This is a genomic window from Mycobacterium decipiens, assembly GCF_963853665.1.
GTDB lineage: Bacteria > Actinomycetota > Actinomycetes > Mycobacteriales > Mycobacteriaceae > Mycobacterium > Mycobacterium decipiens.
Genome location: NZ_OY970459.1, coordinates 2,070,802 through 2,186,144 on the forward strand (window position 1 = coordinate 2,070,802; position 115,343 = coordinate 2,186,144).

The window sequence follows — 115,343 nt, forward strand, 5'->3', positions numbered from 1 at the left end:
CGATTTCGTGAGGAACAATGCCCGCGTCCTCCAGGGCGGTCCAAGCCAGTTCAAGGGCCAGCCGTTGTTGCGGATCCATGTTCTCGGCTTCGTCATCGGAAATTCCGAAAAACGGCGCATCAAAACCAAACGCATCCTCAAGATATGCACCGTACTTCAAGCCGCTGGGATGATCCGACTGAATGAATGAACTTGAACTCAGGCGTTGATATGTCATGTCGCCGGTAACGCTGCTGCGTCCCTGATTCAGAAGCGTCCAGAATTCAGTGGTATTGGAAGCTCCCGCCACGCAGCACGACAACCCGACAATGGCGACTCGGCTGCGATCCGTCACAGTGCTTGTTGCTCATTCATGTCAATATTGCCTATCCGAGGTCAGATCTACCAGCGTTTCCGTCCAATATGTCCGCGCGAGCGATCTCGCCGTGGGCGTCCATTGCGACATCATGTTCTGGTGGGTGAGCATCGCTACGTTGAGTTTGCCGGTCGACCCCCAGCTTGCACACGATATAGGCGAAGCCGCAGCCATTATAGCGCGAAAAGATCCGTATCGCATGAGTTCGACAAGCATCACGAAAAATGCCCGCGAAGCGCCCTCGGTGCATCACGTAGGAATGCCCGCGAAACGGTGATCCTAAGCGGGCATGGGAAGTGGGCTGTCGATGTCGTCTCGTGCCGAGATCACCGCGAAGTTCGCCGAGGCGTACGCGAAGGCCTCGAAGGCGGAGAAGGGGCGGATTCTGGATCAGGTGGTGGCGGTCACCGGCTGGTCGCGTGACAATGCCCGGCGCCGGTTGAGGGCCGCGGCCCGGCCGCCCGGGCCGGGCCGTCAGGTCGCCAAACGTCCTCGCCGGCAGCGCAAGCCGAAGTATTCCTACGACGCGTTGAAGGTGCTGCAGAAGGTCTGGGCGGCCTCGGGCGGGCAGTGCGGGGGGTACCTGGCCGCTTCGATGGCCCTTCAACTGGATGCTCTGCAACGCCACGGTGAGCTGGTGGCAGGCCAGGACCGCTACTGCCCCGAGGTGCGTGCCGAGCTGTTGGCGATGAGCAGCGCCACGATCGACCGCTACCTGCGTCCGGCCAAGGCTCGCGACCAGATCACCGGCAAATCGGTCACCAAGGCATCCCCGTTGCTGCGGTCCTCGGTGAAGATCCGTAAGGCAACCGATGAGGTCGAGGCGTCTGCGGGGTTCTTCGAAGGCGACACCGTCGCGCACTGCGGGCCGACCCTCAAAGGCGAGTTCGCCCGCACCCTCAATCTCACCGATGTCCGTATCGGCTGGGTCTTCACCCGCACCGTGCGCAACAACGCCCACACCCACATCCTCGGCGCGCTGAAGACGGCGGTAGATGAAATACCTTATGAGGTAACCGGTTTGGATTTCGATAACGGCACAGAGTTCCTTAATAAGGCCGTCATCAAGTGGGCCGGACAGATGGAGATCTTCTTCACCCGCTCCCGGCCGTACAAGAAGAACGACCAAGCCACCATCGAATCCAAGAACAACCACCTCGTCCGCCGCTACGGGTTCTACTACCGCTACGACACCGACGAGGAACGCACGGTGCTCAACCGACTCTGGAAGCTGGTCAACGACCGGCTCAACTACCTCACCCCGACCATCAAACCCATCGGCTACGGCTCGGGCCGCGACGGTCAACACCGCCGCCTCTACGACCAGCCCATGACCCCGCTGGATCGGCCGCTGGCAGCCGGGATTCTCTCGCCAGCCCAACAATCAGAGCTGCTGGCCTACCGGGACAGCCTCAACCCGGCCGCGATCGCCCGCCAAATCACCGACCTGCAAAGCGTCCTGCTCAGGCTCGCCAAGGACAAGACCGAACAGCTCTACCTCGCTGCCATGCCCACTGCCCTGCCCGAGGTCAGGGCCGGCATCCGCATCCAGAACAAGACCGCCAGCTGACCCCCAGCGCTTGCCCCCGCTGTGGCTGGCAGGCCGGGCTGGGGCCGCGCCGGACTCCTACGGGCGCGCCGCTTCACGATGCTTTCGCGATGGCCTTCACCCCCTTGACCCGCGCGCCTCTGCGCGCCCCCTGCGCAGGCAATACGGCCGGGCAGCCCAAACACCCGCCCGACAACCCGACGCGGCCCCACCCCGCAACTTCGCGGGCATTCCTTACGTGATGCATGGATCCGATTTCGCGGGCATCTTGACGTGATGCATTACGGAGTTCTTTGTCGGCAACGCGGGGAGTCAGCTGCGCCGCCGAAGCGATCTCATCGTTGCCAGCCCGCGTGATGAAACGTGGTCAGCGCGGCTTCATCGGCCACATTCGCAAGTTGTTGTACGGGATGTGGCGGCCAATCAGCGACGGAAATGTCGCCTAGACTGCATGATTGCGCTCCTATGATGGCTGTTGGCCATGTCGATGGGGGCGTGGATGTTGGACCATGGCTGCGGCGGTCTGGTCCGTGGGTCGGACCGGCTTGTTGTTGAAGCGAATCGGTGATCTGCTCCGATCGCCGATCCAGTGCCTGGTGATCGGCACTGGTCGCCGGGTTTGACATGAGCTGGAACGAAAGCTGTGGTGTCACTTGACCCGCCGAATTGAGCAGGTTTTGGCTGCGTCTCCAGGTACCCGGCCGTGTTACGATATTCCCGCACAAATGGTTGAATACTCAATTATCTGCTCAGCGGATGTCAACCTGGATACAAGGTTTGGGTGCTCACGCCAAAAGCTTCCAACGGAGCCTTGGTTGACGGCTGGGCTCAGGGTTGGCGAGAGTAACGGTCTGGCGCCTCTTTGGCTTTGGCCGGCGAGGCGCACCCTGAGTGAGCCGGGTTCGGCGGGAGGAGTGCGGCGGCTAAACGAAGCTTATAAGTAAAGATAGCGGTGTCCGCAGCGCTCGCGATCGGATTCGCTCGTGCCTGGCGGCATGCCTTTCGGGTAACCAGTAAGCCGAGACTGAAATCACTCACAGCGCCGTGCCACCACCGCACAACCAATGATTTGTGGCGAGGCAAAGCGCGCGAAGTGTTTGGATTTTATCGAGCAGAACTGAAGCGATATACGACCGAAAAGTTTGCGACACAGCGCAAGGCCAGGCTTTCGATTCGTAGGTAATGTTGGTGAACATTGATTGGATGAAGCTTGATTGCGCAATTGAGGCGAAAATAGATTTGGTATCTAGTGGCCGAGCGCGGTGATCACCTGGTTTCGTTCGAGCCGGAGACGAAATCACTGAATTAGTTGAGTCCCCTTCCCGTGAAAGGTTATGAGGTGGCAAGTCAACAGGAACTTCATAGCTACCTTAGGCAGGCTGTGTTGGAGCTGGAAAAGACACGTCGCCGTTTGCGGGATGTGGAGGCGAGACTTCACGAGCCGATTGCAATCGTGGGTATGGCTTGTCGCTACCCTGGTGGGCTGAATTCTCCTGGGGACTTGTGGTGCGCTGTGTCGGCGGGTCGCGACTTGGTGTCGGGCTTGCCGAGAGACCGTGGCTGGGTTGTCGATAACCTGAACTGCGTTGATTCCCACACAAATGGCATGTTGGGTGCGTGGGCTGGAGGTTTCATAACCGATGTAACCGGATTCGATGCGGATTTCTTCGGAATCAGTTCGGACGAAGTCTTGATGATGGATCCGCATCAGCGGATAGCACTTGAATCTGCATGGGAGGCGTTCGAACGGGCGGGCATTGATCCACTGAGCGTTCGGGGCAGCGCTACCGGGGTCTTCCTCGGCATGACGGCAGTGGCCGGTAGCCCTATGAACGATGGCGTCGCAGGGGACGTCCAAGCCGGAATTCGTCCCTTCGCTGCGACCGGGCAGGCGCCGAGTATGGCCGCTGGGCGAATTTCCTACTTTTTGGGGCTGGGCGGCCCAGCTATCACGCTTGATACCGCGTGCTCCTCGTCGTTGGTGGCGATTCATCAGGCTGTCGGGGCATTGCGGTTGGCCGAGTGCTCGCTGGCGCTTGCGGGGGGCGTGACCGTGATGTCGACGCCTTCGGATTTTTTCCGGCGTTTGGGTGAAGCGGGTTCTGCTCCTGACGGGCGGTGCAAATCGTTTGCCGCAACCGCGGACGGCGTTGGGTGGGGTGAAGGTGTGGGCGTCGTGTTATTGGAGCGGCTGTCTGATGCGAGGGAAAATCAGCATCCGGTGCTGGCTGTGGTGCGGGGTTCAGCGGTCAACCATGATGGGGTGTCAAACGGTCCGCAGGCTCCCAACCGTTTAGCGCAGCAGCGTGTGATCCGGCGGGCACTGGCAAACGCTGGCTTGGACCCGGCCGACGTTGACGTGGTCGAGGCGCACGGCATGGGGACGCCGCTGGGTGATCTGATCGAGGCCGAGGCCTTGATGGCGACATACGGCCGGCACCGGCCCGCGGGTAAGCGGTTGTGGCTAGGTTCGCTGAAGTCGAATATTGGCCACACTGTGGCTGCGGCTGGGGTTGGCGGCGTGATCAAGATGGTGGAAGCGATGCGTCACGAGGCCATACCTCCCACCCTGCACGCTGAGGAGCCTACTCCGTACGTGGATTGGGCGTCGGGAGGCGTTGAGTTGGCCACAAGCGTGCAACCGTGGCCGCAAAACGACGGTGTCCGCAGAGTTGGGGTATCCGCGTTCGGTAGCAGCGGCGTGAACGCGCACGTGATTTTGGAAGAGGCTTCAGAGGATCACCCGTTTGGGGGGACCGGCGACACGACGTGTTTACCGGACGAGACTAGCTTCCCGGTTGTCTCATGGGTGATCACTGCGAAATCTGCGGAGGCGTTGCGGATGCAGGGCGCTCGGTTGGCGTTGCATCTTCAACACGCTGCGGAGTTCCGTTTGGTTGACATTGCCTTCTCATTGGCCAGTTCTCGGGCGGAGTTCGAGCATCGGGCAGTTATCGTCGGCTGTGACCGCGATGAACTGTTGAACGGGTTGCAATTGATGGCGGCCGGCAGGACTTCATCTGGGGTGGTTCGCGGCACAGCTAGGGTATCGGCGAAAACTGCGGCGTTCTTTCCGGGTGAGGGCGCGCAGGCGGTGGCTACCGCAAAACGGCTGTATGCTTCTTTCCCAGCGTATGCCGACGCATTTGATGAAGTGTGTTCGAATTTCGACGAACGAATCGCAACTCCGTTGCGGGATGTGGTTTTTGCGGAGCCCAACACGGAGATCGCCGCCTTGTTGGATCAATCGGCCTACTGCCAGCCAGCGTCGTTCGTTGTCGAGGTTGCACTTTTTCGACTTGCTGAGTCTTGGGGTTTTCGACCCGACGTTGTGGTGGGGCATTCATTGGGCGAGATCGCTGCCGCGTACGTTGCGGGCTTATGGTCGTTAGCAGACGCATGCATGCTTGTCGCGGAGCGCGGCCGACTCATGCAATCTGTACCAACCGGTAGGGGCGTGCCGTCTTTTGAGGCCTCTGAGGACGAGGTGGTTCCCTACCTGGATGACTTCGACGGCCGTAGTGTTGTGGCGCGCAATGAGGCTAAGAGGATCCAGTCGGAACAGATGTGCTCTAGGCAGGCGTCTCATTCGTCGCGCTTGAGCCAGACATTCGGTGAGCTGTCTGAGGTTTGCCAGCAGTTGAGTTATCGAGATCCCAAAATCGGAGTGCTGTCGGGACGCACAGGGGAGACCGTTGAAGCGGGATTGCTGAGTTCGCCAGCGTATTGGGTCGATCTGCTGAGAAGGCCTGTTCGCCAAATTGACGCGGTGCATTTCTCTCGTTTCCAGGGGGATATCAGAAGTATTCTGGAAATCGGTCTGGGAGGTGAACTTGTCACGGCGACTAGGCACCACCTCACAGGTGAGGATCGTGGCTTCAACGAGGTGACTGTCGCACCGTTGCTGCGGACGGGGATCGAGGAAGGCACGTCTTTTTTGAGCGGACTGGCCTCAGTGTATGTCCGCGGTACGCCGATCGATTGGGCTAGCGGGTACGCGGGTTCAGGTGCGCGGCGAGTGGATTTGCCTACCTATCCATTCCAGCGCAGACGATTCTGGCTCGACCGTGCGGCTAGTGGCAACGTTTGGCCTGCTGGCCGTGGTGGTGCTCAGGTGTCGACATCGACGGCGCACGTTAGCCAGTCGAGAGATCCAGCGCGTACCGACACCGAGCGGACGTTGGCTGCGGCAATCGAGCACGTTCTGGGGTGCGGCCGTATCGGGCGCGATGACAAGTTTGTGGCCCTCGGCGGTGACAGTATATCCGCGATGCGTTTGGCCGCCCGGGTGCGCGCTGCGGGTCTTCCACTGACTCCGCAGATGGTATTCGAGCACTCCACGCTCGGGCAGCTTGCGGCGGCACTAGATCACCTCATCGACAATGCCGAAAGTGATGGACACGGCAAAAATGTCGGCGTTGTTGATGACGCCCAGTGCCAGGCGATGAGCATGTCCGGACTGTCGCCCGAGCAGCTGGCCGCGCTGCCAGGCATCCTGGCCAAGCCCTGAGGAGGCTATGCCGATATGACCGAAACGCGCGGCGGTGTTTCCGGCATCGAGGATGTGATGACGCTTAGCCCGCTTCAGCAGGGGCTGTTCGCGCTTGCGATGCTCAGCGCGGCGCCCTCCGAGGATCCGTACACGATCGCGATGGCTGTCGATGTGTCGGGGCCGCTCGACACCGAATTGCTACGCAGCTGTGCGCTAGCGATGTTGAAGCGCCACCCGAATCTGCGGGCCCGATTCGTCTGGCGTGACCTGCCCCATCCAGTTCAGGTGGTTCCCACTGCGTTGGAACTGTCGTGGAAGCATGTCGCCACTACCTCGGAGACGGCGTCCGGTCTGGAAGCCGACGAGAGGGAGAGCGGATTCGATCTCGAGAAGGGGCCGCCAATCCGATTCTTGCTGATCGAGTTGCCTTGTGAGCGTTGGCGATTTCTTATTACTGCCCATCACATTGTGATTGACGGGTGGTCGATCGCGCTGCTCGTTGACGAGTTGATCACGTTGTATGCGGCCGGCGGCAACATTGACTCGCTACCACCACCGCCGCGCCCGTATCGCGACTACATCAATTGGCTTTCGGCCTGTGAACTGGGCGAAGGCGAACGATGGTGGCGCGAGCACTTCGCCGGCCTGTCGGCGCCAACAACGTTGTCGACCGCGCTAACGGGTGATAGCGGTGAACAACGCAACAATCAGCCTTATCACGCGCAGTTGAACATGGATGAAGCAGCCAGTGCCCTTCTGGTCGACGGTGCCCGCAGCCGCGGCGTCACGGTCAATACGTTGACGCAGTTGGCCTGGGCGCTGTTGCTGTCGACGATGACCGACCGCCAAGACGTCGTGTTTGGGGTCACGGTATCCACGAGGCCTGCGGAATTGAACGGTGTTGAATCGATGATTGGTCTTTTCATCAACACGGTGCCGCTGCGCGTGCGGATCGACCCGAAGACTACCGTTGCCCAACAATGTGCGCTGATCCAGCGTGACACCGCCCGGCTGTCTGAACATGCCTACCTGAGCCACTCGCAGATCCGGGCGGTGGCAGGTATGGGCGAGCTGTTTGACACCATGGTGGCGTTTCAAATCGGTTTGTTCGGCGATGAACCGCTGACCGCGGGACCGGTGACCTTTCACTCGCTGACGGCGCAGAGCCCTACGCATTTCCCCGTCGCAATCTCCCCTGCGCTCATGCGCGGCCACATGGTGTTAACGATTTCGACCACCGACAAAGCGCTTGGCGAGATCACTCCTCATACGCTGGGTCGCCGCGTGCTAGCCGTAATGCAGCGGCTTTTGACGATGTGGGACCGTCCACTGCGGGACGTCAGCTTGCTGCTTGGCGACGAAACCAGGGGCGAGCTCGAAGCATCGGAGCGTGCTCGGCTTGATGTGATGAGTAATCGGGCTGTGTTGGGCTCTTCAGTGGCGATACCGGTGTCGGTTCCGGCGGTGTGGGCTGTGCAGGTGGGTCGTACGCCGGAGGCGGTGGCGCTGGTCTACCAGGATGATTCGTGGACGTATCGCCAGGTTGATCAGGCTGCTAATCGGTTGGCAAATGTGTTGGCTGTTGGTGGGGTGGGTCCTGGTGATGTGGTGGCGCTGCTGTTTGAGCGCTCGGCGCAGGCGATTATCGCGATCCTGGCGGTGCTGAAGACTGGCGCGGCTTATCTGCCGATTGACCCGAACCACCCCGATGCCCGCATCGGGTTTGTCCTTGAGGACGCCGTTCCGGCAGCCTGTCTGACCACCGCGGGGCTGCGGCCGCGGCTAGACGGGCGCGACCTGCCGGTCGTGGTCAGTGTCGATGACCCGGTCATCGACACCCACCCCAGCACCGCTTTGCCGTGTCCGGCCGCGGACAACATTGCCTGCATCATCTACACCTCGGGCACCACCGGAGCCCCTAAAGGGGTGGCCCTCACCCATCACAACATCACCGAACTGCTGACATTGTTGGAATCCAGTCCGGCATACGCGCCCGAACAGGTATGGAGCCAGTGCCATTCGTATGCCTTTGACTTCTCCGTATGGGAGATGTTGGGGGGACTGGTTTTTGGGGCGCGGTTGGTGGTGGTGGCGGATTCGGTGACCCGTTCCCCGGCGGAGTTTGAGGCTTTGCTGGTTGCTGAACACGTCGATGTCTTGACCCAGACTCCGTCTGCGGTGGGGGCTTTGTCGCCGCACGGGGTGAAGTCGGCGACGTTGCTGGTGGGTGGTGAGGTCTGCACCACTGAGCTGGTGGACCGGTGGGCGCCCGGGCGAATGTTGGTCATTGGCTACGGCCCAACGGAGACGACTGTGTGTGTGTCGCAGAGTGCGTCGTTGAGCCCGGGTTCGGCGGTGGTGCCGATTGGGGTGCCGTTGCCAGGTGCGGCGTTGTTTGTTTTGGATGGGTGGTTGCGTCCGGTGCCGCCGGGGGTGGCTGGGGAGTTATATGTGGCTGGTTCGGGGGTGGGGTGTGGGTATTGGCGCCGGTCGTCGTTGACGGCGTCGCGATTTGTGGCGTGCTCGTTTGGGGGGGTTGGGGAGCGGATGTATCGCACCGGGGATGTGGTGCGGTGGGGTGCTGATGGGCAATTGGTGTATGTGGGGCGTGCAGATGAGCAGGTCAAGATTCGGGGGTATCGGATCGAGCCGGGTGAGGTATCCGCGGCGCTGTCGCAGCTAGACGGGGTGGATCAGGCGACGGTGATCGCTCGTGAGGATCGCCCCGGGGATAAGCGGTTGGTGGGTTATGTCACCGGGTGTGCCGATCCGGGCTGGATACGCGCGGCGTTGGCGGATCGATTGCCGTCGTACATGATCCCGGCCGTGGTGGTGGTGGTGGAGAAGATGCCGTTAACCGTTAACGGCAAACTCGATAGCAGGGCCCTGCCGGCACCGGAGTACAGCGACACTGACCGGTATCGGGCCCCGAGCAGCCGGCTTGAGGAGGTCCTGGCCGGTATTTTTGCCGAGGTCTTGGGGTTAGAGCGGGTGGGGGTCGACGACTCGTTTTTCGACCTGGGCGGAGACAGCATCTTGGCGATGCAGGTGGCATCGCGGGCGCGTGACGGTGGTGTGGTGTGTTGGCCGCGTGATGTTTTCACCGAGCAGACCGTGGCTGGGGTGGCCCGCATCGCCAGTGTTGTGGACGGTATCGGGGACGGGATTGATGACGGTGATGATGGCCTCGGCGAAGTCCTCGCGACACCGATCATGCGGTGGCTGCACAGCCGTGTTGGCCAAGTCGGGCAGTTCAACCAGACGATGCTGTTGCAAGCCCCTGCGCGGGTCGGCTACGACGACGTAGTGCACTTGGTTAGCGCTTTGTTGGACCGGCATCCGATGTTGCGCTTACAGGTCGTTGAAAACAGTTCCGGGGGTTGGACGTTGTTTGTGGCTGAACCGGGCTGTGTCGATGCACGTGCGTGTGTGCAGCCAGTGGCGGAGATGTCTGATGCGGCACTGGTGGGGACAAGGTCGCGCTTGGATCCGACCGCTGGTGTGATGCTGAGCGCACTGTGGGTTGCCCCCGCCGCTCAGTTATTGCTGGTCATTCATCATCTGGCCGTCGACGGGGTGTCTTGGCGGATTTTGCTGGACGACTTCAATCGGGGTTGGGGCCAATACTGCAGCGGCCAAGAGGTGGTGTTGGCGTCCGAGGGAACATCGTATCAGCGATGGGCGTCGTTGCTGGTTGAGCATGCGCGTTGCGGGGCGGTCGTCGACCAGGCGGCCGCGTGGAAGCAGGTGGTGGCGGTTCCTCGCGTGCTGCCGGCGGTACAGCCCGCGGTGGATACGTTTGCCACCGCCGGGCACTTGTCGGTGTCGCTTGATGTCGATACAACCCGAATGCTCGTGAGCGATGCGCCGGCTGCGTTTCACGCCGGGGTGCAAGACATTCTGTTGATTGCGTTCGCCTTGGCGTGGGCGGAGTTTTTGGGTAGCAGCGCGCCGATCGGCATCGATGTCGAGGGCCATGGGCGCAATGAGCACTTAGCTTCTGGTATCGATCTTTCGCACACGGTGGGGTGGTTTACGGTCAAATACCCGGTGGCGTTGAGGGTTGTTGGACTGGATTGGGCCCAGGTAGTAGCGGGCGAGGCGGCGTTGGGAGCCATGATCAAGGACGCCAAAGAACAACTTCGAGCCTTTCCCGAAGGTATGACGTACGGTTTGCTGCGCTACCTCAACACCGAGGTTGACCTCACCGGGGACGACCCGCCGATTGCGTTTAACTATCTTGGGCGCTTCGGTGCACCCGGGCCGGCTAGCGTCGGTGACGACAGCTGGCGGGTCTGCGATGAGGGCTTGTTGTTCGCCGACGCCGTTAGTCCGACTTTAGACGTGCAGTTCCCGCTGATGCACACAGTGGAACTCAACGCCGCCACCATGGACACCGAGGCTGGTCCGCACCTACGCGCTAATTGGACATGGGCGTCTTCGAAACTCGACCGCGAGCAGATCACTCGAGTTAGTGAGCTGTGGTTTCAAGCCCTCAATGGCATCTGCGCGCATGTTCGCCATGGCGGAGGTGGGCTGACCCCCTCCGATATCGTGCCCGCCCGGCTAAGCCAGGAACGGATCGATCAACTCCACCGGAGCCACCAGATCGCCGACGTGTTGCCGCTGACCCCGCTGCAGCAGGGACTGCTCTTTTATACAAGCAGCGTCCAGGGTGGTGGCGATCTGTATGCGGTGCAGTTCGACATCAGCCTGAACGGCCAGCTTGATCGGCGCCGCTTGCGCGAGGCGGTGCAAGCGGCGCTCAACCGGCATCCAAACCTGGCGGCCCGATTTATCTTTGAACACCTCGACGAGCCGGTGCAGATCATTCCGCGTGATCCCGTGCTGGCCTGGCGGCAGGTAGACCTTGCCGCCGACGGCGTTGATGTTGACGAGCAGATCGAGCGGGTGTGCGCGGGCGAACGCGCCGCGGTCTGTGATATCACGCACCAATCACCGCTTCGTGCTGCCCTCATACGCATCGGTCAAGGCAGGCACCGGATGGTGCTCACGTTTCATCACATCGTGCTTGATGGTTGGTCGGTGCCGATCCTGATGCGCGAGATCTTTGCCAGCTACCACGGGCAGTTGCTGCCTACTCCAGTCCCGTATCGGAGGCTCTTGACCTGGCTGGCAGATCAGGATCTCGATGCCGCCCGCGTGGCGTGGCGCGCGGCTTTTGCTGGCTTTGATGCCCCGACGCTGGTCGGCTCGTCAGATCAGCTAGGGCTAGGCGCTCGCGGCGTTGAGTGGTTTCGGATTCCCGCCGAGATCACCGAGGCACTCACTGAGCTGGCTCGCTCATGCCACAGTACGGTCAGCACCGTGCTGCAAGCGGCCTGGGCGCAGCTGCTGGGCTGGTTGACCGGCCGCTGCGATGTCGCATTCGGCACAACCGTTTCGATCAGGCCAGCCGATGTGGCCGGATCGGAATCTATGGTGGGCCTGTTGATCAACACGGTGCCAGTCCGGGCGTGCATGACGCCGGCGACCACCACTGTTGACCTGGTCGAGCAACTCCAGCACGCCTACAACGACACCGTCGAGCACCAGCACCTGGCGCTGAATGAGGTCCACCGCATTAACGGTCAGGGACGGCTATTTGACACCCTTTTTGTTTACGAGAACTACCCGACCGACAATGCCGCACCGGAAGCCCACGGGCTGACCATCAACGATATCAGCAGCCGCGAATGCAATCATTATGCGCTTTCGGTGCAGGCCGTGCCGGGTGGCGAACTGGGCCTTCGCGTGGAGTTTCAGACCGACGTTTTCGATGTTGCCAGCATTTGTAGGCTCATCGAGCGGTTCGAGCGGGTGCTGCTGGGGATGACCGCCGATCCACAGCAGCGGTTGTCGTTGGTCGATGCGCTTGGTGAGGGTGAGCGTGCTCAGCTTGATGTGATGAGTAATCGGGCTGTGTTGGGCTCTTCAGTGGCGATACCGGTGTCGGTTCCGGCGGTGTGGGCTGTGCAGGTGGGTCGTACGCCGGAGGCGGTGGCGCTGGTCTACCAGGATGATTCGTGGACGTATCGCCAGGTTGATCAGGCTGCTAATCGGTTGGCAAATGTGTTGGCTGTTGGTGGGGTGGGTCCTGGTGATGTGGTGGCGCTGCTGTTTGAGCGCTCGGCGCAGGCGATTATCGCGATCCTGGCGGTGCTGAAGACTGGCGCGGCTTATCTGCCGATTGACCCGAACCACCCCGATGCCCGCATCGGGTTTGTCCTTGAGGACGCCGTTCCGGCAGCCTGTCTGACCACCGCGGGGCTGCGGCCGCGGCTAGACGGGCGCGACCTGCCGGTCGTGGTCAGTGTCGATGACCCGGTCATCGACACCCACCCCAGCACCGCTTTGCCGTGTCCGGCCGCGGACAACATTGCCTGCATCATCTACACCTCGGGCACCACCGGAGCCCCTAAAGCGGTGGTCAACACCCATCACAACATTACCCAGCTCTTCACAGCATCGACTTCGTTCGCATACGCGCCCGGGCAGGTATGGAGCCAGTGCCATTCGTACGCGTTCGACTTCTCGTCGTGGGAAATTTGGGGTGCGTTATTGCATGGGGGGCGGTTGGTGGTGGTGGCGGATTCGGTGACCCGTTCCCCGGCGGAGTTTGAGGCTTTGCTGGTTGCTGAACACGTCGATGTCTTGAGTCTGACTCCGTCTGCGGTGGGGGCTTTGTCGCCGCACGGGGTGAAGTCGGCGACGTTGCTGGTGGGTGGTGAGGTCTGCACCACTGAGCTGGTGGACCGGTGGGCGCCCGGGCGGATGTTGGTCAACGGCTACGGCCCAACCGAGACCACGATCTATGCGTCGATGAGTGCGTCGTTGAGCCCGGGTTCGGCGGTGGTGCCGATTGGGGTGCCGTTGCCAGGTGCGGCGTTGTTTGTTTTGGATGGGTGGTTGCGTCCGGTGCCGCCGGGGGTGGCTGGGGAGTTATATGTGGCTGGTTCGGGGGTGGGGTGTGGGTATTGGCGCCGGTCGTCGTTGACGGCGTCGCGATTTGTGGCGTGCTCGTTTGGGGGGGTTGGGGAGCGGATGTATCGCACCGGGGATGTGGTGCGGTGGGGTGCTGATGGGCAATTGGTGTATGTGGGGCGTGCAGATGAGCAGGTCAAGATTCGGGGGTATCGGATCGAGCCGGGTGAGGTATCCGCGGCGCTGTCGCAGCTAGACGGGGTGGATCAGGCGACGGTGATCGCTCGTGAGGATCGCCCCGGGGATAAGCGGTTGGTGGGTTATGTCACCGGGTGTGCCGATCCGGGCTGGATACGCGCGGCGTTGGCGGATCGATTGCCGTCGTACATGATCCCGGCCGTGGTGGTGGTGGTGGAGAAGATGCCGTTAACCGTTAACGGCAAACTCGATAGCAGGGCCCTGCCGGCACCGGAGTACAGCGACACTGACCGGTATCGGGCCCCGAGCAGCCGGCTTGAGGAGGTCCTGGCCGGTATTTTTGCCGAGGTCTTGGGGTTAGAGCGGGTGGGGGTCGACGACTCGTTTTTCGACCTGGGCGGAGACAGCATCTTGGCGATGCGGCTAATTGCGGCCATCAACAGGGCTCACGACACGCAGCTGCCTGTGCGGGCCTTGTTCGAAGCACCGACGGTGACGAGTTTGAGTCGGCAGGCCCATCACCATATTGGCTCGGCGGAAATCGTTCCGGTTGAGCTCTTGAAGCCGGGCAGCGGGGTTCCGCTGTTTTGCATCCATCCTGCGGGCGGACTTAGCTGGTCATACCGACGCCTGGGTCCATATGTAGATTGCCCGGTCATCGGTATCCAACAAGTCCCGCACTCTCAAGAACCTGGACCTGAATCGGTTCGTGGGATGGGGAAAAGCTACGCGGATAGGATCCAAGGAATTTATCCCACCGGGCCGTACAATATTCTTGGGTGGTCTTTTGGAGGTCTCGTTGCGCACGAGCTGGCCATTGAGCTTCATCGACGTGGATGTGTAGTTCAAAACCTCATACTTTTAGACACTATGCCCCGTCCCAGCGACGACGTGGTTTTAACCGAAAGTCAAGAGCTGGAAGTCAGCTTGCGGATTCTTGGAATAGATATTCCAGAGGGCTTTGGGTCTCTTACTCGTCGGCGAGTAGAAGAATTAATTCGACTGCACGAGGTTGATTCTGGGTATTCGTTTAGGCGGCTTCTGAGTGCCATTCGTGAAAACCTCTACGATTGTGTTTCGTATAGCAAAGAGCACCATCCGGATACTTTCGATGGTGATATGATCATCTTCAGCGCCGCGCAAAGGCAAAGCGATATTTCCCTGTATTCACGTTGGCGGCCTTATGTTGCCGGCGACATTACAGAATACTCGGTTGAGTGCACACATGATGACATGCTGAATCCTGAACCAGTCAGTACGTACGGAGAACGAATAAGACTAACATTGAACAACGGAATTATCGATCTGGGCGACGAGGTTTAGTGTGCTGCCAGCATATGAAGAGTCGTTGGTTCCGAATCGGTCGGCTGCTCAACCTGCCAGTGGGCTCACTGCTGCTAACGCAAGGGTGTAGCCGGTCATCGTCCAGGCGCCGACTGCCTGGGGGAGTCGAATGCGGCAACGAAGGTGCGCTGCGCAACGTTAACCACCGTGAGGTCCAGGTTCGCCATCACAGTGCCGATCACGCACACGCCAGCGATTCTGGGTTGCGTCCAGATGCCAGTGTAAAAGGCAGGGCCGGTTTCGCTTCGCTGTCAGCATACGGGCGTCTGGTTCGGCGGTAGGTCGATTCGCGCGTTGGCAATCTTTATCGGCAGCGTGTGCGGCCCGGGCCGGCCTGGGTCCGGCGTCGTTGGTGTTGCATGACGTCAGCACGTTGTACTTCGAAACCGATGCCGGTGATGGGTTGCGTGAGCCTGGATTTTCCAAGGAACGGCGCCTGGACCCGCAGATCACCATTGGCCTGCTGACCGCCGCCGCCTCTGGGTTCCCGCTGGCCGTGGAAGCCTTCGAAGGCAACAAGGCCGAGACGGCCACCATGCTGCCCGTGATCCATGCCTTCAAAACCACCCACAACCTGACCGACGTCACCGTAGTCGCCGACGCCGGAATGATCTCCGAGGCCAACCAGATCGCCCGGCAGGCCTGCGGGCTCTCGTTCATCCTCGGCACCAAAATCCCCTTCGTGCCGGATGTTGTGGCCCGCTGGCGGACAAACACCCTGGTGAGGAGATTCCCGACGGGCATGTCTTCACACGATCTATCCCGCGCAGCCGTGGCGATCTCCAGCGGGTCGAACGCGAACTCAATCACCAACCGCGAGCCATCCTCGACGACCGCAGCCCACCGAAATCTTCACCCAGTTGCTAACCTTCATAACGGTCCCAATGTTGCAATGACCGCTGGAAACCACCCGGTCGAAAAGTGCGCAGGCGTGTTTACGGGGTTGAGTCTGCCTGGCGGTCGGCTTCGACGGAGGACAGGGACTCGATTGCGGTGTGTTTGATGCGGTAGCTGGCGCCTTTGAGGTGACATCGGCGTGATGCACGATGCGGTCGATCATCGCCTACGCGATGGTCGCGTCGCCGCAGACCTGGCTAGGATTTTAGGCGATGACACCAGAGCGAAGGAAATGTCGTGAGTCGCGTCCTTACATCTCTTGACGAACTAGCAAAGTTGCCGCCCCAACCGCTACTCTTGTTGTACTCGGGAGGGCTCGATGGAACCTATTTCCTTAAATGGGCGCAGAATCACACTATACGCATAGTTGCTCTCCGAGTTGCGATCGGCGATGGAACAAACTCGTTCGCCGAGGCCAACGCGAATTATTTCGGTGCCGAATATATTGAGATTGATGCGTCCCAAGAATACTATCAGGAGTTTCTGCCGGCCGCCATCCACGCAGATGCCCTCTACCAGAATATGTTCCCGATCAGCTCTAGCTTGACCCGGCCGTTGATCGCTCGAGTTGCCTGCCGTGCGGCGCGGGAGCGGGGAATCGATTGTGTCGGCCACACCGCTACCTGGAAGCAGAACAGTGCTGTGCGACTTTCGGCATCCCTGATGGCCCAGGACTCCGACCTGGTTATTGCCTCTCCATTCGTTAGGTCCCATATTCCACGCGAAGCGAAGCTTCGTAGCCTCCAAGAAGAAGGCCTGGATTTTTGTGACGATCCCTATAGCATCGACACCACTCCGTGGGCGCGCGTCATCGAAAGTGGGCCATTGGAAGATCCTCGGGTACCACCTGCCGAGGATGTATTCCGCTGGACCCGCCCGGTCGAAAACATCACGGCCGACAGCGTGGAGATACGGCTGAAATTCGATCGCGGGCTCCCCTGCGGAATGAACGGCGAGTCCGCGTCCTTAGAGCAGATCGTGAATGTTCTCAATGATATTGCGGGGCTCCATGGCATCGGCAGGTACAGTGGTCTCGAGGACACGCCGTTCGGCTTCAAATCCCGGGAGGTCCGTGAGGCGCCAGCGGCGGCGGTGATTCTCGCAGGCCACAAGGCGCTTGCGAATGCGACGATACCGCCCGATGAGTATTCCGTGCGCTCTTACCTGGCGAATGAATGGACTGTTTTGGCGGTGCATGGTCGATGGTTCAGCCACCTCGCTCGTTGTTTACGCGAATGCCTGGCCGCTCTCGACGTGCCGGTTTCCGGCGAGGTGAGCATTTTGCTGCAACCAGGCATTGCAAACGTTCGGTCTGTGGACGCGCCGGGTTGCTTCTGCCACTCGTCCCTGGCGATGCCACTGGACGAAGCTATCGCAAGCTTCGATGTCGGACCTTGGCTCGCGATGCGCTCGCTATCAGACATGCATACTAGGGAAATTTGATCTCCATGACGTGGTTGGCACTCAACCGAAGCAAAATTGGGATCAATAGATTTAAGACACCTAGACATCGCCCGCTTTTGCATGACTAACCAGCCTCAGAGAACGGTCAGCCCGCAAGCGTCGCGACGCGCAACTACTGCCCTCGCCGCTTCGGGCGCCACGGCTATGGGGTTTCGACGCGGTGATAACGGTGGTGGACCCATGCGGCGAGAGATCCGGTGGCCGGTTTCTCAGTTGACCTGGGCAACCACAAACTTCGATGGAAACCCGAGCTGGATTGGATCACCAGGACGCGCCGACACAGCTAAAAAGGGCGACTCAGCGAGGACGCGCGCCCCGCATCGTCGCCGCGGGGTCCCGATTGCCGCGCTCCTCCTCGGGCCGCTGCGCGCCCCGCATCGTCGCCGCGGGGTCCCGATTGCCGCGCTCCTCCTCGGGCCGCTGCGCGCCCCGCATCGTCGCCGCGGGGCCGTGCTACGCTGCCGGGCAGTCGACATCCTTTAACGACCCGTCCGGAGAGGCGGAGAAGGAGGTCAAGGTCTCGCATGGGTGCCGTGGGTGAGTCCGCTATTGGCCGGGAACCCCGAGAACTGATGTCCGGGGCGGACGTTGGCCGCACCATTTCCCGCATTGCACACCAGATCATCGAGAAGACCGCGTTGGACGCAGCCGATGCGCCGCGGGTGCTGCTTTTGGGCATCCCGACTCGCGGCGTGATCTTGGCCAAGCGCTTGGCAACCAACATCGGCGAATACAGCGGTGTCGAGGTTGACCACGGCGCCCTGGACATCACCCTGTACCGAGATGACCTGATGATGCAGCCACCGCGACCGCTGGAGGTCACGTCGATCCCGCCCGGCGGCATCGACGACACGCTGGTGATCCTCGTTGACGACGTGCTGTACTCCGGGCGATCGGTGCGTTCCGCCCTGGACGCGCTGCGCGACGTGGGCCGGCCGCGGGCGGTGCAATTGGCGGTGCTGGTCGACCGTGGCCACCGGGAACTGCCGCTGCGCGCCGACTATGTGGGAAAGAACGTTCCGACGTCGCGCGGCGAGAGCGTGCACGTGCAGTTGCTCGAACAGGATGGCCGCGACGGCGTGGTGATTTCGCGATGACCCCAAGGCATCTGCTGGCCGCCGGCGATTTGAACCGCGACGAGGCCACCGCCATCCTCGACGACGCCGACCGGTTCGCCGAGGCGTTGGTTGGTCGCGAGATCAAGAAGTTGCCGACGCTGCGTGGTCGCACCATAGTCACGATGTTCTACGAGAACTCCACTCGTACCCGGGTGTCGTTCGAGGTCGCCGGCAAATGGATGAGCGCCGATGTGATCAACGTCAGCGCCGCCGGATCGTCGGTAGGCAAGGGCGAGTCGCTGCGTGACACCGCACTGACCCTGCGTGCGGCCGGGGCGGATGCACTGATCATCCGCCACCCCGCCTCCGGCGCCGCGCATCTGCTTGCCGAGTGGACCGGCAACGACGACGGCCCGTCGGTGATCAATGCCGGCGACGGCACCCACGAACACCCGACACAGGCGCTGCTGGACGCGTTGACCATCCGTCAGCGCCTCGGTGGCATCGAGGGCCGGCGCATCGTGATCGTCGGGGACATCCTGCACAGCCGGGTCGCCCGCTCCAACGTCATGCTGCTGGCCACGCTGGGCGCCGAGGTGGTGTTGGTGGCGCCGCCGACGCTGTTGCCGGTCGGGGTGGCTGGCTGGCCGGCCACCGTCTCCTACGATTTCGATGCCGAGCTGCCCGCCGCCGATGCGGTGTTGATGTTGCGGGTGCAGGCCGAACGGATGAATGGCGGCTTCTTCCCGTCGGTCCGCGAGTATTCGGTCCGCTACGGGCTAACCGAGCGGCGCCAGGTGATGCTTCCCGGCCATGCCGTGGTGCTGCACCCGGGGCCGATGGTGCGTGGCATGGAGATCGCATCGTCGGTAGCTGACTCATCGCAATCAGCAGTGCTCCAACAGGTTTCCAACGGGGTGCATGTGCGGATGGCGGTGCTGTTCCATGTCTTGGTCGGGACCGAGTCGGCCGGGGAAGAGGGTGCGGCATGAGCGTGCTGCTTCGTGGCGTCCGGTTGTACGGCGAGGGGGAGCGGGTCGACGTCTTGGTCGATGGCGGTCAGATCGCCGATATCGGCGCGGGGCTTGCCATCCCGGATACTGCAGACGTCATCGACGCCACCGGTCACGTGCTGCTGCCCGGGCTGGTCGATCTGCACACTCATCTGCGTGAGCCCGGCCGCGAGTATGCCGAGGATATCGAAACCGGTTCGGCGGCAGCGGCTTTGGGTGGCTACACCGCGGTATTCGCGATGGCCAACACGAATCCGGTGGCGGACAGTCCGGTGGTCACCGACCACGTCTGGCACCGCGGCCAGCAGGTCGGCCTGGTCGACGTGCACCCCGTCGGTGCGGTCACCGTCGGGCTGGCGGGCGTCGAGCTCACCGAGATGGGCATGATGGCCGCCGGCGCCGCGCAGGTGCGGATGTTCTCCGACGACGGCAACTGCGTGCATGACCCGTTGGTGATGCGCCGCGCCCTGGAGTACGCCACCGGCCTGGGGGCGCTGGTCGCCCAGCACGCCGAGGAGCCCAGGCTGACCGGTGGTGCCGTCGCACACGAGGGGCCCACGGCCGCGCGCTTGGGGTTGGCGGGCTGGCCCAGGGCCGCCGAGGAATCGATCGTCGCCCGCGACGCATTGCTGGCCCGCGACGCCGGCGCCCGGGTGCACATCTGCCACGCCTCCACCGCGGGCACCGTCGAGATTCTGAAATGGGCTAAGGAACAAGGTATTTCGATTACCGCCGAAGTTACCCCCCATCACCTGCTGCTCGATGACAGCAGGCTGGCAAGCTACGACGGAGTTAACCGGGTCAACCCGCCGCTACGCGAAGCCGCCGACGCGATCGCGCTGCGACGGGCACTGGCCGACGGGGTGGTCGACTGTGTGGCCACCGACCACGCCCCCCATGCCGAACATGAGAAGTGCGTCGAGTTCTCCGCGGCGCGCCCCGGCATGCTGGGATTGCAGACCGCCTTGTCGGTGGTGGTCCAGACGATGGTGGTGCCCGGCCTACTGAGCTGGCGTGACGTCGCCCGGGTGATGAGTGAGAATCCAGCACGCATCGCGGGATTGCCCGATCATGGCCGGCCGCTGGAGGTGGGGGAGCCGGCCAATCTGACCGTGGTGGACCCCGACGCCACCTGGATGGTGGCCGGGAGCGAGCTGGCCAGCCGGTCGGCCAACACGCCGTATGAGTCGATGAGGCTGCCCGCCACCGTGACCGCGACCCTGCTGCGCGGGAAGGTTACCGCCCGGGATCAGAAGAGCCCGGCATGAACTCTGCGACGCTGTTGGGATCGCTGATCTTCGCAGCGGTGCTGGTGGTGGTGATCGCGGTGGTGATCCAGCTGATGGTGCGCGGCTGGCGGCATCGGGCCCGGCGTCAGGCGGAGCTGATCGGCGACTTGCCCGACGTGCCCGGCAGGATGGGCTCGGCGACAATCACAACCCGAGGCCTCTACGTCGGCTGCACGCTGGCACCGGCCTGGAACGACCGGGTCACTGTCGGTGATCTTGGGTACCGCAGCAAGGCGGTGCTTACCCGCCATCCCGAGGGAATAATGATGCAACGCATTCGTGCCAAACCGATTTGGATCCCGCAGGAGTCGATTACCGCCATCCGCACCGAGCGCGGTGTCGCGGGCAAGGTGGCGGCCCGGGATGGGATACTGGCCATCCGGTGGCGGCTGCCGTCGGGCGTCGAGATCGATATCGGGTTTCGGGCAAACGACCGCGATGAATATGACGGCTGGATACGGGAGGCCGCGTGAGTAAAGCCCTGCTGGTACTCGAGGACGGGCGCATCTTCACCGGGACGCCGTTCGGCGCGACAGGCCAGACGCTCGGGGAAGCCGTGTTCAGCACCGGCATGTCGGGCTATCAAGAGACGCTGACCGATCCCAGTTATCACCGCCAGATAGTGGTGGCCACCGCTCCACAGATCGGCAACACCGGTTGGAACGGTGAGGACGCCGAGAGCCGCGGCGAGCGGATCTGGGTCGCCGGGTACGCGGTGCGCGACCCGTCACCGCGCGCTTCCAACTGGCGCGCCACCGGCACGTTGGAAGATGAGCTCGTCCGGCAACGCATCGTCGGGATCGCTGGCATCGATACCCGGGCGGTGGTGCGTCATCTGCGCAGTCGCGGCTCGATGAAGGCGGGGGTGTTCTCGGATACGGCGCTTGCCGATCCCGATCAGCTGATCGAGCGGGTGCGGGCCCAGCAGCCGATGCTGGGTGCCGACCTCGCCGGTGAGGTCAGCACGCCGGATGCGTATATCGTCGAACCCGAAGGGCCACCGAGCGTTTCAAGGTTCACCGTGGCAGCACTGGATCTGGGGATCAAGACCAACACGCCGCGCAACTTTGCCCGGCGCGGGATCCGCAGCCATGTGCTGCCGGCCTCGGCGACCTTCGAACAGATCGTCGACATCAAACCGCACGGTGTGTTCCTGTCCAACGGCCCCGGGGATCCGGCCACCGCCGATCACGTCGTCGCGCTCACCAGGGAGGTGTTGGCCGCGGGAATCCCGTTGTTCGGCATCTGTTTCGGCAATCAGATCCTGGGCCGGGCGCTGGGCCTGTCGACCTACAAGATGGTATTCGGTCACCGCGGGATCAACATCCCGGTTATCGACCACGCCACCGGACGAGTCGCGGTGACCGCGCAGAACCACGGCTTCGCGCTGGAGGGGGAGGCGGGCCAGTCCTTCGACACGCCATTCGGCCCGGCCGTGGTCAGTCACACCTGCGCCAACGACGGGGTGGTCGAGGGCGTCCGACTTGCTGACGGCCGGGCCTTTTCGGTGCAATACCATCCGGAAGCGGCCGCCGGTCCGCACGATGCGGAGTACTTGTTCGACCACTTTGTTGACCTGATGGAAGCTGGGCGGGCATGAGCCGTTCACCTTTCCCCGCGGGGGCGCGTGTTTGTACAACGACACGCCGTAAACGGCGTACAACTACGGTCGTTCGCGAGCGGGCGGTGCCCCCAGCTCACGCTCAGAAAGGGGACTGCTAGTGCCGCGGCGGACTGACCTACGCCACGTGTTGGTGATCGGCTCGGGGCCGATCGTCATCGGACAGGCCTGCGAGTTCGACTACTCCGGCACCCAGGCGTGCCGAGTGCTGCGCGCCGAGGGCTTGCAGGTTAGCTTGGTCAACTCCAACCCGGCCACCATCATGACCGACCCGGAGTATGCCGATCACACCTACGTAGAGCCCATCACGCCGGCATTCGTGGAGCGGGTGATCGCCCAGCAGGCCGAGCGGGGCAACAAGATTGACGCGCTGCTGGCCACCCTGGGTGGGCAGACCGCACTGAACACCGCGGTGGCGCTGTACGAGAACGGGGTGCTGGAGCGTTACGGCGTCGAACTCATCGGTGCCGATTTCGACGCAATCCAGCGCGGCGAGGACCGGCAGCGGTTCAAAGACATCGTCGCCAAAGTCGGCGGTGAATCCGCCCGCAGCCGAGTGTGTTTCACCATGGAAGAGGTTCGCGATACGGTCGCCGAACTCGGCTTTCCGGTGGTGGTTCGGCCCAGTTTCACGATGGGCGGTCTCGGCTCGGGTATGGCGTACTCCGCCGAGGACGTAGACCGGATGGCCGGTGCGGGGCTGGCCGCCTCGCCCAGCGCCAACGTGCTGATTGAGGAATCGATTTACGGCTGGAAGGAATTCGAACTCGAGCTGATGCGCGACGGCCACGACAACGTGGTGGTGGTGTGCTCGATCGAGAACGTCGACCCGATGGGCGTGCACACCGGCGACTCGGTCACCGTCGCCCCGGCCATGACGTTGACCGACCGGGAATACCAGCGGATGCGGGATCTGGGCATCGCCATTCTACGCGAGGTCGGCGTGGACACCGGGGGCTGCAACATCCAGTTCGCGGTCAACCCACGCGACGGCCGGCTGATCGTCATCGAGATGAATCCACGGGTCTCCCGGTCAAGTGCGTTGGCGTCCAAGGCCACCGGTTTCCCGATCGCCAAAATCGCCGCCAAGTTGGCCATCGGTTACACCCTCGATGAGATCGTCAATGACATCACCAAGGAAACACCGGCCTGCTTCGAACCGACCCTCGACTATGTGGTGGTCAAGGCGCCGCGGTTCGCGTTCGAGAAGTTCCCCGGCGCCGATACCACCCTGACCACCACCATGAAATCCGTCGGGGAAGCAATGTCGTTGGGCCGCAACTTCGTCGAAGCACTCGGTAAGGTAATGCGTTCGCTGGAGACCAGCCGGGCCGGGTTCTGGACGGCGCCCGACCCGGACGGTGGTGTTGATGAGGTGCTGGAGCGCCTTCGTACCCCGACCGAAGGACGGCTGTATGACATCGAATTGGCGCTGCGCTTGGGCGCCTCGGTGGAACGGGTGGCCGGGGCCAGCGGTGTCGATCCGTGGTTCGTCGCGCAGATCGACGAGCTGGTGGGCCTTTGGGCCGAACTTGTCGACGCGCCGGTGCTGGATGCCAACCTGCTGCGCCACGCCAAGCACAACGGACTGTCCGACCGCCAAATATCGGCACTAAGACCGGAATTGGCTGGCGAGGCCGGTGTGCGCTCGCTACGTGAGCGTCTCCGCATCCACCCGGTGTACAAGACGGTGGATACCTGCGCAGCGGAGTTCGAGGCCAAGACGCCCTACCACTACAGCAGCTACGAGCTCGACACGGCCGCCGAGACCGAGGTGGCCCCGCAGACCGAGAAACCCAAGGTGCTAATCCTGGGGTCGGGCCCCAACCGGATCGGCCAAGGCATCGAGTTCGACTACAGCTGTGTGCATGCGGCAACCACATTGAGCCAGGCCGGTTTTGAGACCGTCATGATCAACTGCAACCCGGAGACGGTATCCACCGACTACGACACCGCCGACCGATTGTACTTCGAGCCGCTGACGTTCGAGGACGTCCTCGAGGTGTTCCATGCCGAGGAACAGTCGGCCGCGGGTGGGGCCGGCGTCGCAGGAGTAATCGTGCAACTCGGCGGCCAGACTCCGCTCGGTCTGGCGCAGCGGCTCGCCGATGCCGGGGTTCCGATCGTCGGCACCCCGCCGGAGGCCATCGATCTGGCCGAGAACCGTGGCGCGTTCGGCGACGTGCTGAGCGCCGCGGGATTGCCGGCGCCGAAGTACGGCACGGCAACCACTTTCGAGCACGCGCGACGCATCGCCGATGAGATCGGCTATCCGGTGCTGGTGCGGCCGTCGTATGTGCTGGGCGGGCGTGGCATGGAGATCGTCTACGACGAGGAGACACTGAAGGCCTATATCACCCGTGCCACCGAGCTCTCACCCGAGCACCCGGTGCTTGTCGACCGCTTCCTCGAAGATGCGGTCGAGATCGACGTCGACGCGCTGTGCGACGGCACCGAGGTCTACATCGGCGGGATCATGGAGCACATCGAGGAGGCCGGTATCCACTCCGGAGACTCGGCCTGTGCGCTGCCACCGGTGACGTTGGGTCGCAGCGATATCGAGAAGGTGCGCCGTGCGACGGAGGCCATCGCACACGGAATTGGCGTGGTGGGTCTGCTCAATGTGCAATATGCACTCAAAGACGACGTGCTCTACGTCTTGGAGGCCAACCCGCGCGCGAGCCGCACCGTACCGTTTGTCTCGAAGGCCACGGCCATCCCGCTTGCCAAGGCGTGTGCTCGGATCATGTTGGGCGCCAAGATCTCTCAGCTTCGCGAAGAAGGAATTCTGGCGCCGTCCGGGGATGGCGGCAGTGCTGCGCCGGACGCCCCGATCGCGGTCAAGGAGGCCGTGTTGCCATTCCACCGGTTCCGGCGCGCGGACGGAGCGGCTATCGACTCGCTGCTCGGTCCGGAGATGAAATCGACCGGCGAAGTTATGGGAATCGATCGGGATTTTGGCAGCGCCTTCGCGAAGAGTCAGACCGCCGCCTATGGATCGCTACCGGCCGAGGGCACCGTATTCGTATCGGTCGCCAACCGGGACAAGCGATCACTGGTGTTTCCGGTCAAACGGCTAGCCGACCTGGGCTTTCGCGTTGTTGCTACCGAGGGAACAGCAGAGATGCTGCGCCGCAACGGTATTCCGTGCGACGAGGTGCGCAAACACTTCGAGCCGCCGCAGCCGGGCCGGCCCGCGGCATCCGCGGTCGACGCGATCCGGGCCGGTGAGGTCGACATGGTGATCAACACGCCCTACGGCAACTCCGGTCCGCGCGTGGACGGCTACGAGATACGGTCGGTGGCGGTGGCCGTCAACATCCCCTGCGTCACGACCGTGCAGGGTGCCTCGGCCGCCGTGCAAGGCATCGAAGCGGGGATCCGTGGTGACATCGGGGTGCGGTCGCTGCAGGAGCTGCACCGCGCGATCGGTCCGCGGAGTGCCGACCGGTGACCGGCTTCGGTGCCCGGCTCGCCGACGCGAAATCGCGCCGGGGGCCGCTGTGCCTGGGCATTGACCCGCATCCGGAGTTGCTGCGGGCCTGGGATCTGCCGGCCACCGCCGATGGGTTGGGCACGTTCTGCGACATTTGCGTTGCGGCCTACGCCGGTTTCGCGGTGGTAAAGCCGCAGGTGGCGTTCTTCGAGGCCTACGGTGCCGCCGGATTCGCGGTGCTGGAAAAGACGATCGGCGCGCTGCGGGCCGCAGGAGTCCTGGTGTTGGCCGACGTCAAGCGCGGGGACATCGGGTCAACGATGGCGGCCTATGCCGCGGCCTGGGTGGGTGATTCACCATTGGCCGCCGACGCCGTGACGGCCTCGCCCTACCTGGGGTTCGGTTCGCTGCGGCCGCTGCTGGAGGTGGCGTTGGGGCACGACCGAGGGGTGTTCGTGCTGGCGGCCACCTCCAATCCGGAGGGTTCGACGGTGCAACGCGCCGACGCGAACGGTCGTACGGTGGCCCAGTTGATCGTGGATCACGCCGCGGCGGCCAATGTGACGGCTGGACCCGGCCCCGGATCCATCGGCGTGGTCGTCGGGGCCACGGTGGTACAGCCGCCCGATGTCAGCGCCCTGGGTGGACCGGTGCTGGTGCCCGGTGTGGGCGCGCAGGGCGGGCGCGCTGAAGCACTTGCGGGGCTGGGCGGGGCGACGCGGGGCCAGTTGTTGCCAGCGGTGTCGCGCGAGGTTTTGCGGGCCGGCCCCGGCGTTCCGCAACTGCGGGCGGCAGCGGAACGGATGCTCGACGCCGTCGCCTATCTCGCCGCTGTCTAACGTTCACCCGCCTGCGCCGGGTTTCGAGCCGAGCGGCGGTGTGACCCCGCTCACGGTCTCTGGGTCTTCGCCACGCTGTGCTCTAACCTTCGTCAGCAATGGTATTCGTGTTCAATAGCGGTGTGCAGGGCCTGCGTGAATACCCGTTGAATCCCCAACAGATGGAGTCTTTGTCGTGACGTTGCGAGTCCTTCCCGAAGGCCTGGAAGGCGCCGGTGCCGCTATCGAAGAATTGATCATCCGCCTGGCCGCCACGCAGGCCGCGGCGGCAGCATCGCATTTCGGCGGTGGGATGTGACGGAGCCGTGGATGGGCTCGCCTCCCGAGGTGCACTCGGCGTTATTGAACTTCAACTACGGCGCGGGGGTTGGGCCAATGTTGGACTCCGCCTCACACCACTTCGAGCTCGCCGAGCAATACGCACAGACGGCATTAGAAGTCGAGCAATTGTTAGGGACGGTGCAGGCCGAGGGGTGGCAGGGGCACGCCGCCGAGGCGTTTGTGACCGCGTATCTGCCGTTTCTGGCGTGGCTGATCGACGCCAGCGCAAGGAGCTCGGAAATGGCCGCAAAACACGAGCTCATGGCCGGGGCCTACCTCGCCGCGCTAGCGGCCATGCCGACGGAGGTCGAGCTGGCCGCCAACCACGTCGCGCGTGCGGTGTTGGTGGCGACCAATTTTTTTGGCATTAACACCATCCCCATTGCGATCAACGAGGAACAGTACGTGCAGATGTGGGTTCGGGCCGCCAACACGATGGCGACCTATGACGCGACCTCCAAGTCGGCGTTGTCCTCCATGCGGCCGATCGGCCCCGCGCCGCCGATCCGGAGATCCTTTGTGCTGGTCGACGAAGAGCCGGACACGTTTGACGACTTCTTCGGCGGTCCACCCACCCGGATGGATAACGTCGTTGCGGAAATACAACATACCCTCAGGGGAGGTCAGGCACTTGCTATCCGGCTGGCCGGCTCCCCGCTGTTGCTGACGGTCGCTCTGGGGGGCGTCGTCGCCAACCTGGGGGCGATAACCGGCACGGCGTTATCCGGCCTGACCGCGGTTCCGTCCGCTACCACACCCGCCGTCGTCGCCCCGCTTGCGCCCCTCGCGGCTGCTCCCGCCATGTTGACGGTCGCGGGCGTGGCCCCGGCAGTCGCCGCGCCAGGTTCGTCCGCCGCCTTAGCTCCCGCATCGGCATCGGCGACCGGCAGCGCCGCGGCGGCGGCGCCGCCGCGGGCTACCACGCCGACGTCCGACCGTGGCGCGGGACCCATTGGGTTTGCTGGCACGGTACACAAGGCGGCGGTCGTTGAGGTGGCCGGGTTGACCACCCTGGCCGGTGATGACTTCGGCGGCAGCGCAACGATGCCAATGCTGCCGGGCACCTGGGCCCCCGACCCGACTGCGCTCGCCGCGGCAAGGTGACACGGTGCACAATCGCGCGACACGCGACATGCCACCCAACTGCGAGTGATCCCCGGCACTGCAACTTGCGACGCCAGCTGCCGTCACCCCGCCGCCGTTCGCCGCTGGCCGGGTGAGTAGGCCCGGTGAGCCGAAATCGACTGCTAGACAGGACTATTCATGTTCGCTGCGGCCACCTCCAATCCGGGGGGTTCGACGGTGCAACGCGCCGACGCGAACGGTCGTACGGTGGCCCAGTTGATCGTGGATCACGCCGCGGCGGCCAATGTGACGGCTGGACCCGGTCCCGGATCCATCGGCGTGGTCGTCGGGGCCACGGTGGTACAGCCGCCCGATGTCAGCGCGCTGAAGCACTTACGGGGCTGGGCGGGGCGACGCGGGGCCAGTTGTTGCCAGCGGTGTCGCGCGAGGTTTTGCGGACTGGCCCCGGCGTAAACGTTCACCCTCCTGCGCGGGGTCTCGAGCCGAGCGGCGGTGTGACCCCGCTCACGGTCTCTGAGTCCTCGCCACGCTGTGCTCTAACCTTCGTCAGCAATGGTATTCGTGTTCAATAGCGGTGTGCCGGGCCTGCGTGAATACCCGTTGAATCCCCAAACAGATGGAGTCTTTGTCGTGACTTTGCGAGTCCTTCCCGAAGGCGTGGAAGGCGCCGGCGCCGCTATCGAAGAATTGATCATCCGCCTGGCCGCCACGCAGGCCGCGGCGGCAGCATCGCATTTCGGCGGTGGGATGTGACGGAGCCGTGGATGGGCTCGCCTCCCGAGGTGCACTCGGCGTTATTGAACTTCAACTACGGCGCGGGGGTTGGGCCAATGTTGGACTCCGCCTCACACCATTTCGAGCTCAGCGCCCAGTATGCACAGGCGGCATCAGAAGTCGAGCAATTGTTAGGAACGGTGAAGTCCGGGGGGTGGCAGGGGCACGCCGCCGAGGCGTTTGTGACCGCGTATCTGCCGTTTCTGGCGTGGCTGATCGACGCCAGCGTCAAGAGTTCGGAAATGGCCGCAAAACACGAGCTCATGGCCGCGGCCTACACCGCCGCGGTGGCGGCCATGCCGACACGGGTCGAGCTGGCCGCCAACCACGTCACGCATGGGGTGTTAGTGGCGACCAATTTTTTTGGCATCAACACCATCCCCATTGCGATCAACGAGGAACAGTATGTGCAGATGTGGGTTCGGGCCGCCACCACGATGGCGACCTATGACGCGACCTCCAAGTCGGCGCTGTCTTCGATGCGGCAGACCGGCCCCCCGCCGCCAATCCTGAAATCCAATGTGTCAATCGATGACTGGGAGGACGACGACACGGAGTACACGATTACGGAGGACTACGACACGGAGTCCACAGACGCGGAGTACACGGACACCGAGTACGCGGACACGGAGTACGCGGACACGGAGTACACGGGGTACACGAAGGGCATCAACTTGGATGACGTCTTGGTTAATCCCGCGTGGGATGACGACTTTGCCTTCGATGACCTAACCGCCCCCCAGGGGGGGATGATCGGCATAGCGGGGCTATCCGATCTGACCGTCGGTCAGTCGTCTGCTGCGATACCCGCAGTCGCCGCGCCAGGTTCGTCCCCCGCCTTAGCCCCCGCACTGGCATCGGCGACCAGCAGCGCCGCAGCCGCCCCGCCGCCGCGGGCCGCTACGCCGACGTCCGATCGTGGCGCGGGACCCTCGGGGTTTGCTGGCACGGTACGCAAGGAGGTGGTCGTTGAGGTGGCCGGGTTGACCACCCTGGCCGGTGATGACTTCGGCGGCAGCCCAACGATGCCAATGCTGCCGGGCACTTGGGCCCCCGACCCGGCGGCACTCACTGTGGCAAGGTGACCCGGCAGTTTCACGACGTGGCAGTGAGCGGGAGGCTTTGCTGATAGAAGACTGGGTAGTGACTGATAGGCGGCTGGGAGAACTTTCGACGGCTAGCGCGGGCTGGCGCCAGGATAGTGCCCAACGATGCTGAGCGCCCTCGTTCGGGGTGCTAGCAGCCACGATGACCTCTTGGTGGGCATCGCGTTGGCGGGAAGGTCGGCGAACGTCGCCAGGTTTGCCTTGGCGCAGAAACGCGCGACACGCGCGACACGCCACCCAACTGCGAGTGATCCCCGGCACTGCGACTTGCGATGTCAGCTGCCGTCACCCCGCCGCCCCTGCCGCCATACACCGCTGCCGGGTGAACGAGCCAGGAGAGTCGAAATCGCCTGCTGGACAAGACTATTCATGTCTTTTGCCCGGCCATGGCGGCATGGGCGCGGCGCTCCGTCAAGGGGCCGTCGATGTTGCCCAGCGGACCGTTGTCCGACGGCGCACGCCGCGCCCACGCTGGGCAAATGTCCCCAAAACCGGGGGGTCGGGTTAGATTTCGTCAGGAACCCTGAGTACGGTCGTCTGCGCTGGCAGAAGTACCCGGCTGAGACAAACAACGATCGATTGATATCGATGAGAGACGGAGGAATCGTGGCCCTTCCCCAGTTGACCGACGAGCAGCGCGCGGCCGCGTTGGAGAAGGCTGCTGCCGCACGTCGAGCGCGAGCAGAGCTCAAGGATCGGCTCAAGCGTGGCGGCACCAACCTCACGCAGGTGCTCAAGGACGCCGAGAGTGACGAAGTCTTGGGCAAGATGAAGGTATCTGCGCTGCTTGAGGCCTTGCCGAAGGTGGGCAAGGTCAAGGCGCAGGAAATCATGACCGAGCTGGAAATCGCGCCGACCCGCCGCCTTCGTGGCCTCGGCGATCGCCAGCGCAAGGCCCTGCTGGAAAAGTTCGGCTCCGCGTAGCCTCGCCGGCCGACGATGCAGGCCGAACGGCCTGCGGGGGGAACCTACCCAGGAGCGTCAGTGAGCGTCGGTGAGGGACCGGACGCCAATCCCGCGGCACGCCGCCCACCAGCGGCTATGGGACGCGTGGTGGTGCTGTCCGGTCCCTCGGCCGTCGGCAAGTCCACCGTGGTTCGGTGTCTGCGTGACCGGATCCCGAACCTGCATTTCAGTGTTTCGGCCACGACGCGGGCGCCGCGCCCGGGCGAGGTCGACGGTATCGACTATCACTTCGTGGACCTCGCCCGCTTTCAGGACCTCATCGACCAGGGTGAGCTGCTGGAATGGGCCGAAATCCACGGTGGGCTACACCGATCGGGCACATTGGCCCAGCCGGTGCGGGACGCGGCAGCGTCCGGTGTTCCCGTGCTCATCGAGGTCGATTTGGCCGGTGCTAGGGCGGTCAAAGCGGCGATGCCCGAGGCCATCAGTGTGTTTCTGGCGCCACCCAGCTGGGCGGATCTGGAGGCCAGGTTGATCGGCCGCGGCACCGAAACGGCAGACGTTATTCAACGCCGCCTGGACACCGCGCGGATCGAACTGGCAGCCCAATGCGACTTCGACAAGGTCGTGGTGAACAGGCGATTGGAGTCTGCGTGCACGGAATTGGTATCCTTGCTGGTGGGAACCGTGCCGGGCCCCGCGTGAGTCGTTTCGCTGGACCGGCGCCGACCAAATTCAGTACCGAGTTCTAAGCCGTTTCGCACAGCCCTACGCCGCCAGGAGAATGTCTTAAGTGAGTATTCCGCAGTCCGACGCGTCGTTGGCCTCCCTTCCCGCCGTAGATCAGTTCGATCCATCGGCCGGGGGATCGGGTGGCTACGACACCCCGCTGGGCATCACCAACCCGCCCATCGACGAGTTGCTGGACCGCGTCTCGAGCAAATACGCCCTAGTGATCTACGCGGCCAAGCGGGCCCGCCAGATCAACGACTACTACAACCAGCTCGGCGAGGGCATCCTCGAATACGTGGGCCCGCTGGTCGAGCCGGGGTTGCAGGAAAAGCCGTTGTCCATCGCGTTGCGTGAGATCCACGCCGATCTGCTCGAGCACACCGAGGGCGAGTAACAGGGCAGGGCCGGGGCTGGTGGACCGCAAGCGGATCGTCGTCGGCGTCTCCGGGGGTATCGCCGCCTACAAGGCGTGCACCGTCGTTCGTCAGCTCACCGAGGCGGGTCATCACGTCCGGGTCATTCCCACCGAATCCGCGCTGCGTTTCGTCGGTGCCGCTACGTTCGAGGCCCTCTCCGGCGAGCCGGTGCGCACCGGCGTTTTCGACGATGTTCCGGCGGTGCCGCATGTTCACCTTGGTCAACAGGCCGACCTGGTCGTGGTGGCGCCCGCCACCGCCGATCTGCTGGCCCGGGCGGTGGCCGGCCGGGCCGACGATCTGCTGACCGCGACGCTGCTGACGGCGCGATGTCCGGTGTTGTTCGCGCCGGCGATGCATACCGAGATGTGGCTGCATCCGGCCACCGTCGACAACGTGGCCACGCTGCGCTGTCGCGGGGCGGTGGTGCTGGAACCCGCATCAGGACGGCTCACCGGCGCTGACAGCGGGGCGGGTCGATTGCCCGAGGCCGAGGAAATCACCACACTTGCCCAGCTGCTGCTGGAGCGGCACGACGCCCTGCCCTACGATCTGGCGGGTCGAAAGCTGCTGGTTACCGCCGGCGGCACCCGCGAGCCGATCGATCCGGTGCGCTTTCTGGGCAACCGCAGCTCCGGCAAGCAGGGTTACGCCGTCGCACGGGTAGCCGCGCAGCGCGGCGCGGAGGTTACTTTGATCGCCGGGCATACCGCGGGGCTCATCGATCCCGCCGGTGTCGAGGTGGTGCACGTCAGTTCGGCACAGCAACTCGGGGACGCGGTGTCCAAGCACGCGCCGACCGCGGACGTATTGGTGATGGCGGCGGCAGTCGCGGACTTCCGGCCTGCGCAGGTCGCCACCGCCAAGATCAAGAAGGGCGCCGAAGGCCCACCGACGATCCAGCTGCTGCGCAATGACGACGTGCTGGCGGGGGCGGTGCGGGCCCGCGCCCATGGCCAACTACCCAATATGCGGGCCATCGTGGGCTTCGCAGCCGAGACAGGGGACGCCAACGGCGACGTGCTCTTTCATGCCCGAGCTAAACTGCGACGCAAAGGCTGCGATCTGCTAGTCGTCAATGCGGTCGGCGAGGGAAGGGCCTTTGAGGTGGACAGCAACGATGGCTGGCTGCTGGCGTCCGACGGTACCGAGTTGGCATTGCAACACGGCTCCAAAACACTAATGGCGAGCCGTATCGTGGATGCAATCGTCACGTTCCTGGAAGGTTGTAGCAGCTAGCGCGGTTCCGGCGGCCGGTTCTGTACGGGTCCTGGACAGGTGCTGGACGATCCCTTACTCGGTTGGACGCGCTGAAATTGATGCCTGAGGCTATAATTCGGCTAACTAATTATCGGAAGGATAGACATAGTGAGCGAAAAGGGTCGGCTGTTTACCAGTGAGTCGGTGACAGAGGGACATCCCGACAAGATCTGTGACGCGATCAGCGACTCGGTCCTTGATGCGCTTCTGGCGGCGGACCCCCGCTCACGCGTGGCGGTCGAGACGCTGGTGACCACCGGGCAGGTGCACGTAGTGGGCGAGGTGACGACGACGGCGAAGGAGGCGTTCGCCGATATCACCAATACGGTCCGCGCACGGATCCTCGAGATCGGCTACGACACGTCGGACAAGGGTTTCGACGGGGCGACGTGTGGGGTGAACATCGGCATCGGCGCGCAGTCACCCGACATCGCCCAGGGTGTCGACACCGCGCACGAGGCCCGGGTGGAGGGCGCAGCCGATCCGCTGGACTCTCAGGGTGCCGGTGACCAGGGCCTGATGTTTGGCTACGCGATCAACGACACCCCGGAGCTGATGCCGCTCCCCATCGCGCTGGCCCACCGGCTGTCACGGCGACTCACCGAGGTCCGCAAGAACGGAGTGCTGCCCTACCTGCGTCCGGACGGCAAGACGCAGGTCACCATCGCCTACGAGGACAACGTTCCGGTGCGGCTGGACACCGTGGTGATCTCCACCCAACACTCGGCCGATATCGACCTGGCGAAGACGCTGGATCCCGATATCCGAGCGAAGGTGCTTAACACCGTGCTCGACGATCTGGCCCACGAGACCCTGGACGCGTCGTCGGTGCGGGTGCTGGTGAACCCGACCGGCAAGTTCGTTCTCGGCGGGCCGATGGGCGACGCGGGGTTGACCGGCCGCAAGATTATCGTCGACACCTACGGCGGTTGGGCCCGGCACGGCGGCGGCGCCTTCTCCGGGAAGGACCCGTCCAAGGTGGACCGGTCGGCCGCCTACGCGATGCGCTGGGTGGCCAAGAACGTCGTCGCCGCCGGGCTGGCGGAACGGGTCGAGGTGCAGGTGGCCTACGCGATCGGTAAAGCGGCGCCCGTCGGCCTGTTCGTCGAAACGTTCGGCTCCGAGGCCGTCGACCCGCTCAAGATCGAGAAGGCCATCGGCGAGGTGTTCGATCTGCGGCCCGGTGCCATCATCCGCGACCTGAACCTGCTGCGCCCGATTTATGCGCCGACGGCTGCCTACGGGCATTTCGGCCGGACCGACATCGAACTGCCGTGGGAGCAGACCAACAAGGTCGACGACCTCAAGAGCGCGATCTAGCCTCCGTGCGGCGATAGCCGGCCGGTCAGCCGGCGGCCGGTGGCTTCGCCATCACCGCGGGCCGGAAACCGTAGGTCGGAAGATTGCGCCCGTACTGGCCACCGATGAACTGCCCAAACGGGGGGGCTACCGGAAGGGTGTTCACCGCTCCCGCGCCGACCGGGACCGCAGCGGCGTCAGCGAGTGCCGCCACCCCGGGGTTGGTTGCGGCGCTCACCGGAGTCCAGCTTGGTGGCACCGACAACGCGCCCATCGGAAGCGCCTTTCCCAGTCCGGCTGCCACGCCTCCGGCGTTCGCGGCTGCACTTGTGGCGGCAGACCCCGCCGCCGAAGCCGCGCCTTCTAACGCGTTGGCCGCGGGAGCCAAACCCTTCATCAGCGTGGTCATGGCCGCGATACCGTTGCTGATCTGCCCGAAGGACTGTCCCATCTGGACGGTCATCTGCGCCGATGAGACGTACCCGCCAAGATACTTCGTGTACAGCGAGGCGAGGTCGTCGAACAGCGTGTGATTCACCAGATAATCATCGATCGGATCGAGGCTTGAGAAGCCCAGGTTGGGCGACGACAGTGTCTTCAAAAGCCCGGATACGTTGTAGTTGAGGCCGTTCAGCGTTTCGGGCACCTTGGTCTGGACCGAACTCGCGGCGGCGGCCGCAACCGCGTTGGCTTGCCGGCCCAACCCGCCCGGGGTGGTCACTTCCGCGGGCTCGGCGAAATCGGTCAACCGCGACGCCGTGGATGCGGAGCTCGCGTAGTCGTACATTGCCGCCGAGTCCCGAGCCCAAAATTCGAAGTACTGGGCCTCAACGGTCGCGATCGCCGCGGTGTTTTGGCCCAAAAAATTGGTGGCGATCAGCCCCGCCAGCAGCGCCCGGTTGGCCGTGATCACCGGCGGAGGCACCGTCGCCGCGAACGCGGTCTCATACGAGGCCGCCGCCGCCCCCGCCTGACTCGCGGCCAGCTCCGCCTGCTCGGCGCTGCTGTCCAGCCACGCCACGAACGGAGACGTAGCGGCAACAAGTGACGTTGACGCGGGCCCCAACCACGGACCGCTAGTTAACCCGGAAATCACCGATCGATGACCCGCGGCGACCGAGTTCAACTCCGCAGCCAGCCCCGCCCAAGCCGCCTCGGCCGCGAGCAACGAACCCGCGCCTGGACCGGCATACATACGCCCGGAATTGATTTCGGGCGGCAACACTCCATAGTCCATGTTTCAAACCCGCTATGCATCAGGTAACTCGGTTGACCATTCAGCCAGCCGCGGTAGCGTTGGCCGTCTCAGTTGCCGCATACGAACCCGCGTTGGTCGCCAGTGTCGCCGCGAACAAGTCCTGAATCTGGACCGCACGCGCGGCCAGCGCTTGATACCTCTGGGCATGAGCGGCGAATTGCGCAGCGGTCAGCGCCGAGACCTCATCCGCGGCCGCGGGTACGACCGCGGTCGTCGGCCCGGCAGCAGTGGCATTGCCGACGGTAAACGCGGCGCCAAGCGACTGCAGATTGCTGGCTGCCGCCGACAGCAGTTCTGGATACGTAGTAACGAAAGACATTGGATTTCCCTTCAGCTACGCCGGGACTCGGTCCTGTCAACAGACGCTATAAACCGGGATTCGACGGACTCAACGTGCCAGGTTGCCGAGAATCGATCCTGATCTTGTCGTTTCCCTAACAATCATGCTGATTTAATGACAGCATCTTCACAGGAATCGCCAGCGAATTTTCTATTGAAACCGTGCATATCTGAGGGGATAATCCCGCCAAATTTGAACAGGTGGGGCCGGGGGCGCGATCTGGCTAGCGCGAGCAGACGCAGAATCGCACGCGGGAGGCCCGCGTAGTGCGATTCTGCGTCTGCTCGCGCTACGCGGTGAAGCGGTAGTCGTCGAGATCAAAGTGCCGACTGCGCCAGTAGGCCTCCGCCGTGGTGGTCGGGCGCAACGGGACGTCACCGTTCTTGTCGAAGTAGTAGCTGTTGGCCAGCCGGCAACTGTCCTGCCAGAAGACCTGGCGGTATCGGCGACGCATCACTTCGGCAAAGTATCGGGCGTTAGCCTCCGTGGTCACCTCGACACGGGTTGCGCTGTTGTGACGGGCCCGGTTCAGGCATCGCACGATGTGGTGGGTCTGGGTCTCGATGAGCGCGAAGTACGACGAGCCGACGTAGCCATATGGGCCGAACACGGTGAAGAAGTTCGGGTAGCCGGGGACGCTGACGCCCTCGTAGGCCTGCGTTCGATGCTGGTCCCAGAACCGGCTGAGGGACTGGCCGCTGGTTCCGGTAACGGCGTAGGTCAGGGCCTCGTCGGTGTCGAGCACCTTGAAGCCGGTCGCCAGCACCAGCACGTCGATCTCATGGCAGGTTCCGTCGGTGGTGGCCACCGCGCTGGGGGTGATCTTGTCGATTGGCTCGGTGACCAGGCGCACGTTGTCGCGGTTGAACGTGGCCAGATAGGTGTTGTGGAAGCCGGGGCGTTTGCAGCCCACCGCGTAGCGCGGGGTGAGCTGCTCGCGTACCGCCGGATCTTTGACCTGATGGCGCAGATAGCGGCGTCCCGCTGACGCCATCAATCGGGCGAGCGGAAACACCGTGAAGTAGTGCGCCGCGATCGGGAAGGTAGCTTCTACGAAAGCCTGGCTGAGTAGTCGCTGGACTGTTCTGCCGCCGGGAATCCGCATCGCCCAGCGCGTCGGCGCCGGCAGCGGGACGTCGAGCTTGGGGAAGCACCAGATCGGGGTGCGCTGAAACACGGTGAGGTGAGCGACAATTGGCGCGATTTCGGGAATGATCTGGACCGCGGAGGCGCCGGTGCCGATAATCCCGACGCGTTTGCCGGTCAGGTCCTGGCGGTGGTCCCAGCGTGCGGTGTGCATGGTGACGCCGTCGAACGAGTCCACCCCGTCGATGTCGGGCAGCTTCGGCACCGTCAGGACACCGCTGGCGCTGATCAGGAACCTGGCACTAACCTCGCCGCCTGGATCGGTGTGCACGCGCCACAAACTCTGGTGGTCGTCGAATTCGGCGGCGATAACCTTGGTGTTGAACCGGATTCGCGACCGGATGCCGTACTTGTCGACGCAGTGTTCGGCGTAGGCCTTGAGCTCGTGCCCGGGTGCATACGTGCGCGACCAGTGCCGGCTCTGCTCGAACGAGAACTGGTAAGAGAACGATGGAATATCCACGGCGATACCGGGATAAGTGTTCCAGTACCAGGTCCCGCCGACTCCGTCGCCGGCTTCGACCACTAGGTAATCGGTGAAGCCCGCCCGGTCCAGTTTGATTGCGGCGCCGATTCCGGAGAATCCGGCGCCGACGATCAGTGCGTGGTAGTCGGGCATGAGCGCCTGGTTCCGATGAGGTGAATTCCGTGCTTGGGTCGCAGTGTCAGCGTTGCCTCGAGTTCGACAGGTCGATCAGGTGCGAGGTCAAAAGTGAAGCGCTGACTCATGATTGCCGCTATCAGTACCATCTCCATCAGAGCGAAGCTCTGCCCGATGCAGATTCGTCGACCGCCGCCGAACGGCAGATATGCCGAGCGGGGACGGTCCCTGGCGGATCGCAAAAACCGGCTGGGATCGAACCTTTCCGGATCGGGCCACCAGCGCGGGTCGTTGTGAATGTGGTGGATCGGGATGATAACGGTGGTGCCCCGGCGAATGTGGTGTCCGCCGATGACATCGTCGTCGACGGCCCGGCGCGCGATGATCCAGACCGACGAGAAGTGGCGCTGCGACTCTTGCAGGCACGCGGTGGTCCACGGCAGGTTGCCCAGGTCGTCGGCGATCGGGCGGCGCGCTCCCAGGAGGTCGTCCACCTCGGTGAGCATGCGGTCGCGGGCTTCGGGGTGCAGCGCCATCAGATACCAGAACCAGGACATGGCGTTCGCGGTGGTTTCGTGACCGGCGAGCATGAACGTCAGCGCCTCGTCGCGCACCCGCTGCCGCGGCCAGGTTCCGCCGTCTGCATTCAGCAATACGTTGAGCAGGTCCGCGGAGTCGGTCGGCTGCGACAGGCGCCGATCGATCACAGAGTTGACGGCGCGATCCAGCGCCAGCGTGATCTCTTGCATTTCCCGCAACGGCGGCGGCAGCCGTACACCCGAGTAGATGCACCGGACCAGCGCGTCGTAGATCGGTTGCGGCATGAGACCCCACAGCCCGAGTCGCTCCAGCTTTTCCGCCCGCCGCAGTCCGCGGGTCGCGAGATCGTTCATGCTGCCGACCAACGGCCCGAAGTCCTGGCTGAACAGGGCATTGGCGACCACGCGCAAGGTCGCTTCGACCATCGTCTGGTGCATGTCGAATTGCATGCTGCCAGACGGGAGCGCGGCGGTGACGTCTGCGATCGGGTCGATCATCAGGTCGACGAGCCCGTTGAGGTGGCGCCGGGCGAAGGTAGGATTCAGCGCGCCGCGGTGGCTGGCCCACGAATCGCCTTCGTCGGTAAGCAGGTTGAGGCCGGCCGCGGCCCGGATCGGTCCGTATTCGTCGGACTTGACGTATTTCAGCCGTGCCTCGTGTAGCACGTGGTCGACGTAGTCGGGGTGACTGATGGAGATGAAACGTCTACCAGCACAACGGAATCGGGTGATGTCGCTGCCGCGTAGCCGACCCAGGAAGTTGTCGCCGGCGTCGAATCCGACGGTGAGCGCTTCCCGGGTCATCGTCCAGGTGCTCAGCCGTTTGGCGGGTCCCATCGAGTGCCGCTCGGCGGTCAGGGTGGCCATGCCTCCACTGTAGGGATGACCCGGACGTCCCGTAATGAGAATATAGGACATAGAGTTGGGAGTTTAGGACAGCTCATGGCACATTTTCCGCCTGCTGCCGAGGTAGGGCACCCGGTGTATGCGACCCGGGTGTTGTGTGAGGTGGCCGCCGAGCGCGGGGTGCCGACCCGCGATGTGCTGGCGGGCACCGCGATCGAGCCGGCGGATCTCGACGATCCGGACACCGTGGTCAGCGGGCTCGACGAGATCACCGCGGTGCGACGGCTGCTGACCCGGTTGCCGGATGACGCGGGCGTCGGTATCGACGTGGGCAGCCGATTCACGCTCACCCATTTTGGTTTGTTCGGCTTCGCGGTGATGTCGTGTGGCACGCTTCGCGAACTGTTCGGGATAACGATGCGCTACTTCGCGCTGACCATGCTGCACATCGATGTCACATTGTTTGAAACCGCCGACGATTGCCTGTTCGAATTGGACGCGGGGCACTTGCCTGCGGACGTGCAGAGGTTCTTCATCGAGCGCGATGTCGCTGGAATCATCACGACGACAATGAGTTTCATCCGTCCTGTAGCTGAGAAGTACGCCGACCAGATGTCGGCGGAGGTGGCGATCGACGAGGAACTGCTGCGCCCCCTGCTCTGGCTCATGCCGGTACACGACATCGCCTTCGGCCGGGCGCACAACAGGCTGCACTTCCCGCGCGCCATGCTCGACGAGCCGTTGCCGCAGGCCGATCGTCACACGCTGGAAATGTGTATCGCACAGTGTGACGTGCTGATGCAGCACAACGAGCAACGCCGGGGGATTACTGCGCTGGTGCGCACCAAACTGTTTCGTGATTCGGGGCGGTTCCCCACACTTCCCGAAGTTGCGGCCGAGCTCGACATCCATCCGCGAACGCTGCGGCGGCGACTTGCTGAGGAAGGCACGTCATTTCGGGCGCTGCTCAATGAGGTGCGGTCTGCCGTGGCCGTCGACTTGCTGCGTAGCGTGGGGCTGACGGTGGAGGAGGTGTCCAGGCGGCTGGGCTACACCGAGGTTTCGACGTTTTCGCACGCGTTCAAACGCTGGTACGGCGTGGCGCCCAGCGCGTATTCGGGCCAGGGTTAGCCTCGCCGGACGGTTGATGGTCATATCAAACCGTGCGCCGCGCGGCAGAATGGCGTCCGCCGGAGTCACCATAGCCGGGGGTGCGCGTCAGTGCCAGCCGGATCACCCCCTGTAGTCGTTGACGGGCTTGCAGGCAATAGGATTTGCACAGTGCGCAAGCCCACGCTAAAGGACGTGGCGGAGGCGGCGGGTGTCCACTCCGCAACCGCGTCGCGCGCGCTTAACCCATCCACGCGGTCGTTGGTCAGCGCCGAGACGGCGCGTCGTGTGTTGCGGGCGGCCGAGTCGCTTGGCTACCGAGCCAATCCGATCGCTCGCAGCCTCAGGACGTCACGGACTCGTACTGTCGGTTTGTTGGTCCCTGACCTCGCCATTCCGCTGTTCCCGCCGATTGTGCGTGCTGCCGAGGATGTGCTCGCCCAGCACGGCTACGACACCTTCGTCGCCAGCACCGACGACGATGCCACACGAGAACAGCGCCTGGTTGATTCGCTGGTGGCACGACAGGTGGACGGCCTGATAATTGCCACCGGGCGCAGGGATCATGCGCTGGTGGAGCCACTTCGGGACGAGGGAATCAAGATCGTCTGGATCAATCGGCGAGCCAACAGTCCCGACATCGCTGCGGTTATTCCGGACGATCCATCGGGAATGACCCAGGCCGTCGAACACCTCGTCGGGCTGGGTCACACCAGGATTGCCCACCTGGCGGGTCCGTTCAGCACATCGACGGGGGTAATGCGATCGGCGGCATTTCGGCACGCCGCGGGCGACGCTGGGGTCGCCGACGATCCGGCGCTGATCGTCGAATGTGCGGGCTGGTTTGAGGCGGACGGCGCGACTGCGCTGCGTGAGCTGTTGGATCGCGGTGTGGAGTTCACCGCGGTTATCACTGCCAATGATTTGATCGCCCTGGGCTGCTACGACGTGTTCGCTGAAGCCGGTATCGACTGCCCGGAGCAGATCAGCCTCGTCGGGTACAACGACATCCCATTCTTGGACAAGTTGCGTCCGCCGATGACGTCGGTGCGGATTCCGCAGGCGGCGGTTGGCGCCGAGGCGGCTCGCCTACTGCTTGATTGCATCGAGGAGCCGTCGCGAATGCCGGGTACGGTGTTGATGCCCGTGACTCTCATGGTCCGCGGTTCCACAGCATCGCCCCCGCGGCGGCCACTGAGGGCAGCCTCCAACCCCACACCGTCTTTCTCGCCCACGTCATGAGCGGCCAAAAAGCACGACTGGCATGGTTTGCACGAGTTGTTGCGGACTCGCCGCAAGCAGCTGCGGAATCCCAGGCCGGACTCCGGTCTCATTTCCGGACACAACACAATCGATTGCATACAAATCATTTCCGACCGCAATGATGTACCAGGGCGCCGCCGCTTAGCCCGCAACCGGTGAACGTGGCCGTATACAACAAAGATATGACTTTGGCGCATAAGGGATCTGAATCACAGGTGCCGGAGCTCTGATCCGCGTTACGGCAAGACGCCTCGACCGCAGTGAGAGCGTCTGGACTGGCCGTCTTCGGTGTCCGTTGCTACGATTACTGCAATCGTTTGTATTGCCAGTTTGTGGGCTGCTGGGTGCTTGGTCGTGCATGCGACCGCTACATTGGAAGGGGCCGTCGTGAGTGACGTTGCATGTGGGACTCGAAAGTTTGGTGCGGCCAGCGCGGGGCCGGCGTACGCTGCGGCGATACCGGCGATAATGCCCCCGGCTGCTGATCCGGTGTCGGCCCAGAACGCTGCCGTTCTAAGCGTACTGCACAGTGAGCATGCTGCGGTGGTCGGTGAAGCGACCGGAGAGCTTGGGCGTTCCGGAGTCGGGGTCGGTGAGTCCGATGTCAGTTGTGCCGTCGGTGATGGTGCCGCGGCGGCGTCAAACGCAGCCTCGGGCGGTTTGTTTTGACGGCTTCGGTTTGGATGGCCTCGCCGCCGGAGGTGCATTCGCTGCTCACGGGCGCGTTGGAAAACGTCGAGACGGCGCGTCGTGTGTTGCGGGCGGCCGAGTCGCTTGGCTGCCGAGCCAATCCGATCGCTCGCAGCCTCAGGACGTCACGGACTCGTACTGTCGGTTTGTTGGTCCCTGACCTCGCCATTCCGCTGTTCCCGCCGATTGTGCGTGCTGCCGAGGATGTACTCGTCCAGCATGGCTACGACACCTTCGTCGCCAGCACCGGCGACGATGCCGCACGAGAACAGCGCCTGGTTGATTCGCTGGTGGCACGACAGGTGGACGGCTTGATAGTTGCCACCGGGCGCAGGGATCATGCGCTGGTGGAGCCACTTCGGGACGAGGGAATCAAGATCGTCTGGATCAATCGGCGAGCCGATAGTCCCGACATCGCTGCGGTTATTCCGGACGATCCATCGGGGATGACCCAGGCGGTCGAACACCTCGTCGGGCTGGGTCACACCAGGATTGCCCACCTGGCGGGTCCGTTCAGCACACCGATGGGGGTAATGCGATCGGCGGCATTTCGGCACGCCGCGGGCGACGCTGGGGTTGCCGACGATCCGGCGCTGACCGTCGAATGTGCGGGCTGGTCTGAGGCGGACGGCGCGACTGCGCTGCGTGAGCTGTTGGATCGCGGTGTGGAGTTCACCGCGGTTATCGCTGCCAATGATTTGATCGCCCTGGGCTGCTACGACGTGTTCGCTGAAGCCGGTATCGACTGCCCGGAGCAGATCAGCCTCGTCGGGTACAACGACATCCCATTCTTGGACAAGTTGCGTCCGCCGATGACGTCGGTGCGGATTCCGCAGGCGGCGGTTGGCGCCGAGGCGGCTCGCCTACTGCTTGATTGCATCGAGGAGCCGTCGCGAATGCCGGGTACGGTGTTGATGCCCGTGACTCTCATGGTCCGCGGTTCCACAGCATCGCTCCCGCGGCGGCCGCTGAGGGCAGCCTCCAACCCCACACCGTCTTTCTCGCCCACGTCATGAGCGGCAAAAGGCACGACTGCAGTAGCTTGGAATCGCTTCTGCTACCAACACTCTGAGCCACCCTGGAGAGTCTGGACCGTTGGTGTGTCCCGCATCTCGTGCAGTCATCTTTCTGGGGTTTCACCGCGTTGACTCGTCAGAAATGCGCGCGTAAGCCCGAGTGATGGGTCGACGTTGGCCGAGCGCAGAGCCGTGACGGAGACGACCGCAGTTCGGCGTGTTGCACCAAGCCGGGATCGCTGCTCAAAGTCAGATCCCGGTGCGGGACCTGGGTCGAATGAGACGAGGCTTGACCTGGGTTCGCCGAGACTGACCTGGTCGGCCACGACGGCGGCAATCTGGCTGGCCCCATGTGTTTGCGCGGTCGATCACCGATGTCGCTACGGCTGGACGGAAAACTGCTCAGTGCCGGACAACACCGCCGAATGTGTCCTGGCAGCACTCAATCACATCGCCGGCAACATGCCGTTTCCGATCCTGGGCGTGGACTTTGGCAACGGATCAGAATTCATCACCGACCACTTGCTGCAATGGCGCCAAGGGCGCCAGATCACCTTCACCCGGCGTAGCCGGCCAACAAGAACGACGGCTGTCATGTCGGGCAGAAGAACTGGGCGGTGATCCGCACCGTGGTCGGTTACCACCGCTATGACACCGCTGCGGGAGTTGTTGTTACTCAACGAGATCTGGCGGCTGCAGTCCAAGCTGACCAACCACTTCTACTCGCAGCAGAAGCTGATATCCGAGGTCTGCAACGGAGCCAAAGTGTCCAAGAAACACGGCAAGGCGACCACCCCGCTTCATCGCGCGATTGATCACCCGACAATGCCTGTGGGAGCGCATCGGGGCGCGGACCGCGACCTTGTCTGGATGCTTGAATCCCCCTGGGGCGCGCCCTTCCAGATGATCGTGGGTTTGGCGTGCGCGGGGTGACCTGCCAATGCGCCGGGGCGTGCCTCGTAACCGACAAACATGGCCTATGCACGCCACTCTGCGCTGTTGTTCCGAGAAACTGGAGCACGTCAACACGGCACCGCCGCGGGGAGAGCGTCCGGTTTGACAGCCGTCAGCGCTGTCCTTACGATTGCGATGCAAACGATTGCATTGCCAGGTTTTCCAAATCCGTGCGTGCTTGGTCGTGCATGTCACCGCTACATCGGGAGGGATCGTGCACAGTGATATTGCGAGTGGGACGCCAAGGTTTGGCAGCGGCCAGCGCGGCACTGGTGGCCCTGGCGACTTGGTTGGCGACCGGATACGGTGCCGCGTTACCAGTGCCTATTGGGGTGGTGTCAGCGGCAGCTGATCCGGTGTTGCTGGGAAACGCAGCCGCTCTTAGCGCCCTGGGCGACGAGCATGCTGAGATAGCCGCCGACGCGATCGAAGAGCTTGCGTGTTTTGCGATCGGGATGGGTGAGTTCGGTGTCAGTTATGCCGTTGGTGATGCCGTGGCGGCGTGGACGCATGTGGGCTGGGGTGGCTTGTGACGGCGCCGGTGTGGTTTGCCTTGCCGCCGGAACTGCATCCGGCGTTGCTAGCGGTGGCCCGGGGCGCCAAGGTGAATGCCTTGCTGGATGTCGCGCAGGCCAACATGGGTGAGGCCGCGGGCACCTATGTGGCTGCCGATGTCGCCGCCGCGTCCGGTTACACGGGTTTCTGAAAGGGTTTGTGATGTCGCAGATTATGTACAACTACCCGGCGATGATGGCCCATGCCGGGGACATGTCGGGTTATGCGGGCACGCTGCAGAGCTTGGGGGCCGATATCGCCAGCGAGCAGGCGGTGCTGTCGGGTGCGTGGCAGGGGGATACCGGGTTGACCTATCAGGGTTGGCAGGCGCGGTGGAATCAGGCGATGGAGGATCTGATGCGGGCCTATCATTCGATGGCCGGCACGCATGAGTCCAACACCATGGCCATGCTGGCCCGCGACGGGGCCGAAACCGCCAAATGGGGGGCTAGGCTGCTTGCGACTTTGTTGAGGCAAAGGTAAGTACCTGTTGTGTAACAGTTTTCGTCATATATCGCCCGCACGCCACACCCGGTCGACTAGCGGTCAAAGCTGTGACTGGTCAGCGGTTGGTGGGTGTGGGACATCCGTGATGGATCGGCCTCCTTCATCGTGGGCGCGACATCAAGTTCGTTAGGCGAACGATTATGACATCGGCAGTGTGGATGGGTTCGTCGCCAGAGGTGCATTCGGCGTTGCTGAGTTCGGGTCCGGGTTCGGGGCCGTTGCTGGCTGCGGCGTCGGCGTGGACGTCGCTTAGCGCCGAGTATTTCTCGGCGGCTGACGAACTCACTGCCGAAGTCGTCACTGTTGAAGGCGAGGTGTGGCAGGGGCCGAGTGCCGCGAATTATGCGGCTGCGCACCGGCCGTATGTAGCGTGGTTGGTGAAAAACGGAGCCGACGCCGCTGCGATGGCTGCTGAGCTTGAGGCGGTGGCCGCGGCGTATAGCGCTGCGCTGGCGGCTATGCCCACGATAAGCGAGTTGGCCGCGAATCATGTCACCCATGGTGTGTTGCTAGCGACCAACTTCTTTGGCATCAATGCCATTCCGATCGCCGTCAACGAGGCCGACTATGCGCGCATGTGGGTCCAAGCTGCGACCACCATGGCCACTTATGACGCGGTCTCAACCATGACTGTGGCATGCGCGCCACAAGCGACCGTTGCCCCACGCCTGATCCATTCCATTGGTAGCGACGCCCTGAATGTTGCGTCGCAGGCCGCAGCAGTGCCGGGCAGCTGGTGGGGGTTTTTGGAAGACTTCTTGTACTTTTTCGTCGAGATCTTCGCTTATGCCTGGGATTCTATGGCAGTGCTCGCTTTTGATATCAGTGACTACCTTGAGGGTTATGTCGGTGCGTACCTTGGTGACCTCATCGGCGTGGTGGTAGCAGTGATCGTCGGCTTCTTGGGGGGCTTTGCATATGAAGCTGTGTATGAGGCGGTGGCTGCCCTTCTCGTGGCGCACAGTGCGTCCGAGGTAATCATGATCTTGCTAGCTCTCGCCAGCGTGTTTGCGGTCGATTCCGTCGCGACCGCGGTGGTGCTTGGCGCCGTTGCCGTGCCACTTGCTACCGTCGCTGCCGCGATCATCCTGCCGATTGCATTGCCACTGGGTATTGATGGGTATGTCCGGGGTTCATCGGACCTTGGTGTGGGCTTGGCAGACGCTGGCTCGGAGAGTGTAGGTGTGTCGTCGGATGCTCAAAGCATAAATACACCAACGCAACTGGGCGCCCTTGCGCGTGTTCAGTCGCTGTCTGGGCCGAATGATGCCGCTGCGTTACCAGCGGTGGGGGGTATTGATCAAGGTTCAGCGAGGGTGGAGCCGTCGGGGTTGTCGGTGTTGGGTGCTGAGTCTGGGGGTTCGCGGGTGCCCATGTTGCCGTCGTCGTGGGATCTGAGTTGGTCAAAGTGATTCGGAAGAAGCGTTATGAGTTTGTTGGATGCCCATATTCCGCAGTTGGTGGCTTCGGAGTCGGCTTTGGGGCTAAGGCGGGGTTGATGCGGCACACGATCGGTCAGGCTTCCAATGCCCGGTTTGCTGCTGTGGCCGCTGATGCCGCGGCCGCACACACTACCCGGCGATGTCAGCGCTGGCTAGCCCTGTTTGATGCCTAGATGGGACGTCGATTCGAATGCGGCAGAGCTCATCGGCGATCGCGCTGGTTCATCGCCGAAACCATCTGGTGCGGAGACTTTTCCGGTTTGGCGCTTGCTAGGCGTGCAACGCCTTTTTCAGCGCCGCAACTCCGCGGTTGGTGGCCTCGGCCGCGGCGGGTACCACGAGAGCGAAGCTGACGTAGCCGTGCACCATGGTCGGCTCGTTGCTCAACTCCGCCGGCACCCCGGCGGCGGTGAGCAGTTCGGCGTAGCGGGCCCCGTCGTCGCGCAGCGGGTCGTGTTCGGCGGTACCGATAAACGCCGGTGGCAGGCCCGCGAAGTTCGCGGCATTGGCCGGGGCCAGAGTGGGGGGCAGCGTCGTGTGGTCACTGATATCCAGCCCCGGCACATACCAGGTCAGGAAGGCATCGATGACGTCGCGATCCAGGATCGGCGCGTCGGCGTTCTCGGTAAATGCCGGCAGCGACAGATCGCCGGTGACCGAGGGATACCACAGCAACTGGAACACCAGCGCCGGTCCGCCGTTGTCGCGGGCAAGCTGCGCCACGACCGCCGAGATGTTGCCGCCGGCCGAATCGCCGGCAACGGCGATGCGGTTCGGGTCACCGCCCAGCTCGGTGGCATGCTCGCCGACCCAGCGCAATGCCGCATAGCTGTCGTGGATCCCGGCCGGGTAGGGATGCTCGGGGGCAAGCCGGTAGTCAACGGACACCACGATGGCCTCGGCGCCGACGGCGTGGGCGCGGGCGACGGGGTCGTGAGTGTCCAGATCGCCGAGCGACCAGCCGCCACCGTGGTAGTAGACCAGCACGGGCAAGTTATCGCCGGCGACTGGCGGCCAGTAGATCCGGACCGGGATGTCGGTGAGATCGTCGTAACCAACGGTGCGATCTTCGATGCGTAGCTCCGGCAGCATCTCCGGGGGCGCCTTCAGTTGGCGAAGCCGCGCGCGTGCGACTTCCACTCCGTCGGCCGCGGTGAACGTCAGCGGAACGGCATCGAGCAGCATGCTCAGCAGGGGATCGATATCGGGTCGGGCAAGGGTTGGCTCCGTCATGGGCCTTTACCGTACCCGTGCGACCTACCCGTGCAATGCGGTCCGCAACGCTGCTAGCCCGCGGTTCAGGCCGGCGGTGGCGGCGGGCACCACACCTGCGTACCCGACATAGCCGTGCACCATCGTCTCGGCGTTGTGTACCTGGACGGGTACGCCGGCGGCGGCGAGCAACTCGCCGTACCGGATACCGTCGTCGCGCAACGGGTCGTAACCGGCAACACCGATGTGGGCGGGCGGCAGGTCGGCCAGGTTCTCCGCCCGGCCCGGCGCCATCGCCGCCGGCGGGTTGGACATATCGATTTTGCCGGCGTACCAACGGGAGAACGCGGCAATCGCCTTGACGTCGAGGAGCGGTGCGTCGGCGTTCTCGGCGAACGACGGCAGCGATTGGTCCCACAGCGTGGAGGGGTACCACAACAGCTGGAACGCAATCCGCGGTTCGCCCTGGTCACGGGCGCGCTGCGCGATCACCGCGGCGATGGTGCCGCCAGCAGAATCTCCGGCGACGGCCAGGCGGCCGACGTCAGCACCGATCTGGAGGCCATGGTCGGCGACCCATAACGTTGCGGCCCAAGCGTCTTCGATGGCAGCGGGGTACGGGTGCTCGGGGGCCAGCCGGTAGTCAACCGACACGACGATCGCGTCAGCGCCGACGGCATGCTGACGGCACGAGCCGTCGTGCGTGTCGAGGTCGCCCATGACGAACCCGCCGCCGTGGAAATACAGCACAACGGGCGGCTCGCCATGATCGGGATCCGTTGGCGGCCAATAGACGCGGATGTCGATCGTCCCCGCCGGCCCATCGATCGCCCGGTCCTCGACCCGCAGCTCGGGATGCACCACTCGGCGTGGCAGGTCGCGCAACCGCTGGCGCGCCGCGTCGATCCCATCGTCGATGGATAGCCGAAACGGAACAGCATCCAGTACCTTCAGCAGGATGGGGTCGATCGCGGGTTTCTCGTCGGCGGTGTTGTCCAAACTCGGCATGGACGTACCGTACGCATCTCGCTTGGTGACCGGTGGTTGGGTGGCCGCCGGCTGGGCGGGCCTCGCCTACGGCGTGTACTTGACCGTAGTCGCGATGCGGTTGCCGCCCGGGAGCGAGCTGACCGGGCAGTGGGTACTGCAGCCCGCGTTCAAGGCGTCGATGGCGGTGTTGCTGGCCGTCGCCGCGCTTGCCCACCCCATCGCCCGCGAGCGGCGGTGGCTGGTGGGTGCGCTGTTGTTGTCGGCGGCCGGCGACTGGTTGCTGGCGATCGGCTGGTGGACGCAGTCATTCGTGTTCGGGTTGGGGGCATTCCTGCTGGCGCACTTGTGTTTCCTAGGTGCGCTGCTGCCGCTCGCGCTCAAGGCGGCTCCGACGCGTGCGCGCATCATCGCCGTCATCGTAATGTGCGCGGCGCCCGGGGGGCTGCTGGTGTGGTTCTGGCCCCATCTGGGTCAGGAGAAACTGACGGTTCCGGTGACGGTCTACATCGTCGTGTTATCCGCGATGGTGTGCACCGCGCTCCTGGCCCAGCTACCGACCATCTGGACCGCTGTGGGGGCGGTGTGTTTCGCCGTGTCGGATTCGATGATCGCCATCGGCCGATTCATTCTCGGCAACGAGGTATTGGCGGTACCGATCTGGTGGACGTATGCCGCGGCGGCGATCCTGATTACGGCGGGGTTCTTCTTCGGCCGCGAGGGCGCTGAGCAAACCACCGCCAACGTTCCCGGGTCTGCCGAGAGCTAGGGCAACGCGCTCGACGCGCGAACCAGGCAAGAAAGATGTTGTCTAGCAGCGGATCTCGCGGCCGACCCCGCACGCCTGTTGAGGTCGAGCCGATCGCACGGGTGCTGCCGATGTTGTCGGTGCCGCACCTGGACCGCGACTTCGACTACTTGGTGTCCGCCGAGCAGTCCGACGATGCCCAGCCGGGAGTGCGGGTACGGGTGCGGTTTCATGGCCGGCTGGTCGACGGTTTTGTGCTGGAGCGTCGCAACGACACCGATCACCAGGGCAAGCTGGGCTGGCTGGATCGGGTGGTGTCGCCCGAGCCGGTGCTGACGGCGGAAATTCGCCGGTTGGTCGACGCAGTCGCGGCGCGCTACGCCGGGACTCGCCCGGATGTGGTGCGGCTCGCGGTGCCCGCCCGACACGCCAGGGTGGAGCGCGAACCCGCGGCTATCCCGGCCCGGCCATTGACCCCAGCGCCGGTCGACCCGGCGGGTTGGGAAGTTTATGGTCGCGGCGGACAATTCCTGGCGGCGCTGGCCTCCTCGCGCGCCGCCCGGGCGGTCTGGCAGGCGGTTCCCGGTGAGCTGTGGGCGGACCGATTCGCCGAGGCCGCCGCGCAGACCGTACGCGCCGGACGCTCGGTGCTGGCGGTGGTGCCCGATCAGCGGGATCTGGACGCGCTGTGGCAGGCCGCGACGGCCCACGTCGATGAGCACACTGTGGTGGCACTGTCGGCGGGCTTGGGGCCGGCAGCACGCTACCGGCGCTGGCTGGCCGCGCTGCGCGGCCAGGCCCGGCTGGTGATCGGTACCCGCAGCGCGGTGTTCGCGCCGCTGAGCGACCTGGGTCTGGTCATGGTTTGGGCCGACGCCGATGACTCCCTCGCCGAGCCGCGGGCACCCTATCCGCACGCCCGGGAGGTGGCGATGCTGCGCGCGCATCAGGCGCGGTGCGCGGCGCTGATCGGTGGCTACGCCCGCACCGCCGAGGCTCACGCGCTGGTGCGTAGCGGCTGGGCGCACGACGTGGTCGCACCACGGCCGGTGGTGCGTGGGTGCACTCCTCGGGTGGTTGCCCTCGACGACAGCGGGTACGCCGACGAACTGGACCCGGCCGCCCGCACAGCGCGGATACCGTCGGTCGCGCTGCGCGCGGCCCGCTCGGCGCTGCAGGCCGGAGCGCCGGTGCTGGTGCAGGTGCCGCGGCGCGGGTATGTGCCCTCGCTGGCCTGCGGACGCTGCCGTGCGATCGCCCGTTGCCGGCATTGCACGGGTCCGTTGTCGCTGCAAGACGCCGGCCCGCCCGGTGCGGTATGTCGCTGGTGCGGACGGGTGGACCCGACCCTGCGATGCGCGCGCTGCGGGTCGGATGCGGTGCGTGCCGTGGTCGTCGGGGCCCGGCGAACTGCCGAAGAGCTGGGCCGAGCATTCCCGGGTACGGCGGTGATCACGTCGGCGGGCGAGATAATCGTGGCGGAGGTCGACGCCCGCCCGGTCCTGGTGGTCGCTACCCCAGGAGCCGAACCCCGGGCGTCCGGCGGGTACGGGGCCGCGCTGCTGCTGGATAGCTGGGCGCTGCTGGGCCGGCAAGACCTGCGCGCCGCCGAGAATGCGCTGTGGCGCTGGATGACGGCGGCCGCACTGGTGCGTCCGCGCGGCGCCGGCGGTGTGGTGACGGTGGTCGCCGAATCATCCATTCCGACAGTGCAATCGCTGATCCGGTGGGATCCGGTAGGCCACGCGGAGGCCGAACTGGCGGCCCGAACCGAGGTCGGCCTACCGCCAAGTGTGCACATCGCTGCCCTGGATGGCCCGGCCGGCACCGTGACGGCACTGCTGGAGGCGGCTCGGTTGCCCGACGGCTCCGACCTGCTCGGCCCGGTGGACCTGCCGCCTGGCGTCCGCCGCCCGGCGGGCGTCCCCACCGATGAGCCAGTCATCAGGATGTTGCTGCGAGTCCGCCGCGAGCAGGGCCTGGAATTGGCCGCGAGTCTGCGGCGTGGCATCGGTGTGCTCAGCGCGCGGCAGACCCACAAGCCGGTCCGGGTGCAGATTGACCCGCTGCACGTTGGATAGACGGAATAGCCGCTACCTCAACGCTTCCGGGCGGTGAATATCAGGTACTCCCACTGCATCACGTCGTCGTTGAGGTACTCGCGGCAGAGTTCGGTGATTTCGGTGTCGAGTGTGGCGACGCGATCGAGGTTGTCGGCGATGGCCCGGTAGGCGTTGATCGCCGGGCCGTAGAAGTTCTTAAAATAGTCGCGACATTCTTCGGGGCAACCGAACCGGTCCACTTTCAGAGAGCCGCGCCGGGTACGAATGTCGGACACGTGATCGCGAAACAGGTCACTCACGTAGTCTTCGCTTCCCCACCACACCTCGTGCGGCGCTCCCGTCGGCAGGGTCGGTTGGTACGGTCTGATGGTGGACAGCAATTTGCCGTAGAAGCCGTCGGGGGTCCAGCTGAGGGTGCTGATCTTGCCGCCGCGTCGGCAGACCCGGGCCATTTCGTCCGCGGTGCGCTGATGGCGCGGAGCGAACATCACCCCGATCGTCGAGAGCACCGCGTCGAATTCGCCAGCGCCGAACGGCAGGGCTTCTGCGCTGGCTTCCCGACAGCCGAGCTCCAGTCCGACTGCCGCCGCACGCGCTTGGGCGCGGCGCAGCAGCTCCGGCGTCAGGTCGCTGGCAATGACGTGAGCACCCGCCGCGGCCGCCGGAATCGACACGTTGCCGGTGCCTGCGGCCACATCAAGCACACGGTCGCCGGGGCGAATGCCACTGGCGGAGACCAAGATTGGGCCGAGCTGGGCTAATAGCTCCTCGGCGATGGCAGCGTAGTCGCCCAATGCCCACATCTCGCGGTGCGTTCTCGCCGGTGCTTGTCGTTCGCTGATGGGTGTGTCGATAGTCATTGGAACTCCTGCGAGCGGCTAGAGTGGGGCTTCACCTGCGACGTCGTCGTCGGTGGCGGGGCAGATGTGACCATCGCAAGTATCCAAACATTGCCCGCAGGCAATAATATGCATGCAAAATAGTCAATGTCGACCACGATAGGCTGGTACACTTTTCTGGCTGTACGCTCGGTGCGCGACGAAGTTGACGCCCGGCAAAGGCCCGGGGAAGGGGGCAATGATGCCAACGGAAAATCCGACAACGGCCGAAGAATCGGTGGATGCGATCACGGATGCATTACTAACGGCGTCCCGGTTGCTGGTAGCCATCTCGGCCCATTCAATCGGTGAGGTCGACGAGAACATCACCATCCCGCAATTCCGGACTCTGGTGATCTTGTCCAATCACGGTCCGATCAACCTGGCCACGCTGGCGACATTGCTGGGTGTGCAGCCATCGGCGACCGGCCGAATGGTCGACCGGCTGGTCAGCGCCGAACTGATCGACCGTCTACCGCACCCCACCTCTCGGCGGGAGCTGCTCGCAGCGTTGACCAAGCGTGGACGAGAGGTGGTCCGGCAGGTCACCGCGCAACGACGCACCGAAATCGCCCGCATCGTGGAACAAATGCCGGCGGTGGAACGCCACGGTCTGGTGCGTGCCCTGACGGCGTTCACCGAAGCGGGCGGCGAGCCCGACGCACGCTTCGAAATCGAGTAGCACGCAGCCGAGCCCGTGTCTGGCCGTCCGCCCAGCGGCGGAACGGCCCGACACGGGCTCGAGCTTAGATTGCCTGCGTCAGCGCTTTTCTGCGGTGAGAAGCAGGTACTCCCACTCCATGACACCGTTAGACAGGTATTGCGCCGCGAGTTCGACAAGCTGTCTGTCGAGCTCGGCGGCCAGCACCGCGTTGTCGCCGATGTGCGCGTAGGCCTCGATCGTCGGACCGTAATGGGTCTTGAAGTAGTCGTGGACGGCCTGGGCGGTGTCGAACCGCTTGACCTCCAATTGTCCACGGGCCGTTTTGAGGCCGGTGACTCCGTCGCCCAGCAGTCCGGTGATGTAGGCCTCACGTCCCCACAACGCCGACGGCGGCAAATCCGCCGACACGCTCGGCCGGTATGGCCTGATGGTTGCCAGCATCCGCCCGAAGAAACCTTCGTGCGTCCAGCTGATCACACCGATCGTCCCGCCCGGCCGACAGACCCGGACCAGCTCGCTGGCCGCGGCCTGATGATCCGGCGCGAACATCACGCCGATCGCGGACATCACGGTGTCGAACTCGTTGTCGCCGAACGGCAGGGCTTGCGCATTGGCTTCCTGGTATTCGAGGGTCAACCCCTCTGCGGCGGCCCTGGCCTGGGAGCGCTGCAGCAACTCGGGTGTGAGGTCGGTGGAAATCACCGTGGCACCCGTCTTGGCCGCGGGAAGCGAGATATTGCCAGAGCCGGCGGCGACGTCGAGAACTCGGACACCCGGCCCGATACCCGCGGCGGCGACCAGGATCGGGCCGAGTGGCGCCATCACCTCTTCCGCCATCAGGGCGTAGTCACCGAGGGCCCACATTGCCCGGTGCGTGGCAGCGAGCGTTTGATCCTCGCGGACAGGTGTGTCGATAGTCATCAGGTCTCCTGAGAAGTAAGTGATGTGGCTGCGAAACTTCGACATCGTTGTCGCTGGCACGGTGGGTGGTCCGACAGCAGCATGTCGACCGTACCCGCCGGATACAGTATGCATCAGAAATAGTGTAAGCCTCTAACAATAGCGCGTGTCGGAATTGTGGTCCACGCCACGTCGGCGGCCTTTTTAGACTGTGCGAGTGCGCCTAGTCTTCGCCGGCACCCCGGAACCCGCCCTGGCCACGTTGCGCCGGCTCATCGAATCGCCCCGTCACGACGTGATTGCCGTGCTGACCCGCCCCGACGCGGCTTGCGGCCGGCGGGGCAAGCCGCAGCCCTCACCGGTGGCCCGCGAGGCGCTGGACCACGGCATTCCGGTGTTGCGGCCGTCGCGGCCGAACTCGGCAGAGTTCGTCGCCGAACTGTCGGAGTTGGCGCCCGAATGCTGCGCCGTGGTTGCCTACGGGGCCTTGCTCGGGGGCGGCCTGCTGGCCGTCCCCCGGCACGGCTGGGTCAACCTGCACTTCTCGCTGCTGCCGGCCTGGCGTGGCGCGGCGCCGGTACAGGCCGCGATCGAAGCCGGAGACACGATCACCGGAGCCACGACGTTCCAGATCGAGCCAAGCCTGGATTCGGGACCGATATACGGTGTCGTCACCGAAGTGATCCAGGCGACCGACACCGCAGGGGATCTACTTGAGCGCCTAGCGGTTTCGGGGGCGGCGCTGCTATCGACCACACTGGACGGGATAGCCGATCAGACGCTGACACCGCGACCACAACCGGCGGACGGGGTTAGCGTGGCCCCGAAAATTACCGTGGAACATGCCCGGGTGCGGTGGGACTTGCCGGCGGCGGTGGTGGAGCGACGGATTCGTGCCGTCACCCCCAACCCGGGCGCCTGGACACTCATCGGTGATCTGCGGATCAAACTTGGACCGGTGCACCTCGACGGCGATCACCGGCCACCAAGGCCCTTGCCGCCCGGCGGTATTCACATAGATCGCACAAGCGTGTGGATCGGCACCGGGTCGGAACCGGTGTGCCTGGACCAGATTCAGCCGCCCGGAAAGAAGCTCATGAACGCGGCCGACTGGGCGCGGGGGGCACGGCTCGACCCGGCCGCACGGGCAACATGACGCCTAGACCGCGTGGGCCGCGCCGCCGGCCGCTGGACCCGGCGCGTCGCGCGGCGTTCGAGGTACTGCGGGCGGTCAGTGAGCGCGACGCCTACGCAAACTTGGTGTTGCCCGCGCTGCTGGCCGAACGCGGTATCAGCGGCCGCGACGCCGCGTTCGCCACCGAGCTGTCGTACGGCGCCTGCCGAACTCGCGGCCTGCTGGACGCGATCATCGGTGCGGCCGCCGGACGCTCGCCGAACGCGATCGATCCGGTCTTGCTTGACCTGCTGCGGCTCGGCGCCTACCAGCTGTTGCGCACCCGGGTTGACGCACACGCCGCGGTGTCAACCACCGTCGAGCAGGCTGGAATCGAATTCGATTCGGCACGAGCAGGTTTCGTCAACGGTGTGCTGCGTACCATCGCCGGCCGAGACGAAAGGTCCTGGGTTGGCGAACTAGCGCCCGATTCGCAGAGTGATCCGATCGGGCACGCCGCGTTCGTGCACGCGCACCCGCGCTGGATCGCCCAGGCCTTTGCTGACGCGCTGGGCGTGGCGGCCGGGGAACTCGACGTGGCGCTGGCTAGCGATGACGAGCGGCCACGGGTGCATCTGGCGGCCCGGCCCGGGGTGCTGACCGCCGCCGAGCTGGCCGAGGCGGTGCACGGAACCGTCGGCCGGTATTCGCCTTTCGCCGTGTACCTGCCGGGCGGTGACCCGGGACGACTGGGGCCGGTGCGCGATGGTCGAGCCCAGGTCCAGGACGAGGGCAGCCAGTTGGTGGCGCGGGCGCTGACGCTGGCACCGGTCGACGGCGACACCGGACGGTGGCTGGACCTGTGCGCCGGGCCCGGCGGTAAGACCGCGCTGCTGGCTGCGCTCGGCTCGAGCCAGCGCCCGGACGCGGGGGCGCGAGTGACCGCGGTGGAGCCGTCGCCACACCGCGCGGAGCTGGTAGCGGAAAACACCCGCGGACTGCCGGTTGAGGTGGTGCGAGTCGACGGGCGGCACACCGACCTCGACCCAGGCTTCGACCGAGTGCTGGTGGACGTGCCTTGCACCGGGCTGGGCGCGTTGCGCCGTCGGCCGGAGGCCCGTTGGCGCCGTCAGTCAAGCGACGTCGCGGGGCTGGCCAAGCTGCAACGTGAGTTGCTGAGCGCCGCGATCGCGCTGACCCGGCCCGGCGGCGTGGTGCTTTATGCGACCTGTTCGCCACACCTGGCCGAGACCGTGGGTGTTGTCGCCGACGCGCTGCGCCGGCAGCCGGTTCAGTCGCTGGATACCCGGCCGTTGTTCGAGCCGGTCACCGAAGGGCTTGGGGACGGTCCCCACGTTCAGCTGTGGCCGCACCGGCACGGCACCGACGCCATGTTCGCCGCCGCGCTGCGCCGCCAAACGTGAGGTTCGCCGCAAGGCTCAGTAAGGTGTCGCTCATGGCTGGTAGCACGGCGGAACCGCTGATAGCGCCTTCGATCCTCGCCGCCGATTTCGCACGGCTCGCCGACGAAGCGGCAGCGGTGAACGGCGCCGACTGGCTACATGTCGATGTGATGGACGGCCATTTCGTGCCAAACCTGACCATCGGCCTGCCGGTGGTGGAGAGCCTGCTGGCCGTCACCCACATCCCGATGGACTGCCATTTGATGATCGACAACCCGGACCGGTGGGCTCCGCCGTATGCCGAAGCGGGCGCCTACAACGTCACGTTCCACGCGGAGGCCACCGACAACCCGATCGGCGTGGCCCGCGATATCCGGGCCGCGGGCGCCAAAGCCGGGATCAGTGTGAAGCCGGGGACCCCGCTGGAGCCATACCTGGACATCCTGCCTCACTTCGACACCCTGCTTGTCATGTCGGTAGAGCCCGGATTCGGCGGCCAGGATTTCATTCCAGAGGTGCTGAGCAAGGTGCGTACTGTGCGCAAATTGGTCGACGCGGGCGAGTTGACGATCCTGGTCGAGATCGACGGCGGCATCAACGAGGACACGATTGAGCAGGCCGCGGAGGCGGGCGTCGACTGCTTTGTCGCGGGCTCGGCGGTTTACGGTGCCGATGACCCGGCCGCCGCGGTAGCGGCCCTACGGCGACAGGCCGGTGCCGCATCGCCCCATCTCGGCGGCGTGAACCGCCGATGAACGTGGAGCAGGTCAAGAACATCGACGAGGCCATGCGCCTGGCGATCGAGCACTCCTACCAGGTCAAGGGCACCACCTATCCGAACCCGCCGGTCGGGGCCGTGATTGTGGATCCCAACGGCCGGGTCGTCGGCGTCGGCGCCACCGAGCCGGCCGGCGGCGATCACGCCGAGGTGGTCGCGCTGCGGCGGGCCGGCGGATTGGCCGCCGGCGGCATCGCGGTGGTCACCATGGAGCCGTGTAATCACTACGGCAAGACTCCGCCGTGCGTGAACGCTCTGATCGAAGCCAGGGTGGGCACGGTGTTCTACGCCGTCGCCGACCCAAACGGGATCGCGGGGGGCGGCGCGGGCCGGCTGTCGGCGGCCGGCGTGCAGGTGCGGTCCGGGGTGATGGCGGATCAGGTGGCGGCCGGACCGTTGCGGGAGTGGCTGCACAAGCAGCGCACCGGTTTGCCGCATGTGACGTGGAAGTACGCCACCAGCGTCGACGGCCGCAGCGCCGCCGCCGACGGCTCCAGCCAGTGGATATCCAGTGAGGCCGCACGCCAGGACGTGCATCGTCGCCGCGCCATCGCCGACGCGATCGTTGTTGGCACCGGCACCGTCCTCGCCGACGACCCAGCCCTGACCGCTCGGCTGGCGGACGGCTCGCTCGCGCAGCAGCAGCCCTTGCGCGTGGTGGTGGGCAAGCGTGACATACCGACGGAAGCAAAAGTTCTCAACGACGATGCGCGCACCATGGTGATCCGTACCCACGAGCCGGTGGAGGTGCTCAGGGCGCTGTCGGATCGCACCGATGTGTTGCTGGAGGGCGGTCCCACCCTCGCTGGGGCCTTCCTACGGGCCGGCGCGATCAATCGGATCCTGGCCTACGTCGCCCCGATCTTGTTGGGTGGCCCGGTCACTGCGGTCGATGATGTGGGGGTCTCTAGCATCACCCAGGCCTTGCGTTGGCAGTTCGACAGCGTCGAAAAGGTCGGATCGGATCTGTTGCTTAGCCTGGTGGGGCGTTAAAGCGGCTCTACTTGAGGCGCGAGGGTCGGCTGCTCTGCAACCTCCGGTTCGTCGGCGTGTTCCTTGCGGCCGCTAACCAAAAGGCCCAGCACCGCACCGACCACACACACGAGCGCGGTGATGGTGAATATCTCGCCGTACATCAGCGCGAACGCCTTCTGGTATTGGGCTCCGATGGCGGCCGCGCGCTCAAGCAGGCTGGCGTTGGGCGGTACCGACGCCGACAACCCCGCCAGGATCTGGTTGAACCGGTACAACCCCCAGGCGCTCAGCGCGGCCACACCGATCAGCATCCCGGTCATCCGGGCCACCACCACCGCTGCGGAAGCGATGCCGTGCTGGGCCGACGGGACAACCCGCAGGGTCGCCGACGATAGCGGCCCGATCACCAGCCCCAACCCCAAACCGGCCACCAGCAGGTCGGAGTGCACCGCGGGCACTGTGAACAGGCCGAGGATGCTGTGCCGATAGGCCAGCAGGTCCACTGGCCAGTGCGAAATCAGCCAGTAACCGCCGGCGGCGATGAGTAACCCGACGAAGGTCACCGCTCGGTCGCCGACCCGGGTGGCTATCCACCCGCCCGTCAGCGCGCCGATCGGCAATGCGATAAGGAACCACAGCAGCATTCCGGCCGCCTGGCTCTGGTTCAACTGCAGCACGCCCTGGCCGAACAGCTCCACGTTGACCAGCGTCACCATCAGCGCCGCGCCCGCAGCCACTGATGCGCCCAGCGCGGCCAGGAACGGCCGGAAGTGCACCCCGGCCGGTTCGATCAGGCGGGTGCGGGCGAAGCGTTCCCAGGCGAAGAACGCCACCGCGGCAAGGATCGCCCCGGCCAGCATGGGCAGCCCGTAGTCCGGCAGCACTTCTTTGCCGTCGGGGTTGGGGTTGTACAGCCCGATGACCGCGAGGCCCAGGGCGGTCGCCAGCAGCCCACCACCGACCACGTCGATCCGCTCCGGCTCCGCGCTGCGGTCGTGGGAGGGGAGGCTGAAGTGGATCATCACCATGGCGATGCCGGTCAGCGGGACGTTGATCCAGAACACGTCTCGCCAGTCGTGGAACAGCCAGACGATGAAGATTCCGTACAGCGGGCCCAGCACGCTGCCGAGCTCCTGCGCCGCGCCGATCCCGCCCAACACACCGGCGCGGTTGCGCTGCGACCACAAATCGGCGCCCAGCGCCAACGTGATCGGCAACAGCGCACCGCTGGCGACACCCTGGATGGTGCGGCCCGCGATCAACATATGGAAATCGCCAAAGTGCCCGGCCAGCGCGGTCACCACCGAGCCGACGATGAATGCGGCCAGGCTGACCTGCAGCATCAGCTTGCGGCCGAACCGATCCGACGCCCGGCCCAATAGTGGCATGGCAGCGATGTAACCCAGCAGGTACATCGTGACGATCCAAGTGATCCGGTGCAGCTGGTTAATCGGTATACCGACGCTGTTCATGATGTCGCGCATGATGGTGACCACGACATAGGTGTCCAGCGCGCCCAGCAGTACCGCTAGGCTGCCCGCGCTGATCGCGACTCGGCGTCCTGCTCGCATGCTGATCAGCTCACCGGGGGCTTGCTGACCTGGACCTGCTCGCCCCATTTCGACAAGGTCATCTGGACGGAATTGCCCGAGCCGCGGTCCAACTGGGCCTGCGCCAGTTGATGATCACCGGCCTCCTGAATCCACACGGTGGCCGGCACCGGCTGCGTCGCGTTGAACGGCGGCGCGATTTGATTCACCGCCTGTGCCGTCACCTTGCCGCTGATGCGGATGGTGTTCTGCCCGTTGATGGAGTCGCGTCCTTCGGCTTTGGCGTCGGTGAGGTGCGCGAGCACGTTGGCCAGGCCGGTATCGGGGTTCAGTACCTGCGAGGGGTCGTAGATGTCGGCCGCGGGACCGAAATCGCTCCACTTATTGGGCGTCAGGGTGGCGTACAGGATCCCGTCGAAGACCACGAAGTCGGCATCGATATCAGACCCACCGAGCGTAAGTTTGACGTTTCCCGTCGCGGCGGTGGGGTTGGTGGTGAGATCACCGCTCAGCGTCTTGAGGGAAAGTCCCGGGATCTTGCCGTTCACCGTCAGCACCAGATGTGCGCTCTTGAGGGTCTTGGTTTGCGCGGTGGCCTCCTCGACCAACGGCTTGGCTTCGGGAAGCGGTCCGGCGCTGGGCTTCGAGCCCGACGAGCAGCCGGCAACCACGGTGGCGGCGATGCTCAGGGCGGCGAGTACGGCAACTAGCCGGCGGGGACGTCTGGGGGTCTGCATACCCTGCATCGTAGAGGGTGGCTGTGACTCGGCCGGTCGGCGAGTGGGGTGCCGGTCCGCTGCGGTGTTCACTAACCTGGTGCGATGTTCACCGGAATTGTCGAGGAACTCGGAGAGGTGACCGGCCGGGACGCCCTCGTCGATGCGGCGCGGTTGGTCATCCGCGGTCCCATGGTCACCTCCGACGCCGGCCACGGCGACTCGATCGCCGTCAACGGCGTGTGCCTGACGGTCGTCGATGTTTTGCCCGACGGCCAATTCACCGCCGACGTGATGGCCGAGACGCTGAATCGGTCCAACTTGGGTGAACTACGGCCCGGCAGCCGGGTGAACCTGGAACGCGCCGCGGCCCTGAGCAGCCGGCTCGGCGGGCACATCGTGCAGGGGCATGTGGACGGGACCGGCGAAATCGTGGCTCGCGCTCCGTCGGAACACTGGGAGGTGGTGCGGATCGAGGTGCCCGCGGCGGTGGCTCGCTATGTCGTCGAGAAGGGCTCGATTACCGTCGACGGGATTTCGCTGACGGTCTCCGGGCTGGGCGCCGAACCCCGCGACTGGTTCGAGGTTTCGCTGATCCCGACGACCCGGGAGCTGACCACGCTGGGTTCCGCTCCGGTGGGAACGCGGGTAAACCTCGAGGTCGATGTCATCGCCAAGTATGTTGAGCGGCTCATGCAGAGCGCCGGCTAACATCGCTCACGCCGAGACATGAGCCACGGTCACGCGCTGCACGGCGTGTCGTGTGCGTGGTGTAAGTGTCGCGATTCCGCCGCGAGTGGCGGGACCACCTGGCTCAATGGTTCATACTGAATGCAACACGTGGGCTTCGCGTGTGGGCAGGCCTGACAGCTAGGTAGCAAAGATGACGAGGTTGGACTCCGTCGAGCGGGCGGTTGCCGACATTGCAGCGGGTAAGGCCGTCGTCGTCATCGATGACGAGGACCGCGAGAACGAGGGCGATCTGATCTTCGCCGCCGAGAAGGCAACGCCGGAGCTGGTGGCCTTCATGGTTCGCTACACCTCGGGATATCTGTGCGTGCCGCTGGATGGCGCGGTCTGCGACCGGCTGGGCCTGTTGCCCATGTACGCGGTGAACCAGGATAAGCACGGGACCGCATACACCGTGACCGTCGATGCACGGACTGGCATCGGGACGGGCATTTCGGCATCCGATCGGGCTACCACAATGCGGTTGCTAGCCGATCCGGCCAGTGTCGCCGACGATTTCACCCGCCCCGGTCATGTGGTTCCGTTGCGGGCCAAGGATGGCGGCGTGCTGCGCCGGCCCGGCCACACCGAGGCCGCCGTGGACCTGGCCCGGATGGCCGGGTTGCAACCCGCGGGGGCGATTTGCGAGATCGTCAGCCAAAAAGACGAGGGCTCTATGGCGCAGACCGATGAGTTGCGGGTCTTCGCCGATGAGCACGGTCTCGCGCTCATCACCATTGCTGACTTGATCGAATGGCGGCGCAAGCACGAGAAACACATCGAGCGCGTCGCCGAGGCCCGGATCCCGACCCGTCATGGGGAGTTTCGCGCCATTGGCTACACCAGCATCTACGAGGACGTGGAACATGTGGCGCTGGTCCGCGGCGAGATCGCCGGGCCGAACGCCGACGGCGACGATGTGCTGGTCCGGGTGCACTCCGAGTGCTTGACCGGTGACGTGTTCGGGTCGCGCCGCTGCGATTGCGGGCCCCAGCTGGACGCCGCGATGGGAATGGTTGCCCGGGAAGGGCGTGGCGTGGTGCTGTACATGCGTGGCCATGAGGGCCGCGGCATCGGCCTGATGCACAAACTGCAGGCCTACCAGCTGCAGGACGCGGGTGCGGATACCGTGGACGCCAACCTCAAGCTTGGATTACCGGCCGACGCAAGGGATTACGGGATCGGCGCACAGATCCTCGTCGACCTCGGGGTACGCTCGATGCGGCTGCTGACCAATAACCCGGCCAAGCGGGTGGGACTGGATGGGTACGGATTGCACATCATCGAACGGGTGCCGCTGCCGGTGCGGGCCAACGCGGATAATATCCGCTACCTGATGACCAAACGTGACAAAATGGGCCACGACCTCGTCGGGCTGGACGATTTCAATGATTTTCCGGAATCTGTCCATCTTCCGGGTGAATTCGGTGGTGCTTTGTGAGCGGTGGCGCCGGGGTGCCGGACCTACCGGCGCTCGACGCGTCCGGTGTGCGGCTCGCTATCGTGGCCAGCACCTGGCACACCGAAGTCTGCGATGCCCTGTTGGCCGGTGCCCGCAAGGTAGCCACCGAGTCCGGTATCGACAACCCGACGGTGGTCCGCGTGCTGGGCGCGATCGAAATTCCAGTGGTGACGCAAGAACTGGCCCGCAATCACGATGCCGTCGTCGCACTCGGTGTCGTGATCCGCGGTGCCACACCACATTTCGACTACGTCTGTGATGCGGTAACCCAGGGCCTGACTCGTGTGTCGCTGGACTCTTCGACACCGGTTGGCAACGGGGTGCTGACCACCAACACCGAGGAGCAGGCGCTGGATCGGGCCGGGCTTCCGACGTCGGCCGAGGACAAGGGCGCCCAGGCGGCCGCCGCGGCCCTGGCCACCGCGCTGACCCTGCGTGACCTGCGCTCTCAGTCGTGACCGCGGTGCCGAACCGGGAGGCGTGGGATGTTGAGCTGCGTCCGCATCGGACACCGTATTTTGCCTACGCCGCAGCGTTTCTGATCGCGGCAGCGCACATCGTGGTGGGTTTGCTGTTGAAGGTCCAATCCAGTGGTGTGGTTTTCCAGACTGCTGACCAGGTGGCAATGGGAGCCCTGGGTCTGGTTCTCGCCGGGGCGGTGCTGCTCTTCGTGCGCCCGCGACTGCGGGTGGGTATGGCTGGGCTTTCGGTGCGTAATCTGTTGGGCGACAGACTAGTCCCGTGGTCCGACGTGGTCGGTGTGTCGTTTCCCGGCGGTAGTCGGTGGGCGCGAATCGACCTGCCCGACGACGAGTACATCCCGGTGATGGCCATCCAGGCCGTCGACAAGGATCGCGCCGTGGCAGCCATGGACACGGTGCGCTCGTTACTGACCCGATATCGGCCGGACCTCGTACGATCGCCGGATGACAACTGTGGTGGACCACTATGAGAGGGTTGAGCCGAAATGCATGAATCGCGCTTGATGAGGGGTGTATGCCGGGCCGTTGTCGTAGCAGGGGCAGTATTTGGCGTCGCGCTGCTGAGCGCTGGCGTGGCGAGTGCCGACGGCTCGGTCCAGGTGAAGAGCCGACTGGGCAATTGGTGTCTGGACACCCCGAGTGGGAATTTCAACACGGCAACGTTTGTCAACGCCTGCGATGGGTCGCCATCCCAGCGCTGGGATATCAACTCTGACGGTCAGATCGAGAGCGCGGCCTACCCTGGGGCTTGCTTGACAGCCGGCGCAGTGAGTATGTGGCAGGTGACCGTCTTCCCTTGTCAAATGGGCGGGTTCAACCAGCATTGGAACATTCACCCCAACGGTCAGATTGAGGATTCGCTTGGTTCCTGCCTCACCATTGTCAACGGCGACGCGCACCCTGGGGCCCCGGTGAGACCCTTCAATTGCGGCTTCGACGGACCCGCCCAGGAGTGGGATAGCGTGTCCTGACCGGGTTCGCTGGGTGCGTCGCGTCGTCGCGGGTCCGAGCGGATCTTGCTACCGGTGGCAAACTGTCTGCGGCGGTTGTGGTCTGGGTGTGAGACGCGTCGCTTGTCGTGCGCGAGGTGGGCCGAGATGAGAGGCTGGAGGCGAAATGCATGAATCGCGGTTGATGGGCGGTGTGCACCGGGCCGTTGTACTAGCCGGGCCGTTATTGGCTATCGCGGTACTGTGCGCTGGCGTCGCGAGTGCCGACGGCCCGGTCCAGTTGAAGAGCCGATTGGGAAACTGGTGTCTCGACGCCCCCAGCGGGAATTTCAACACCGCTACGGTGATCAACCCGTGCAATGGTTCGCAATCTCAACTCTGGAATTTCGACATTCCCGGTCGGATCCAAAGTGTCGCTTTCCCCGGGTCTTGCTTGACAATTGGCGAAGTGAATGAGTGGTTGGTAACTATCGTGCCCTGTCAAATGGGCGGGCTCCAGCATTGGAGTATGCAGCCTGACGGCCACATCACGAATGGCATCTTGCAATGTATAGACGTTATTAACGGCGTGGCGAATCCCGGGGCTCTGGTGATCGGCCTCAATTGCGCCATCGGTGGACCCGGCGCGGAGTGGGATAGCGTGCCGTGATCGGGCTCGCCGGGCGCGTCTCGTCGCGTGCCGATCGCCCCGCGTCGACGCCAGTTCGGGCCGATGCCAACCGAGGTCGAGGACCTGCACCACCGTGGGTCGGGGCGGATCTTGCTACCGGTGGCGAACTGTCTGCGGCGGTTGTGGTCTCGGTGTGAGACGCGTCGCTTGTCGTGCGCGAGGTGGGCCGAGATGAGAGGCTGGAGGCGAAATGCATGAATCGCGGTTGATGGGCGGTGTGCGCCGGGCCCTTGTCCTAGTGGGTGCATTGTTGGTTGTCGCGGTGCCAAGCGCTGGTGTGGCGAGTGCCGACGGCCCGGTCCAGGTGAAGAGCCGATTGGGCGATGTTTGTCTGGACGCCCCGACTGGGAGCTGGGTGAGCCCGGTGGTGATCAACCCCTGCAATGGGACGGATTTCCAGCGTTGGAACCTCACCGCCGACCAGCAACTCGAGAGCGTGGCCTTCCCCGGGCAGTGCCTGATGCAGCCGATGCAGCCCGGCGGCATGTGGGTGCACCTGCAGCCTTGCATCGATTGGTTCACCCAGCATTGGACCATCCAGCCCAACGGTTTGATCCATGGTGAAATGGATGGCTGCCTTGCCGTTCTTGGCGGCCCGGGTCCGGGGACTTGGGTGTCCACCCGCTGGTGCAGCCCCGGTGCGCCCGACCAGGAGTGGGATAGCGTTCCCTGACCGGGCTACCCGATCCCGGCGCGCCACCGTTGCGGCGACCACTAGCCTGGATACGTGCCAGATCCCGCGACGTATCGCCCCGCGCCCGGGTCCATCCCGGTTGCGCCGGGCGTGTACCGATTCCGGGATGCGCATGGGCGAGTGATCTACGTTGGCAAGGCCAAGAGTTTGCGCAGCCGACTGACGTCGTACTTCGCCGACGTCGCCAGCCTGCAACCGCGGACTCGGCAGATGGTGACCACCGCGGCCAAGGTCGAGTGGACGGTGGTCAACACCGAGGTCGAGGCGCTGCAGCTGGAATACAACTGGATCAAGGAGTTCGATCCGCGCTTCAACGTCCGCTACCGCGACGACAAGTCCTACCCGGTGTTGGCGGTTACCCTGGGCGAGGAGTATCCCCGGCTGATGGTGTATCGCGGCCCGCGGCGCAAGGGGGTGCGGTATTTCGGGCCGTACTCCCACGCGTGGGCAATCCGGGAAACACTGGACCTGCTCACCCGCGTGTTTCCGGCGCGATCCTGCTCGGCGGGAGTGTTCAAGCGGCACAAACAGATCGACCGACCATGCCTGCTGGGCTACATCGACAAATGTTCGGCTCCATGCGTGGGCCGGGTTAGCGCCGAGCAGCATCGCCGGATCGTGACGGACTTCTGCGACTTCCTGTCCGGCAAGACCGACCGGTTTGCCCGCGACCTGGAACAGCAGATGAACGCCGCAGCCGAGCAACTCGACTTCGAACGAGCCGCACGGCTTCGCGACGACCTGTCCGCGCTGAAGCGCGCCATGGAAAAGCAGGCCGTGGTGCTCGGCGACGGTACCGACGCCGATGTGGTGGCGTTCGCCGACGACGAACTCGAGGCGGCGGTGCAAGTGTTCCATGTCCGGGGCGGCCGGGTGCGCGGCCAGCGCGGCTGGATCGTCGAAAAGCCCGGAGAGCCAGGGTATTCCGGTGCGGAGCAGCTTGTCGAGCAATTCCTCACGCAGTTCTACGGCGACCAGGCGGCGTTGGACAGCGCCGCCGACGAATCCACCAACCCGGTTCCCCGCGAGGTGCTGGTGCCCTGTTTGCCGTCCAACGCCGAGGAGTTGGCCAGCTGGCTGTCGGGTCTGCGCGGATCCCGGGTCGCGTTGCGGGTTCCGCGACGCGGCGACAAGCGAGCATTGGCCGAAACAGTGCACCGCAACGCGAAAGAAGCACTGCAGCAACACAAACTGAAGCGAGCCAGCGATTTCAACGCCAGATCAGTTGCACTGCAGAGCATTCAGGACTCTTTGGGCCTGGCGGATGCGCCACTGCGAATCGAGTGTGTGGACGTCAGCCACGTACAGGGCACCGACGTGGTCGGGTCGCTGGTGGTGTTCGAGGACGGCCTGCCGCGCAAATCGGATTACCGCCACTTCGGGATCCGCGACGCCGCCGGGCAGGGGCGCTCCGACGACGTGGCCTCCATTGCCGAGGTGACTCGGCGCCGGTTCATGCGGCACCTGCACGACTTGAACAATCCGAATCCGCACTCCCTGGACGGGAAATCGCGCAAGTTCGCCTACCCGCCCAATCTATACGTGGTCGACGGCGGCGCCCCACAAGTCAATGCCGCCAGCGCCGTGCTCGACGAGCTCGGTATCGCCGACATCGCGGTGATCGGTTTGGCCAAGCGGCTGGAAGAGGTCTGGGTGCCATCGGAGCCCGATCCGATCATTATGCCGCGCAACAGCGAGGGACTCTATCTGCTACAGCGGGTGCGCGATGAGGCGCACCGGTTCGCCATCACCTACCATCGCAGCAAACGATCCAGGCGGATGACGGCCTCGGCGCTGGACTCGGTGCCGGGATTGGGAGAACATCGTCGCAAGGCCTTGGTCACCCATTTCGGATCGATAGCCCGCCTCAAGGAGGCCACCGTCGACCAAATCACCGCCGTCCCGGGTATCGGCGTGGCCACGGCCACGGCCGTCCTCGAGGCACTGCGGCCTGACTCACCCGGAGCGCCGGGATGACGAACCATGTTGGGGACGTTGAGAATCGTTCGGAAGACGCCGGCATCGACGTCGTCTTGGTTACCGGGTTATCCGGGGCCGGGCGGGGCACGGCGGCCAAGGTGCTGGAGGACCTGGGCTGGTATGTGGCCGATAATCTGCCGCCCCAGCTGATTACCCGCATGGTGGAGTTCGGGCTGGCCGCCGGATCACGGATCACCCAGCTAGCGGTGGTAATGGATGTGCGGTCGCGTGGCTTCACCGGCGACCTCGATTCGGTGCGCAACGAACTGGCCACCCGCGACATCACCCCGCGTGTGGTGTTCATGGAGGCGTCCGACGACATGTTGGTGCGCCGCTACGAACAGAACCGCCGCAGTCATCCGCTGCAGGGGGAGCAGACCCTGGCCGAGGGCATCGCCGCGGAGCGCGCGATGTTGGCCCCGGTTCGCGCCACCGCCGATCTGATCATCGACACGTCGACCCTGTCGGTGCGGGGCTTGAGGGAAAGCATCGAGCGTGCCTTCGGCAACGATGCCGGGACGACCACCAGCGTCACCGTCGAGTCGTTCGGTTTCAAGTACGGCCTGCCCATGGACGCCGACATGGTCATGGACGTGCGGTTCCTGCCCAACCCGCACTGGGTGGACGAGTTGCGTCCCCTCACCGGCCAACATCCGGCGGTGCGGGACTATGTGCTGAGCCAGCCGGGCGCCGCTGAGTTCCTCGAGTCTTACCATCGGTTGCTGTCCCTGGTTGTCGACGGCTACCGCCGGGAGGGGAAGCGCTATATGACGATCGCCGTTGGCTGCACCGGGGGCAAGCATCGCAGCGTCGCGATCGCCGAGGCATTGATGGGACTGCTGCGCTGCGATCTGCAACTGTCGGTGCGGGTGCTGCACCGGGATCTGGGTCGCGAATGACCGATGGCATCGTCGCGCTGGGCGGCGGACACGGCTTGTACGCCACGCTGTCCGCGGCCCGCCGGCTGACTCCCTACGTCACCGCCGTGGTGACCGTCGCAGATGACGGTGGTTCCTCCGGCCGGTTGCGCAACGAGCTCGATGTGGTGCCGCCGGGCGACCTGCGAATGGCGTTGGCGGCGTTGGCATCCGACAGCCCGTATGGGCGACTGTGGGCCACCATTCTGCAGCACCGATTCGGTGGTAGTGGCGCGCTGGCCGGGCATCCGATCGGCAACCTGATGCTGGCCGGCCTGTCCGAGGTGCTAGCCGATCCGGTCGCCGCCCTCGACGAACTCGGGCGCATCCTCGGTGTCAAGGGCAGGGTGCTGCCGATGTGCCCGATCGCGTTGCAGATCGAGGCCGACGTGTCCGGTCTGGAGGCTGACCCGCGGATGTTCCGGTTGATCCGGGGGCAGGTCGCGATCGCGACCACACCCGGAAAGGTGCGGCGGGTGCGATTGCTGCCCGCCGACCCGCCGGCGACCCGGCAGGCGGTCGACGCCATCATGGCCGCCGACCTGGTTGTTCTGGGGCCCGGATCGTGGTTCACCAGCGTGATCCCCCATGTGCTGGTGCCGGGTCTGTTTTCGGCGCTGCGCGCAACCACGGCCCGCCGTGCGCTGGTGCTCAACCTGGTCGCCGAACCGGGGGAGACGGCCGGTTTCTCGGTGGAGCGTCATTTGCATGTGCTGGCCCAGCACGCGCCCGGGTTCACCGTGCACGACATCATCATCGACGCCGAGCGAGTGCCCAGCGACCGGGAGCGGGAGCAACTGCGCCGCACGGCAACCCTGTTGCAGGCCGAGGTCCACTTCGCCGACGTGGTCCGACCTGGTACACCTTTACATGACCCGGGCAAGCTGGCGGCCGTCCTGGATGGGGTGCGGTTGCGCGGCAGGGGCCCGTCCGCATCTTCGGCGACGGGCACCGACGAGATACGGATCGACGGTGGACGTCAACAGACCGGCGTGCATGGACCGGGTGGCAACGGACCGAGGGGTGACGACGCGTGGCGATGACGACCGAAGTCAAAGACGAGCTGAGCCGCCTGGTAGTGAAGTCCGTCAGCGCGCGGCGCGCCGAGGTCACGTCGTTGCTGAGATTCGCCGGCGGGCTGCACATCGTCGGCGGCCGCGTGGTGGTCGAAGCCGAGCTGGACTTGGGTAGCATCGCGCGCCGGCTGCGCAAGGAGATCTTCGAGCTCTACGGCTACACCGCGGTGGTGCATGTATTGTCGGCCAGCGGAATTCGCAAGACCACCCGCTACGTGCTGCGGGTCGCCAACGACGGCGAGGCGTTGGCCCGCCAAACCGGGCTGCTCGACATGCGTGGGCGTCCCGTGCGTGGCCTGCCGGCCCAGGTCGTCGGCGGCAGCATCGGTGACGCCGAAGCCGCGTGGCGGGGAGCATTTTTGGCGCATGGATCGTTGACCGAACCGGGCCGTTCCTCGGCATTGGAAGTCAGTTGCCCCGGCCCGGAAGCTGCGCTGGCGCTGGTGGGTGCGGCGCGCCGGCTTGGGGTCAGCGCGAAAGCCCGCGAGGTGCGCGGTGTCGATCGTGTGGTGGTGCGCGACGGTGAGGCGATCGGCGCGTTGCTGACCCGGATGGGGGCGCAGGACACCCGGCTGGTCTGGGAGGAGCGTCGGATGCGCCGTGAGGTGCGGGCGACGGCTAACCGGCTGGCCAACTTCGACGACGCCAATCTGCGCCGCTCGGCGCGGGCAGCGGTCGCGGCGGCCGCCCGGGTGGAGCGCGCGCTGGAGATACTCGGCGATACCGTGCCCGAGCACTTGGCCTCGGCCGGCAAGTTGCGCGTCGAGCACCGCCAGGCGTCGCTGGAGGAGCTGGGCCGCCTTGCCGAACCCCCGATGACGAAAGATGCTGTGGCCGGCCGTATTCGGCGATTGTTGTCGATGGCTGATCGCAAGGCCAAGGTGGAGGGGATCCCCGATACGGAATCGGCGGTGACTCCTGATTTACTCGAGGACGCCTAGCCCGGCGAACCGGGACCCCGGGTCACCCACTGGCCTCCGTGGGCACGCTAAGGCTACGGTCGTGGGATGAAACGGCTCTCGAGCGTTGACGCGGCTTTTTGGTCTGCGGAAACCGCAGGTTGGCACATGCACGTGGGCGCGCTGGCGATCAACGATCCCAGCGACGCGCCGGACTACAGCTTTCAGCGACTCCGGGAACTGCTTATCGAGCGACTGCCCGAGATCCCGCAGTTGCGATGGTGCGTTACCGGTGCGCCGCTCGGGCTGGATCGGCCGTGGTTCGTCGAGGACGAGGACCTTGACATCGATTTCCATGTCCGTCGCATCGGCGTGCCCGCCCCGGGTGGGCGGCGCGAGCTGGAGGAGCTCGTTGGCCGGCTGATGTCGTACAAACTGGACCGCTCCCGGCCGCTGTGGGAACTGTGGGTAATCGAGGGTGTCGAGGGCGGCCGCATCGCGACGTTGACCAAGATGCACCACGCCATCGTCGACGGGGTCTCCGGCGCGGGCTTGGGCGAAATCCTCTTGGATGTCACGCCCGAACCGCGACCGCCGAAAGAGGAAACGGTTGGATTTGTGGGATTCCAGATCCCGGGCGTGGAACGGCGCGCGATCGGTGCCCTCCTCAACGTGGGCGTCATGACGCCGTTCCGCATCGCCAGATTGGTGGAGCAGACCGTGCGTCAGCAGATCGCCGTTTTCGGCATCCGCCGCAAGCCGCCGCGGTACTTCGACGCGCCCAAGACCCGGTTCAACGCGGCCGTGTCGCCACACCGACGGGTTACCGGCACCCGCGTCGAGCTGGCCAGGGCCAAGGCGGTCAAGGACGCCTTTGGCGTCAAGCTCAACGACGTGGTGTTGGCCATGGTGGCCGGGGCCGTGCGTGAATACCTGCAGAAGCGTGACGAGCTGCCCGCCAAGCCGCTGATCGCGCAGATTCCGGTCTCTACCCGCACCGACCAAACGAAGGCGGACGTCGGAAACCAGATCAGCTCGATGACCGCGTCGCTGGCAACCCATATCGAGGACCCCGCCGAACGGCTCGCGGCCATCCACGAAAGCACGCAGAGCGCCAAGGAGATGGCCAAAGCGCTCTCGGCGCATCAGATTATGGGGCTCACCGAGACCACACCGCCCGGGTTGCTACAACTTGCCGCCCGCGCATATACGGCCACCGGGCTGTCGCACAACCTGGCGCCGATCAATCTGGTCGTCTCCAACGTCCCCGGTCCGCCCTTCCCGCTGTACATGGCCGGCGCCGCATTGGAATCGCTGGTGCCGCTCGGGCCGCCGGTGATGGACGTCGCCCTCAACGTGACCTGCTTCTCCTACCAGGAGTACTTGGACTTCGGCTTTGTGACCACGCCCGAAGTGGCCAACGACATCGACGAGATGGCCGACGCCATAGAGCCGGCTCTGGCCGAACTCGAGCGCGCCGCCGAATTGGGCTAGTCGGCAGGGGGCGGGTTCGTCACGTAGACCCAGGACAGGAATCGGGCCACGGCCTCGGCGGTTTGATGGGCGCGCGGAGAGCCAAAGATGTCGAACGCGTGTTGAGCGTTGGGCAGGCCGGCGTACGCGACTGGAGACTTCGACACCGCACGCAGTTCGTCGACGAACTCCTGCGCTTCGCCCACCGGAATGAGAGAGTCGTCGTGGCCGTGTAGCACAAAGAACGGTGGCGCGTCGGCGCGTACGTGCCGGATCGGCGAAGCTTGCAGGTAGATATCGCGGTGCGTGCTGAATTTCCGTTTCACCACAAACTTTTCCAGCAGCCCGATGAACTCCGAGCGTCCATCTCCGTGCGTCGAAAACCAGTCGTAGCGCCCGTATATCGGGACCACGGCCGCCACCGAGGTGTCGGCCTCTTCGAAGCCCGGCTGAAATCTGGGGTCATTGGGCGTCAGTGCCGCAAGGGCCGACAGGTGGCCGCCGGCAGATCCACCGGTGATTGCAACGAAATTCGGATCCCCGCCATAGGCCGCGATGTTCTGCTTGACCCAGGCCAGCGCCCGTTTGACGTCGACGATGTGGTCGGGCCAGGTGTGCAGGGGAGCGACCCGGTAGTTCAGCGACACGCACACCCAGCCGCGTGAAACCAGGTGGCTCATCAATGGATACGCCTGCGGGCGGCGCCAACCCAGCACCCACGCGCCGCCGGGAACCTGCACCAGCACCGGCGCCTTGCCGTCGCGTGGCAGGTCGCGGCGGCGCCAGATGTCGGCCAGGTTGGCCCGGCCGTGCGGACCGTAGGGCACGACGTTGGTCTTCTCGACGTAGCGACGGCGCGCCACGGTCGTCCGGAGTGGCGGATTGCGCCGGCCTTTGCCAGTCCGGTGCGTCGGTTCGGTGGGCAGTGCGGTCAGCTCTTTGGCGTAGTCCGGCCCGAGCTGTTCGCTCAGCCCCGCTTCCAGTACCGGGCCCGGGGTAGTGACGCCGCGGTAGCGGATCACTCCCAGGATGCCCCATGCCGCGGCCGTCAGTGCCAACGCCGCCTTTCCCTTCGGTCCGGCGAAGTCGCCGCGCCGACCCCGGCGCACCGCGTCCAGCACGGAGGCGGTCAGGTAGACGCCCGGCACCTCCGATGTCGGCCAGCCGAAGCAGAACACCAGCACGGTCCGGTAGCCCTTGCGGGCAAGGGGGCGTAATCCGTTGGCGGCGTTGATGAATTCCAGTGCGCCGCGGGCTAGTGGTCTCGGGCGTCGCCGCCGCCGAAGTCTCACGAGCCACCGACCAGTGATTGCAGTTCGGCACGCAGGATCTTTCCGGTGCTGCCGCGGGGAAGCTCGTCGAGCACGGAAATTTCTCGAGGCACCTTGTAGTTGGCCAGGTTTCCCCGGACATGTTGCTTGAGAGTCTCGGATGTGGCCGACCCGCCGGGCTCGAGAACTACGAAGGCCGCCAGCCGCTGGCCGTACTGCTCGTCGTCCACGCCGATCACCGCCGCCTCGGCCACGTCGGGGTGGGCTGCCAGCGTCTTCTCCACCTCGATCGGGTAGACGTTCTCGCCGCCGGAGACGATCATCTCGTCGTCGCGGCCCACCACGAACAGCCGTCCGGCCGGATCGAGGTAGCCGACATCGCCCGACGACATAAACCCGGCGTGGAAGTCCTTGGTCGAGCCCTCGGTGTAGCCGTCGAACTGGGTGTTGTTGCGGACGTAGATGCTGCCGACCTCGCCGCGGGGTACCTCGTTGAATTCCTGGTCCAGGATGCGGATTTCGGTTCCTTCGGCGGGCCGGCCGGCGGTGTCGGGCGCGGCACGCAGGTCGGCCGGTGTTGCGGTGGCGATCATGCCGGCCTCGGTGGCGTTGTAGTTGTTGTAGATCACGTCGCCGAATTGGTCCATGAATGCGATGACCACATCGGGTCGCATCCGTGAACCGGATGCGGCGGCGAACCGTAGTGACCGGCCGCTGTAGCGGCTACGAACGTCGGTCGGCAGATCCATAATGCGGTCGAACATCACCGGGACTACCGCCAAACCCGTCGCCCGGTAGCGGTCGACCAGGTCCAGCGTGGCCTCTGGGTCGAACTTGCGGCGCGTGACGATGGTGCAGGCCAGCGACGCGGCCAGCACCAATTGCGAAAAGCCCCAGGCGTGGAACATCGGCGCCACTATCACTATCGGCTCCTCGGCCCGCCAGGGCGTACGATCCAGGATCGCCTTGAGCGCGCCAACGCCACCGCCAGAATGCTTGGCACCCTTGGGTGTTCCGGTGGTGCCCGAAGTCAGCAGGATCATCTTTCCGGTGCGGCCGGCGCGTGCGGGCCGCTGCCCGGTGTGGGCAGCGATGAGTTTCGCAACGGTCAGGTCGTGCCGCTCGCTGGTCCACGCGACGATGCGGGTGGCGTCCGGCTTGGCTGATAGCGCCCGATCGACCGTCGCGGTGAACTCCTCGTCGTAGATGACGGTGTCGACGTCTTCCCGGGTCACCACGTCGGCCAGCGCCGGACCGGCGAACGAGGTGTTGAGCAACAATATGTCGGCGCCAATCCTGTTGGCCGCCACCAGTGACTCCACGAAACCGCGATGGTTGCGGCACATGATCCCGATTACCTTCGGCCTACCAGCGCCCTGGGCCTGCAGCGCGGCGGCCAACGCATCACAGCGCTCGTCGAGCTGCTTCCAGGTCAGGGTGCCGAGTTCGTCAACGAGACCCGCGCGGTCCGGGCAGCGCTGCGCCGCACTGGCGAAACCTGAGGTGATGCTCATGCCTTCACGGCGCATCGCCGCGGCGATCCGCACGTAGCGGTCCGGCCGCATCGGTGCGATCAACCCGGCGCGCCTCATGGTGGCGATCAAACCGAGGGTTTGGCCGATACGGGACGCCTGGGATGCCATAGCTCAGCCCAGTATCGGAAAGCGGCGCTTGGCCGCGAGCTTGTCGAGGGCCTGCTGCATCACCGACCGCACGTGCTCATCGACCTCATCGACATCTGGGTTCTCGCCGAATCGCTCGGTGACGTCGATCGGCGCTAGCACCTGCATGACGATCTTGGCGGGCAGCGGCAGGTTGGGCGGGATCGCGGCGCTGAACCCGAACGGAAAGCCGAACGAGATCGGCAGAATTTCGCTACGCAGCAGGCGCTTCAGCTGCAGCCGTCGCGCGAGCCACATGCCGCGGGTCAGATAGAGCTGGCTTTCCTGGCCGCCGATGGACACCGCCGGCACGATGGGCACGCCGGCCTCGATGGCCGTGCTGACGTATCCCTTGCGGCCGTTGAAGTCGATCACGTTCTCCGAGAACGTGGGCCGGTAGGCGTCGTAGTCGCCGCCGGGAAAGACGACCACCACACCGCCGGACCGCAACGCCTGGGCGGCGTTGTCCCGGGTGGCCCGGATGTACCCGGTGCGCCTGAAGAAATCCCCGGTCAGGCCCGTGAACAGGATGTCGTGGCTCAGCGTGTAGACAGGTCGGTCGTAGCCGAACTCTTGGTAGAAGTCGGCACTGAAGACCGGTACGTCCATCGGGAACATGCCGCCGGAATGGTTGGCGACGACCAGCGCTCCGCCGGGCGGGAAGGAATCCAGACCGCGCACCTGTGACCGGTGGTACGCCTTCAGGACCGGGCGCAGCACGCCCATCAGGCGCTGGGTCAGGGCGGGGTCGAATTTGCCGATGTCGGCATCCCCAAGATCAGGGCGATCGGTGTTGCTCACTGTGCTCCCTTGAGACTCGCACGAGGCTCCCACGAGGCTCCGGTGCCGTCGAGTCCCTTGATCGTAGCGACCGCCGGTGGGGTCGCCATGACGGCGTCGCCGGCGAAAAGTCTCCCGTTGTCGCTTCGAGGCGGGCACAGTGATCAATGGTGCTGGCGGATCAGAAGGGACGCATAGGTGGCCGAGTTCGGTGGCGCACCCATTTCGGTGATCGCCCGACAAATGGACATGATTCGCGACGAGTTCATCGCCGACCTGTTCGACATGATGAAGACCGAGATTCAGGGGCTGAACTACGACAGCCGGATGATGAACTTGTGGCGCGCGAGCCTCACCGAGAGTGTTGTGGCGGCCATTCACTACCTGGATCGGGATGCGGCGATCTCCCTGGTAGAGGCTCCGGCGGCCGCGCTGGCCTACACGCGTGCGGCCGCGCAACGCGATGTTCCGTTGGCGCCGCTGGTCCGGGCGCATCGGCTGGGGCATGCGCGTTTCGTGGAGGTGGCGATGCAGTATGTGTCGTTCTTGGAGCCCGCTGAGCAAGTGCCGACCATCGTCGAACTCGTAAATCGCTCGGCCCGATTGATCGACCTGCTCGCCGATCAATTGGTTGTCGCCTATGAGCTGGAGCACGATCGCTGGGTGAGCCGCCGCGGCGGCCTGCAGCATCGCTGGGTCAGCGAGGTCCTTGCGGCTACCCCGGTTGACGTTCGACGCGCCGAAAAGACGTTGGGCTACCCGTTGGACGGCGCGCATATCGCCGCGGTGGTGTGGCTGGATACGGAGGTACCCACCGGTGAGGTGGTGGAGCTGTTCGATCAGGTACGAAGCTTGTTGGCCACCGAACTCGGTGCCGCGGCGAGTTCGTTGCTGGTGCCGACCGATGAGCGGGAGGCTCGGCTGTGGTTCTCGCCGGCCTCCGCACGGTCCCTCGATCGATCTCGGGTTCGCACGGCGTTCGAGTCCGCGGGAATTCGGGCGCGATTGGCCTGCGGTCGGGTTGCGGACGGGCTGCGCGGCTTTCGCGCATCGTTGAGGCAGGCTGAACGGGTGAAGGCACTGGTCGTTGCCGGCGAAGGCCGCCTCGGCGCCCGGGTCGTGTTCTATGACGAGGTGGCGCCGGTCGCGTTGATGGCCGACGATGTGGATGAGTTGGGGCGCTTTGTCGCCGATGCGCTGGGCGATCTCAGTGTTGACGACGAGCGCAATGATTGGCTGCGAGAGACGTTGCGGCAGTTCTTGGTACGCAACCGCAGCTATGTTGCGACCGCCGAGGCGATGGTTCTGCACCGCAACACCATTGCGTATCGGGTGGCCCAGGCGATGGACCTGTGCGGGCAGAGTTTCGACGATCCCGAAGCCGTATTGAGGGTGCAGATCGCGCTGGAGATCTGCCGGTGGATGGCTCCGGCGGTGCTGCGTCCGGCCAACTAGCGGCCCGTTCATGCTGCGCGCACAAGGGTGATCGTGAGCTTCGGCCTGGGCGCACATGGTGTCCCGGGGATTTGGTGCGCTAGCGTTTGCCCACGTCAAACACCGAAAAACTCCAGTAGAGAGAGATGGACATGAACGGGCGCGCCGCCACCACCGGTCGGGTAGCCAGGGCGGCAACGGCCGATCGCCACCAGGCCGAGTATTTTCTGCACCTGCTCACCCAGATTTACCGACAGATCGATCTCCAAGAGCAGGAGCGACAGGTTCTTGACGGGCTGATCGATCAACTGCACCGACGATTTCCGCTTCGTGCCCTGGGTGCGGTTTCCCCGATCTCTCGGAGGGCGCTGGTAGCGGTCAAGTAGGACCGCAAAGATGCCCCTGGGACAGCACCGAGCAAGCATCCGTGCGTGATGAGGGGTCGCGCGGACGGCTTGCCTCGGCTGGATTCCAGGCCGATGACACTGCGCCCTACCGAGTACACATGAGTCAACCCTTGCCGCAGCGGGTTTCAGTCCCGACACCGGCCCACCCACGGGCCGGCTACCGGGCACGGCATGATATCGATACATTGGATTGGCCAGCTGGTTTCGTACCGAGAATGAGGCCGCCATGGGATTCATGTCACCGGAGCTCCCGGACGTAGATCACGACACTTGGCCCGGCTTGCCCCGGGCGACGCGACTGCAGGTTGTGACCCGGCACTGGGTGGAACACGGCTTCGGAACACCGTATGCGGTGTATCTGCTTTACCTGTTCAAGATCGCGGTATACGTCGCCGCCCCCGCCGTGATCATCTCGCTGACCCCCGGGCTGGGCGGGCTGGGTCGCATCGCCGACTGGTGGACGCAGCCGATCGTGTACCAGAAGGTCATCGTCTTCACGCTGTTGTTCGAGGTGCTGGGCCTTGGTTGCGGATCCGGCCCGCTCACCGGACGGTTCTGGCCACCCATCGGTGGGTTCCTTTATTGGTTGCGCCCCAACACGATTCGTCTGCCTGCCTGGCCGGACAAGGTTCCGTTCACCCGCGGCGACACCCGCAGCGTTGTCGACGTCGCTCTCTACGCTGTCGCGCTAATCGGTGGGGTGTGGGCGCTGTTGTCACCGGGCCATGGCGGGTCGGTGACCGCCGGTGATGTCGGTCTGATCAACCCGATGCTAGTAGTGCCGACGATCGTCGCGCTGGGGTTGTTGGGGCTGCGCGACAAAACCGTCTTCCTGGCCGCCCGCGGCGAACACTATTGGCTGAAACTGTTCGTGTTCTTCTTCCCCTTCGTCGATCAGATCGCGGCCTTCAAGATCATCATGCTCGCCTTGTGGTGGGGGGCGGCGACCTCCAAGCTGAACCATCATTTCCCGTACGTCGTGTCGGTGATGACCAGCAACAACGCGCTGCTGCGCAGCAGGCTGTTCAACCCGATCAAGCACCTGCTCTACCTGGACCCGGTGAACGACCTGCGGCCCTCCTGGTTACCCAAGCTCATGGCGCATGTCGGCGGCACCACGGCGGAGTTCCTGGTCCCGACGATCCTGGTGTTCGTCGCCGGCGACCAACCCTGGCGATGGTTCCTCATCGGGTTCATGGTGATCTTCCACCTCAACATCCTGTCCAACCTTCCGATGGGCGTCCCGTTGGAATGGAACGTGTTCTTCATCTTTTCGCTGTTCTACCTATTCGGTCACTACGGCGCGATCCAGGTCACCGACCTTCGGTCACCGCTGCTGTTGGCCATCGTGCTTGTCGCGGTTGCCGTTGCGATCGCGGGAAACCTTGTGCCCGAAAAGATTTCGTTCCTGCCGGCCATGCGCTACTACGCCGGCAATTGGGCCACCAGCGTGTGGTGTTTCGGTACGGGCGCCGAGGAGAAACTGGAAGCCAACGTCGTCAAAAGCTCTGCGCTGGTGGTCAATCAGCTGGCCAAGCTCTACGACGCGCCGACTGCCGAAATCATGGCCGACAAGACCGCCGCGTTCCGGGCGATGCACACCCACGGCAGGGCGCTCAATGGGTTGCTGCCCCGCGCGCTCGACGACGAGGCCAACTACCGGGTTCGTGAGGGCGAGATCGTTGCCGGGCCCCTGATCGGGTGGAACTTCGGCGAAGGCCACCTGCATAACGAACAGCTGGTGGCGGCGGTGCAGCGGCGCTGCAATTTCGAAGAAGGCGAGGTCCGCGTCATCATCCTGGAAGGTCAGCCGATCCAGGTTCAAAAGCAGTGGTACCGCATCGTCGACGCCAAGTCCGGATTGATCGAGGCGGGTTACGTCACCGTCGAGGACATGCTGAGCCGCCAGCCGTGGCCCGAGCCCGGCGATGAGTTCCCGGTCCATGTCACGACGCAACGCTCCACACGATGACGTCCGCGGTCGTCGTCGGTGCCGGGCCCAACGGCCTGGCCGCGGCGATCCACCTCGCCCGTCACGGAATCGAGGTACACGTGCTGGAGGCCCGCGACACGATCGGCGGGGGAGCGCGCTCCGGTGAGCTCACCGTGCCCGGGGTCATCCACGATCACTGCTCGGCGTTTCACCCGCTTGGCGTCGGATCACCGTTCTGGAAGGAGATCGACCTCGGGCGCTACGGCCTGACCTGGCGGTGGCCGGAGATCGACTGCGCGCACCCGCTCGACGATGGCACCGCCGGCGTGCTGTATCAGTCGATCGCGCAGACCGTGGCCGGCATGGGACCGGACGGCACCCGGTGGCGTAGCGCGGTGGGCGATCTCGCCGCCGGGTTCGATGAGCTGGCCCAGGACTTGCTTCGCCCGGTGCTCAACGTCCCCCGCCACCCGATCCGCCTGGCCCGCTTCGGTCCGCGCGCGGTGCTACCGGCCACTGCCATGGCGCGTTGGTTTCGGACCGAGCAGACACGGGCACTGTTCGGTGGTGCGGCCGCGCACGTCTACAGCCGGCTGGACCGGCCGCTGACCGCATCGCTCGGGTTGATGATCCTGGCCAGCGGCCACCGCTACGGCTGGCCCGTCGCGCAAGGCGGATCCGGGTCGATCGCAACGGCGCTGGGCGCCGCCCTAACCGCCCATGGCGGCAAGGTCAGCACCGGCGTCACGGTCACCGGCCGCAATGACCTTCCCGACGCGGACATCGTCATGCTCGACCTCAGCCCGGCCGCGGTCCTGCAGATCTACGGCGACGTCATGCCGACCTGGATCAAGCGGTCCTATCGGCGCTACCGGCAGGGGGCGTCGGCGTTCAAGGTCGACTTCGCCATCGAGGGTGATATTGAATGGACCAACCTCGACTGCAGGCGTGCCGGTACGGTTCATCTGGGCGGCACCTTCTCCGAGGTCGCCGATGCGGAATGTCAACGCGCCCAAGGAAAGATGCCGCAGCGCCCCTTCGTCCTCGTCGGGCAGCAGTACCTGGCAGATCCATCCCGCTGCGCGGGCAACGTCAACCCGATATGGGCCTACGCGCACGTGCCGTTCGGCTACGCCGGCGACGCCACCGCCGCCGTCGTCGACCAGATCGAGCGGTTCGCCCCGGGATTCCGCGACCGGATTACCGCGACGGTCAGCACGTCCACCTCTGAGCTACGGGCCTATAACCGCAACTTCATCGGCGGAGACATCATCGGCGGCGCCAATGACCGGCTGCAGGTCATCTTCCGTCCGCGGGTTGCCCTCGATCCGTATGCGATAGGTGTGCCGGGGGTTTATCTGTGTTCGCAGTCCGCGCCGCCGGGCGCCGGGATCCACGGCCTGTGCGGCTATCACGCCGCCGAATCGGCGCTGAAGTGGCTGCGCCAGCGACGCGGTCGCTGAACCCACCGTCGGTCGCGTCTTACCCGGGGGCCCCGCAAACCTGGCAGAGCATCGGCCTCAGCGTGTACCCGCGGGCGGAGCGGCCGCCGCAGGACCGGGCGGAACCGGCTGACCGGGTACCGGCCCGCCAGCCGGCGGGGGATTACCCGGCGCATCCTTGGCCCCAGACATGCCAATGAGTGGAGCACTGGCCACAGGATCCACGGGAGCACCGGCCAGGATCGGGCCAAGCGCGATCAGCGGAGCACCCGCCGGCACCACCGGTGCAACCGCTGGCACGGGTGCAATGGCTGGCACGGGTGCGCCCCCTGGCACGGGTGCAATGGCTGGCACGGGTGCGCCCCCTGGCACGGGTGCAATGGCTGGCACGGGTGCAATGGCTGGCACGGGTGCACCCCCTGGCACCGGTACAACCGCTGGCAACGGCCCCGGCGCAACAAAAGGAACACCAGCCATGTCGGTGAGTGCAGCACTGCACATATCCGCGGCTGCCGCACCACCGCCGGCTGCCGGCCCGCCGGCCGCTGCCGGCGCGTCGCCCGCCATTCCCTGGATGCACGCGTAGCCGCCAGTTATCAGCGGGGCGGCCGCCGCGTCCGGGCTCAACGCGATAGCAGCTCCGCACAACCCAGCGCTGGCAATTACTTTGATCTTGAACCGATCGACGATCGCCATCAGCGTCGACTCTCCTCTATTCGCGCTCAAATATTTCCGCAATCAATTAATGCAGCAGAACCGCATGGCCGTATCGAGGTCTTTCGGTCTTTTCGAGGGCCGGCCCAATTGTTAGCAGCCCACGTGGATCTCGAGCCGCGCCGCACCGCACCGTTTCCAAATGGTGACGTCACGACGGTGTCACAAGTCAGCACAACCTCCGCGGACACCCAACCGACCTGCACGGATGTGTTTGCGTTGGTGGTGCGGCCCGCCGGTGCAACTGCGCCCAGTGGCCACCCTACGGGCTGACATGGGCATGCCGGGGCCGCTGGCGAGCGGGATGGCCAGGATGCGGTGGGCGGGGCATGTCGCAACCCCCACTCGCGGACGGCGGCATGTGTCACTGATCTAGGCTGACGGCGAGCGGTTTGCAGCCGAAAGAGACGACCCCAATCGAAATCGAGGAGAAACAAGTGACGGTCCGAGTAGGCATCAACGGATTTGGTCGAATCGGACGCAACTTCTACCGGGCCTTGTTGGCGCAACAGGCGCAGGGCCCGGGCAGTTCTGGGGCCGAGGTGGAGGTGGTCGCCGCCAACGACATCACCGACAACAGCACGCTGGCGCATCTGCTGAAATTCGACTCGATTCTGGGTCGGCTGCCCCACGATGTCAGCCTCGAAGGTGACGACACCATCGTCGTCGGCAGCGCGAAAATCAAGGCGCTTGCGGTGCGGGAGGGGCCGGCGGCATTGCCGTGGGGCGACCTTGGCGTCGACGTCGTCGTCGAATCCACCGGCCTGTTCACCAACGCGGCCAAAGCCAAAGGCCACCTGGAGGCCGGCGCGAAGAAGGTGATTATCTCCGCGCCCGCCACCGACGAGGACATCACCATCGTCCTGGGCGTCAACGACGACAAGTACGACGGCAGCCAGAACATCATCTCGAATGCGTCGTGCACCACGAACTGCCTTGCGCCGCTGGCCAAAGTGCTCGACGACGAGTTCGGTGTAGTCAGGGGCCTGATGACCACCATCCACGCCTACACCCAGGATCAGAACCTGCAGGACGGGCCGCACAAAGATCTGCGTCGCGCCCGCGCCGCCGCGCTGAACATCGTGCCGACCTCCACGGGCGCGGCCAAGGCCATCGGCCTGGTGATGCCCCAGCTGAAGGGCAAGCTCGACGGCTACGCGCTACGGGTGCCGATCCCCACCGGCTCGGTCACCGACCTGACCGCCGACTTGTCCAAACGGGCCAGCGTCGACGAGATCAACGCGGCGTTCCAAGCCGCCGCCGAGGGCAGGCTCAAGGGCATTCTGAAGTACTACGACGCACCGATCGTCTCGAGCGATATCGTCACCGACCCGCACAGCTCGATTTTCGACTCTGGCCTGACCAAAGTCATCGACGACCAAGCCAAGGTGGTGTCGTGGTACGACAACGAGTGGGGCTATTCCAACCGCCTCGTTGATCTGGTCGCGCTGGTCGGCAAGTCGCTCTAGCCGTGAGCATTCCAAACCTCAAAGATCTGCTCGCCGAAGGTGTTTCGGGTCGCGGCGTGCTGGTGCGCTCCGATCTGAATGTGCCGCTCGACGAGGATGGCATCATTACCGACGCGGGTCGTATCATCGCGTCGGCGCCGACGTTGAAGGCGCTGCTGGAGGCCGGCGCCAAGGTCGTGGTCGCCGCGCACCTGGGTCGTCCGAAGGACGGTCCCGACCCGAAGCTGTCGCTGGAGCCGGTCGCCGCGGCGCTAGGTGAGCAAATCGGCCGGCATGTGCAGTTGGCGAGCGATGTTGTCGGCACCGACGCGTTGGCCCGTGCCGAAGGGCTCACCGAAGGCGACATCCTGCTGTTGGAGAACATCCGCTTCGACAAACGCGAAACCAGCAAGGACGACCACGACCGACTGACCCTGGCCAAACAACTGGTCGAATTAGTCGGAACGGGAGGCGCTTTCGTCTCCGACGGATTCGGGGTGGTCCACCGCAAGCAAGCCTCGGTTTACGATGTCGCAACCCTGCTGCCGCACTACGCGGGTACGCTGGTGGCCGACGAGTTACGAGTACTGCAGCAGTTGACCAGCTCGACCCAGCGGCCCTACGCGGTGGTGCTCGGCGGATCGAAGGTGTCCGACAAGCTGGGTGTGATCGAGTCGCTGGCGACGAAGGCCGACAGCATTGTGATTGGTGGCGGAATGTGTTTCACATTCCTCGCCGCACAGGGATTTTCGGTCGGCAAGTCGCTGTTGGAAGACGACATGATTGAAACCTGTCGCAGGCTGCTGGAAACCTATCACGATGTGCTGCGACTGCCGGTGGATCTGGTGGTGACCGAGAAGTTCGCCGCCGACTCACCGCCCCGGACGGTCGATGCCGGCGCCGTTCCGAACGACCTGATGGGCCTGGATATCGGGCCGGGATCGATCAAGCGGTTCGGCACGCTGCTGTCCAACGCCAGGACCATCTTCTGGAACGGCCCGATGGGCGTGTTCGAGTTCCCGGCGTACGAGGCGGGCACCAGAGGAGTCGCCGAGGCGATCGTCACCGCGACCGGTAAAGGTGCTTTCAGTGTGGTCGGCGGCGGCGACTCCGCGGCTGCGGTGCGGGCGATGGGCATCCCCGAGGGCGCCTTCTCGCACATATCCACCGGCGGTGGTGCGTCGCTGGAATACCTTGAGGGCAAGACACTTCCCGGCATCGAGGTACTGAGCCGTGCGCAGCCAGACGGAGGAGATTCGTGAGCCGAAAGCCGCTGATAGCCGGCAACTGGAAGATGAACCTCAATCACTTCGAGGCGATCGCGCTGGTGCAAAAGATCGCATTCTCCTTGCCGGACAAGTACTACGACAGGGTGGACGTCGCGGTCATCCCACCGTTCACCGACCTGCGCAGCGTGCAAACCCTGGTCGACGGGGACAAACTGCGATTGACCTATGGCGCGCAGGACTTGTCACAACACGACTCCGGCGCCTACACGGGTGACATCAGCGGAGCATTTTTGGCCAAGCTGGGTTGTCGCTACGTCGTCGTCGGTCACTCCGAGCGGCGCACCTATCACAACGAGGATGACGCGCTGGTGGCCGCAAAAGCCGCCGCCGCGCTCAAGCACGGCCTGACGCCGATTGTCTGCATTGGTGAGCACCTCGACGTCCGTGAGGCGGGAAATCACGTGGCCCACAACGTCGAACAGCTGCGCGGGTCGCTGGCTGGGCTGTCTGCCGAACAGATTGGCGGCGTCGTCATCGCCTACGAACCGGTCTGGGCGATCGGAACCGGGCGGGTGGCCAGCGCTGCCGACGCCGCGGAGGTGTGTTCGGCGATCCGAACGGAGTTGGGCTCGCTGGCCTCGGTGCAGATTGCCGACAATGTGCGGGTGCTCTACGGTGGCTCGGTGAACGCCAAAAACGTCGGCGACATCGTGGCCCAGGCCGACGTCGATGGTGGCCTGGTCGGCGGGGCGTCGCTGGACGGCGAGCAGTTTGCCACACTGGCCGCGATCGCGGCCGGTGGTCCGTTACCGTAGGGGATCGCGGGCTCGCTACGCCCGCAAGCCTTCGAGTAAGGCCATAAATGCGTGTTCGACCTCGTCTTTGGTCCGGTCTTTGTCGGTCGCATCGGCAATTTGCAGGGCGGACTCGGTTAGCGCGGCCAGCAGCAGATGTGAAAGCGGCGGCAACGGTACGCGCCGAATCACCCCGGCGTCCATGCCCCGTTCGAGAGCCCCGACCACCAGGCCAAGCCCGTAGCGCATGTCGATCTGACGCCATTCGCCCCACCCGAGCACTGACGGGCCGTCAATCGCGATGATCTGCAGCGCGTCCGGTTTAGTCGCCGCGTCAAGGAACGCGTCGAAGCCGACAACCAACACGTCCCACGGGTCGGTGACCTTGTCCATGGCGGCCCCGACGTCGGCGACCAGTCCGGCTTCGACGGTTTCGAGTACGGTCTGGAACAGATCTTTCTTGTTGTCGAAGTGGTAGTAGAGAGCGCCGCGGGTGACTCGGGCGCGGGTGACGATGTCCTCGATCGAGACGTCACGGTAGCCGCGCCGCGAGAATAGGGAACGGCCGGCGTCGACGAGGGCTCGACGCGTCGCGTCCGTGTGGTCCGAGCGCCTGCTGCGTTCTCGGTTCGCGGTGGCCGCCGGTGGGGATGTCATGGCCGGCCTCGGATGGCTGTCAACCAGCCGAGCCAGGTCGACGGATGCTTGAGGACCTTGATCAACAGTGGGAACGAGTCGAAATAGCTCACCCGTTCCACGGCCTTGTCGTCGCGCAGCAGGAACCGATCGATGACCGGCCACTCGACCACCTCGTTCCCGAGCCGCGCCATCAGCCGGAACTCGATGAACACCACATCGCCTGCTTGGCTCCACCGGTCGACTTCCCCGTGCAGGTCAGGCAGCAAACCCAGAATCCGGTTGAACGCCCGCTGGGCCGCCGCCAGGCCATGCGCCGGTGGTGACAGCGGCTGTACCAGTCGCACGTCGGGATGCAGGTGATTGGCCAGTCCACCTGGCGACGGCGCCTTCCAGAAGTCGGCGAACCCCTCGACGAATCCGTTGGATGCGCTCATTCGTCTCCTCTGTGGGCAATGCTTGTCCAAACATACTGCTAGTATGTAGCATACTTGTAGTATGTTGCTGGGCAAGCCCAGTGTAGCGAATCCAGTTGCGGGTTAATAGTTTTCGGCGATCGGGTTCTGAATGGATCAATCGAGGTAGGCCATGCTGGAAATGGCGAAGGTAGCTGCGATTCAGATTGCGACAACGAGTGGCCGGCTCGATGACAACCTTTCGCATGTTCGGGCCCTGACCGGGGAGGCGTTGGCGGCCGGAGCGGACATCATTGCCCTTCCGGAATTCTTCACGGGCGCTCTTGCGCCGTCGGACGACGCATTTTCGGTCGCGCTCCCGGCGGGCCGAAACCGGGCGACCGATTTCCTACTGGAGGTTGCGACGGAGCATCGCAAATACATCGGTGGCTCGCTGCTCGTCGCGGAGGGAAACAACCTGTTCAATCGCTACTTCATGGCCACCCCGTCGGGACAGCTGTACGCGCACGACAAGGATCTGCCGACGATGTGGGAGAACTGCTTCTACACCGGGGGTAACGACGATGGCGTCTTCGAGACCGACCTCGGCGGCATTGGTGCGGCGGTCTGCTGGGAACTCATCCGCGCGCAGACGCTGTCCAGGATGGCTGGTCGGGTCCGGATGGTGATCACCGGCACGCACTGGTGGGACCTGCCGAGCAATTGGCCGGCCGTGCCCTACCTGCTGCGATCGCCCGCGCGTGCCAACCGGAAGCTCAGCGAAGGCGCACCGGTGGAGTTCGCGCGGCGGCTCGGCGTTCCTGTGCTTCAGGCCAGCCACTGTGGGACCTTGGCCGGTGATTTCTACCTCGCCCCAACCTGGAATGCCCGGCTGCCGTATCGGACGGCCTTCGTCGGGGCCACCCAGATCGTGGACGGGTGGGGTCGGGTGGTGGCGCAACGAAACACCCAAGAAGGGCCCGGCGTGGTGGTCGGCGACGTGCCGTTGGGGCGCGTTGCAACAGCGGAATCGGTGGCCGTGCCCGATCGATTCTGGATCCCCAAACTGCCTCTGCTGCACCGCCTCTATTGGACGCACCAGAACTGGGCGTGCAAGGGGATGTATCAGCGCGTCGGTCGAACCAAAGGACTGGACGCGGCCGCGGTCAACGCGATGACGAGCATCTGATGCCCGGCCCGGTCGCCGCGCCTACGGTGCGAGCCGCGAGATTGCGTCGTGGACGGCCGCGATGCGGCGGCTCAGGTGCCCGGCGGGAACGTCGATGAGCCGGTAGCCGAACGCACGGTAGCTGTCCTCGTGGATCTGTTCGAACTTCAGCGCGTCCTGGAAGCCGATCCGACGGGCCGCGGTCGGCTCGCAGAAGCCGAGGTTTCGGATGAAGAAGACCTGCCGCTCGTATACGCGCTCGGTGGTGATCCGTTCCAGCTCGGCCGACAGGGCAGGGGAGACGGGAAGGCCCAGGTGTACGGCCAAGGCGTGGGTGCACACCGGCGACCGATCGAAGACCAGAATGCCGGTGGTCGGCAGGTTGGGTGCGATCTGGCGCTGACGCTGCACGGTGACAATGTCGTCGACGAAGGATGCGCGATTCCATGGTTCCCGCTCGCCGTGCGCCTGTCGGTGCGTGATGACATCGGTGGCGGCTTCTCCGACGACGGAATGTCCCAACGCATCGAGGCCCCGCAGAATTGACGTCTTACCCGCGCCCGGTGTGCCGGTGAGGATGTAGCGGCGCATGATCGAGATCCTTCGGTGCCGACGATGGGCAGGTTGGTTGGTGGTGGGTGCTCGGTCAGATCCCGAGCAGGTCGGCCAGCACCCGTGCCTCGTTCATGACGACGTGTGCGCCGGAGGTGTCGCCGTGTGCAGCCACATCCAGCGCTGTCTCTATGCGGCGTGCGATACCCCAGGCCTGCATCCGTTCGACATTCCCGTCCAAAGCGTCGGCCACCAGTGCGAAACGTTCGGTGAGCACTGAGTGCGGGTCAGCGTGCGTGAACGGGTCGTCAATCTGCTCCAACAGTGGCCACGGGTCGTAATCGGGGTCACCGATCATCGGCTTGGCATCGATGGCAAGCCACGGCCGCCGGGAGGCGGCGACCACGTTGCCCGGGTTGAAGTCACCGTGCACCACGACGGTGTGCGAGGCACTGGCCGGCAGCTCGCGGAGCAGGCGGATGCCGTGCGCCACCAGGCCAGGATCGAAGCCGGGTCTGCATCGGTGCATGCGCTGCTCAACTAGATCCGCCCACTCGGCGGTGACATCTCCTAGCCGCTCGAGCCTGGTCAGCTCAGGTACCGGTGCTCGCCACAGTTCGCGCAGGAGCCCCGCACCAAACAGCAGCCGTCGTGCGGCGCTGAGCTGGTGCGCCGATCCGAGCGGGTGGCCGGGTTCGCAGCGCTCGAGCAGCAGGGCGTGATGGTCGCGGTCTTCGCGCAGCAGGCGCACGGCACCGTTGCCGTCCCACAGCCGCAGCGCCTCCGCCTCGCCGGCCGCCTCCCGATGCGGCCAGCCGACCTTCAGCACCACCGGGAGCCCGTCCGGTAACCTCGCCGGCGCCACCCATGAGCAGCTGCCGCCGCGAAACGGAGGCTCCAGCCATAGTTGCCACCGCGACTGCAGCCGAGCCACGACGTGAGGCAGCCGTTCTAGCCACCCTCGCCCGGAGCAAGTTCCGCTGAGCGTGCCCATGATCGGCAGCGTGGAGGGAAACAGCTCGGCCGTCACGGCTCGGGTTCCTCGGGCGCGTCGACGGCAATTGATCCGCGTCAGCGGTACTTGATTAACAGGGCAACACCGACGATGGACACCAGCCAGATGCCGGTGATGAACAGCGTCAACCGGTCCAGGTTCTTCTCCACCACCGTCGACCCGGACAGACTTGACTGCACACCCCCGCCGAACAGCGTCGACAGGCCGCCACCCTTGGCGCGGTGCAGCAGCACCAGCAACACCACCAGCACGCTGGTGATCACCAGGGTGATCTGCAGGGCCAATTCCATGACCGGCAGCCTACCGAACGCCCGCCCGACATGAGGCGCCGAGTGCGCCGTTCGCCGATACTGGGACGTATGGGTGAGGTTTCCGATGCCGCGCTGGAACCGATCGGCGACGTCCACCGGACCCGGATCGGTCGCGAGGCGACCGAACCGATGCGCGCCGACATCAGGCTCCTGGGTGCCATCCTCGGCGACACCGTGCGCGAACAGAATGGTGACGAGGTCTTCGACCTCGTCGAGCGGGCGCGGGTGGAATCCTTCCGGGTGCGACGCTCCGAGATCGACCGCGCCGAGATGGCCCGCATGTTCGAGGGCATCGACATTCACCAGGCGCTCCCGATCATCCGCGCATTCAGCCATTTCGCGCTGCTGGCCAACGTGGCCGAAGACATCCACCGGGAGCGCCGCCGCGCTATCCACGTCGCCGCCGGCGAGGCGCCGCAGGACAGCAGTCTGGCCGCCACCTACCGGAAACTCGATGCAGCCCAATTGGATTCGGCAACGGTTGCCGGGGCCCTGAGCGGCGCGCTGGTATCTCCGGTGATCACCGCCCATCCGACCGAGACCCGGCGCCGCACCATTTTCGAGGCGCAGCACCGGATAACCCAGCTAATGCGGCTGCACGCGGAGGGGCACACCGAAACCGACGACGGCCGCAGTATCGAACTTGAGTTGCGCCGCCAAGTTTTGCGGCTGTGGCAGACCGCGCTTATCCGGTTGGCTCGTTTGCAGATTTCCGACGAGATTGACGTCGGGCTGCGGTATTACCAGGCCGCGCTCTTCGAGGTGATCCCGCAGGTGAACGCCGAAGCTCGCGACGCGTTGCGTACCCGCTGGCCGGGTGCCGACCTGCTTTCCGAGCCGATTCTGCGCCCGGGCTCCTGGATCGGCGGTGACCGCGACGGAAACCCGAATGTCACCGCCGACGTGGTGCGGCGGGCCACCGGCAGTGCCGGATTCACCGCGTTGGCGCACTACTTGGCCGAACTGACGGCACTCGCGCAGGAATTGTCGATGTCGGCGAGGCTAATCACCGTTACCACCGACCTGGCCACGTTGGCCGATGCCTGCCCGGAGGGCGCTCGCCGCGACGAGCCATACCGGCGAGCGTTGCTGGTTGTTCGCGGTCGACTCACCGCAACCGCCGCCCAGATCCTGGACCAGCAACCGCAGCACGCACTTGACCTGGGCTTGCCGCCGTATGCCAGGCCGGCCGAACTGCGGGCCGACCTCGACACCATCGATGCGTCAATGCGCACACACGGCGCGGCGCTGTTGGCTGACGACCGTCTGGCCCGGCTGCGCGAAGCTGTGCACGTCTTCGGTTTCCATCTGTCCGGCCTGGATATGCGACAAAACTCCGACGTGCACGAGGAGGTAGTCAGCGAGTTGTTCGAGTGGGCGGGGGTGCACCCGAATTACCGCTCGTTGCCCGAAGACGAGCGGGTCAAGCTGCTGGCCGCCGAACTCAGCACCCGACGGCCCCTGGTCGGCGACCGCACTCGGCTCTCCGACCTGGCCCGCAGCGAGCTGGATGTCCTGGCGGCCGCGGCCTACGCGGTCGGAACGTATGGTCGCGCCGCGGTGCCCAACTACATCATCTCGATGTGCCAATCGGTGTCCGACGTATTGGAGGCCGCGATCCTGCTGAAAGAGGTCGGCCTGCTGGACGCCTCTGGAGCGGAACCATATTGTCCAGTCGGCATCTCCCCGCTGTTCGAGACGATCGACGATTTGCACAACGGCGCGACGATCCTGCAAGCGATGCTCGATCTGCCGCTCTACCGGGCGCTGGTTACGGCGCGAGGTGGATGCCAAGAGGTAATGCTCGGCTACTCCGACTCCAACAAAGACGGCGGGTACCTGGCCGCCAATTGGGCGGTCTATCGCGCCGAGCTGGCCCTGGTGGAAACGGCCCGCAAGACCGGAATCCGATTGCGGCTGTTCCATGGGCGCGGCGGTACCGTGGGCCGCGGCGGCGGGCCCAGCTACCAGGCCATCCTGGCGCAGCCACCGGGAGCGGTGAGTGGCTCGTTGCGGCTGACCGAGCAAGGCGAAGTGATCGCTGCCAAATACGCCGAACCGCAGCTGGCTCGACGCAATCTGGAGAGCCTGCTGGCGGCCACCCTGGAGTCGACATTGCTGGACGTGGAGGGCTTGGGTGACGCGGCGGCGCCCGCGTACGCGGTGCTCGACGAGGTGGCGGCCCTGGCGCAGCGCGCCTACGCCGAATTGGTACACGAGACAACGGGTTTCGTCGAGTACTTCAAGGCGTCCACTCCGGTCAGTGAGATCGGGTCGCTGAATATCGGCAGTCGGCCGACGTCACGCAAACCCACTGCATCGATCGCCGACCTGCGCGCCATCCCGTGGGTGCTTGCGTGGAGCCAATCGCGGGTGATGCTGCCCGGGTGGTACGGCACCGGCTCGGCGTTCGAGCAGTGGATCGCGGCGGGTCCGGAGAGCGAGGCCGACCGGCTGGCCGTCCTGCACGACCTGTATCAGCGATGGCCGTTCTTCCGCAGCGTGCTGTCCAATATGGCGCAGGTGCTGGCCAAGAGCGATCTGGGTCTGGCGGCGCGCTACGCCGAGCTGGTGGCCGATGAATCATTGCGGAACCGGGTGTTCGGCATGATCATCGATGAGCACCAGCGAACGATCGCGACGTACAAGAAGATCACCGGCCAGGATGACTTGCTTGCCGACAACCCCGCGCTGGCGCGCTCGGTGTTCAACCGCTTCCCGTATCTGGAGCCGCTGAACCACTTGCAGGCGGAGCTGCTGCGCCGCTACCGCTCAGGCGAGGACGATGAATTGGTGCAGCGCGGCATCCTGCTGACGATGAATGGGCTAGCCAGCGCGCTGCGCAACAGCGGGTAGTTGGGTTGGACCGTTACCCGCCTACCGGGCTCAGCTAACTGCCAGATCACCTCACTAGACTGCGGCAATGACGCAGACCTTCACGTCGGCAACGCATTGGGGCGCGTTCACCGCGCGGGTGCGCGATGGGGACATCGCTGAGGTGACCGCACTCAGCGGCGACACCAATCCGGCTCCGCAGCTGCAGAACCTTCCCGGCGCGGTGCGCCACCGCAGCCGTATCGCCAACCCCGCCGTGCGGCGCGGATGGTTGGAAAACGGCCCGGGGCCCAGTTCGGCGCGCGGTGCCGAGGAGTTCGTCGAGGTCAGCTGGGACGAATTGATCGACCTGCTGGCCGCCGAGCTGCGCCGGGTGGTCGACCGCTATGGCAACGAGGCGATTTACGGCAGCTCCTACGGCTGGGCCAGCGCCGGGCGGTTTCACCACGCGCAAAGTCAGGTGCACCGGTTCCTCAACATGCTCGGCGGCTACACCGCATCCCGGCACAGCTACAGCGCCGGCGCGTCGGAGGTGATCTTCCCGCACATCTTCGGTGCCGGCCTATTCGATGCCTGGGCCGACACCACCACCTGGGACGTCATCGTCGACCACACCGAGCTGTTGGTGGCGTTTGGCGGATTGCCATTGAAGAACAGCGCGGTGATGCCCGGCGGAGCCACCGACCATCCCGACCGCGACTTCGTCGGCCGATACCGAGCCCGCGGTGGTCGGTTGGTATCGGTCAGCCCGCTGCGCGACGACATCACCGCGATCGCCGGCCCGCTCGACGATGGCTGCCGTTGGATTGCGCCGGTGCCGGGCACCGATGTGGCGATCATGCTGAGCCTGGCGTACGTGCTGGCCACCGAGTCGCTGGTCGATCGCGCCTTCCTCGACACGTACTGCACCGGGTACGAGCGCTTCGAGCGCTATCTGCTGGGCAGTGATGACGGGGTGCCCAAAACACCCGAATGGGCCGCGGCGTTGTCCGGGCTTGACGCCGATGAGCTGCGCGATCTGGCCCGCGATATGGCCGGTGGTCGAACTCTGATCGTTACCAGCCTGTCGATGCAGCGGATCGAACACGGCGAGCAGACGGTATGGATGGGTGCGACGCTGGCGGCGATGCTTGGCCAGATCGGCCTCCCGGGCGGGGGTTACGGTCACGGCTACAGCACCAACGGCGTCGGCAATCTGCCGCTGGCGTGCAATCTGCCGGGACTGTCACAGGGCAGCAATCCGGTCTCGACATTCATTCCGGTCGCGGCGATTAGTGAGCTGCTGCACCGGCCACGCCAGCAGCTGGCCTACAACGGCCGATTGCTCGATCTGCCCGACATCAAGTGCGTCTACTGGGCCGGTGGAAATCCGTTCCACCACCACCAGAACCTGCCCCGGCTGCGCCGGGCGCTTGCCCGCGTCGACACGATCGTGGTGCACGAACAGTTTTGGACCGCGATGGCCAAACACGCCGACATCGTGGTACCCACCACCACCAGTTTCGAGCGCGACGATTTCGCGGGCAGCAAGACCAATCCCACCTTGATTGCGATGCCGGCGATGGTGTCGCGGTACGCCAACGCCCGCGACGACTACGACACCTTTTCCGCGCTGGCCCACCGGCTGGGGTTCGGCGAGCGATTCACCGAGGGCCGCAGCGCGCGCGAGTGGCTGGAGCACATGTACGACAAATGGGCGGCGGAGCTGGATTTCCCGGTGCCACCGTTCGGCGAGTTCTGGCGCGCCGGCCAGCTACGGCTGCCGACGCGAACCGGCGTGACGATGTTTGCCGATTTTCGCGCCGACCCGGTGGCCCATCCGTTGGGCACACCCAGCGGGCGCATCGAGATTTTCTCCGACACGGTCGACGGGTTCGCCTTGCCGGATTGTGCCGGTCACGCCACGTGGTACGAACCGTCCGAGTGGCTCGGCGGGCCGCGGGCCACGTCGTTTCCGTTGCATTTGATCGCCAACCAGCCGCGCACCCGGCTACACAGCCAGCTCGATCACGGTGGCGCCAGCATGGCGTCGAAAATCCTTGGGCGAGAGCCGATCCGGATTCACCCGGACGATGCTGCTGCCCGCGGGCTTAGCGACGGCGACATCGCGCGAGTGTTCAACGATCGCGGCGCCTGCCTGGCGGGCGTCGTGATTGACGACGGGCTGCGGCCGCAGGTGGTGCAGCTGTCCACCGGTGCGTGGTTCGACCCCGCCGACCCGAGCGACCCCGACTCGATGTGCGTGCACGGCAATCCCAACGCGCTGAGCAACGATTCGGGCACGTCGTCGCTGGCGCACGGCAGCACCGGACAGCATGTCTTGGTCCAGATCGAGAAGTTCACTGGCCAGCTGCCACCGCTGCGCGCACACGAACCGCCCGTGCTGGTTCAGGGCGCGGGGGAGCGACGCTAGCGCACCGTCCGGTTTCGTAACCGGTCCAGCACGCCACGTACCGCGTGCTCGGTGACCGACAGCGGTGACATGACCGTTTCGCCCAGGCTCACGATGTAGTCGATCCGATCGACGATGGCCTCCACCGGCTCGACCAGCACGACGAGCCTCTTCGCGAGATCGTCCAGGCTGTGCAGGGTGCCCTCCAGATGGTCCAGACCGCTCTCCAGGCGTTCGACCGTGGCGTTTAGGGCGGACAGCGAGCTGTTCAGCTCGACCATGGTCTTGCCCAGACCGTCAAGGACGTCTTCGACCTGCTCCACCGTTTTATCGGCGTTCAACGCGGCCTGGGTAAGGGTCTTCATTCGGCGTCGCGCGGGCGCGGGCCGGCCGCTTCTGTCTGTCATGACGTCAATTATTGCGTGCGAAGGAGCCGACGGGGCGTTCCCTAACCCCGTCGCCGAACGTCACGTCAGCGCGGCCTTCGACGTCGAGCGTCACGCCAGCGTGACGCTAGGCGGCGGGGTTAGCCGGGAACCTTGGCCGCGGCGCCCTCGTCGAGCAGCCAGAGCGTCTTCTCGCGCCCGATGGCGCCGGCCGCCGGGATCGAAACCGGATCGGCGCCGGCGATTGCAGCGGCCACCGCGTCGGCCTTGCCCGCCCCGGAAACCAGCAGCCAGACCTCGCGGGAACGCTGGATCGCCGGCAGTGTCAAGGTGATTCGTTGCGGCGGCGGCTTCGGTGAGTCGTCAACCGCGACCACCATGCGGGTGGTCTCGCGCACGGCGGGGGTCTGCGGGAACAACGAGTTGATGTGACCCTCGGGCCCCATTCCCAGCAGGTGGACGTCAAATATCGGCGCCGTGGCATCGGGTGCGGCATTGGCGGCCAGGACCTGCTCGTATGCCAGGGCCGCTGCGTCCAGGTCGGTGCCGAAGTCACCATCACTGGCGGCCATTGGGTGCACCTGGCTTGACGGAATGTCTATGTGGTTGAGCAACGCCTGGCGGGCCTGCTTGAGATTGCGCTCGTCATCGTCTTCGGGTACGTAGCGTTCGTCGCCCCAGAACAGGTGCACCGTGGACCAGTCGATCTGCCGTGTCTGGGAGCTGAGGTAGCGCAGTAGCGCGATCCCGTTGCCGCCCCCGGTCAGCACGATCTTTGCCTGCCCCCTGGCCGCGACGGCGGCCTGGATGACGCCGATCAGTCGCTGACCCGCGGCCTCGACCAGGATGCCGTCATCCGGGAAGATTTCGATGCTCTTGCTCACGCGTACTGCACCTTCTTGATGCCTTCGAGTGCGGCGCAGTAGATCTCGTCGGGGTCCAACCGGCGCAGGTCTTCGGCCATGCACTCACCGGCTACCCTGCGGGCCAATGGAACCAGGGCTTCGGGTTTGGCTGTCCGGCTCAGGGTAGCCGTGATTCCCTCCTGGGGCCGGCGCAGCACGATGGTCTCGCTGTTGCGCACCAACTCGACTTTGAGTTCACCGACCGCCCGGCGCACCGGACCGTCGATCCGGCTGGCCAGCCAGCCGGCCAGGACGTCGAGCGCCGGCTCGGTTTTCAAGCCGGACACCAGCGCCGACTCAATCGGCTCGTGCGGCGGCTGATCGACGGCGGAGGTCAGCAGTGCACGCCAATAGGTGATGCGGCTCCAAGCCAGATCGGTGTCACCTGCGCTGTAGCCGGCTAGCCGGCTCTTGATGGCCGACAACGGGTCGATAGCGTTGGTGGCGTCGGTAATACGCCGAATCGCCAACTTGCCCAACGGATCCTGGGCTGGCACCGCCGGAGCGATGTCGGGCCACCACGCCACCACCGGGATATCGGGAAGCAGGAAGGGAATGACGACACTGTCGGCGTGGCTGGCGAGTGCCCCGGACAGCCGTAGCACCACGAACTCGCCGGCGCCGGCGTCAGCGCCCACTCGCAGTTGCGCGTCCAGCCGCGGCTTGTCGGCGTACGGATCGCCCCTCATCGTGACGATGATCCGGCTGGGGTGTTCATGGCTGGCGTCGTTGGCCGCTTGGATCGACTCGTCGAACACGGCTTCGCTGTCCGGGGCGATGATGAGCGTCAGCACCCGGCCCATCGCGACGGCACCGGCCTTTGCCCGCAGTTCGTCGAGTTTCTTGTTCACCGCGGTGGTGGTGGTGTCGGGCAGATCGACTATCAATTGCGCCGCTCCTCCTCATCGCTCTGCTGTGCATCGTCGCCGGCGCCGATCACGGCCGCCGCCATTCCCGGCCGGTGCGACGCAGCATCTGAAACGATGACTCCGGGCCCCAGGTGCCCGCCTCATAGGGGTCGGGCTTGCCGTGTGCCGCCCAGTTGTTCAGGGCCGGATCGAGTATCTCCCAGGCCAATTCGACCTCCGCATTGACCGGAAACAGCGATGGCTCGCCGAGCAGCACGTCGAGGATCAGCCGCTCGTAGGCCTCCGGCGATTCCTCGGCGAACGCCGAGCCGTAGGAGAAGTCCATGTTGACGTCGCGGACTTCCATCGCGGTGCCCGGCACCTTGGACCCGAACCGCAGCGTGACACCCTCATCGGGCTGCACCCGGATGACCATGGCGTTGGTGCCGAGCTCGTCGGTCATCGTGGCGTCGAACGGCAGATGCGGCGCGCGCTTGAAAACCAGAGCGATCTCGGTCACCCTGCGGCCCAATCGTTTTCCGGTTCGCAGGTAGAACGGCACACCGGCCCACCGGCGGGTATCGACCTCGAGGGTGATGGCGGCGAACGTTTCGGTGGTGGAGTCGGTGGCGAACCCCTCCTCGTCCAGCAGCCCCACCACCTTCTCCCCGCCCTGCCACCCGGCCGCGTACTGGCCGCGGCTGGTGGTCTGGTCCAGCGGCTCGGCGAGGTGCGTTGCCGACAGCACCTTGATCTTCTCGGTCTGCAACGCAAACGGGTTGAAGCTGACCGGTTCTTCCATTGCGGTCAGCGCCAGCAGTTGCATCAGATGGTTCTGGATGACATCGCGGGCCGCGCCGATGCCGTCGTAGTAGCCAGCCCGCCCACCCAGTCCGATGTCCTCGGCCATGGTGATCTGCACGTGATCGACGTAGTGGGCATTCCAGATCGGGTCGAACAGTTGGTTGGCGAACCGCAATGCCAGGATGTTCTGCACTGTCTCTTTGCCCAGGTAGTGGTCGATGCGGAAGACCGCCTCCTCCGGGAAAACAGCGTTGACCGCCTTGTTCAGGGCGCGTGCGCTGGCCAGGTCGTGGCCGAACGGCTTCTCGATGACCACCCGGCTCCACCTGTCGCCCTGCGGCCGGGCCAGTCCGGATCTGTGCAGTTGCTCGCAGACTACCGGGAAGGACTTCGGTGGGATCGCCAGGTAGAAGGCGTGATTGCCGCCGGTGCCGCGCTCGGCGTCGAGCTTATCCAGTGTCTCGGCCAGTCGGGCGAATGCGTCATCGTCGTCGAAAGTGCCTGGCACGAAACGGAAACCCTCGGCCAGTCGGTCCCAGTTCTGTTGCCGAAACGGTGTTCGGCAGTGCTCTTTGACGGCGTTGTACACCACCTCCCCGAAATCCTGGGTGCTCCAGTCCCGTCGGGCAAACCCCACCAGGGAGAAGGTGGGCGGCAGCAGGCCGCGGTTGGCCAGGTCATAGACGGCCGGCATTACCTTCTTGCGGGCCAGGTCGCCGGTGACGCCGAAGATCACCATGCCGCACGGGCCGGCGATTCTGGGTAACCGCTTGTCCCTCTTGTCTCGTAGCGGATTGTGCCACTGGGCGGTGCTGGCGGTGCGGGTGCCGGCCTCGCTCATTTGGCGGCGGCGCTCAGCTGGGTCTGTGTTTCGTTCAGCAGCTCGGTCCAGGAGTCCACAAACTTCTCGACACCTTCGCGTTCCAGGACAGCGAACACGTCGGCCAGGTCTATCCCGATCGCCTCCAGGGACTCGAACACCCGCTCGGCATCCGAAGCGGTGCCGCTCACCCGGTCACCGCTGATCACGCCATGATCAGCAACGGCGTCAATTGTCTTCTCCGGCATGGTATTGACCGTGTGCGGAGCGACCAGCTCGGTGACATAGAGGGTGTCTGAGTAGTCGGGGTTCTTGACGCCGGTGGACGCCCATAGCGGTCGCTGTACCCGGGCACCGTCGGTCTTGAGCGCCTGATAACGATCTCCGTTTTCGAAGACCTCCTGGTAGGCGGCGTAGGCCAGGCGAGCGTTGGCGACACCGGCCTGGCCGCGCAAGGTAAGAGCGTCCGGAGATCCGATCATTTCCAGCCGCCTGTCTACTTCGGTGTCTACCCGGGAGACGAAAAACGATGCCACCGAATGGATTTTGGATAAGTCGTGTCCGGCTTCGCGGGCCTTCGTCATCCCGGTCAGGTAGGCGTCCATCACCTCGCGGTACCGCTCGACGGAGAAGATCAGCGTGACGTTGACCGAAATCCCTTCCGCCAGAACGGCGCTGATGGCCGGCAGACCTGCCTTGGTCGCCGGAATCTTGATAAACAGATTCGGCCGGTCGACGATCTTCCACAGCTCGATGGCCTGCAGGATGGTTTTGTCGGTTTCGCCTGCCAACCGCGGGTCGACTTCGATCGACACCCGGCCGTCGACCCCATCGGAAGCGTCCCACTCACGCGCCAGCACGTCGCACGCACTGCGCACGTCGTCGGTGGTGATGGTGCGGATGGCGGCATCCACGTCGGCGTCACGCTCGGCCAACTCCGCGATCTGGGTGTCGTAGGCATGGCCCTCGGCGAGGGCTTTCTGGAAAATCGACGGGTTGGTAGTCACGCCGACGACGCTCTTGGTGTCGATCAGCTCCTGCAGGTTGCCCGACCGCAGCCGGTCCCGCGACAAGTCATCCAGCCACACGGATACCCCCGCGGCACTCAACGCGGCCAGGTTGGGGTTCTGAGCGGTCATCTCCAATCACCCTTTCTCAGTTGTCCAGTGCGCGTTCCGCCGCCGCGGCCACGGCCTCGGCGGTGAAGCCGTACTCACGGAACAAGGTCTGGTGGTCCGCGGATTCTCCGTAGTGCTCGATCGAGACGATCTCGCCGGTGTCGCCGACCAGCTTGTGCCAGCATTGCGCGACGCCGGCCTCGATGGCCACGCGCGCCGACACCGTCGGGGGCAGCACGGCGTCGCGGTACTCGTACGGCTGGGACTCGAACCACTCAACGCAGGGCATCGACACCACCCGCGCGATGATGTCGTTGTCCGCCAACAACTTCTGGGCCGCGACCGCAAGCTGCACCTCCGAGCCGGTGCCGATCAGAATGACGTCGGGTTCTTCGCCCGGTTCCAGCTCGCCGCCGTCGTCCAGCACGTAGCCACCCCGGGCAACGCCCTCGGCGTTGGTGCCTTCCAGCACCGGGACACCCTGCCGGGTCAGGATCAACCCCACCGGCCCGCTGCCGTTGCCGCGGGCCAGGATCGTGCGCCAGGCGTAGGCCGTCTCGTTGGCGTCGGCCGGGCGCACCACCGATAGCCGGGGGATCGCGCGCAGCGCCGAGAGGTGCTCGATCGGCTGATGGGTCGGGCCGTCCTCACCGAGCCCGATCGAGTCGTGGGTCCACACGTAGATGGGGTCGATGTCCATCAGCGACGCCAGCCGCACCGCCGGGCGCATGTAGTCGGAGAACTGTAGGAAGGTGCCCCCGTAGGCCCGGGTCGGGCCGTGTAACACGATGCCGGACAGGATGGCGCCCATCGCGTGTTCGCGAACACCGAAGTGCAGGGTGCGGCCATACCAGTGCGCGTCGTATTCCTTGGTCGAAATCGAGGGCGGGCCAAAGGAGTCGACCCCCTTCATCGTGGTGTTATTGCTGCCCGCCAGGTCGGCCGAACCACCCCACAACTCAGGCAGTTTCGGTCCTAGCGCGGACAGCACCGCACCTGACGCGGCGCGGGTGGCCAGCGCCTTGGATCCGGGTTCCCAATGCGGCAAGTCGTCGTCCCAGCCGTCCGGCAGTTGGTGGGCGAGCAACCGGTCCAGCAGCGCCTTGCGGTCGGGTTCGCGCTGCGCCCACGCTTCGAACTGTGGTTGCCAGCGTTCGTGGGCTTCTTTGCCGCGGGCGACCAATCCGCGGGTGTGGGTGAGGACATCCTCACGGACCTCGAACGTCTTCTCCGGGTCGAATCCGAGGATCTTCTTGACGGCGGCCACTTCGTCGTCACCGAGGGCGGCACCATGCGCCTTGCCGGTGTCCATCAGGTTCGGCGCGGGATAGCCGATGACGGTGCGCAGCGAGATGAACGAGGGCCGATCGGTGACGGCTTTCGCGTTGGCGATGGCCTCCTCGATGCCGACCACGTTCTCGCCGCCCTCCACCTCCTGCACGTGCCAGCCGTAGGCGCGGTAGCGGGCGGCGGTGTCCTCGCACAGCGCGATGTTGGTGTCGTCCTCGATGGAGATCTGGTTGCGGTCGTAGAACACGATGAGGTTGCCCAGCTGCTGGACCGCGGCCAGCGACGACGCTTCCGAGGTGACGCCTTCCTCGATGTCGCCGTCGGAGGCGATTACATAGATGTAGTGGTCGAAGGGGCTGGCGCCCGGTTCGGCGTCGGGGTCGAACAACCCGCGCTCGTAGCGCGACGCCATCGCCATCCCGACCGCCGACGCCAGACCCTGGCCCAGCGGGCCGGTGGTGATCTCGACGCCCCTGGTGTGCCTGAACTCCGGGTGTCCGGGTGTCTTGGATCCCCAGGTGCGCAGCGACTCTATGTCGGACAGTTCCAGCCCGAAGCCGCCGAGATAGAGCTGGATGTAGAGGGTCAGGCTGCTGTGCCCGGCCGACAGCACGAACCGGTCGCGGCCCAGCCAGTGAGTATCGCTGGGATCGTGGCGCATGGTGCGCTGAAACAGCGTGTAGGCCAACGGGGCCAGGCTCATCGCGGTTCCGGGGTGACCGTTGCCGACCTTTTGGACGGCATCGGCGGCCAGCACCCGGATGGTGTCGACCGCAGCCGAATCGATCTCGGTCCAGTCGTCGGGATGGCGCGGTTGGGTAAGTGTGGAGATCTCTTCGAGCGTGGTCACAGGCTCAGTCCTTGGTCATCGAGATGATCAATCCTCACCCTAGTCTGGCGACGATGCGGGCGGGAACGGCCCGCGTGAGGAGCCGGACACTTCACCCTAGTGCGGGCGTGCCGGCTCTTGCAGGGCGGGATTTCGGGTACCCATGGCGGGTCGCTGTGAAGATAGCGTGTCGGGTACTCGTGCTTTGCAATCAGTCCGCTAATCCCGGAAGAATCGCTGTGAATCGACCCTGCGGCGCATCCGCCGCGGTCACGCCGTCTACCATCGTGTGTAGTAGAAGCTGCGCGCGGCTGCGATCCCCGAGGAGTTATTGCGTGAGCGTTGGCGGGCGCGTCGCGCCGAGCCGGACACCTGGCCGGGCAGTCGGCGCCGTCTTGGCTTACCTGGCGTTGACTAAGCCGCGGGTCATTGAGCTGCTGCTGGTCACCGCGATACCGGCGATGCTGTTGGCCGACCGCGGCGCCGTTCATCCGTTGCTCATGCTCAACACGCTCATCGGCGGCATGATGGCCGCCGGTGGCGCCAACACGCTCAACTGTGTGGCCGATGCAGATATCGACAAGGTGATGAAGCGCACGGCGCGACGGCCGCTGGCCCGCGCCGCGGTGCCGAGGCGGAACGCCCTGGTGCTCGGGCTGGTGTTGAGTGTGGGCTCGTTCTTCTGGCTGTGGTGGACCACCAACCTGCTGTCGGGGCTGCTGGCGCTGGCCACCATCACGTTCTATGTGTTCGTGTACACGCTCCTGCTCAAGCGCCGCACGTCGCAAAACGTGGTGTGGGGTGGGGCGGCCGGGTGCATGCCGGTGATGATCGGCTGGTCGGCCATCACCGGCACCATTGGGTGGCCGGCGCTGGCGATGTTCGCGATCATCTTCCTGTGGACGCCCCCGCACACCTGGGCGTTGGCGATGCGGTACAAGGAGGACTACAAAGCGGCGGGCGTGCCGATGCTGCCGGCGGTGGCCACCGAACGTCAGGTCACCAAGCAAATTCTGATCTACACCTGGCTGACGGTGGGGGCGACGCTGGTGCTGGCCGTGGCCACGGGTTGGCTCTACGCGGCGGTGGCCTTCGTGGCCGGGGTGTGGTTCCTCGCGATGGCTCATCAGCTCTACGCGGGGGTGCGCGCCGGCGAGCCGGTCAAGCCGCTGCGGCTGTTCCTGCAGTCGAACAACTACCTGGCGCTGGTGTTCTGCGCGTTGGCGGTCGATTCGGTGATCGCGCTGCCCACGTTGCTCTGATCGAGCGCCAAGCGCCCGGGACCCTCAAACCCGGTGTAGTTGCCAGCGCAGAACCAATCTAAAACTGCTGGCCGTGCACGCCAAACAATGCCGCGATCGTTAGCGACACCTCGTCCTCGGCCGCCGCCAGCACCACCTCCGGCACCACGCTCATAAACGACATCGGAAACCTCCCGGTAAAGCCTTGGCCCATGCCCGGTGACACCTGCCGCCGGAGCATGGTCCCGCCCGCCCCGCGACGATCCAACGTCAAAATCCCCATAACCAGCGCGAATTGGATGTGCACAGTGCACATTTCGCTTAGTATCTGGTTCGTGGAGTCGCGGGAACCCTCACCGCGGGCACATGAGCTCCCGGCGCTCCGGTGCCGCCGAATCTCGGCCCGGAACCGCTGCGCATGGCCCGTGATCTGGTGCGCCTCGGCCTGGATTCGTTGGCCCTCGACGTCTACCGCATTGGACAGAACATGGCCTGGCGGCGCTGGACGGATATCGCGTTCGGACTGACCTCCGACCCCCATGAGCTACGCGAGCTACTCGACGTGCCATTTCGGACGGCCAACGAGTTCGTCGACACCACCCTCGCGGGCCTCACTAGTCATATGCAATTGGTACGCGATGAGCTCGCTCGCGACTTTCCCGCCGAACGCGCCAAGATTGTCGAGCTGCTCATCGACGGTGCCCCGATCGGCCGTGAGCACGCCGAATCGCGATTGGGCTACCCACTCGACCGATCCCATAGCGCCGCCATCATTGGGGCGACCGGCTCCAAGGCGACCACAGCCACCTCGACCGAGTCGCCGAGGCATTCGGCCATGCTGCCGGATGCCCACACCCACTGGTCGTGGTTGCCAGCGCCGCGACTCGCTGGGTGTGGGTGAAAGACGCCGATTCGTTCGACATCGATCCGATTCACGAGGTGCTCCACCAAGTCCCCGACGCGCGCATCGCCGTCGGGACCACCGCGCCGGGAATCGACGGATTCCGGCGCAGCCACCGAGATGCACTCACCACCGCTCGCATGTTGATCCGGCTACGATCACCCCACCGAATCGCGTTCTTCACCGACGTCGAGATGGTCGCGTTGCTCACCGAAAACCCCGACGGTGCAGACGACTTCATCAAAAACACACTCGGAGACCTCGAGTCGGCCAGCCCGGCCCTGAAAACCATGTTGTTGACGCTCATCAACCAAGGGTGCAACGTCTCTCGCGCCGCGAGACTGCTCTACACCCACCGCAACACGTTGATGAACCGGCTCGAGACCGCGCAACGACTCCTGCCCCGACCCCTTACCGACACCACGGTTCACGTTGCCGTCGCACTCGAAGCCCAGCAGTGGCGCGAGAGGCAAACCCGCGATACCGCGGCAAAGCCATTGCCGAGCGTTACCACCGCGCCCTAGCGACAGCACAGCACCGGCTGGCACCCTATGGCAGCAGCACGACCGAGCCGGTCGTCTTGCGGGCCTCCAGGTCCTGGTGGGCACGCGCGGCATCGGCTAGCGGATAGCGTCCGCCGACCGCTACGGTGACCACCCCGCTGCCGATCGCGTCGAACAGCTCGGCGGCCCGCCAGCTGAACTCCGCACCGGTGCGGATGAAGTGGAACAGCGATGGACGGGTGAGGTACACCGACCCGGCCGCGTTGAGGCGCTGTGGATCGAGAGGCGGAACGGGACCGCTGGCTGCGCCGAACAGTGCCAGTGTCCCGCGGACGGCCAGGCTGGCCAGGCTGGCGTCGAAGGTGGTGGCGCCCACACCGTCGTACACGGCTTGCACACCGGCGCCGCCGGTCAGCTCACGAATCTTGCCGGCGAACTGCCAGGTGTCCTCGGGGTAGTCGAGAACCTCGATCGCACCGGCATCCCTGGACAGCTTGGCCTTCTCCGGGGTCGAGACGGTGGTGATCACCCGCACCCCAAGGTGAGTGGCCCACTGCGTCAGAATCAGCCCCACGCCGCCGGCGCCGGCATGCACCAAGACGGAGTCGCCACGCTGCACCTGATACACCGACTTCAGCAGGTAGTGCGCGGTCAGACCCTTCAATAGCGCCGAAGCCGCCACCTCGGATGTGATGCCATCGGGCACCTTCGCGGTCAAAGATGCTGGTGCAATGCAGAATTCGGCGTAGGAGCCGTTGGCTGACGCGCTGACCACTCGGTCGCCCACGACGATGCCGCCGGTGTCGGCTGCCGTGGCTGCTGGGCCGGTGGCTACCACCGTGCCGCACACCTCGGAGCCGATGACGAACGGCAGTTCGCGCGGATATTGCCCGGAGCGGAAGTAGGTGTCGATGAAGTTGACGCCGATGGCCTCGGCCTCGATCCGCAGGTCGCCGTGGCCGGGTTGGGGTTGCGGCTTGTCGACGTAGCGCAATACATCAGGGCCGCCGGTTTCATTGACTTCGATCGCGTGCATGTGGCTATCATGCCCGGGCATGAAGCTCGCTCGTCCGGACGTCTTCCATCCGCGCGTCGTTTTGGCCGGCTGGCCGCAGCAGCCCACCGGTGACGGCGACGACGCCGGGCTGGTTAACGCGCTGCGGCACCGTGGGTTGCACGCCCGTTGGTTGGCTTGGGACGATCCCGAGGTCGTCCACGCGGATCTGGTGATATTGCGAGCGACCCGTGATTACGCCCGGCGGCTCGACGAGTTCTTGTCCTGGACCACCCGCGTGGCCAATGTGCTCAACGCGCGTTCGGTGGTGGCCTGGAATGTCGACCGACGCTACTTGAGCGACCTGGCTGATCGAGGGGTGCCGACGGTGCCCGGCGAGGTGTACGCGCCAGGAGAACAGGTTCGGCTGCCACGTAAGGGTCAGGTCTTCGTCGGTCCGACTGTCGGTACCGGGACACGGCGTTGCAACGCCCGGTTCGCAGCGGAGTTCGTCGCGCGGCTGCACGCAGCCGGCCATGCGGTCCTCGTTCAGCCCGGTGGTCCTGCTGTCGAAACCGTGCTGGTCTTCCTCGGCGGCGAGCCGTCACACGCGTTCATCGAACAGGCTGACACTTTGCGGCCGGCGGAGCCCGACTTCGAAACCTGGGACGTGGGTGCGGCCGCGCTGGCCGCCGCAACCGCCCAGGTGGGCGTCGATCCCGGCGACGTGCTTTACGCGCGGGCCCACGTGATCGGTGGAAGCCGAGATCCCCGACTGCTGGAACTGCAATTGGTGGACCCGTCGCTGGGTTGGCAGTGGTTGGACGCCGACACCCGCGATGTCGTCCAGCGCGACTTCGCGCTGTGCGTGGAGTCGGCGTTGCAGCGGTTGGGACTGGGCCCGCTCTCGCACCGAGGCCCATAACGGGCCCGCCCATAGCGCCGCGAAGCGGTCAAGTGGGTCGCGGCGGTTCGTCAAGATCACGCCCACCCGCGCATGCCCCGATCTAGGCTGCCGCACTACTTCGCTGCGCTCAGCAAACCCGGATTCCAGGTGGCAGGCAGCACCGGCACATGTGGGCGATTGCCAAATCCGTGACCGCGTACGGCTGACAGTCCCTTCGGTTGTGTAGCAAAATCCTTCGCCGCCGTTCCAGCAAAACCCGTCATAGCCGAACGCTCGAACGACTGCGGCTCTACCACCCGAGCATGCAATGGCTCAGCTGGCGGAGCAGCATCCGGGGCTCCCGTGTCGCTGCTCGGCGCCGATGCCTCGGCCGCGGGTCCGCTCGAGCAAACGCTTCGCACCAGCACCTCACCACCGCCACTGGTCGGGCTTTGGCCCGTCCGCGACATATGATCGAGCCCCCCGCCGATAGAAGTGGGTAGGCCCACTGGCAACGTGATCGAGGCGGCCAGCCCTCCGACCGCCAACGCGCCGGCGCTGGCGACTGGAATCGACACTCCGACCGCCGCCGCGATGAGCACGATATTGCTCGAGAGTGCGGACAACAAGTCAGACAACAGGGCCAGCAGCGCCGGAATCAGATTTTGGAGTAGTGCGATCAGTGGGATGAGGACCGCCACTATCGCCTGAAGTATCAGCGAGCCGAGCTGAAACAGTAAGCCACCCAGAAACGTGAGCAGCGGACCGATCGTTACCACGATCGTCTCCCAGAGCCAGAAGACCCCCTGTAGAAGGTTCACCGTGATCCAGTCGATGATCCAGTAGATCTGCGTGTAGATCCAAAAGATCCAGTCCCATATGCCACCGGGTGGCGGCGGGGGCGGTGGCGGAGCCGGGCCGAAGACGTTCTGTGGGAGAGGAGTTTTGATGATGGGTGGTGCTGGTGTCGCGGGCCGCGCCGCGGCCGACGCCGCAGTCGATTCCGCCTGGTAAATGTCCATCACGACGGCGGCTTGTACCCACATCCGAGCATAGTCAGTTTCATTGATGACAATCGGAATGGTGTTGATTCCAAAGAAGTTTGTTGCGCACAGCACCTCGTGGACAGCGTGGTTAGTAGCCAGCTCTTCCAGCGTCGGCATGTCGGCAAGTGCACCGACGTAGGCCCCAGCGGTGACCGAATGGCTAGCGGCCAGTTCGGCGTACCCGCAGCTCGTCTCTATCAGCCATGCGACATACGGCAAATAGGCAGCCGCATAGGCTTCGGCGCTAGGACCCTGCCACACCCCGGCATGTACCGCATCTAGCAATGCAGTGAGTTCTCCTGCTGCCAAGGCATATTCGACACTCAACGCGGTGCACTGCGACGATGCGGCCAACATGGACTCTGCCCCTGGGCCGCCCCTGAGCAACCCCGAGTGAACCTCCGGCGGAAACGCTGCCCACACCGGCATCGTCATAAACCGATACCTCCTTTCCGCGACCAGCCCGCTACGAGCGGGAGGCTTATGCGTGCCTCGAGAGCGAATTTCCTTCAGTGCAACGAATCCGAGCAAGGCCGTACGCATACAGCGCCTAGCCAAATCGTGCTGGGCGCTGGTCGCATGAGCCTCGACAGGGCTCCGTTAAGTCAATGGGAGCGGAATGCACCGTCGAAATTGGACTTCCAACCTTAGTACCCTACGGGGGTAATCATGTGCAAGTCGCACATTCTGCCACGCTCAGAATGGAACCTGCCGCGTGTCAACAAGTTGGACATCGGCCATATGGTACGAAAGTTGCCTCTCACACAACACGATCAGGTTGCCTACTTGTGCTGCACGGAAATCCGACTTCCGCGAAGCCGCACACCAACTCACGCCCTCTCGCCTCACTGCCATTCGCGTGCATGGGCAATTCGTGTCAACCGATTAGCGGAGAAAGAGTCTACCTACGGTGACGTAACCGAATATTGCACTAGAAAATGGCCAATTTGGGCACCGGAGCATGACTGAGCCAACCGCTGCAAGCGCGGGCCAGCGAAACAGCCGCCGAACGGTTTCATTGATCGGGTGCTGAGCTGATCCGTGCGGCCAGTCTGGCTATGGTGCGCTTGGAGCAGCGCCCGGATCGGGACTTCGACATTGAGTCCGAGTCGGATCCGCACCATGAGCTGGGCGGCTGAAAGCGATTTCCGCCCAAGGTGAGCATTCTCGTCTCGCCCATCAAGTTTGTCGTTGACGGTTACAGGTCGGCGCATGTTGGCTGGCGCGTGGCTACGGTGGCGCTGACAAAGCACGCGCCGATCGCGGATAACTGCTCTGCGGCAGGCGAATTCAGTCGTCAGGTGGGCCGTCAACGTTCGCGCCACCAACGCGGCTGGTACGCGCCATCCCGTCGCGCATCGACGCCCATAGCGCCGCGGTAGCCGCCGTACACGCCGCGGCGCCGGCGACGTGAATGGCGACCAGGGCGGCGGGCACGCCGGTGAAGTATTGCGTGGTGCCGACGGCGGCTTGGGCGAAAACCAGCGCGAGCAACACGGCGAGTCGAACCAGAATCGCCCGGGCGGCGCCGACGGCAAGAAGTCCGAAGCCCAACCCGACCAAAAGCGCGAGATAGGCGATCAGCAGCGAGGAATGCATGTGCACCAGGGTGGTGACCTCGACTTTCAGCCGTGGCACTGTGCGGCTGGCGCTCCGGTCACCCGCATGCGGGCCGGCTGCGGTTACCAGCGTGCCCGTCACCAGCACTGCTCCCAGGTTCAGCGCGCTCAATGCCGTCAGCGTCCGCAGGGGTCGGGCCACCCGCTCGCGCACCACTGAATCGTCGGGCTCACCGATCTTGACGTAGAGCAAGACCGCCAGCCACACCATCGTCATGGATGCCAGCAGGTGGATGGCTACCGTCCACCACAGCAGCCCGGTGAGCACGGTGATGCCACCGATCACTGCCTGCACCACCGTCGATGCGGGCATCAGCCACGCATAGACCAGGACCTCGGCACGTCGGCGCGCCCGGGTGACAGCCAGTACGGCCAGCGCCGCGGTGATGATCACCGCCAAGGTGATCATCCGGTTGCCGAACTCCACGGCCTGATGGATTCGCGGCACCTCGGCGACTGCGACCGGGGTGAAGCTGCCCGGAAAGCACTGCGGCCAGGTCGGGCAACCCAATCCCGATGCGGTGACGCGGACGATCGCGCCGGTGACGGCGATACCACCCTGGGTGAGGATGACGGCCGCGGCAAGGATCCGCTGGATACGCAGACTGGGGTCGGGGAGCAGGTCCACCAACCGCAACAGCGCTCGTCCAACGGGCATCGCCCGATCGTAAGGCACCGAAAACTACACGTTGTAGTACGGTCGCCCGCACTGAAACTGCACCCACGCACAGATGGCGTGTCTTGTGCTTGATGCGCTGTCGGGGTGCTCGGCGGCCGGTTAGGTGAACCGGAACCAGCGCAGCGCCGCCAGCGCGGCCAGCGCTCCCCAGGCTGCCAGGACGACGACCCCGAACCAGTCCACCGACAAGGTCATGGCCTGTGACAGCGCCTCGGTGAGCGCGCCCGACGGGGTGATCCGCGCTGCCCACCGGACGACCGTCGGGATCACGTCGGTTTCCAGCGTCAGCGCGCCGAATCCGGCGAACACGAACCACATCAGGTTGGCGACCGCCAGGACGATCTCGGCCCGCAAGGTGCCCCCAAGTAACAAACCCAGGGCCGCAAAACCCGCGGTGCCCAGCGCGATAATCCCCGCACCCAACGTCAGGGCGGCCAGCGTTGGTCGCCAGCCGAGTGCAAAGCCGATGGCGCCCAACATGATTGCCTGTAAGAACACCACGGCGACCACTGCAAGCGACTTGCCGGCGATGATTCCCCAAACGGGCAGTGGGGTAGCCCCGAGTCTTTTGAGTGCGCCGTAGCGGCGATCGAACGCTACCGCGATGGCCTGCCCGGTGAATGCGGTGGAGATCACCGCGAGCGCCATGATGACCGGGACGAAGGTGGCGGCTCGGTTGTGGCCGAACGAACCCAGCGGTAGCAGTGTCATCCCGATCAGCAAGGTTATCGGGATGAACATGGTCAATAGCAGTTGTTCGCCGTTGCGTAACAGCAGCTTCAATTCCAGGCTGAACTGTGCCGAAAGCATCCGGTGGACGGCACTTGGGCGTGGGTCCGGGCTAAAGGTGCCGGTGGGGAAGAGGGGCCCGTTGGTTTGTGTCATTGCCGCAACTTCCTGCCGGTGAGATCGAGGAACACATCCTCGAGGCTGCGTTGCTCGACGCGCATGTCGGTGGCTAGCACGTTGATTTGCGCGCACCACGCGGTGACCGTTGCCAGCACCTGCGGGTCAACCGGGCCTTCGACCAGGTACTCGCCCGGGGCCACCTCGGTGGTCTGGTACTCCTCGGGCAGCGCGCAGGCCAACAGGGACAGGTCGAGGCGCGGCGGCGCGGTGAACCGCAACTGGTCTTTGGCGCCGCTGCGCATCAGTTCCGCAGGCGTCCCCGCGGCCACCGTCACTCCGTGGTCGATGATCACCAACCGATCGGCGAGCTCTTCGGCCTCCTTGAGTTGATGCGTGGTCAGCACGACGGTCACGCCATCGCGGCGCAGCGCGTCGATCAGCTCCCACACCAGCAGCCGGGCATGGGCATCCATACCCGCGGTCGGTTCGTCGAGAAACACCAGCTCGGGACGCCCGACCAGCGCGCAGGCCAGCGCAAGCCGTTGCTGCTGCCCGCCGGAGAGCCGTCGATAAGTAGTGCGGGCGGCGTCGGTGAGACCCAAGGTCTCCAGCAGCCATTGCGGGTCCAGCGGGTCGGCGGCGTAGGAGGCGACCAGGTCCAGCATTTCGCCCGCGCGTGCGGCCGGGTAGCCGCCGCCACCTTGCAGCATCACGCCGATGCGTGCGCGCAGGCGTGCGTTATCGGTGACTGGGTCCAGTCCGAGCACCTCGATCGTGCCGGCGTCTGGGCGGACGAAGCCCTCGCACATCTCGACGGTCGTGGTCTTGCCCGCGCCGTTGGGGCCCAGCAGCGCCAGCACTTCGGCGGCATGCACGTCGAGATCGAGGTTGGAAACGGCAGTGAGCGACCCGTATCGCTTGCATACTCCGCGTAGCCGCATCACTACGGGGTCTTTGGCGAACACTTTGGCGGCCGAGCTCACGTGGAGTCAGCGTAGGCGTCGGGCGCCGCCTTGCGACTGGGGGTGGCCCGCCGGGTCGCGGGACTCGGTGGGGTCTCGGGGACCGGCGCTACCTCTTTCAGTGGTTGGCCATCTTCGTCTTGGCCGTCCTCGGCGGGCAGCGGCCGCCAGGCTAACCGGGTGTACGTCAGGGCAATGAGTACCACCACGATGATGGCACTAGCCAAGGTGGCGTCCACAATCTGGAACAGCGCGAACCGGTCGCCATTGGCAGTCGGCCCGAAGATACCGACAATAAGGGTGACCGCGATTGCCGCCACCCGGAATCCCGGTCGGGTAGCCCACGCGGCCAACGGAGTGATGGCCCACAGCAGGTACCACGGTTGCACGACGGGAAACAGCAGTACGGTGATGGCCAGCGCGACGCCGAGGCCGCCGACCGGATGCAGCCGGCCGCGGAGCACGGCTAGTAACAGCCAGCAGACCATCACCATGATGATCAGTACGCCGCTGGCACGGGTCAGCGACAACACGGCGGTGGTGTGATCACCCAGGCCCAGCAGAATGCCAACTTGCCCGGTGCCCAGGGCCAGCAGTGTTGGCGGTGACATCCAGCTGCGCACCACGTTGGCGGTGCCCAGCGTGTAGATCCAGCCGAATCCGAGCCCACTTGCCCAGCCGACGATGGCCATCACCGCCAGTGTCAAACCCGTCATCGCGGCACCGGCGAGCAGCAGCGCTCGTAGGGTACCGCCCCAGCGGTATGCCAGCGCCGTCGTGACGAAGCCCATCGCCAGCAGCGAGGGGAGTTTCACCTGCGACGACAGCGTGATCAGGATCGAACCCGCCGCCAGCATGCCCAGCGGTTCCCAGCTCGCGTGGGGTCGCCAGGATGTGGGCAGCAGTCGCGGGGCGTTCGCCAAATCAAGGCCACGCAGCGCGAATTCGACGCCTGTCAGCATCAGTCCGAGCATGACTGCTTCGTTGTGGATGCCGGCGACCAGATGCATGATCAGCAGCGGATTGGCCGCGCCTAGCCATAGTGCGCTGACCTCGGCGACGCCGCAGCGCTGAGCCAGCCTTGGGGTGGCCCACACGATCAGGGCTACCCCGATCAATACCACAAGCCGGTGGCAGAGCACGGCAGCGACGATGTTCTCGCCGGTCAGGGATGAGATTCCGCGCCCGATCCACAAGAACAGCGGACCGTAAGGCGCCGGTGTTTCCCGCCACAGGCTCGGAACCGACAGCGTGAACACGTGGCCCAGACCCAACCCGGACGCCGGACCCACCGTGTACGGGTCGAGCCCCTCTCGTGAGATCTGGCTCTGAGCCAGGTAAGAGTACACATCCTTGCTGTACATCGGTGGTGCGATTAACAGCGGCAGTATCCACAGCAGCAGGGTGCGGTCCAGCTCGCCGCGCGACATCCGTCTCTTGCCCAGCGCGAACCGGCCGAGCATCAACCAGGCCAGCGCCATCATGACCGCCCCGGTCGTGGTCATCGTCAGGGACACCGTCTGGATTCGCGACGGCAGATTGAGCAGCCGCACCCCGAAGGTGGGGTCTTGGACGACGGGTCTGGCCCCGGCACCCAGGGCGCCGATGGCCATCAGGACCGTGCCGGTGGCCCCGAACAGGCGGGTGCGCTGAAGTGCGGTGAGTTCGGTAACGTTCAGCGGCGAACCCACCGCCTGCTCGTCGCCGTGCAAGCTGGCGATCGAGGAGCTCAGCGTGTGGTGGCGGGCTGCCATCAGAGCAGCCTAGCCCCGGCGACGAGGCGGGCCGCGGGACGCGGCCCGCCCGAGGAGCGGGGCGGTCGGGTTCGGTCCCGGCGACGAGGCGGGCCGCGGGACGCGGCCCGCCCGAGGAGCGGGGCGGTCGGGTTCGGTCCCGGCGACGAGGCGGGCCGCGTGGCAGAGTGTGACCAGCGCAACCCTGCACAGAGGGCACCCTTGCTAGACCGATTCCCGGAATTGCGTCACACTGGTGTTGTGAAAATCCCGTCCGAGCTGGGTTCCCGCCCTGCGGTCGCAGCGGGCCCGGCAGCCGCAGCTGCCGGGTCGGATGGTCACACCCGGCGCGCCATCGTGCGGCTGCTGTTGGAGTCGGGATCGATCACCGCCGGCGAGATTGGCGATCGGCTGGGCATATCGGCCGCCGGCGTGCGGCGGCATCTCGATGCGCTGAACGAAGCGGGCGACGCCGAATCCGTGGCGGCTGCGACATGGCAGCAGGTGGGACGCGGGCGGCCGGCAAAGCGGTACCGGTTGACCGCGGCTGGCCGGGCCAAGCTCGACCATTCCTACGACGACTTGGCATCGGCAGCCATGCGGCAGCTGCGAGAAATCGGCGGTGAGGATGCGGTGCGCACGTTTGCCCGGCGGCGTATCGATTCGATCTTGGCCGGCGTCGAGGCGGCCGACAGTGCCGACGATGCGGCGCTCGAGGCGGCCGCCGAACGGATCGCCAGTGCGCTCACGCAAGCGGGCTACGTCGCCACCACTACCCGGGTCGGCGGACCGATCCACGGTGTGCAAATCTGCCAGCATCATTGCCCGGTATCCCATGTCGCCGAGGAATTCCCAGAGTTGTGCGAGACCGAGCAGCAGGCCATGGCCGCGGTGCTGGGCACCCACGTCCAGCGGTTGGCGACCATCGTCAACGGAGATTGCGCCTGTACCACCCACGTACCCCTTTCTCCGGCGCCCAGCCCGCGTCCACCCACCACGAGCACCAAAGGAGCGTCTCGATGACACTCACGCCAGAAGCGTCCAAGACCGTCGAATCTTTGACCCAGGAAGAAGCGATCGCTTCGCTGGGCAGGTACGGCTACGGTTGGGCGGACTCCGACACCGCAGGCGCCAGCGCGCAGCGCGGGCTCTCCGAGGCGGTGGTGCGCGACATCTCCGCGAAAAAGAATGAGCCCGAGTGGATGCTGCAATCTCGGCTGAAAGCGCTGCGCATCTTCGAGCGCAAGCCGATGCCGCGCTGGGGGTCCAACCTCGAGGGCATCGACTTCGACAACATCAAGTACTTCGTGCGCTCCACCGAAAAGCAGGCCACGAGCTGGGATGATTTGCCGGATGACATTAGAAATACCTACGACCGACTTGGAATTCCGGAAGCTGAAAAGCAGCGTCTGGTTGCTGGTGTAGCGGCCCAGTACGAATCCGAAGTGGTTTATCACCAGATCAGGGAGGATCTAGAGGCTCAAGGTGTCATATTCTTAGACACTGATACTGGTTTGCGGGAACACGAGGACATATTTAAGCAATATTTCGGAACGGTAATTCCTGCTGGCGACAATAAGTTTTCTGCGTTGAATACAGCAGTTTGGAGTGGCGGCAGCTTCATATACGTTCCGCCGGGTGTGCACGTCGACATCCCGCTGCAGGCCTACTTCCGGATCAACACCGAGAACATGGGCCAGTTCGAGCGCACGCTGATCATCGTCGATGAGAACGCCTACGTTCACTATGTGGAGGGCTGCACGGCTCCCATTTACAAGTCGGACTCGCTGCATTCGGCGGTCGTGGAGATCATCGTAAAGCCGGGCGGCCGTTGCCGTTACACCACGATTCAGAACTGGTCGAACAACGTCTACAACCTGGTTACCAAGCGCGCTCGTGCCGAAGCCGGCGCCACCATGGAGTGGGTCGACGGCAACATCGGGTCCAAGGTGACCATGAAGTATCCGGCAGTCTGGATGACCGGTGAGCACGCCAAGGGCGAGGTGCTGTCGGTGGCTTTCGCCGGCGAAGACCAGCACCAGGACACCGGCGCCAAGATGCTGCACCTGGCCCCGAACACGTCGAGCAACATTGTGTCCAAGTCGGTGGCGCGCGGCGGCGGCCGCACGTCCTACCGCGGGTTGGTGCAGGTGAACAAGGGCGCACACGGGTCGCGTTCGAGTGTGAAGTGCGATGCGTTGTTGGTCGATACGGTCAGCCGCAGCGACACCTACCCATACGTCGACATCCGTGAGGACGACGTCACCATGGGCCACGAGGCCACCGTGTCGAAGGTCAGTGAGAACCAGCTGTTCTACCTGATGAGCCGCGGGCTGACCGAGGACGAGGCGATGGCGATGGTGGTGCGCGGCTTTGTCGAGCCGATCGCCAAGGAGCTGCCGATGGAGTATGCGCTGGAACTCAACCGGCTGATCGAGCTGCAGATGGAGGGCGCGGTCGGATGACCTCTGACACAACAACTGTCGAGGGATCCTCACTGACCGCGCTGAACAAGGGGGAACTGTTCGCCTCCTTCGACGTCGACGC

Annotated in this window: 94 protein-coding genes and 8 pseudogenes (2 of these 102 only partly in view); 66 read left to right on the forward strand and 36 right to left on the reverse strand. The window is 64.9% G+C overall.

All coding sequences use genetic code 11. The annotated features are described in order from the left end of the window. Window positions 1-334, reverse strand: a pseudogene (locus AADZ55_RS23535) (polyketide synthase) (its annotated part extends 779 nt beyond the left edge of the window); the annotation flags it as partial. Window positions 335-644: 310 nt separating this feature from the next. Between AADZ55_RS23535 and AADZ55_RS09445 the strand changes: the two are divergent. From AADZ55_RS09445 to AADZ55_RS09455, 3 genes are all read left to right on the forward strand, one after another. Then, complete coding sequence (locus AADZ55_RS09445; protein ID WP_242670385.1) at window positions 645-1,925, forward strand: integrase catalytic domain-containing protein; 1,281 nt, start codon at window positions 645-647, stop codon at window positions 1,923-1,925. Window positions 1,926-3,243: 1,318 nt separating this feature from the next. Then, entirely contained in the window at window positions 3,244-6,414 is a 3,171-nt protein-coding gene (locus AADZ55_RS09450) for a type I polyketide synthase (RefSeq protein ID WP_085327579.1), read from the forward strand. A gap of 15 nt (window positions 6,415-6,429) precedes the next feature. Next, on the forward strand, window positions 6,430-14,841 hold the full coding sequence (locus tag AADZ55_RS09455) for an amino acid adenylation domain-containing protein (protein ID WP_341286288.1): 8,412 nt from the start codon (window positions 6,430-6,432) through the stop codon (window positions 14,839-14,841). Window positions 14,842-14,892: 51 nt separating this feature from the next. Here the strand turns inward: AADZ55_RS09455 and AADZ55_RS09460 are convergent. Then, a pseudogene (locus tag AADZ55_RS09460) lies at window positions 14,893-15,077 on the reverse strand (MFS transporter); the annotation flags it as partial. Window positions 15,078-15,160: 83 nt separating this feature from the next. On the opposite strand from AADZ55_RS09460, the pseudogene AADZ55_RS09465 reads away from it, so the two are divergent. Then, window positions 15,161-15,627, forward strand: a pseudogene (locus AADZ55_RS09465) (IS1634 family transposase); the annotation flags it as partial. Window positions 15,628-15,797: 170 nt separating this feature from the next. Here the strand turns inward: AADZ55_RS09465 and AADZ55_RS09470 are convergent. Continuing rightward, window positions 15,798-15,955 (reverse strand): annotated as a pseudogene (locus AADZ55_RS09470) (ATP-binding protein); the annotation flags it as partial. Window positions 15,956-15,996: 41 nt separating this feature from the next. Here AADZ55_RS09470 and AADZ55_RS09475 point away from each other — a divergent pair. From AADZ55_RS09475 to metK, 18 genes and pseudogenes are all read left to right on the forward strand, one after another. Continuing rightward, the gene (locus AADZ55_RS09475; protein WP_085325210.1) at window positions 15,997-17,202 is read left to right on the forward strand and encodes an argininosuccinate synthase domain-containing protein; all 1,206 of its coding nucleotides are present in this window, start codon (window positions 15,997-15,999) and stop codon (window positions 17,200-17,202) included. A 545-nt stretch (window positions 17,203-17,747) separates the two neighbouring features. After that, window positions 17,748-18,320, forward strand: coding sequence for a bifunctional pyr operon transcriptional regulator/uracil phosphoribosyltransferase PyrR (gene pyrR, locus AADZ55_RS09480; protein WP_085325208.1), 573 nt, complete (start codon window positions 17,748-17,750; stop codon window positions 18,318-18,320). Further along, window positions 18,317-19,273: an aspartate carbamoyltransferase catalytic subunit gene (locus AADZ55_RS09485; RefSeq protein ID WP_085325207.1), complete on the forward strand. Its 957-nt coding sequence runs from the start codon at window positions 18,317-18,319 to the stop codon at window positions 19,271-19,273. The genes pyrR and AADZ55_RS09485 overlap by 4 nt, the downstream gene beginning before the upstream one ends. Beyond that, window positions 19,270-20,562: a dihydroorotase gene (locus AADZ55_RS09490; RefSeq protein WP_085325206.1), complete on the forward strand. Its 1,293-nt coding sequence runs from the start codon at window positions 19,270-19,272 to the stop codon at window positions 20,560-20,562. Before AADZ55_RS09485 ends, AADZ55_RS09490 begins: the two co-directional genes overlap by 4 nt. Then, on the forward strand, window positions 20,559-21,056 hold the full coding sequence (locus AADZ55_RS09495) for a transporter (RefSeq protein WP_085325205.1): 498 nt from the start codon (window positions 20,559-20,561) through the stop codon (window positions 21,054-21,056). Before AADZ55_RS09490 ends, AADZ55_RS09495 begins: the two co-directional genes overlap by 4 nt. Beyond that, the gene (carA, locus tag AADZ55_RS09500; protein ID WP_085325204.1) at window positions 21,053-22,183 is read left to right on the forward strand and encodes a glutamine-hydrolyzing carbamoyl-phosphate synthase small subunit; all 1,131 of its coding nucleotides are present in this window, start codon (window positions 21,053-21,055) and stop codon (window positions 22,181-22,183) included. Before AADZ55_RS09495 ends, carA begins: the two co-directional genes overlap by 4 nt. 121 nt (window positions 22,184-22,304) lie before the next feature. Next, on the forward strand, window positions 22,305-25,658 hold the full coding sequence (gene carB / locus AADZ55_RS09505; protein ID WP_085325203.1) for a carbamoyl-phosphate synthase large subunit: 3,354 nt from the start codon (window positions 22,305-22,307) through the stop codon (window positions 25,656-25,658). Next, complete coding sequence (pyrF, locus tag AADZ55_RS09510) at window positions 25,655-26,479, forward strand: orotidine-5'-phosphate decarboxylase (protein ID WP_085325202.1); 825 nt, start codon at window positions 25,655-25,657, stop codon at window positions 26,477-26,479. Before carB ends, pyrF begins: the two co-directional genes overlap by 4 nt. A 175-nt stretch (window positions 26,480-26,654) precedes the next feature. After that, window positions 26,655-26,777 (forward strand): hypothetical protein, encoded by a 123-nt coding sequence (locus AADZ55_RS09515; protein WP_423202369.1) that lies wholly within the window; start codon window positions 26,655-26,657, stop codon window positions 26,775-26,777. An 11-nt stretch (window positions 26,778-26,788) separates the two neighbouring features. Beyond that, window positions 26,789-27,904, forward strand: a complete 1,116-nt coding sequence (locus AADZ55_RS09520; protein WP_242670157.1) for a PPE family protein — start codon at window positions 26,789-26,791, stop codon at window positions 27,902-27,904. 150 nt (window positions 27,905-28,054) lie between these two features. Continuing rightward, window positions 28,055-28,458, forward strand: a pseudogene (locus AADZ55_RS09525) (hypothetical protein); the annotation flags it as partial. Beyond that, a complete protein-coding gene (locus AADZ55_RS23540) occupies window positions 28,439-28,639 on the forward strand; it encodes a hypothetical protein (protein ID WP_133056419.1) in 201 nt (66 codons plus the stop codon). The pseudogene AADZ55_RS09525 and the gene AADZ55_RS23540, both read left to right, overlap by 20 nt. Window positions 28,640-28,650: 11 nt before the next feature. Further along, window positions 28,651-29,745 (forward strand): PPE family protein, encoded by a 1,095-nt coding sequence (locus AADZ55_RS23545; protein ID WP_133056418.1) that lies wholly within the window; start codon window positions 28,651-28,653, stop codon window positions 29,743-29,745. A 627-nt stretch (window positions 29,746-30,372) separates the two neighbouring features. After that, a complete protein-coding gene (gene mihF / locus AADZ55_RS09545) occupies window positions 30,373-30,690 on the forward strand; it encodes an integration host factor, actinobacterial type (protein WP_003407240.1) in 318 nt (105 codons plus the stop codon). A gap of 60 nt (window positions 30,691-30,750) precedes the next feature. Next, window positions 30,751-31,377, forward strand: a complete 627-nt coding sequence (gene gmk / locus AADZ55_RS09550) for a guanylate kinase (RefSeq protein WP_085325200.1) — start codon at window positions 30,751-30,753, stop codon at window positions 31,375-31,377. Window positions 31,378-31,465: 88 nt separating this feature from the next. Beyond that, complete coding sequence (rpoZ, locus tag AADZ55_RS09555; protein ID WP_085325199.1) at window positions 31,466-31,798, forward strand: DNA-directed RNA polymerase subunit omega; 333 nt, start codon at window positions 31,466-31,468, stop codon at window positions 31,796-31,798. 16 nt (window positions 31,799-31,814) lie between these two features. After that, entirely contained in the window at window positions 31,815-33,059 is a 1,245-nt protein-coding gene (gene coaBC / locus AADZ55_RS09560; protein ID WP_085325227.1) for a bifunctional phosphopantothenoylcysteine decarboxylase/phosphopantothenate--cysteine ligase CoaBC, read from the forward strand. A 129-nt stretch (window positions 33,060-33,188) separates the two neighbouring features. Beyond that, a complete protein-coding gene (gene metK / locus AADZ55_RS09565; RefSeq protein WP_085325198.1) occupies window positions 33,189-34,400 on the forward strand; it encodes a methionine adenosyltransferase in 1,212 nt (403 codons plus the stop codon). 25 nt (window positions 34,401-34,425) lie between these two features. On the opposite strand, the gene AADZ55_RS09570 is transcribed toward metK, so the two are convergent. The 4 genes from AADZ55_RS09570 to AADZ55_RS09585 form a co-directional block, all read right to left on the reverse strand. Continuing rightward, window positions 34,426-35,616, reverse strand: coding sequence for a PPE family protein (locus AADZ55_RS09570; RefSeq protein WP_085325197.1), 1,191 nt, complete (start codon window positions 35,614-35,616; stop codon window positions 34,426-34,428). 40 nt (window positions 35,617-35,656) lie between these two features. Further along, complete coding sequence (locus tag AADZ55_RS09575) at window positions 35,657-35,956, reverse strand: PE family protein (RefSeq protein WP_085325196.1); 300 nt, start codon at window positions 35,954-35,956, stop codon at window positions 35,657-35,659. Window positions 35,957-36,266: 310 nt separating this feature from the next. Next, on the reverse strand, window positions 36,267-37,742 hold the full coding sequence (locus AADZ55_RS09580) for a flavin-containing monooxygenase (RefSeq protein ID WP_085325195.1): 1,476 nt from the start codon (window positions 37,740-37,742) through the stop codon (window positions 36,267-36,269). Then, a complete protein-coding gene (locus AADZ55_RS09585) occupies window positions 37,721-39,130 on the reverse strand; it encodes a cytochrome P450 (RefSeq protein ID WP_085325194.1) in 1,410 nt (469 codons plus the stop codon). The genes AADZ55_RS09580 and AADZ55_RS09585 overlap by 22 nt, the downstream gene beginning before the upstream one ends. A gap of 75 nt (window positions 39,131-39,205) precedes the next feature. On the opposite strand from AADZ55_RS09585, the gene AADZ55_RS09590 reads away from it, so the two are divergent. The 10 genes and pseudogenes from AADZ55_RS09590 to AADZ55_RS09635 all read left to right on the forward strand — a co-directional run. Next, complete coding sequence (locus tag AADZ55_RS09590; protein WP_085325193.1) at window positions 39,206-40,240, forward strand: AraC family transcriptional regulator; 1,035 nt, start codon at window positions 39,206-39,208, stop codon at window positions 40,238-40,240. Window positions 40,241-40,390: 150 nt separating this feature from the next. Beyond that, window positions 40,391-41,461 (forward strand): LacI family DNA-binding transcriptional regulator, encoded by a 1,071-nt coding sequence (locus tag AADZ55_RS09595; protein ID WP_085325192.1) that lies wholly within the window; start codon window positions 40,391-40,393, stop codon window positions 41,459-41,461. Between the two features lie 408 nt (window positions 41,462-41,869). After that, the gene (locus AADZ55_RS09600; protein WP_165759381.1) at window positions 41,870-42,151 is read left to right on the forward strand and encodes a PE domain-containing protein; all 282 of its coding nucleotides are present in this window, start codon (window positions 41,870-41,872) and stop codon (window positions 42,149-42,151) included. A gap of 14 nt (window positions 42,152-42,165) precedes the next feature. Next, the gene (locus tag AADZ55_RS09605) at window positions 42,166-43,188 is read left to right on the forward strand and encodes a LacI family DNA-binding transcriptional regulator (RefSeq protein WP_085325191.1); all 1,023 of its coding nucleotides are present in this window, start codon (window positions 42,166-42,168) and stop codon (window positions 43,186-43,188) included. Between the two features lie 648 nt (window positions 43,189-43,836). Then, complete coding sequence (locus tag AADZ55_RS23550) at window positions 43,837-44,121, forward strand: hypothetical protein (protein WP_423202370.1); 285 nt, start codon at window positions 43,837-43,839, stop codon at window positions 44,119-44,121. Between the two features lie 242 nt (window positions 44,122-44,363). Then, window positions 44,364-44,675: a PE family protein gene (locus AADZ55_RS09615; protein ID WP_085325190.1), complete on the forward strand. Its 312-nt coding sequence runs from the start codon at window positions 44,364-44,366 to the stop codon at window positions 44,673-44,675. 53 nt (window positions 44,676-44,728) lie between these two features. Continuing rightward, window positions 44,729-44,848 (forward strand): annotated as a pseudogene (locus AADZ55_RS09620) (type VII secretion protein EsxS); the annotation flags it as partial. An 11-nt stretch (window positions 44,849-44,859) separates the two neighbouring features. After that, window positions 44,860-45,180, forward strand: coding sequence for a WXG100 family type VII secretion target (locus tag AADZ55_RS09625; RefSeq protein ID WP_085325189.1), 321 nt, complete (start codon window positions 44,860-44,862; stop codon window positions 45,178-45,180). A gap of 164 nt (window positions 45,181-45,344) precedes the next feature. Beyond that, the gene (locus tag AADZ55_RS09630; protein WP_085325188.1) at window positions 45,345-46,616 is read left to right on the forward strand and encodes a PPE family protein; all 1,272 of its coding nucleotides are present in this window, start codon (window positions 45,345-45,347) and stop codon (window positions 46,614-46,616) included. A 15-nt stretch (window positions 46,617-46,631) separates the two neighbouring features. Then, window positions 46,632-46,753, forward strand: a pseudogene (locus tag AADZ55_RS09635) (type VII secretion protein EsxS); the annotation flags it as partial. 163 nt (window positions 46,754-46,916) lie between these two features. Here AADZ55_RS09635 and AADZ55_RS09640 read toward each other — a convergent pair. Continuing rightward, the gene (locus AADZ55_RS09640) at window positions 46,917-47,879 is read right to left on the reverse strand and encodes an alpha/beta hydrolase (RefSeq protein ID WP_085325187.1); all 963 of its coding nucleotides are present in this window, start codon (window positions 47,877-47,879) and stop codon (window positions 46,917-46,919) included. A gap of 24 nt (window positions 47,880-47,903) precedes the next feature. Further along, complete coding sequence (locus AADZ55_RS09645) at window positions 47,904-48,866, reverse strand: alpha/beta hydrolase (protein WP_085325186.1); 963 nt, start codon at window positions 48,864-48,866, stop codon at window positions 47,904-47,906. Here AADZ55_RS09645 and AADZ55_RS09650 point away from each other — a divergent pair. Next, window positions 48,865-49,614, forward strand: coding sequence for a lysoplasmalogenase (locus AADZ55_RS09650; RefSeq protein WP_085325185.1), 750 nt, complete (start codon window positions 48,865-48,867; stop codon window positions 49,612-49,614). The genes AADZ55_RS09645 and AADZ55_RS09650 overlap by 2 nt on opposite strands. A gap of 35 nt (window positions 49,615-49,649) precedes the next feature. Continuing rightward, window positions 49,650-51,674: a primosomal protein N' gene (locus AADZ55_RS09655; protein WP_207569091.1), complete on the forward strand. Its 2,025-nt coding sequence runs from the start codon at window positions 49,650-49,652 to the stop codon at window positions 51,672-51,674. A 17-nt stretch (window positions 51,675-51,691) separates the two neighbouring features. Here AADZ55_RS09655 and AADZ55_RS09660 read toward each other — a convergent pair whose 3' ends face one another. Next, window positions 51,692-52,516, reverse strand: a complete 825-nt coding sequence (locus AADZ55_RS09660) for a class I SAM-dependent methyltransferase (protein WP_085325184.1) — start codon at window positions 52,514-52,516, stop codon at window positions 51,692-51,694. Between the two features lie 217 nt (window positions 52,517-52,733). On the opposite strand from AADZ55_RS09660, the gene AADZ55_RS09665 reads away from it, so the two are divergent. Then, a complete protein-coding gene (locus AADZ55_RS09665) occupies window positions 52,734-53,216 on the forward strand; it encodes a MarR family transcriptional regulator (protein ID WP_085325183.1) in 483 nt (160 codons plus the stop codon). 78 nt (window positions 53,217-53,294) lie between these two features. Here the strand turns inward: AADZ55_RS09665 and AADZ55_RS09670 are convergent, their stop codons facing one another. After that, window positions 53,295-54,119 (reverse strand): virulence-associated methyltransferase, encoded by an 825-nt coding sequence (locus AADZ55_RS09670; RefSeq protein ID WP_085325224.1) that lies wholly within the window; start codon window positions 54,117-54,119, stop codon window positions 53,295-53,297. A gap of 196 nt (window positions 54,120-54,315) precedes the next feature. On the opposite strand from AADZ55_RS09670, the gene fmt reads away from it, so the two are divergent. The 4 genes from fmt to ribD are packed head-to-tail and all read left to right on the forward strand — an operon-like array spanning window position 54,316 to window position 58,386. Next, complete coding sequence (gene fmt / locus AADZ55_RS09675; protein WP_085325182.1) at window positions 54,316-55,254, forward strand: methionyl-tRNA formyltransferase; 939 nt, start codon at window positions 54,316-54,318, stop codon at window positions 55,252-55,254. Next, complete coding sequence (locus AADZ55_RS09680; protein ID WP_085325181.1) at window positions 55,251-56,636, forward strand: RsmB/NOP family class I SAM-dependent RNA methyltransferase; 1,386 nt, start codon at window positions 55,251-55,253, stop codon at window positions 56,634-56,636. The genes fmt and AADZ55_RS09680 overlap by 4 nt, the downstream gene beginning before the upstream one ends. Before the next feature lie 23 nt (window positions 56,637-56,659). After that, window positions 56,660-57,370 (forward strand): ribulose-phosphate 3-epimerase, encoded by a 711-nt coding sequence (rpe, locus tag AADZ55_RS09685; protein ID WP_085325223.1) that lies wholly within the window; start codon window positions 56,660-56,662, stop codon window positions 57,368-57,370. After that, window positions 57,367-58,386 (forward strand): bifunctional diaminohydroxyphosphoribosylaminopyrimidine deaminase/5-amino-6-(5-phosphoribosylamino)uracil reductase RibD, encoded by a 1,020-nt coding sequence (gene ribD, locus AADZ55_RS09690; protein ID WP_085325180.1) that lies wholly within the window; start codon window positions 57,367-57,369, stop codon window positions 58,384-58,386. The genes rpe and ribD overlap by 4 nt, the downstream gene beginning before the upstream one ends. Here ribD and AADZ55_RS09695 read toward each other — a convergent pair. Beyond that, window positions 58,383-59,939: an MFS transporter gene (locus AADZ55_RS09695; RefSeq protein WP_085325179.1), complete on the reverse strand. Its 1,557-nt coding sequence runs from the start codon at window positions 59,937-59,939 to the stop codon at window positions 58,383-58,385. The genes ribD and AADZ55_RS09695 overlap by 4 nt on opposite strands. 5 nt (window positions 59,940-59,944) lie before the next feature. After that, complete coding sequence (locus tag AADZ55_RS09700) at window positions 59,945-60,655, reverse strand: LppX_LprAFG lipoprotein (RefSeq protein WP_085325178.1); 711 nt, start codon at window positions 60,653-60,655, stop codon at window positions 59,945-59,947. Window positions 60,656-60,739: 84 nt separating this feature from the next. Here AADZ55_RS09700 and AADZ55_RS09705 point away from each other — a divergent pair, with 84 nt between their 5' ends. The 12 genes from AADZ55_RS09705 (at window position 60,740) to AADZ55_RS09750 (ending at window position 71,987) form a co-directional block, all read left to right on the forward strand. Beyond that, window positions 60,740-61,345, forward strand: a complete 606-nt coding sequence (locus AADZ55_RS09705; protein ID WP_085325177.1) for a riboflavin synthase — start codon at window positions 60,740-60,742, stop codon at window positions 61,343-61,345. A 172-nt stretch (window positions 61,346-61,517) separates the two neighbouring features. After that, the gene (locus tag AADZ55_RS09710; protein WP_085325176.1) at window positions 61,518-62,804 is read left to right on the forward strand and encodes a bifunctional 3,4-dihydroxy-2-butanone-4-phosphate synthase/GTP cyclohydrolase II; all 1,287 of its coding nucleotides are present in this window, start codon (window positions 61,518-61,520) and stop codon (window positions 62,802-62,804) included. Further along, window positions 62,801-63,283 (forward strand): 6,7-dimethyl-8-ribityllumazine synthase, encoded by a 483-nt coding sequence (gene ribH, locus AADZ55_RS09715; RefSeq protein ID WP_085325175.1) that lies wholly within the window; start codon window positions 62,801-62,803, stop codon window positions 63,281-63,283. The genes AADZ55_RS09710 and ribH overlap by 4 nt, the downstream gene beginning before the upstream one ends. Beyond that, the gene (locus tag AADZ55_RS09720) at window positions 63,280-63,777 is read left to right on the forward strand and encodes a PH domain-containing protein (RefSeq protein WP_085325174.1); all 498 of its coding nucleotides are present in this window, start codon (window positions 63,280-63,282) and stop codon (window positions 63,775-63,777) included. Before ribH ends, AADZ55_RS09720 begins: the two co-directional genes overlap by 4 nt. A 33-nt stretch (window positions 63,778-63,810) precedes the next feature. Next, a complete protein-coding gene (locus tag AADZ55_RS23555) occupies window positions 63,811-64,278 on the forward strand; it encodes an RICIN domain-containing protein (RefSeq protein WP_423202371.1) in 468 nt (155 codons plus the stop codon). 163 nt (window positions 64,279-64,441) lie between these two features. Beyond that, a complete protein-coding gene (locus AADZ55_RS23560) occupies window positions 64,442-64,906 on the forward strand; it encodes a ricin-type beta-trefoil lectin domain protein (protein WP_423202395.1) in 465 nt (154 codons plus the stop codon). A 211-nt stretch (window positions 64,907-65,117) separates the two neighbouring features. Continuing rightward, the gene (locus AADZ55_RS09725) at window positions 65,118-65,600 is read left to right on the forward strand and encodes an RICIN domain-containing protein (RefSeq protein WP_085325171.1); all 483 of its coding nucleotides are present in this window, start codon (window positions 65,118-65,120) and stop codon (window positions 65,598-65,600) included. Window positions 65,601-65,654: 54 nt separating this feature from the next. Then, complete coding sequence (uvrC, locus tag AADZ55_RS09730) at window positions 65,655-67,598, forward strand: excinuclease ABC subunit UvrC (protein ID WP_085325170.1); 1,944 nt, start codon at window positions 65,655-65,657, stop codon at window positions 67,596-67,598. Further along, window positions 67,595-68,500, forward strand: coding sequence for an RNase adapter RapZ (gene rapZ / locus AADZ55_RS09735; RefSeq protein WP_085325169.1), 906 nt, complete (start codon window positions 67,595-67,597; stop codon window positions 68,498-68,500). The genes uvrC and rapZ overlap by 4 nt, the downstream gene beginning before the upstream one ends. After that, window positions 68,497-69,561 carry a YvcK family protein gene (locus AADZ55_RS09740; protein WP_085325168.1) on the forward strand — a complete coding sequence of 355 codons (1,065 nt, stop codon included), beginning with the start codon at window positions 68,497-68,499 and terminating at the stop codon, window positions 69,559-69,561. The genes rapZ and AADZ55_RS09740 overlap by 4 nt, the downstream gene beginning before the upstream one ends. Then, window positions 69,558-70,535 (forward strand): DNA-binding protein WhiA, encoded by a 978-nt coding sequence (gene whiA / locus AADZ55_RS09745; protein ID WP_085325222.1) that lies wholly within the window; start codon window positions 69,558-69,560, stop codon window positions 70,533-70,535. The genes AADZ55_RS09740 and whiA overlap by 4 nt, the downstream gene beginning before the upstream one ends. A gap of 66 nt (window positions 70,536-70,601) precedes the next feature. Then, window positions 70,602-71,987 carry a WS/DGAT/MGAT family O-acyltransferase gene (locus AADZ55_RS09750; protein ID WP_085325167.1) on the forward strand — a complete coding sequence of 462 codons (1,386 nt, stop codon included), beginning with the start codon at window positions 70,602-70,604 and terminating at the stop codon, window positions 71,985-71,987. Here the strand turns inward: AADZ55_RS09750 and AADZ55_RS09755 are convergent. The 3 genes from AADZ55_RS09755 to AADZ55_RS09765 are packed head-to-tail and all read right to left on the reverse strand — an operon-like array spanning window position 71,984 to window position 75,699. Beyond that, window positions 71,984-73,258, reverse strand: coding sequence for an alpha/beta hydrolase (locus tag AADZ55_RS09755; protein ID WP_085325166.1), 1,275 nt, complete (start codon window positions 73,256-73,258; stop codon window positions 71,984-71,986). The two genes, AADZ55_RS09750 and AADZ55_RS09755, sit on opposite strands and share 4 nt — an antisense overlap. After that, the gene (gene fadD12 / locus AADZ55_RS09760) at window positions 73,255-74,880 is read right to left on the reverse strand and encodes an acyl-CoA ligase FadD12 (protein ID WP_085325165.1); all 1,626 of its coding nucleotides are present in this window, start codon (window positions 74,878-74,880) and stop codon (window positions 73,255-73,257) included. Before fadD12 ends, AADZ55_RS09755 begins: the two co-directional genes overlap by 4 nt. A gap of 3 nt (window positions 74,881-74,883) precedes the next feature. Then, window positions 74,884-75,699, reverse strand: coding sequence for a 1-acyl-sn-glycerol-3-phosphate acyltransferase (locus AADZ55_RS09765; protein WP_085325164.1), 816 nt, complete (start codon window positions 75,697-75,699; stop codon window positions 74,884-74,886). A gap of 177 nt (window positions 75,700-75,876) precedes the next feature. Between AADZ55_RS09765 and AADZ55_RS09770 the strand changes: the two genes are divergently transcribed. Next, the gene (locus tag AADZ55_RS09770) at window positions 75,877-77,133 is read left to right on the forward strand and encodes a PucR family transcriptional regulator (RefSeq protein WP_085325163.1); all 1,257 of its coding nucleotides are present in this window, start codon (window positions 75,877-75,879) and stop codon (window positions 77,131-77,133) included. A 95-nt stretch (window positions 77,134-77,228) separates the two neighbouring features. On the opposite strand, the gene AADZ55_RS09775 is transcribed toward AADZ55_RS09770, so the two are convergent. Further along, on the reverse strand, window positions 77,229-77,426 hold the full coding sequence (locus tag AADZ55_RS09775; protein WP_133056417.1) for a hypothetical protein: 198 nt from the start codon (window positions 77,424-77,426) through the stop codon (window positions 77,229-77,231). 319 nt (window positions 77,427-77,745) lie between these two features. Between AADZ55_RS09775 and AADZ55_RS09780 the strand changes: the two genes are divergently transcribed. Both AADZ55_RS09780 and AADZ55_RS09785 read left to right on the forward strand, forming a co-directional pair. Beyond that, the gene (locus AADZ55_RS09780; protein ID WP_085325221.1) at window positions 77,746-79,491 is read left to right on the forward strand and encodes a DUF3556 domain-containing protein; all 1,746 of its coding nucleotides are present in this window, start codon (window positions 77,746-77,748) and stop codon (window positions 79,489-79,491) included. Beyond that, window positions 79,488-80,915, forward strand: coding sequence for a phytoene desaturase family protein (locus AADZ55_RS09785; RefSeq protein WP_085325161.1), 1,428 nt, complete (start codon window positions 79,488-79,490; stop codon window positions 80,913-80,915). Before AADZ55_RS09780 ends, AADZ55_RS09785 begins: the two co-directional genes overlap by 4 nt. A gap of 57 nt (window positions 80,916-80,972) precedes the next feature. On the opposite strand, the gene AADZ55_RS09790 is transcribed toward AADZ55_RS09785, so the two are convergent. Continuing rightward, entirely contained in the window at window positions 80,973-81,590 is a 618-nt protein-coding gene (locus AADZ55_RS09790; protein ID WP_242670156.1) for a hypothetical protein, read from the reverse strand. A gap of 455 nt (window positions 81,591-82,045) precedes the next feature. Between AADZ55_RS09790 and gap the strand changes: the two genes are divergently transcribed. From gap to tpiA, 3 genes are read left to right on the forward strand one after another with little or no spacing between them, the layout of a single operon-like run. After that, window positions 82,046-83,077, forward strand: a complete 1,032-nt coding sequence (gap, locus tag AADZ55_RS09795; protein ID WP_085325220.1) for a type I glyceraldehyde-3-phosphate dehydrogenase — start codon at window positions 82,046-82,048, stop codon at window positions 83,075-83,077. A gap of 2 nt (window positions 83,078-83,079) precedes the next feature. Next, window positions 83,080-84,318 carry a phosphoglycerate kinase gene (locus tag AADZ55_RS09800; protein ID WP_085325159.1) on the forward strand — a complete coding sequence of 413 codons (1,239 nt, stop codon included), beginning with the start codon at window positions 83,080-83,082 and terminating at the stop codon, window positions 84,316-84,318. Next, window positions 84,315-85,100: a triose-phosphate isomerase gene (tpiA, locus tag AADZ55_RS09805; RefSeq protein WP_085325158.1), complete on the forward strand. Its 786-nt coding sequence runs from the start codon at window positions 84,315-84,317 to the stop codon at window positions 85,098-85,100. Before AADZ55_RS09800 ends, tpiA begins: the two co-directional genes overlap by 4 nt. Before the next feature lie 15 nt (window positions 85,101-85,115). On the opposite strand, the gene AADZ55_RS09810 is transcribed toward tpiA, so the two are convergent. Together AADZ55_RS09810 and AADZ55_RS09815 are read right to left on the reverse strand one after the other, a co-directional pair. Beyond that, the gene (locus AADZ55_RS09810) at window positions 85,116-85,736 is read right to left on the reverse strand and encodes a TetR/AcrR family transcriptional regulator (RefSeq protein ID WP_085325157.1); all 621 of its coding nucleotides are present in this window, start codon (window positions 85,734-85,736) and stop codon (window positions 85,116-85,118) included. Beyond that, entirely contained in the window at window positions 85,733-86,152 is a 420-nt protein-coding gene (locus tag AADZ55_RS09815; protein ID WP_085325156.1) for a nuclear transport factor 2 family protein, read from the reverse strand. Before AADZ55_RS09815 ends, AADZ55_RS09810 begins: the two co-directional genes overlap by 4 nt. Window positions 86,153-86,303: 151 nt before the next feature. Here AADZ55_RS09815 and AADZ55_RS09820 point away from each other — a divergent pair, with 151 nt between their 5' ends. Next, entirely contained in the window at window positions 86,304-87,299 is a 996-nt protein-coding gene (locus AADZ55_RS09820) for a carbon-nitrogen hydrolase family protein (RefSeq protein WP_242670155.1), read from the forward strand. A 21-nt stretch (window positions 87,300-87,320) separates the two neighbouring features. Here AADZ55_RS09820 and AADZ55_RS09825 read toward each other — a convergent pair whose 3' ends face one another. From AADZ55_RS09825 to secG, 3 genes are read right to left on the reverse strand one after another with little or no spacing between them, the layout of a single operon-like run. Next, complete coding sequence (locus tag AADZ55_RS09825; RefSeq protein WP_165759378.1) at window positions 87,321-87,869, reverse strand: ATP-binding protein; 549 nt, start codon at window positions 87,867-87,869, stop codon at window positions 87,321-87,323. A gap of 55 nt (window positions 87,870-87,924) precedes the next feature. Next, window positions 87,925-88,860 (reverse strand): aminoglycoside phosphotransferase family protein, encoded by a 936-nt coding sequence (locus tag AADZ55_RS09830; RefSeq protein ID WP_207569090.1) that lies wholly within the window; start codon window positions 88,858-88,860, stop codon window positions 87,925-87,927. A 41-nt stretch (window positions 88,861-88,901) separates the two neighbouring features. Further along, entirely contained in the window at window positions 88,902-89,135 is a 234-nt protein-coding gene (gene secG, locus AADZ55_RS09835) for a preprotein translocase subunit SecG (RefSeq protein WP_011739926.1), read from the reverse strand. A 69-nt stretch (window positions 89,136-89,204) separates the two neighbouring features. On the opposite strand from secG, the gene ppc reads away from it, so the two are divergent. Next, entirely contained in the window at window positions 89,205-92,012 is a 2,808-nt protein-coding gene (gene ppc / locus AADZ55_RS09840) for a phosphoenolpyruvate carboxylase (RefSeq protein WP_085325154.1), read from the forward strand. 67 nt (window positions 92,013-92,079) lie between these two features. Beyond that, window positions 92,080-94,404: a molybdopterin guanine dinucleotide-containing S/N-oxide reductase gene (locus AADZ55_RS09845; protein ID WP_085325153.1), complete on the forward strand. Its 2,325-nt coding sequence runs from the start codon at window positions 92,080-92,082 to the stop codon at window positions 94,402-94,404. Here AADZ55_RS09845 and AADZ55_RS09850 read toward each other — a convergent pair. From AADZ55_RS09850 to tkt, 6 genes are all read right to left on the reverse strand, one after another. Further along, window positions 94,401-94,799 (reverse strand): ATPase, encoded by a 399-nt coding sequence (locus AADZ55_RS09850; protein ID WP_085325152.1) that lies wholly within the window; start codon window positions 94,797-94,799, stop codon window positions 94,401-94,403. The two genes, AADZ55_RS09845 and AADZ55_RS09850, sit on opposite strands and share 4 nt — an antisense overlap. Window positions 94,800-94,909: 110 nt before the next feature. Next, on the reverse strand, window positions 94,910-95,653 hold the full coding sequence (pgl, locus tag AADZ55_RS09855) for a 6-phosphogluconolactonase (RefSeq protein ID WP_085325151.1): 744 nt from the start codon (window positions 95,651-95,653) through the stop codon (window positions 94,910-94,912). Then, the gene (gene opcA / locus AADZ55_RS09860; protein WP_085325150.1) at window positions 95,650-96,561 is read right to left on the reverse strand and encodes a glucose-6-phosphate dehydrogenase assembly protein OpcA; all 912 of its coding nucleotides are present in this window, start codon (window positions 96,559-96,561) and stop codon (window positions 95,650-95,652) included. Before opcA ends, pgl begins: the two co-directional genes overlap by 4 nt. A gap of 49 nt (window positions 96,562-96,610) precedes the next feature. Beyond that, window positions 96,611-98,167, reverse strand: coding sequence for a glucose-6-phosphate dehydrogenase (gene zwf, locus AADZ55_RS09865; RefSeq protein ID WP_085325149.1), 1,557 nt, complete (start codon window positions 98,165-98,167; stop codon window positions 96,611-96,613). Further along, window positions 98,164-99,285, reverse strand: coding sequence for a transaldolase (tal, locus tag AADZ55_RS09870; protein ID WP_085325148.1), 1,122 nt, complete (start codon window positions 99,283-99,285; stop codon window positions 98,164-98,166). Before tal ends, zwf begins: the two co-directional genes overlap by 4 nt. A gap of 16 nt (window positions 99,286-99,301) precedes the next feature. Further along, window positions 99,302-101,404 (reverse strand): transketolase, encoded by a 2,103-nt coding sequence (gene tkt / locus AADZ55_RS09875; protein ID WP_085325147.1) that lies wholly within the window; start codon window positions 101,402-101,404, stop codon window positions 99,302-99,304. A gap of 314 nt (window positions 101,405-101,718) precedes the next feature. Here tkt and AADZ55_RS09880 point away from each other — a divergent pair, with 314 nt between their 5' ends. Next, window positions 101,719-102,645 carry a heme o synthase gene (locus tag AADZ55_RS09880; protein WP_085325146.1) on the forward strand — a complete coding sequence of 309 codons (927 nt, stop codon included), beginning with the start codon at window positions 101,719-101,721 and terminating at the stop codon, window positions 102,643-102,645. A 58-nt stretch (window positions 102,646-102,703) separates the two neighbouring features. On the opposite strand, the gene AADZ55_RS09885 is transcribed toward AADZ55_RS09880, so the two are convergent. After that, window positions 102,704-102,940: a PE family protein gene (locus tag AADZ55_RS09885; protein ID WP_119184964.1), complete on the reverse strand. Its 237-nt coding sequence runs from the start codon at window positions 102,938-102,940 to the stop codon at window positions 102,704-102,706. 57 nt (window positions 102,941-102,997) lie between these two features. Between AADZ55_RS09885 and AADZ55_RS09890 the strand changes: the two are divergent. After that, window positions 102,998-104,049, forward strand: a pseudogene (locus AADZ55_RS09890) (PucR family transcriptional regulator); the annotation flags it as partial. Between the two features lie 25 nt (window positions 104,050-104,074). Here the strand turns inward: AADZ55_RS09890 and AADZ55_RS09895 are convergent. After that, on the reverse strand, window positions 104,075-105,064 hold the full coding sequence (locus AADZ55_RS09895; RefSeq protein ID WP_085325145.1) for a quinone oxidoreductase family protein: 990 nt from the start codon (window positions 105,062-105,064) through the stop codon (window positions 104,075-104,077). A 19-nt stretch (window positions 105,065-105,083) separates the two neighbouring features. On the opposite strand from AADZ55_RS09895, the gene AADZ55_RS09900 reads away from it, so the two are divergent. Continuing rightward, window positions 105,084-105,947, forward strand: coding sequence for a hypothetical protein (locus AADZ55_RS09900; protein ID WP_085325144.1), 864 nt, complete (start codon window positions 105,084-105,086; stop codon window positions 105,945-105,947). A 95-nt stretch (window positions 105,948-106,042) separates the two neighbouring features. Here the strand turns inward: AADZ55_RS09900 and AADZ55_RS09905 are convergent, their stop codons facing one another. The 5 genes from AADZ55_RS09905 to mptB all read right to left on the reverse strand — a co-directional run bounded on the left by AADZ55_RS09905 (window position 106,043) and on the right by mptB (window position 112,817). Then, window positions 106,043-107,389: a PPE domain-containing protein gene (locus tag AADZ55_RS09905; protein WP_085325143.1), complete on the reverse strand. Its 1,347-nt coding sequence runs from the start codon at window positions 107,387-107,389 to the stop codon at window positions 106,043-106,045. Window positions 107,390-108,244: 855 nt separating this feature from the next. Further along, on the reverse strand, window positions 108,245-109,249 hold the full coding sequence (locus tag AADZ55_RS09910; RefSeq protein ID WP_423202372.1) for a COX15/CtaA family protein: 1,005 nt from the start codon (window positions 109,247-109,249) through the stop codon (window positions 108,245-108,247). A gap of 102 nt (window positions 109,250-109,351) precedes the next feature. Beyond that, on the reverse strand, window positions 109,352-110,137 hold the full coding sequence (locus AADZ55_RS09915; protein WP_085325141.1) for an ABC transporter permease: 786 nt from the start codon (window positions 110,135-110,137) through the stop codon (window positions 109,352-109,354). After that, complete coding sequence (locus AADZ55_RS09920) at window positions 110,134-111,042, reverse strand: ABC transporter ATP-binding protein (RefSeq protein ID WP_085325216.1); 909 nt, start codon at window positions 111,040-111,042, stop codon at window positions 110,134-110,136. Before AADZ55_RS09920 ends, AADZ55_RS09915 begins: the two co-directional genes overlap by 4 nt. A gap of 38 nt (window positions 111,043-111,080) precedes the next feature. After that, window positions 111,081-112,817 carry a polyprenol phosphomannose-dependent alpha 1,6 mannosyltransferase MptB gene (gene mptB, locus AADZ55_RS09925; protein ID WP_085325140.1) on the reverse strand — a complete coding sequence of 579 codons (1,737 nt, stop codon included), beginning with the start codon at window positions 112,815-112,817 and terminating at the stop codon, window positions 111,081-111,083. Window positions 112,818-112,976: 159 nt separating this feature from the next. On the opposite strand from mptB, the gene AADZ55_RS09930 reads away from it, so the two are divergent. The 3 genes in view from AADZ55_RS09930 to sufD are tightly spaced (each overlapping or abutting the next) and all read left to right on the forward strand, a layout consistent with a single transcriptional unit that may run on beyond the window. Further along, a complete protein-coding gene (locus AADZ55_RS09930; protein ID WP_085325139.1) occupies window positions 112,977-113,819 on the forward strand; it encodes a helix-turn-helix transcriptional regulator in 843 nt (280 codons plus the stop codon). Next, the gene (gene sufB / locus AADZ55_RS09935) at window positions 113,816-115,261 is read left to right on the forward strand and encodes a Fe-S cluster assembly protein SufB (protein WP_085325138.1); all 1,446 of its coding nucleotides are present in this window, start codon (window positions 113,816-113,818) and stop codon (window positions 115,259-115,261) included. The genes AADZ55_RS09930 and sufB overlap by 4 nt, the downstream gene beginning before the upstream one ends. Further along, a protein-coding gene (gene sufD, locus AADZ55_RS09940; protein WP_085325137.1) for a Fe-S cluster assembly protein SufD crosses the window boundary here: on the forward strand, window positions 115,258-115,343 show its start. 1,126 nt of this gene lie beyond the right edge of the window; only the first 86 of its 1,212 coding nucleotides appear in the window; the start codon lies at window positions 115,258-115,260; its stop codon lies off the right edge, out of view. The genes sufB and sufD overlap by 4 nt, the downstream gene beginning before the upstream one ends.

Bases quoted from the DNA above. Each gene is read 5' to 3' on its own strand.
- AADZ55_RS09445 (WP_242670385.1), top strand. From the start codon at position 645: ATGGGAAGTGGGCTGTCGATGTCGTCTCGTGCCGAGATCACCGCGAAG.
- AADZ55_RS09455 (WP_341286288.1), top strand. From the start codon at position 6,430: ATGACCGAAACGCGCGGCGGTGTTTCCGGCATCGAGGATGTGATGACG.
- pyrR (WP_085325208.1), top strand. From the start codon at position 17,748: ATGGGTGCCGTGGGTGAGTCCGCTATTGGCCGGGAACCCCGAGAACTG.
- AADZ55_RS09485 (WP_085325207.1), top strand. From the start codon at position 18,317: ATGACCCCAAGGCATCTGCTGGCCGCCGGCGATTTGAACCGCGACGAG.
- AADZ55_RS09490 (WP_085325206.1), top strand. From the start codon at position 19,270: ATGAGCGTGCTGCTTCGTGGCGTCCGGTTGTACGGCGAGGGGGAGCGG.
- AADZ55_RS09495 (WP_085325205.1), top strand. From the start codon at position 20,559: ATGAACTCTGCGACGCTGTTGGGATCGCTGATCTTCGCAGCGGTGCTG.
- AADZ55_RS09520 (WP_242670157.1), top strand. From the start codon at position 26,789: ATGGGCTCGCCTCCCGAGGTGCACTCGGCGTTATTGAACTTCAACTAC.
- AADZ55_RS23540 (WP_133056419.1), top strand. From the start codon at position 28,439: ATGGTATTCGTGTTCAATAGCGGTGTGCCGGGCCTGCGTGAATACCCG.
- AADZ55_RS23545 (WP_133056418.1), top strand. From the start codon at position 28,651: ATGGGCTCGCCTCCCGAGGTGCACTCGGCGTTATTGAACTTCAACTAC.
- AADZ55_RS09570 (WP_085325197.1), bottom strand. From the start codon at position 35,616: ATGGACTATGGAGTGTTGCCGCCCGAAATCAATTCCGGGCGTATGTAT.
- AADZ55_RS09575 (WP_085325196.1), bottom strand. From the start codon at position 35,956: ATGTCTTTCGTTACTACGTATCCAGAACTGCTGTCGGCGGCAGCCAGC.
- AADZ55_RS09580 (WP_085325195.1), bottom strand. From the start codon at position 37,742: ATGCCCGACTACCACGCACTGATCGTCGGCGCCGGATTCTCCGGAATC.
- AADZ55_RS09585 (WP_085325194.1), bottom strand. From the start codon at position 39,130: ATGGCCACCCTGACCGCCGAGCGGCACTCGATGGGACCCGCCAAACGG.
- AADZ55_RS09590 (WP_085325193.1), top strand. From the start codon at position 39,206: ATGGCACATTTTCCGCCTGCTGCCGAGGTAGGGCACCCGGTGTATGCG.
- AADZ55_RS09605 (WP_085325191.1), top strand. From the start codon at position 42,166: ATGGCCTCGCCGCCGGAGGTGCATTCGCTGCTCACGGGCGCGTTGGAA.
- AADZ55_RS23550 (WP_423202370.1), top strand. From the start codon at position 43,837: ATGACACCGCTGCGGGAGTTGTTGTTACTCAACGAGATCTGGCGGCTG.
- AADZ55_RS09625 (WP_085325189.1), top strand. From the start codon at position 44,860: ATGTCGCAGATTATGTACAACTACCCGGCGATGATGGCCCATGCCGGG.
- AADZ55_RS09630 (WP_085325188.1), top strand. From the start codon at position 45,345: ATGACATCGGCAGTGTGGATGGGTTCGTCGCCAGAGGTGCATTCGGCG.
- AADZ55_RS09640 (WP_085325187.1), bottom strand. From the start codon at position 47,879: ATGACGGAGCCAACCCTTGCCCGACCCGATATCGATCCCCTGCTGAGC.
- AADZ55_RS09650 (WP_085325185.1), top strand. From the start codon at position 48,865: ATGGACGTACCGTACGCATCTCGCTTGGTGACCGGTGGTTGGGTGGCC.
- AADZ55_RS09645 (WP_085325186.1), bottom strand. From the start codon at position 48,866: ATGCCGAGTTTGGACAACACCGCCGACGAGAAACCCGCGATCGACCCC.
- AADZ55_RS09655 (WP_207569091.1), top strand. From the start codon at position 49,650: ATGTTGTCTAGCAGCGGATCTCGCGGCCGACCCCGCACGCCTGTTGAG.
- AADZ55_RS09660 (WP_085325184.1), bottom strand. From the start codon at position 52,516: ATGACTATCGACACACCCATCAGCGAACGACAAGCACCGGCGAGAACG.
- AADZ55_RS09665 (WP_085325183.1), top strand. From the start codon at position 52,734: ATGATGCCAACGGAAAATCCGACAACGGCCGAAGAATCGGTGGATGCG.
- AADZ55_RS09670 (WP_085325224.1), bottom strand. From the start codon at position 54,119: ATGACTATCGACACACCTGTCCGCGAGGATCAAACGCTCGCTGCCACG.
- AADZ55_RS09680 (WP_085325181.1), top strand. From the start codon at position 55,251: ATGACGCCTAGACCGCGTGGGCCGCGCCGCCGGCCGCTGGACCCGGCG.
- ribD (WP_085325180.1), top strand. From the start codon at position 57,367: ATGAACGTGGAGCAGGTCAAGAACATCGACGAGGCCATGCGCCTGGCG.
- AADZ55_RS09695 (WP_085325179.1), bottom strand. From the start codon at position 59,939: ATGCGAGCAGGACGCCGAGTCGCGATCAGCGCGGGCAGCCTAGCGGTA.
- AADZ55_RS09700 (WP_085325178.1), bottom strand. From the start codon at position 60,655: ATGCAGACCCCCAGACGTCCCCGCCGGCTAGTTGCCGTACTCGCCGCC.
- AADZ55_RS09705 (WP_085325177.1), top strand. From the start codon at position 60,740: ATGTTCACCGGAATTGTCGAGGAACTCGGAGAGGTGACCGGCCGGGAC.
- AADZ55_RS09710 (WP_085325176.1), top strand. From the start codon at position 61,518: ATGACGAGGTTGGACTCCGTCGAGCGGGCGGTTGCCGACATTGCAGCG.
- AADZ55_RS23555 (WP_423202371.1), top strand. From the start codon at position 63,811: ATGAGGGGTGTATGCCGGGCCGTTGTCGTAGCAGGGGCAGTATTTGGC.
- AADZ55_RS23560 (WP_423202395.1), top strand. From the start codon at position 64,442: ATGGGCGGTGTGCACCGGGCCGTTGTACTAGCCGGGCCGTTATTGGCT.
- AADZ55_RS09725 (WP_085325171.1), top strand. From the start codon at position 65,118: ATGCATGAATCGCGGTTGATGGGCGGTGTGCGCCGGGCCCTTGTCCTA.
- rapZ (WP_085325169.1), top strand. From the start codon at position 67,595: ATGACGAACCATGTTGGGGACGTTGAGAATCGTTCGGAAGACGCCGGC.
- AADZ55_RS09740 (WP_085325168.1), top strand. From the start codon at position 68,497: ATGACCGATGGCATCGTCGCGCTGGGCGGCGGACACGGCTTGTACGCC.
- whiA (WP_085325222.1), top strand. From the start codon at position 69,558: ATGACGACCGAAGTCAAAGACGAGCTGAGCCGCCTGGTAGTGAAGTCC.
- AADZ55_RS09750 (WP_085325167.1), top strand. From the start codon at position 70,602: ATGAAACGGCTCTCGAGCGTTGACGCGGCTTTTTGGTCTGCGGAAACC.
- fadD12 (WP_085325165.1), bottom strand. From the start codon at position 74,880: ATGGCATCCCAGGCGTCCCGTATCGGCCAAACCCTCGGTTTGATCGCC.
- AADZ55_RS09780 (WP_085325221.1), top strand. From the start codon at position 77,746: ATGGGATTCATGTCACCGGAGCTCCCGGACGTAGATCACGACACTTGG.
- AADZ55_RS09785 (WP_085325161.1), top strand. From the start codon at position 79,488: ATGACGTCCGCGGTCGTCGTCGGTGCCGGGCCCAACGGCCTGGCCGCG.
- AADZ55_RS09790 (WP_242670156.1), bottom strand. From the start codon at position 81,590: ATGGCGATCGTCGATCGGTTCAAGATCAAAGTAATTGCCAGCGCTGGG.
- AADZ55_RS09810 (WP_085325157.1), bottom strand. From the start codon at position 85,736: ATGACATCCCCACCGGCGGCCACCGCGAACCGAGAACGCAGCAGGCGC.
- AADZ55_RS09815 (WP_085325156.1), bottom strand. From the start codon at position 86,152: ATGAGCGCATCCAACGGATTCGTCGAGGGGTTCGCCGACTTCTGGAAG.
- AADZ55_RS09820 (WP_242670155.1), top strand. From the start codon at position 86,304: ATGCTGGAAATGGCGAAGGTAGCTGCGATTCAGATTGCGACAACGAGT.
- AADZ55_RS09825 (WP_165759378.1), bottom strand. From the start codon at position 87,869: ATGCGCCGCTACATCCTCACCGGCACACCGGGCGCGGGTAAGACGTCA.
- secG (WP_011739926.1), bottom strand. From the start codon at position 89,135: ATGGAATTGGCCCTGCAGATCACCCTGGTGATCACCAGCGTGCTGGTG.
- ppc (WP_085325154.1), top strand. From the start codon at position 89,205: ATGGGTGAGGTTTCCGATGCCGCGCTGGAACCGATCGGCGACGTCCAC.
- AADZ55_RS09845 (WP_085325153.1), top strand. From the start codon at position 92,080: ATGACGCAGACCTTCACGTCGGCAACGCATTGGGGCGCGTTCACCGCG.
- zwf (WP_085325149.1), bottom strand. From the start codon at position 98,167: ATGAGCGAGGCCGGCACCCGCACCGCCAGCACCGCCCAGTGGCACAAT.
- tal (WP_085325148.1), bottom strand. From the start codon at position 99,285: ATGACCGCTCAGAACCCCAACCTGGCCGCGTTGAGTGCCGCGGGGGTA.
- AADZ55_RS09885 (WP_119184964.1), bottom strand. From the start codon at position 102,940: ATGTGCACTGTGCACATCCAATTCGCGCTGGTTATGGGGATTTTGACG.
- AADZ55_RS09895 (WP_085325145.1), bottom strand. From the start codon at position 105,064: ATGCACGCGATCGAAGTCAATGAAACCGGCGGCCCTGATGTATTGCGC.
- AADZ55_RS09900 (WP_085325144.1), top strand. From the start codon at position 105,084: ATGAAGCTCGCTCGTCCGGACGTCTTCCATCCGCGCGTCGTTTTGGCC.
- AADZ55_RS09905 (WP_085325143.1), bottom strand. From the start codon at position 107,389: ATGACGATGCCGGTGTGGGCAGCGTTTCCGCCGGAGGTTCACTCGGGG.
- AADZ55_RS09915 (WP_085325141.1), bottom strand. From the start codon at position 110,137: ATGACACAAACCAACGGGCCCCTCTTCCCCACCGGCACCTTTAGCCCG.
- AADZ55_RS09920 (WP_085325216.1), bottom strand. From the start codon at position 111,042: ATGCGGCTACGCGGAGTATGCAAGCGATACGGGTCGCTCACTGCCGTT.
- mptB (WP_085325140.1), bottom strand. From the start codon at position 112,817: ATGGCAGCCCGCCACCACACGCTGAGCTCCTCGATCGCCAGCTTGCAC.
- sufB (WP_085325138.1), top strand. From the start codon at position 113,816: ATGACACTCACGCCAGAAGCGTCCAAGACCGTCGAATCTTTGACCCAG.